The sequence below is a fragment of the Arthrobacter sp. 05L44 genome, assembly GCF_056397605.1.
Genome location: NZ_JBFTNS010000002.1, coordinates 283,953 through 397,872 on the forward strand (window position 1 = coordinate 283,953; position 113,920 = coordinate 397,872).

Below are 113,920 nucleotides of genomic sequence, written 5' to 3' on the forward strand. Positions count from 1 at the left end.
GCGCGCGATGGACGGACGGGGAATCCGCACGGTTATTGTCCGGGCCCCTAAACTGGTCAACATCGTCCCGGCCTAGCCGGGCAGGCCATTTTCGATCCGGCCGCCGGCAGACGCCGGCGGCCGGAACTCTTCCAGGAGGTGTGTGGTGCCCGACCGTGAGCCCCCTGGCTGGCCCTGGCTGCGCGAACGCCTCATCAGGCTCCGCCAGGCCACCCGTCCGGGCGCCGTTGTTGAACCCGTGCCTGCCGTGGCCGTGCGGACCGCAGTGGTCACGGATTCGGCCGCCGCGCTGCCCGCGGAGTGGGTGCGCGACTTCACCGCCGACGGGCGCCTCACCGTGGTGCCGATGCCGGTGATGGTGGGCACCGAGATCTACGGCGAGGGTGAGGACGACATCGCCGAGACCATCGCCGTGGCGCTTGCCGGCGCGGTGCCGGTCCACACGTCGCGGCCCTCGCCCGGCCAGTTCGAGCAGGCTTACCTGGCGGCTGCGGCCCGCGGCTTCGAATCAGTCGTCTCGATCCACATCTCCGGCGAGCTCTCCGGCACCGCCGATTCCGCCAGGCTCGCCGCGGCCAGGGTGGGGATTCCGGTGGAAATCCTCGATTCCCGTACGGTCGGGATGGCTCTCGGCATGGGCGTGCAGAGCGCCGTGGTCGCGGCCGCCGACGGCCGGAGCGCCGGACAGGTCAGGGCTTTCGCCGAGGAACGGCTGGCCCGCACCAAGGTCTATTTCTACGTGCCGAGCCTCGAGCAGCTGCGCCGCGGGGGACGGATCGGTGCGGCGGCCTCCCTGTGGGGCACCATGTTCTCCATCAAGCCGATCCTCGCGGTCGACGGCGGCAAGGTAGTGCCGCTGGAAAAGGTCCGCTCCGCTGCGCGCGCCATTGGCCGGCTCGAAGAGATCGTGGCAGCCGATGCGCGCTCCCGCCCCGACGGGGAGGCCCGGATCGCGGTGCACCACTTCGGTAACCGGGTGGAGGCTGAACAGATGGCCGCCCGGCTGGGTCAGCTGCTTCCGGATTGCCCGCCCGCCCAGCTCAGCGCACTGCCTGCGGTGTTGGCTGCCCACGCCGGACTCGGCGTCCTGGCCGTCATTGTGGGGGAGAGCAGCACTCCACTGCCCGGGAGCGGTCCGACGCCGGAGACTGCCGGGCCGCTTTCCACATAGCCGTTAATACCCCTGTCGGCCCGATGGCTGCCGTTTCTACGCTGGGTGCATGTCAGGCCGATATCCGGACGCCGGGTCCCGCGGCGGAGCCGTTCCGGCCCGGCACCGCTGGGCCGCCACCTTAGGCGCCGCCGCGGACGAGGGGCTGCTCGGGCCCATGCCGGGCAGCAGGAACCCGACGGCGGTCGTCCCTCCGGTGCGGGGCGAGGCGAACGATGACGCGGGTGCCCCCGCGGGCGAGGCCGGTGTGCAGGGCGGGGCCGGATTCCGGTGGCGGACAGGCCGGCGGGCCGCTGCGCTCCTGGCCGTTGTCTCGGTGCTGCTGGGCGGCTGGTTCTGGTGGCAGGCGGCGAGCGGCGCACCACGGGTCGAGCCAATAGCCCAGAGGGCCGGAGCCGACGCGGGGGCCGGCGGAGAGCCCGGGACCGGCGCGACCGCAGCCCCGGCGGACCCGGCGGCCACCGCGCCCGCGGGCGGTTCCGCCGGAGGGACGGCAGCAGTCATCATCGTCCACGTCGCCGGCGCCGTCGCCAAAGCCGGAGTGGTGGAACTGCCGCGCGGGAGCCGGCTCCACGAAGCCATCAAGGCTGCCGGCGGAAGTACCCGCACGGCCGACCTCGACCGGCTCAACCTCGCCGCTGTCCTCGAGGACGGCCAGAAGATCCTCGTTCCGGAGCGGGGCACCCCGGACCCTGTGGAACCCGCAGGCCCTTCCACAACTTCGGGTGCAGGCACGGCAAACGGATCCGGAGAGTCTTCGGGGAGGGTCAACCTGAACACCGCCGGCGTCGAAGAACTCACCACACTGCCCCGTGTCGGGCCGGTGCTGGCCCAGAGAATCGTGGACTGGCGGAAGCAGCACGGCCGGTTCGGCAGGGTCGAAGAACTCGATGCTGTAGATGGCGTCGGCCCCAAGATGCTTGCGGCGCTCCTACCCCTGGTGAGGGTCTGACATGGCAGCCTCACCCCGGCCCCGGTGGCAGATCATGCGGGACGCCGCCGCCGCAGGGATGGCCAGGGGCCCCGACACACCGGACCACACCCCGTCCGGGGACGGCGCCCAGGGGCGTGCCCTGCGCCATGTAATGTCTGGGGCCCTGGCGGATGCGCTGCACCGGGCGAGGGGCCGGGAGCGGCAACAGAGCCCGAGCCCCCAGCGCCGCCGGACCGACGTGCGGCTGGTCCCCGCCACACTCCTGGTCTGGGCTACAGCGTTGGCCGGCGGTTGGCTGGCGCCGGCCGCCCTCGCCGTACTGTGCGCTGCTCTATCAGCCGCGGCTGCCGCCCTGTTGCTTGGGGTCCAGTCCCGCCGCCGAAGCCCCGTAGCGCGCAGCCTCCGGGCCACGCTGGCCGTCGGTTTGCTGCTTTCGTCCGTCGCCGGTGCCCATTCGGCGGGGGCGTCCACGTTACGGAGCGAGGGAGCGGTGTCGGAGGCCGTCGCCGCCGGCGCCTCCGTGGTGGCCGAGGTCGACGTCGCCGGCACGCCCAAACGGCTACGGGCGCCAGGACGTTCCGGCCTCGCGGACCGTTGGCTGGTCCCGGTGACCCTTCGGGTTCTGGTCTTCGATGGCCGCAGGGTGGAGGCCCCCGCGAAGCTGCTGGTCGTCGGCGGACGCGGGTGGCAGATCGCCGAACCAGGCCAGCGGTTCCGGACAACTGGCACCCTCAAAACGGCCGGGCAAGGCGAAGCCGAGGCAGGAATGCTGGCCGCGTCCTCCGCGCCGCAGCAGCTATCGGCCGCCCCGGGCTGGGAAAGCCTGCCAGCCAAGCTGGGCCAAGGGTTCCGTACCGCCGCAGAACGCCTGGCGGGGGACGCCCGCGGCCTGTTGCCCGGCATGGTCACGGGGGACACCGCCGCCCTGGACGCGCAGCTGGCCGCAGCCATGAAAACCGTCGGCATGACGCACCTGACCGCTGTCAGCGGAGCCAACTGCAGCCTCATCCTGGGCGCCCTGCTGCTCGCGGCCCGCAGCCTGCGGTTCCCCCGTGCTGTAGCCGCGACGGTTGCGGCCACCGGACTGGGGCTCTTCGTCCTAATGGTCGGCCCCGACGCCAGTGTGCTCCGGGCGGCCCTCATGGGGGCCATCGGACTCTCGGCCCTGGCGTTCGGCCGGGCCGGGCGCGGCCTCAGCCTGCTCTGCCTGGCGTCAACTGGACTATTGCTCGGGAGCCCCGAACTCGCCGGCGACTTCGGGTTTGTGCTGTCCGTCCTGGCGACCCTGGGCATCGTCGTCGCCGGAGGCCCCCTCATGGGCTGGTTTCCACCGGCTGTGCCTCGCTGGGCGGCTGCGGGCCTCGCGGTCCCGTTGTCGGCGCAACTGTTCTGTGGTCCCGTGATTGTGCTGCTTCAGCCCCAGTTCAGCAGCTACGCCCTGGCGGCGAACCTGGCCGCCGCTGCGTTCGTGGCGCCCGTGACGCTTACGGGTACGGCCGCGGTACCGCTGGTGCCACTCGTTCCGGACGTCGCTGCACTGCCCATCGCAGTGGCCGGCATGTTCGCCGACGGAGTGGCCGGAATAGCACGCTACTTTGCAGCCCTGCCTGGCGCGGCGCTGCCGTGGCCGGAGGGAGCCTTCGGTGCAGCCACGATGGCGGGCTTCTCCGCCGTGTCCCTGGCCGGGACGTGGGCGGCCACCCACCCCGCCGCCGTCCGGCGTCTGGTCCTGATCCTGCATGGGCAGGCCACACTGTTGCTCACCCGGATCCTCGACCACCCTGCGGCATCCGCAGCTGCCCGGAAACCGCCCGTCCGGCACAGACCGCGCGGCTTGGAGCACCGCCCCGGCCGTGGCACGCTTAGAGTCTGCAAACCAACTTCCCGGAGGAACCACCAGTGGCTGCTGCCCAGACCCAACGCACCCGGACCACGGCCGCGAACACCGCCACCTGGCGGGACGTTACGCCGGCGCCGGTAGTGCTGGTGGGCGGACCGGAAGACTATCTGGGGTCCCGGGCCATGGACCGGATCCGCTCCCAGGTCCGCGCCGCCGCGCCCGACGTCGAGGTCACCCGGCTCAACGCCGGCAGCTACGACCCCGGGGCCCTGGCCATGAACGTCAGCCCGTCGCTGTTCGGTGAGCAGAAGCTGATCGAAGTGGAAGGCCTCGAGGCAATGAATGATGCCTTCCTCGCCGACGCGCTCAAGTACCTGGCCCAGCCGGAACCGGACGCAGTCCTGGTGCTGCGGCACGGCGGGGGAGTGCGCGGCAAGAAACTGCTCGACGCCATTAAGGCCGGCGGGTGGCCCGTGGTTGACTGCCAGCCGTTGAAAAAAGACGCTGACAAGGTGGCCTTCGTCACCACGGAGTTCAAGGCGGCCTCGCGGCGCATCGAGCCTGAGGCAGTGCAGGCCCTGGTCAATGCCGTCGGGGCAAATCTGTCCGAGCTCGCCGCGGCCTGCAGCCAGCTGATCGCCGATGCCACGTCCGCCGTCGATGCCGAACTGGTGGACCGCTACTACGGCGGCAGGGTCGAAGCTTCCGGTTTCAAGGTCGCCGACGCAGCGATGGCCGGAAACGCGCCCCTGGCCCTGTCGACCCTCCGGCACGCCCTGGACACCGGGGCGGACCCCGTGCCGATCGTTGCCGCCCTTGCCTCGAAACTGCGCTCCCTGGCCAAAGTTGCCGGCGCGCAGGGTTCGTCTGCCCAGATCGCGAAACAGCTGGGCATGCAGCCCTGGCTGGTGGAACAGGCGCAGCGTGAGGTGAGGCGGTGGACCCCGGAAGGCCTGGTCCGGTCCATTCAGGTCACCGCCGAGGCAGACGCCCAGGTCAAAGGGCTGTCCCGTGATCCGGTTTATGCCGTCGAGCACGCCGTCACGGTCATCGCGGGATCGGTCCGGCGCTGACCCTCGGGGGCGCGGGCCGGTTGCCGATAGCTCCGCAGTGTGTCCCCGCAGGCGAGGGGCTGATCCCGCTCAGGCTGGCGCCGGCCCGCACCGCCGCAGAAAATGTGGCCGGGTTTTTAACTGGCTGTGGCCGGCACCCTGGGGTGCCGGCCACAATCGTCAGTTCAGTTGAACTGGAAAACCTTAGAGTGCGTTGACCTTCTTGGAGATCGCCGACTTGCGGTTTGCAGCGTTGTTCTTGTGAAGAACACCCTTGCTGACAGCCTTGTCGAGCTTCCGGCTGGCAGAAACCAGTGCAGCAGCAGCGGCATCCTTGTCGGTGGACGCAACGGCAGTGTTGACGGCGCGGATGGCCGTCTTCAGCTCGGACTTGACTGCGTTGTTGCGCAGGCGAGCCTTTTCGTTGGTCAGGATGCGCTTCTTCTGGGACTTGATATTAGCCACGTGTGAACTCTCTTTTTCAATGCGGAAAATGGTCTAGAGGGCTTTCAGATTGGCCATTGACTGAGCGGCGTGGGGATACCTATGGCGACCAACCATCTGTGGCCGTCGACCTGCACGGACACACAGCTGTCAATAATAGCAGAGCAGTGCACCCGCTGGCGATTTCGGGCCGGTTGCGCGGGTCGCGTCCGGCCGGACGGGGAGCGGCCGGGCCCCGCCGGAGTAAGACCTCCCGGCGGGATCAGGACCAGCCGTGGCGGGTGCGCAGGGCCGCGGCGATATCGCGGAACCGTCCGGCATCCAGGATTGCCCCTTCGCGGCGCACATCCTGGGGATTGATCTGCAGGACGCGGTCCACCCTGGCCTCGCTGGGGCGCCACTGTCGGTCCCAGGGTCCGGTACCGATGTCCACGTAGTCATCCGCGCGTCGGGCGTCGCTGTCGTGGTCCTTGCTGGTGAGCATCAGCCCCAGCAGATAGCGCCCCCGGGTCCCGACGAGCAGTACCGGGCGGTCCTTGCCGCGGCTGTGGTCCTCCTCGAACGGAACCCACGTCCAGACAATCTCGCCCGGCTCAGGCAGGCCGTTGACGGCGGGCCTGTACTGGACGGTGGATGTGCCCTGGAAGTCACCGGGGTAGCGGCCGCTCAGGCCAATGCTGCCTGCGCCTGCCTTGCCGGGGGCAGACGCGCGGCCGCGGGCGGTGCCCGAGGGCCGCCGGGTGGGTGCCGGCCCACCGCCCAGCCGGTCCAGGAAACGCAGGGTGCGGCGGAGGGCGTTGCCAAAGGAGCGAAGGTTCAGGGCCATGGGCACACCATACCGCCCGCCGCGCCCCGGCCCCGGCAGCAGCCCGGAGCTAGGTTCCTTTGCGCCGGCAATGGCCGGTCCGTGGCGGGAATGCGGTGCCGGAGACGCGGACGTGGGAGACTATAGGAACGACAAATGCGGTGCGCCGCAGCACGGCGGACAGCCGGCAGCGCCACCCCATGGATAAGCCCTCAGTACCGCTCCCGCGTATTGCCAACAGTAAGGACCCTGCGTGTCTCCCATGGCCCGCACCGCCCCGGTGCCTGCCGCAACAGATCCGGCCCTCATCCGGAACTTCTGCATCATTGCGCATATTGACCACGGCAAGTCCACGCTGGCTGACCGGATGCTCCAGTACACCGGCGTCGTCCAGTCCCGCGACATGAAGGCCCAGTACCTGGACCGCATGGACATCGAGCGCGAACGCGGCATCACCATCAAGTCCCAGGCCGTCCGTATGCCCTGGGAGCTCGATGACACCAGTTACGCACTGAACATGATCGACACGCCCGGCCACGTTGACTTCACCTACGAGGTCTCTCGGTCCCTCGCAGCCTGCGAAGGCGCCGTCCTCCTCGTGGACGCAGCCCAGGGCATCGAGGCGCAGACCCTCGCCAACCTCTACCTGGCGATGGAGAACAACCTCACGATCATTCCGGTCCTGAACAAGATCGACCTGCCGGCCGCCCAGCCGGAAAAATACGCCGATGAACTGGCCAACCTGATCGGCGGCGACCCGGACGATGTACTGCGCGTCTCCGGCAAGACCGGCGCCGGCGTCGAAGCCCTCTTGGACAAGATCGTCCACGACCTCCCGGCTCCGGTCGGCGACCCGACGGCGCCCGCCCGCGCCATGATCTTCGACTCCGTCTACGACACCTACCGCGGCGTCGTCACCTACGTCCGTGTGGTGGACGGCATGCTGCACCCGCGCGAACGCATCCAGATGATGTCCACCCGCGCCACCCACGAACTCCTTGAAATCGGTGTGAGCTCCCCGGAACCCACCCCGTCCAAGGGCCTGGGCGTCGGCGAGGTCGGGTACCTGATCACCGGCGTGAAGGACGTCCGCCAGTCCAAGGTCGGCGACACCGTCACCAACCTGGCCAAACCCGCCAGCGAGTCCCTCGCCGGCTACGCCGACGCCAAGCCGATGGTTTTCTCCGGCCTCTACCCGCTGGACGGCACCGACTACCCGGTGCTCCGCGACGCGCTCGAGAAACTGATGCTCAACGACGCCGCGCTGGTCTACGAACCGGAAACCTCCGCTGCCCTGGGCTTCGGCTTCCGCGTGGGCTTCCTGGGCCTGCTGCACCTGGAGATCACCCGTGAGCGGCTCGAACGCGAATACAACCTGGACCTGATCTCCACCGCGCCAAACGTGGAGTACGAGGTGACGCTTGAGGACAAGAAGGTGGTCCACGTCACCAACCCCAGCGAATACCCCACCGGCAAGGTCGCAGAGGTCCGCGAGCCGATGGTTTCCGCCACCATCCTGGCACCGAACGACTTCGTCGGCGCCATCATGGAGCTGTGCCAGAGCCGCCGCGGCGTGATGGGCGGCATGGACTACCTGTCCGAGGACCGGGTGGAGATCCGTTACCGCCTGCCGCTGGCCGAGATCGTCTTCGACTTCTTCGACATCCTCAAGTCCAAGACCCGCGGCTACGGCTCGCTGGACTGGAAGGCCGACGGCGACCAGGTCGCCGACCTCGTCAAGGTGGACATCATGCTCCAGGGCGAACAAGTGGACGCCTTCAGCGCCATCACGCACCGCGACAAGGCCTACGCCTACGGAGTGATGATGACCGGCAAACTGCGCGAACTGATCCCGAGGCAGCAGTTCGAGGTGCCGATCCAAGCAGCCATCGGCTCCCGGATCATCGCCCGCGAGAGCATCCGTGCCATCCGCAAGGACGTCCTCGCAAAGTGCTACGGCGGTGACATCACCCGTAAGCGCAAGCTGCTCGAGAAGCAGAAGGAAGGCAAGAAGCGCATGAAGATGGTGGGCCGCGTCGAGGTACCGCAGGAAGCCTTCATCGCCGCCCTGACCACCGAAGAGTCCAAGGACAAGGCCAAGAAGTAGCCATGCCAAGCGCGCTTCCCCTCGGTGACCCCGCGCCGTCGGACGGGCTCCTGCCCGCCCAGGCGCTGGAGGGCGCCGCGGACCGGGCTTTCGGGCTCTACGTCCACATCCCGTTCTGCGCCGTCCGCTGCGGCTACTGTGACTTCAACACCTACACCGCCACGGAGCTGGGCGGCGGCGCCTCGCAGGACGCGTATGCCAGCACAGCCGTCGCCGAAGTCGATTTCGCCGGCCGGGTCCTGAAGGCCTCGGGCCTGCCGGAGCGGCGGCTGGGCACGGTGTTTTTCGGCGGCGGGACACCCACGCTGCTGCCGGCGGAGGACCTCGCGAAGATCCTCGCCGCCGCGATCGGTACCTGGGGCCTGGAACCCGGCGCCGAAGTCACCACGGAAGCCAACCCGGATTCGGTCACGCCCGAATCCCTCCAGCTGCTCGCGGACGCCGGGTTCACCCGGGTGTCTTTCGGTATGCAGTCCGCAGTGCCCCACGTCCTCAAGGTCCTGGACCGAACGCACACGCCCAGCCGTGTGCCGCAGGTCGTCCAGTGGGCCCGGGACGCCGGCCTGGCGGTGAGCCTGGACCTGATCTACGGGACTCCCGGCGAGTCGTTGGATGACTGGCGGTTTTCGCTGGAAACCGCGTTGTCCTATGGACCGGACCACATCAGCGCCTACGCGCTGATCGTGGAGGACGGCACCAAGCTGGCCGCCCAGATCCGCCGCGGCGAAGTGCCGGGGATCGACGACGACGACCACGCGGCCAAATACGAGCTCGCCGAAGAACTGATCTCCGCTGCTGGCCTGGGCTGGTATGAGGTCAGCAACTGGGCGCGCACCCCGGACCAGGCCTGCCGGCACAACCTGGCCTACTGGCGCGGGGACGACTGGTGGGGGATTGGCCCCGGGGCGCATTCGCACGTCGGCGGCGTCCGCTGGTGGAACGTCAAACATCCCACGGCTTATGCCGGGCGGCTGGCCTCGGGTGTGTCACCCGCGGCTGGCAGGGAAACCCTCGACGCGGAAACCCGGGACATGGAACGCGTGATGCTCGAAGCGAGGCTGGTGACCGGCCTGGCGATTACCAGCCTGGGCGGCCTGGGCGACACCGGCCGCCACGCCATCGCCGGTCTGATTGCGGACGGCCTGGTGGACCCGGCGGCTGCCTTCAAGGGGCGCCTAGTGCTGACCCTCCGGGGCCGGCTGCTGGCCGACGCCGTTGTCCGCCGGATCCTGCCGGACTGACCTGCATGACCCGGCGCAATTAGTCCGGCGCTACTTGATCCAGCGGAGGTTGTAGTCGTAGCGGTGCGGCTGGCCACGGTTGACGTGGATGCCGGCCGCGACGGAGAAGCAGGCGAGGGCGATCCAGATGAGGGTCGCCAGCACGGCGAACAAGTTGCCGACCACCGGAATAAAGACCAGGAGATTGGCCACCACCGCGGCGATGGTGGGCGGCAGGGTGAAGTTCAGCGCCTCTTTTGATTCCTGGGCGGTGAACGGGCCCCGGTCCTTGAAGATCAGGTAAATCAGCAGTGCGGGGATGCAACCCAGGATGCCGCCGAAGTGCGCGAGGGTGGCCCACTGCCGGTCCTCGGCCGCCGTCAGCGGCAGTGCATTGGCGGGGACGCCGTGGTACGGAGGCTGGTCATGACCGGCCTGGTGGTCCGGGTGTTCGCGTGCGTCTTCTGACACGTTTCATCCTTTGGATTGCGGTGGAGCTGCGGTACGGCAACGAGCAGCGGCTGCCGCAGTTCGCAGCAGGCGCCCTTCAAGAATACGTGCTCCGGCCGCCGGACGACGCACCCGGCCGGCGTCAGGGCACGGTGAGGAAGTCGATAACCTCTTCCACCCGGCCCAGGAGCGAGGGCTCCAGGTCCGTGTAGCTGCGCACGGCGCCGAGCAGCTTCTGCCAGCCCAGGCCGATGTCCTCCTTGGTGCTGTGCGGCCAGCCGAAGGCCGTCAGGATGCCGGTCTTCCAGTCCACGCCGCGCGGAATCACCGGCCAGCGTTCAATGCCGAGGACCGCCGGCCTGATCGCCTGCCAGACGTCCACATACGGGTGGCCGACAATCAGGACGTTGCCGGCGGCACCCGGAGACGCCATCACGGCGTCGGCGATGCGGGATTCCTTCGAATCGGGGACCAAGTGGTCCACGAGGACGCCCAGGCGGCGACCGGGGCCGGGCCGGAAGTCCCGGACGGCGGCGGCGAGGTCGTCAATGCCGTGCAGGGGTTCGACGACGATGCCCTCCACCCGCAGGTCATCGCCCCAGACTTTCTCAACGAGTTCGGCGTCGTGCTTGCCTTCCACCCAGATCCGGCTGGCCTTCGCCACCTGGGCGCGCTGCCCTTCGACGCGGACGGAACCGGACGCGGTCCGGACGCTCCGGGCGGGGCCGGCCGGGGCAGCCCGCGGGGCTGGCGGCATCAGCCGGATGGGCTGCCCCTTGAGCAGGAAACCGAAGCCCAGCCGGAAGGACCGCAACTTACCGCGCCGGTCCTCCAGGGCCACGACGTACATACCCCCGGATTTCTCCACCCGGGTCACGGCGCCGACCCAGCCGGACTGCACGTCCTCCAGCACCATGCCGCGTTCCACCGGGATCTCGGGCAGTTGGGCCTTGGCGGGCGCGGTGAGATCCTGCGCACCCCAGTTCTCGTACGACATCTGCTACACACTGCTTTGCACTCGGGAAATTCGGGGAAGGACCATGGGCGCGGCGCGTTGTCTGCCCGGAGACACGGTTCCCGGGGTTCACGCCCGCAGCGAATCCAATGCTAACAACGGCGCGACTCATATTAGACTGGTTGGCACTTAGGCATGTCGAGTGCTAACCGGGGGATTCAGTCCGGCCGGCACCGGCGAAGCGATACGTGTCGATTGGAGGTGGAGCGTGAGCGAGCCACGCAAACTCGAAGTGCTGCGCGCCATCGTCGAGGACTACGTCCACTCCCGCGAGCCCGTGGGGTCCAAAGCGTTGGTGGAGCGCCACCATTTGGGCGTTTCCAGCGCGACGATCCGCAATGACATGGCCGCACTGGAAGACGAGGGCCTGATCACGGCACCGCACACCAGTGCCGGCCGGATCCCGACGGACAAGGGTTACCGCCTGTTCGTGGATCAGATCTCTGCGGTCAAGCCCCTGTCGCAGGCGGAGCGCCGGGCTATCCAGGCGCTCCTTGAGGGATCCGATGACCTCGACGACGTCCTTGACCGGACCGTGCGGCTGCTGTCGCAGCTGACCAACCAGGTGGCCGTGGTCCAGTACCCGCTGCTGAGCCGCGCCCGCGTCCGGCACATCGAGTTCGTGCTCCTGGCCCCCCGCAAAGTACTGACGGTGCTGATCGCGGACACCGGCAAAGTGGAACAGCGCGTTATCGACGTTGGACAGGACTTCGGCGACGACGCCCTGGCAGAGCTTCGTGCCCTGTTCCTCAACCGGCTCGCCGGGACGCGGTTGAGCCTGCTGCCGCAGTCGTTGCAGGCCGTGGTGGACAGCTGCCCGCCGGTGCGGCGCGGCCCAGCCCAGGCCCTGGCACGGGGGCTGGAATCCCTGGCCGCCAGCAGCCGCGAGGAGCGGATGGTGATGGCCGGTACGGCCAATCTGGCGCGCTCCAACGTGGATTTCCCGCTCAGCATCGGTCCCGTCCTCGAAGCGCTGGAGGAGCAGGTAGTGATGCTGCGGCTGCTCAGCGACATGGCCCAGGACCCCCGCGGCGTCACCGTCAGCATCGGCCGGGAGAACCCCTACGACGGGTTGTCTGAAGCCTCCGTGGTTGCCACCGGCTACGGGCCGGACGCGACTGCCAAGGTAGGGGTCCTCGGCCCCACCCGAATGGACTATCCAACCACCATGGCCGCCGTGCGCGCGGTGGCCCGCTACCTGTCCCGGATCCTCGGCCCCTGACGGGCGGACCCGGTCACCACTTTGTTGCCTCTACCAGGCAGTGCCCCACTGGCAGTACAAAAAGGAAGAGATACACACTTTGAGCAGCCACTACGACGTTCTTGGAGTCTCCCGCGAAGCGACTGGCGAAGAGATCAAGAAGGCCTACCGCAAGCTTGCCCGGACCCTGCACCCGGACGTCAATCCCGGTGATGACGCCTCGGAGCGCTTCAAGGCGGTCACCCACGCCTACGAGGTCCTCTCCGACCCGCAGAAACGCCGCGTCTACGACACCACAGGCAACGAGAACGGGACGGACAACGGATTCGGCGGCGGCTACGCCGGCCAGGGCTTCGCGTTCCAGGACATCTTCGAGACGTTCTTCGGCGGGGCGGGCGGCCAGGGCGGTCCCGCGTCCCGGGTCCGCCGCGGCCAGGACGCCTTGATCAGCGTTCGGATCGACCTCCGGGACGCCGTGTTCGGCGTCAACAAGAAACTGGAAGTGGACACGGCCGTCACCTGCCCCACGTGTGAGGGTTCCTGCTGCCGCGAGGGCAGCCACCCCGAACGCTGCGACATCTGCGGCGGAAGCGGCCAGGTCCAGCGCGCCGTGCGCTCCATCCTTGGCCAGGTCATGACCACGGCCCCGTGCGGAAGCTGCGAGGGCTTCGGCACTGTCATCAAGGACCCGTGCAACGAGTGCGCCGGCCAGGGCCGCATCCGCAGCCGCCGCTCCCTGACCGTGAAGGTCCCCGCCGGTGTGGCCACCGGCACCCGCATCCAGCTCTCCGGCCAGGGCGAGGCCGGTCCCGCCGGCGGCCCCGCGGGAGACCTGTACGTCGAGATCAGGGTCAACAGCGACTCCACCTACGTGCGCGAAGGCGATGACCTGCACGCCAGCCTGAACATCCCCATGACGGCTGCGGCCCTGGGCACCGAAGTGAGCCTGGAAACCTTTGACGGCGAACAGGAGATCGACGTCAAGGCCGGGACCCAGTCCGGCGAGGTCATCACCCTCCGTGGCCTGGGCGTGACTCACCTGCGCGGCTACGGCCGTGGCGACCTGAAGGTCCACCTGCAGGTGGACACGCCAGGCAAACTCGACGCCGCCCAGGAGGACCTGCTCCGGCAGCTCGCCAAACTCCGCGGCGAGCAGTTCACCGAAGGCAAGCTCGCAGCCAGCGGCGGCGTGTTCGCAAAGCTGCGGGGACGGCTGGGTAACCTGTAGCAGTGAGCAACCCCGTCTTTTTCACGCCCGCAGGCACCCTGGACCAGCTGGTTCCCGGCGCGCACTTCGTCCTGGACGGCGCCGAGGCGCGCCATGCGGTGACGGTCAAGCGGCTGGCTGTGGGGGAGTCCGTTGACATCGCCGACGGCGCCGGGAAGCGCATCACCGGCACCGTCACGGCCGTGGCGCCGCAGGAGCTGTCGGTGGAGTGCGGTGCCCTGGCCGAGGAACCACGGCCGGAGGTCCGGCTCGTGCTGGTTCAGGCCCTGGCCAAGGGCGACCGCGACGAACTCGCCGCGGAGACCGCGACCGAGCTGGGGATCGACGCCGTGATCCCCTGGCAGGCGGAGCGCTCGATCGTGCGGTGGAAACCCGAACGCGCAGCCAAAGCCCACGCTAAATGGCAGTCGGTGGTGACGGCCGCCGCGAAGCAGGCCCGGCGTGCCTGGATCCCGGAGGTCCGCGCCGCCGTGGACGCCAACGGGCTGCAGGCCGCCGTCGCCGCCGCGGACCTTGCCGTGATCCTGCATGAGGACGCGGTCCGGCCGCTGCGGCGGGTGTTGGAGGCCTGGCATGCCGACGCCGGCGACGGCGGAGGGTCCCGCGAGGTGCTTCTGATCGTTGGGCCCGAAGGCGGGATCAGCCCTCGTGAGGTGACCCGGCTCTGTGATGCCGGTGCGGTCACGGCCCTGCTGGGCCATCACGTGCTGCGTTCGTCCACCGCGGGCCCGGCCGCCACTGTTGTGGCCAGCGACATCCTCGGCCGCTGGTAAACCGCCGGGCTAGCGGACGGTGAACCCGCGGGTATCGACGTTGAGGTCCTGAACCTTGCCGGTCGGGTCCACCTGCGAGACCCGTGCCTCGTAGTTCCCTTGGCCGAGGTTCACGGAGATGTTGAACATGCCGGACTGGGCGGCGTCGGTTGACGCCGTGACGCTGCCGTTGAGATAGGGCGTCTTGTTGGTGCCGTCGACCCGCAGGATCTCCCAGTGCAGCTTCCCGCCGGGGACGGTGCTCCGGCCGGAGATTTTGACCGAACCGTCGGCTTCCTGGGTGCCCTCCTGCGGATCAATGATCCACACCGGCGCCACCATTCCCGCGCTGCGTGACGTGGGGGAGCCGAGCCGCACCCGGTTGAAGGCGACGTAGTCGGTGTGGCCGTCGACGAGGATTACCACCTGGATCTGCTGCCCGGTATCGGTCAGCCCGGAACTGGCCCCGGCCGCGGTGGCTGTGTAGACCAGCTGCTGGATAGCGCGTTCGGCCATGTCGCCGTCGACATTGCTGTTGAACGCATCCGCGGAGACGTCCACGGTGATCACGTTCTTGCCGGAAATCGACGTGGCCAGCAGCCGGGGGTTCTGCCACGGGGTGAAGAAGTCAGGGTCCAGGGGTTTTTCCGACATCATGACCCGCAGGGCCCGCGTGATCGGATTGTCGTCCTGGGAGACATCCCGGAATTCGCGGTACAGGAAAACGTTGTTGTTGCTGCGCCCGATCCAATACACCGGGGCCTTGTTGGACGCCTGCGTGGACTCCAGGGGTGCACTGGTGGTGGCGATCCCTGCGGCTGGCCCCGGAACCGTCTGTGACGGCGTCGTCGAGTTTGTGATCCCCGGCTGGGGCGTGGCCACGCAGCCGGACAGTGCGAGGGCGACGGCGGCAGGCAGCACAAGGCGCAACAGGCCGCGGCGCGTACGCCGTCCTGCAGTTGTCCTGGTCATTCCACGCCTGCTGATGGTCTGGTTCCCTTGCTGTTGCCCCGTCGAATCCGGCTCGTGCCGGGAAGGGCCCAATCCAGCATGGCACAGCGGCCTTGGAGTGCAGCCGGGTTTGCGGGCTGCCGGACGAACTGCAACGGGAACGATATGAGGCCGATATGAAGTTGATACCTAAAGAGGCCGCCGCCCGGCCCGCGCGGCCACGGGACTGCACTGGCGTAAGATGGAAGGACCCGCTGGAACCCGGCGCGGACGGCCCCGACCGCCGTCGGCCGGCAACTGCAGCGGGCGACCATTTCCGAACTGGAGGGGACCAGAGGCCCGCGGGCCAACACTATGACTGAAGCAGCCAACGGCAAGGCGCGGATCAGCGCGAGCGAGCGCACCGCAGGGGAATTCCCCCACTCCCTCCCAGGCCTGCGGACGGAGGTGGTCGTCTTCGACAATTCCGATCAGATGGTGCAATCCCTGGGCAGTCACGACGAGGCCCTGCGCTTTATTGAAACCCAGTTCCCGAACGTAGATTTCCACGTTCGCGGCAATGAACTCTCCATCAACGGCCCGGCCGCCGACGTGCCCCGGATCATGCGCCTGCTCAACGAGGTGCGGGGACTCGTGGCACGCGGAACGGTGATCACCCCCGCCGTTCTCCAGCAACTCGTGTCCCTGCTGCGCACACAGTCGCTGCAGAATCCGGTGGAGGTCCTGACCCACAACATCCTCTCCAGCCGCGGCAAGACCATCCGGCCCAAGACGCTGAACCAGAAAAACTACGTTGACGCGATCGACGCGAACACGGTGATTTTTGGAATCGGGCCCGCCGGCACCGGCAAGACCTACCTGGCCATGGCCAAGGCCGTCCAGGCGCTGCAGCAAAAGGAAGTCAACCGGATCATCCTGACCCGCCCGGCCGTCGAGGCGGGGGAGCGGCTGGGCTTCCTGCCCGGCACGCTCAGCGACAAGATCGACCCCTACCTGCGGCCGCTCTACGACGCCCTGCACGACATGATGGACCCCGAATCGATCCCGCGGCTGATGGCCGCCGGCACCATCGAGGTCGCCCCGCTGGCGTACATGCGCGGACGCACGCTGAACGACGCGTTCATCATCCTCGACGAGGCGCAGAACACCACGCCGGAGCAGATGAAGATGTTCCTCACCCGTCTGGGCTTCGGGTCCAAGATGGTGGTCACCGGTGACGTCACCCAGGTGGACCTGCCCTTCGGCACCCGCTCGGGGCTGCGCATCGTGGAGGACATCCTGCACGGCATCGAAGACGTCAACTTCTCGGTCCTGGACGCCTCCGACGTCGTCCGGCACCGGCTGGTGGGCGACATCGTCAACGCTTACAGCATCTGGGACGAGACACAGAGGAACCGGGTCAAGCATTCTGTCACCCGGGAGAACCGGGGAGAACACGCATGAGCATCGAGGTCAACAACGAATCAGGCGTCGCCGTGGACGAAGCGGAGCTGGTGGCACTGGCACGGTTCGTCTTCGAGCGCCTCTTCATCCACCCGCAGGCGGAACTGTCCATCCTGCTGGTGGACGAGCCCGCGATGGAAAAGCTCCACATTGAGCTTATGGACGAGCCCGGCTCAACCGACGTGCTCTCCGTACCGATGGATGAGCTCACCCCCGGCACCCCGGACAAGCCGACGCCCCAGGGCATGCTCGGCGATATCGCGATCTGCCCGCAGGTGGCCGAGGTCCAGGCCAAGAACGCCGGGCATTCGACCCAGGACGAGATGCTGCTCCTGACCACCCACGGTATCTTGCACCTGCTCGGCTTCGACCACGCGGAACCGGAGGAAAAGGAGGAGATGTTCGGCCTGCAGCGCGAACTGCTCTCCGGATTCACCGGTAAGGACGCCCCGGCAGAGACGATTCAGTGACCCCACTGATTTTGGCCTGCATGGCGCTGGTCTTCCTGAGTTTTGCCGCCGTACTGACTGCGGCCGAGGCCGCCTTCAACTACCTGCCCCGGCACGACGCCGAACTGGCGATCCTGCAAAGCCGCGGGACGGCGCTCAAACGGATCATGGCCCAGCCCGTGGCCCACATGCGTGCCCTGCGGTTCTGGCGCATCTGGTTCGAGATGGCCTCCGCGGTGGCCGTCACCGTGCTCCTGCACAGCATGCTGGACAACGTCTGGCTCGCGGGCCTCGCCGCCACCGGGATCATGGCGCTGCTGGGCTTTGTGATCGTCGGTGTGTCCCCGCGCCAGCTCGGCCGGGTCCACTCGGCCGGCATGGTCCGCTTCGCCGCGCCGCTGATCCGCTGGCTCTGCTGGGTCCTCGGACCCATCCCTGCCTGGCTGGTCACCCTCGGCAGCGCCGTGGCCCCCGGGGCGCCGGCGGACAACGAGGCCTTCTTCAGCGAAGAGGAATTCCGCGAACTCGTCGAACGCGCCAGCGAATCCGACGTCATCGAGGACAACGAGGCCGAGCTCATCCAGTCCGTCTTCGATTTCGGCGACACCCTGGCCCGCTCGGTCATGGTGCCCCGCACCGACATCCTCTGCATCGACTCCGGCTCCAGCCTGCACCGGGCCATGTCCTTGTTCCTGCGCTCCGGCTACTCCCGGATCCCGGTCATCGGCGAGAACACCGACCAGATCCTCGGCATCGTCTACCTCAAGGACGTCGCCGCCGTGATCCACAACCTTCGCCCCGGCGAGGAGCCGCCGGTCGTCGACGAACTGGCCCGCGAAGTCCGTTATGTCCCCGATTCCAAGCCCGTGAGCGACCTGCTCCGCGAGCTGCAAAAGGAATCCACCCACGTGGCGATCGTCATCGACGAATACGGCGGAACGGCCGGACTGGTCACCCTCGAGGACCTCATCGAGGAAATCGTCGGCGAGATTGTGGACGAATACGACACCGAGGCTGCCGAAGCCGTGGAGCTGGGCGACGGCAGTTACCGGGTCAGCGCCCGGATGAGCATCGATGACCTCGGTGAACTTTTCGACCTCGAGCTCGACGACGACGAGGTGGACACCGTGGGCGGCCTCCTCGCGAAGGCGCTCGGCCGGGTGCCGATCGTTGGAAGCACGGTGGCCGTCGACGGCGTCACCCTCCGTGCCGACCGGCTCGAAGGCCGCCGGAACCGCGTCAGCCACATCATTGCGGCGGCCGTTCCAAAGGAAGAAACTGACCTTGACGATCTTCTCGACGAGGCCGAATCAACGCAACAGGGAGTTCCACGTGAGCAAGCAGAATAAGACCGACGGCGGCGCGCCCTTCGGCGGTTACCGGGCCGGGTTCGCGGTGCTGGTGGGACGGCCGAACGCGGGGAAATCCACCCTCACGAACGCCCTGGTGGGCCAGAAGGTCGCCATTACGTCGGCCAAGCCGCAGACCACGCGGCACACCATCCGCGGCATCGTCCACCGCGAGGACGCCCAGCTGATTATGGTCGACACCCCGGGCCTGCACCGCCCGCGCACCCTGCTGGGCAAACGCCTTAACGAACTCGTGGCCGACACGCTCGCTGAGGTGGACGCCATCGGTTTCTGCCTGCCCGCCAACGAGAAAATCGGGCCCGGCGATAAGTTCATCGCGGCGCAGCTTGCCGCGATCGGCAACAAGCCTGTCATTGCCATCGTCACCAAGGCCGACACCGTTGACCGCCAGGCCCTCACCGAGCAGCTGCTGGCCGTCGCCGCCCTGGGCCGCGAGGTGCTCGGGGAGGACGGCTGGCGGGACATTGTGCCCGTCTCCGCCACGGACGGCTTCCAGGTGGGCACCGTCGCCGACGTGCTGATCGGACACATGCCGCCGTCGCCCCCGCTGTACCCGGACGGCCACCTGACCGACGAGCCCGAGGCGGTTATGATCGCCGAACTCATCCGCGAGGCTGCCCTGGAGGGCGTCCGCGACGAGCTCCCGCACTCGCTGGCCGTCGTCGTCGACGAGATCGTCCCGCGCGAGGACCGGCCCGAGGACCGGCCGTTCCTGGACGTCCGCGTCAACCTCTACGTCGAACGCCCCTCCCAGAAGGCAATCATCATCGGCAAGGGCGGCGCCCGGCTGCGCGAGGTCGGGACCACCGCACGCAAGGCCATTGAGGCGCTGCTCGGGGCCCGCATCTACCTCGACCTGCACGTCAAGGTCGCCAAGGACTGGCAGCGGGATCCCAAGCAGCTCGTGAAACTAGGCTTCTAGGCCCACTGACCGGCCGCCGCTTGCCGCCGGACCGGGCCGCGCACACGCCGCGGCCCCGCCCGGGCATGCCCATCGGGTTTTTCCCAGACTCGGCCCGTAAAATAGGGAAACTCCCGTTCGCTAAGGAAGGCACCACCCGTGGTTCGACCCCCTGATAACCGTGCAGACGGAACCGGCCGTCCGGTTCGGTCCCACGCGGCTGCCCGGCATACGGGCGACTCCTCCGTCGGCCCGGCGCGCCATCTGGGGGGCGCCCGGCGGATCCCCACCTGGCTGAAAGCCACCACGATCGTGCTCTCCGTGCTGCTGGTCGGCGTCATCGCTTTTGGGGCCTACTGGGTCATCCGACTGCAAGGCAACATCAGCACCGAAGCCCTTGGCGCCGGAAACAACCGCACCGAGGCGGCCCCCGACGACGCCACCGGGCGCATGCAGATCCTGATCCTGGGCACGGACACCCGGGACGGCAAAAACTCGCAGTACGGCAGCAAGGATGACTCCTCCGGCTACGGCCACTCCGACGTCATGATGCTGATGGATATCTCGGCGGACAACAAACGCGTCAGCGTCATCAGCTTCCCCCGCGACCTCCTGGTGGACACCCCCGCCTGCAAGGATCCGAAGTCCAACAAGCAATACCCGGCCCAGAGCGGCGTGATGATCAACGCGGCCATGTCCGAGGCCGGCATCGGCTGCGCCGTGGACACCGTCAACAAGCTCACCGGCCTGGAGATCGACCACTTTATGATGGCCGACTTCAACGCCGTCAAGGAACTCTCCAACGCTGTCGGCGGCGTCGACGTCTGCGTCAGCGACTCCATCTACGATCCCGACTCCGGCCTCCGCCTGAAGAAGGGGACCTCACAGGTCAAGGGCGAGCAGGCCCTTGCGTTCGTCCGGACGCGGCACGCCTTCGGTGACGGCAGCGACCTCGGCCGGATCAAGGCGCAGCAGGGCTTCCTGTCCTCGCTGGTCCGGAAGATCAAGGACGACGGGACCCTGAGCAACCCGGGGCGGATGCTCGGGATCGCGGACGCGATCACCAAGAACCTCACCATCGACGAAGGACTGGCATCGGTCCCGACGCTACTCACCGTCGGCAACCGGCTGAAGAACATCGACGTCGGCAAGGTGGCCTTTGTGGCCGCCCCCACCGAGCCTGCGGTCTCCGACACAAACCGGCTTCAGCTGGCCGAACCCGCTGCCTCCGAGCTGTTCGCGGCTTTGCGCAAGGACGTCGACCTGACCGATCCCACCGCCAAGCCCTCGCCCACCCCGGCCGCTTCCAGCAGTGCTTCGGCCAGCGCCAAGCCGACGGCCACCAAGGCGCCGGCCGCGCCCGCTTATGACAAGACCCTCCAGCAGGTCGCCGTGGCGAACGGTTCCGGCACCCCGGCAAAAGCCCAGGAAGTGCTCGCTTCCCTCAAGGCCGGCGGCTTCACCCAGACCAGCCAGTTCGATGCCCAGGCGGTCGCCACCACGGCCGTCTACTACGGCGCCGACTACGCCGACGTCGCCGCCGACGTCGCCAAACTGCTGGGGATCCCGGCGCGGCAGGTCCTCCCGGCAGGGGTCAACGGGGTGCAGGTGTACCTTGGCAGCGACTTCAAATCCGGCACCAAGCAGACTGACGCACCGGTCTCGCTGCCGCCGGACATCGTCAACCAGACGGCCGGCGACACCGTCTGCCAGCAGGCGAATCCGGTCCTGATCGTGCCCTAGCCCGATCCCGGGACGCCTAACCCCATCCAGGGACAACCCCGTCCAGGGACACAAAACCCGGGGACACAAAAGAGGACACAAAAGAGGAGCCGGCCCACACGGGCCGGCTCCTCTTTTGCATAACACCGTTTCGGCGCCGTTGGACGCCCCCCGTTTTTACCAGATGCTGACGCGGTCCTCCGGTGCCAGCCACATTTCGTCCTGGTCCGTGGTCGCGAAGGCCGTGTGGAACGCATCAAGGTTCTGGGCGATGTTGTTGGTGCGGAACTCGTTGGGGGAGTGCGGATCCGTGGCGAGTCGGCGGATGGCTTCCTCGCTGCGGATCACCTGCCGCCAACTGGCCGCCCAGGACGCGAAGAACCGCTGGGCGCCGGTGAGGCCGTCCAGGACCGGCGGTTCCTGCCCGCCAAGGCTGATCAGGTACGCCTTGTACGCAATGGTGAGGCCACCGAGATCGCCGATGTTCTCGCCCAGCGTCAGTTTGCCGTTGACGTGCTGGCCGTCCGCCTCGGCGGGGGAGAGGGCGTCGAACTGGGCCACCAGCTTGGCGGTCAGCGCCTCGAAGGAAGTCCGGTCGGCCTCAGTCCACCAGTTCCGGAGCAGGCCGCTGCCGTCGTACTGGGACCCCTGGTCATCGAAGCCGTGGCCGATCTCGTGCCCGATCACGGCGCCGATGCCGCCGTAGTTCACGGCGTCGTCGGCGTCGGCGGTGAAAAACGGGGGCTGCAGGATGGCCGCCGGGAAGACGATCTCGTTGAGCAGCGGGTGGTAGTAGGCGTTGACGGTCTGCGGCGTCATCAGCCACTTCTCGCGGTCCACGGGCTGTCCTACCTCGTCCAGGTGCCGGTCGACGTCCGCGCTGTGGGCTCGTTCAACGTTGCCGAGCAGATCCCCGGCGTCCACCACCACGGCCGAGTAGTCGATCCACTTCTCCGGGTATCCGATCTTGGCCCGGAAGGAATCGAGCTTCTTCAGGGCCTCCGTCCGGGTTTCCTCGCCCATCCACGGCAGGCCAGTGATGGAGTCGCGGTACGCCTCAGTCAGGTTCCCCACGAGTGAGCGCATGTGCTCCTTATGGCTCTCCGGAAAGTGCCGGGCCACATAGATCTGCCCGACCGCTTCGCCCAGGGCGGCCTCGACGACGGCGACGCCGCGCTTCCAGCGGTCCCGGTTGCGGGGCGTGCCGCTGAGGGTGGTGCCGTAGAAGGCGAAGTTTGCGTCCACGAACGCCGCGGAAAGGTAGGGAGCCGCGGCGCTGACCACGCGGGTGGCCAGCCATTCCTGCCAGGTGGCCAGCGGCACCGAGTCAAGGAGCGCTGCCGCCCCTGCGAAGAAGTCCGGGGTGCTTACCACCAGCTCGGCGCGCTTTTCGGCGGCGATGCCCGCGGCGTCGAACCAGTCGGCGAGAAGCGGGAAGAGCTCTGCGGCTTCGTCGGCTGACTTGAGGTTGTAGGTCTTCTGCGGATTGCGGAGGGTGACTTTGTCCCAATGGTGGGATGCCAGGGAGGTTTCCAGTTCCACCACACGTGCCGCGGCGGCCCCGGGTTCGGCGATGCCGGCGAGCTCCAGCAGGGTCCGGACGTGCTCCCGGTAGGCCTGCACCATCGGCGCGAATTTTTCCTCGCGGTAGTACGACTCGTCCGGGAGGCCGAGGCCGCCCTGCCCGGTGTAGAGCAGGATCCGGTCCGGATTGCCCGCGTCAGGGGCCGGATAAATGTAGAACAGTCCCGACACGTCAGCCCGGAACAGCCGCCCGGCCAAACGGACCAGCTCGGCCACCGACGCGGTGCCGAAGACCTCGGCCAGCCGTTCCCGGATCGGTTCCGCGCCCTTGGCTTCGGCGGCGGCCTCATCCATAAAACTGCTGTAGAGGTCCCCGATCTTGCGTTCAATGCCGGTCGCGGCCTCCCCGCGGCCCGCGGCCTCGATGATGATTTCCTTGACCGCGAGTTCCGAGCCGTCCCGCAGCGCCGTGAAGGTGCCCTCCAGCGGCCGGTCATCCGGAATGGTGGTGGTCTTCAGCCAGCGCCCGTTGAAGTGCCGGTAGAGATCGTCCTGGGGTCGGACACTGGCGTCGATGGTGGCGGGGTCGATTCCGGAAAGCGGCACTGATGCTCCTTCGAGAGGACGGCTGTACCGGGCCTGGCACCGGTACAGCGTCTGCATGGTGGACGTTGCTGGGGTATGGCTCCTTCATCTTACGCACCCGTGTTACTGTGAAAATGTGCGTGCAGAACTGCTTCTTCTTAGCTGCCGCGGCGGGGCCTCAGACGCGATCTAGCGCAAGGCCAAACCTCGCTGCGGAGTTTGTGTTGCCCGGCCACCCTTTCACCAAGAACCACAGAAAAGGCCCCGATAAGTAATGCGAAACGCACAGCAGCCCTCAGGAATGCCGGTCCACCGCTATGTCCCCTTCCAGGACCTCATCAGTGTCGAACTGCCGGACCGCACCTGGCCCGGGAAGGTCATCACCAAGGCCCCGCGCTGGTGCGCCGTTGACCTCCGTGACGGCAACCAGGCCCTGATCGATCCCATGAGCCCGGCCCGCAAGATGAAAATGTTCGACCTGCTGGTCCGGATGGGCTACAAGGAGATCGAGGTCGGCTTCCCCTCGGCCTCGCAGACGGACTTCGACTTCGTCCGGCAGCTGATCGAGGGCAACCACATCCCGGATGACGTCACCATCCAGGTCCTGACCCAGGCCCGCGAGCACCTGATCGAGCGGACCTACGAGTCCCTGGTAGGCGCCAAGCAGGCCATCGTCCACCTTTACAACTCCACCTCCGTCCTGCAGCGCCGGGTGGTGTTCAACCAGGACGAGGACGGGATCCTGGACATCGCCCTGCAGGGCGCCCGCCTGTGCAAGAAGTACGAGGAAACACTCGAGGACACGCACATCACCTACGAGTACTCGCCGGAGTCCTTCACCGGCACCGAACTCGCCTACGCCGTGCGCGTCTGCAACGCCGTTGCCGATGTCTTCGAAGCCTCGGCGGACCGGCAGGTCATCATCAACCTGCCGGCCACTGTCGAGATGGCAACCCCGAACGTGTACGCCGATTCGATCGAGTGGATGAGCAGGCACCTGCATCCCCGCGAAGGCATCATCCTCTCCCTGCACCCGCACAACGACCGCGGCACCGGCGTCGCGGCAGCGGAACTGGGCTACCTCGCCGGAGCCGACCGGATCGAAGGCTGCCTGTTTGGCAACGGCGAGCGGACCGGCAACGTGGACCTGGTCACCCTGGGCCTGAACATGTTCGTCCAGGGCGTGGACCCCATGATCGACTTCTCTGACATTGACGACGTCCGGCGCACGGTGGAGTACTGCAACCAGCTGCCCGTGGCCGAACGCTCACCCTACGGCGGGGACCTGGTGTTTACCGCCTTCTCCGGCTCGCACCAGGATGCCATCAAGAAGGGCCTGGAAGCCCTCGAGAAGGATGCAGCCGCAGCGGGCAAGGACGTCGCCGACTACACCTGGCAGGTGCCCTACCTGCCGGTGGACCCGAAGGACCTCGGCCGCAGCTACGAGGCGGTCATCCGGGTGAACTCCCAGTCCGGCAAGGGCGGGGTGGCGTACCTGCTGAAGAACGAGCACAACCTGGACCTGCCGCGCCGGGCCCAGATCGAGTTCTCCGGCGTTATCCAGCGCCGCACCGACACCGTGGGCGGGGAGGTCAGCGGCGCCCAGCTGTGGCAGCTGTTCCAGGACGAGTACTTGCCCTCCGCCGCAGCCGAAGCCCAGTGGGGCCGCTACGCCCTGGGCGCGGTCAGCACCGAGTCGGACGAGGACGGCACCATGACCCTCACCGCCGCCCTGAAGATCGACGGCAAGCCCTTGCGCCGGACCGGGGTGGGCAACGGCCCCATCGCGGCCCTGCTCAGCATCCTGCGGGAGGACGGCGTGGACGTCCGCGTCCTCGACTACAGTGAGCACGCCCTGTCCGAAGGCGGCAGCGCCCAGGCCGCGGCCTACGTCGAATGCGCCGTGGGGGAGCGGGTGCTGTGGGGCGTCGGGATTGACGCCAACACGTCCATGGCGTCGCTGAAGGCCGTCATTTCCGCCGTCAACCGCGCCATCCGGGACGCCCGCGCCTAGAGCAGTCCCACTGCGCCGCCGGAGGTTCCGGCGGCGCAGTGCTGTTTCCAATGGCGGCGAATCCCAAAAGTCAGTGCGAAGATTAACTGTGGCCCAACCTTCCTCCTTCGCAGCCCGCGCCTACCGCGACGACGCCGTGGTCCTGCGCACGCACAAGCTGGGCGAGGCGGACCGCATCATCACGCTGCTGACAAAACACCACGGCCAGGTCCGCGCCGTGGCCAAGGGTGTCCGCCGCACCAGCAGCCGGTTCGGGGCCCGGCTTGAGCCCTTTATGGTCGCCGACCTCCAGCTCATCTCGGGGCGCACCCTGGACGTGGTGACCCAGGCGGTCGCGAAGGGCGCCTACGGTTCGAGCATCGCCTCCGACTACGGCCGCTACACGGTGGCTGCAGCGATGACCGAGACCGCGGAGAAACTCACCGACGTCGACGGCGAAGCCGGCACGGCCCAGTACCTGCTGCTGGTCGGGGCCCTGGCATCGCTCAGCCGGGGCGACCACGCCCCGGAACTTATCCTTGACTCCTACCTGCTCCGCGCACTGTCCACGGGCGGCTGGGCGCCGAGCTTTACCGACTGCGCCCGCTGCGGCGCCCCGGGACCGCACACCGCGTTCTCGGCTCCTCTCGGCGGCATGGTCTGCGGGGAGTGCCGGCCCCCGGGCTCGCCGGCCCCCGCCGCGGAGACCGTGATCCTGCTCGGGGCGCTGCTGACCGGCAACTGGGTTGCAGCAGACGCATCCGCCCCCGGCCACCGGCGGGAGGCCGCTGGGCTGGTGGCCAGTTATCTGCAGTGGCATCTGGAACGTGTCCTGAAATCCCTCAAACATGTGGAGCGAACGTAAACGTGGCCCTGGGCAAAAAGAAGAATCCCGTCCGGCAGCGCAGCACCCCCGTGGTGGCGCCGTACCCGCATCCCTCCGGTGCCGTTGCACCGGCCATCCCCGCGGAGTTCATTCCGCGGCACGTCGCGATCGTCATGGACGGCAACGGCCGCTGGGCCAACCAGCGCGGCCTGCCCCGCATCGAGGGCCATAAGGCCGGCGAGCCGGCGCTGCTGGATGTGATGGCCGGCGCCATCGAGCTCGGCATCGAACACGTCAGTGTCTACGCCTTCTCCACCGAGAACTGGCGACGCTCACCCGAGGAAGTCCGCTTCCTGATGGGATTTAACAAGGATGTGCTGCGACGCCAGCGCAACCAGCTGGACGACTGGGGTGTCAGGATCCGCTGGTCCGGGCGGCGGCCCAAACTCTGGGGCTCCGTCATCAGGGAGCTCGAGGAGGCCGAGGAGTTCACCCGCGGCAACAGCACCTGCACGTTGAACATGTGTGTTAACTACGGCGGCAGGGCCGAGATCGCCGACGCCGTGGCCGCCATCGCGGAGGAGGTGGCCGCGGGCCGGCTCAAGCCCGGTGCCATCACAGAACGCACCATCCAGAAATACCTTGACGAGCCTGACCTGCCAGACGTTGACCTGTTCCTGCGCAGCTCCGGTGAACAGCGGCTCTCCAACTTCATGCTCTGGCAGTCCGCGTACGCCGAGTTCGTTTTCCTCGACACGCTCTGGCCCGACGTCGACCGGCGCACGCTGTGGGACGCCGTCGAAATCTACGCCCAGCGGGACCGCCGGTACGGCGGCGCGGTCGACGCCGCAGTCCCGACGGGGGAGCTTCCCCGCGGCTAGCCCGCCCCGCCGTCGTCCGGGACGTACGCCCTAATCCACCGCGCCAGCCGTGCGTACGCGTCGGCGCGGACCCGCGGCGCCGAGAGGAAGACGTCGTGCAGGGCACCGTCGATCCGTTCCAGGGTCACGGTCCGGCCGAGGCTCAGGGCGCGCAAGGCGATGGTGTTGACGTCAAGGACAGCATCCGTGCGCCGCATGGATTCCTTCCAGAACATCCCGTTGGCGCTGGCGCCGGAGATCATCACCAGGATGGGGGCGTCGATGTTCAGCCCCCGGGCCACCTTCGACTGACCGCTGAGGACGGCGCTGAGCCAACCGGCGCGCACGGGGAAGGCCCGGCGCGGCCTGTAGTTGTCGTCGAGGAGCCACTCGCCCTCCGCGGCGCTGCTGATACTGCGCCAGTAAAAGGCACGCTCGGGAAGCCGGATGACATACTCGGGCCGCAGCCGTGCCAGCGGTTCCACCATGGTCCAGGCAGCCCTGCGGATCGCCGGGCTGCCATGCATCTCCAGCCACGGGCTGTCGAGGACCAGCTGCGCGGCAATCCCCGGGTGCCGGCTCGCCCACAGGGCCGCGATGAGGCCGCCGGTGGAGTGGCCCATCAGAGTCACGGGCACGGCGGGCGCGTTGTCAGGACGGAGGGACCTGATGATGCCGATCGCGGCGGTGATCTCCGCGTCGTAGTCGGCCAGGTCCGCCACGTAGCCGCCATGGGTGCCATGCTGCAGGCTCCGGCCGTGGTTGTGCATGTCCAGGGCGAAGAACTCGAAGCCCTGGGCGGTCCAGAATCCGGCGAGCTCCTCATTGAAGAAGTAGTCACTCCACCCGTGCAGGAACAGGACGGCACGCTGCGGGGCCGGCCCGGCTCCTGCCGCGGGGACGTGCCGGACCAGTGTGGCGGTGCGCTCCACGCCGTCGGGCCCGGCCGCCTGGAAGACGCAGGCCGCGAAGTCCTCGCCCAGGATGTCTGTCTGCCACTCCATCGGCTCCTCCCGGCCCGCAGCTAGACCGCTGCGGCGGCCGCGCGGCCCGCCGTCCGGCCAGAGAACAGGCATCCGCCCAGGAACGTTCCCTCAAGGGCGCGGTAGCCGTGGATCCCGCCGCCGCCGAAACCGGCCGCCTCCCCGGCGGAGTACAGCCCGGCGACGGGCAGGCCGGAACGGTCCAGCACCCTGGATTGCAGGTCGGTCTGGATCCCGCCGAGGCTCTTTCGGGTCAGGACGGAAAGGCGCACCGCGAGCAGGGGCCCGTGCCGGGGATCGAGCATCGGGTGCGGGGGAGCCACCCGCATCACCCGGTCCGTGGTGAAGCGGCGGGCGGCGCGGATCGCGGCGAGCTGCGGATCCTTGCCCAGGCCGCTGGCGAACTGGCGGTCGCGGGAGCGGACCAGCCGGTCCAGTTCCGCTGCGTCAATCAGTGGCGAGCCTGTCAGGCCGTTCATTTTCCCGGCGAGCTCGGCCGGGCTGGCCGCCTGCAGGAAGTCCACACCGCGGTCCAGGAAACGCTGCAGTGGGCTGTCGATGGAGGGTTTGAGGCGCGCGGCGAGCAGGCGGATGTCTTTGCCGGTGAGGTCCGGATTCTGCTCGGAGCCGGAGAGCGCGAATTCCTTGAGGGCAATTGACCGGTTCAGCACGAACCAGGAGTGCTGATGCCCGGTGGCCAGGATATGGCGCAGTGCGCCGAGGGAGTCGAAGCCCGGAAACAGCGGCGCCGGGAGCATCTTCCCCGTAGCGTCCAGCCACAGCGCCGACGGGCCCGGCAGGATCCGGATGCCGTGCTTCGGCCAGACAGGATCGTAATTGTGGATGCCTTCCGGGTAGTGCCACATCCGGTCGCCGTTGATAAGCCTGCCGCCGGCACTGTCTACGGCGGCCAGGAAATCGCCGTCCACCGCCGCCGGGACCCCGCTGAGCATCGCCTCCGGTGCGCCGCCGCCCGGCCATTGCTTACGGACGGCGGTGTGGTTGCCGCCAATTCCGCCACTGGTGACGACGACGGCGCCCGCGGCGGCCTCGAAACCGCCGACGGCTTCACGGGATGATTGCTCGCCCCGTGCCGCGCCGCTCGGGACGAGGACCTCGCCGCGCACCCCGGTGACAGTGCCGCCGCTGGTGGTGAGTCCCGTGGCGCGGTGGCGGAAATGGAAGGAGACCCTTCCGGCAGCCTGGCCCTCCCTGAGCTTGGCGAGGAAGGGCGCGACAATCGCGGGCCCGGTGCCCCAGGCGACGTGGAAGCGGGGGACCGTGTTGCCGTGGCCGTCCGGGCCGTACCCGCCGCGTTCCGCCCACTGCACCAGCGGGAAGAGTCCGACGCCGAGGGCGGCGAGCCAGGCGCGTTTCTCGCCGGCCGCGAAGTTCACGTAGGCCTCCGCCCAGGCGCGGGCATGGGTGTCTTCGCTCCGGTCGAAACCGGCCGACGACAGCCAGTCCGCCAGTGCCAGGTCCGCGCTGTCCCGTACGCCCAGCCGGCGCTGCTCCGGTGTGTCGACCAGGAACAGCCCGCCAAATGACCAGTGGGCCTGGCCCCCGACGGAAGCCTCGGGTTCCTGGTCCAGGACCGCCACCCGCCGTCCGGCCGCGTACGCCTCGGCGGCTGCCGCCAGCCCCGCCAGACCGGCGCCGACCACCACGACGTCGGCCTCGATCCGCGTGCCGGGACCGGCTCCCACTACGCCGCTGGTGACTGCATCCTCGCTGCTCATGGCTTCATGCTAGCGCCCGGGCGGGATGCGGATTGGCCGGCATTTTGGTTTGTGCGCCGGGAACCGGAAAACTAGGGGCATGCGCGTATATCCCACCTTCTTCCGGCTTGCCTTCTCCTGGATGGACGCCGAGCGCGCCCATACGATCGGTTTCCGGGCCATCCGGCTGGCCAACCGCTGCGGCGCCGGACGGGTGCTGCAGCGCTTCACCGCGCCGGCCCCGTCCCTGCGCACCGAGGCGTTCGGGCTGACGTTCCCGTCACCGTTCGGACTCGCCGCGGGGTTCGACAAAGAGGGCCACGGCATTGAGGCCCTGACCGAGCTCGGCTTCGGCCACGTCGAGGTTGGCACCATTACCGGCCAGGCCCAGCCGGGCAACCCGGCCCCCCGGCTGTTCCGGCTCATCGAAGACCGTGCCGTGATTAACCGGATGGGCTTCAACAACGACGGTGCGGCTGTGGTCGCACCCCGGCTGCGCTCCGCCCGCGCCGCCCTGCAGCGCCGCTATCCAGGCGTCCGTCCGGTGATCGGCGTCAATATCGGCAAGAGCAAGGTGGTGGAACTTGAGGACGCAGTGGCGGACTACCTGGTGAGCGCCCGCAGCCTGGCCCCGGCCGCCGACTACCTCGTGGTGAACGTCAGTTCCCCGAACACCCCCGGCCTGCGGCTGCTGCAGGACGTTGACACACTCCGGCCACTCCTGTCCGCGGTCGGCGAAGCCGCGGACACCGCCGCGGGCCGGCACGTCCCGCTGCTGGTTAAGATCGCCCCGGACCTCAGCGACGAGGACATCGACGACGTCGCCCGGCTGGCGCTGGACCTGAAGCTCGACGGCATCATTGCCACCAACACCACCATCGGCCGCACCGGGCTCGTCTCCAGCCCGGACACTGTCGAGGCGTGCGGCGCCGGCGGCCTGTCCGGTGCTCCGCTCCGTCAGCGGTCTCTTGAGGTCCTGGCCCGGCTGAAAGCCGCCACCGGCGGTGCCCTTACCCTGGTGTCGGTGGGCGGCGTGGAGTCCGCCCAGGACGTCCGCGACCGGATCGACGCCGGCGCAACGCTGGTGCAGGGCTACACGGCCTTCCTCTACGAGGGCCCCTTCTGGGCTGCGCGGATCAACCGGGACCTCGCGAAGCAGGCCGCCCGACGCTGACCGGACGCGGCTCCGGAAAGAGTCCGCGGGCGCCCGTCAGACACAAAAAGGCCCCCGGCAGTCCAACTGCCGGGGGCCTTTTGACGGCTGAATTAGGCGGGGAACTCGCCGCGCTTGACCTGCGGCTTGGGGAGCCGCAGGCGGCGGAACTGCAGGGAGCGCATGGAGCCGTACCAGACGGTGCCGCGCTCCACCTCGCCGAACTTCTCGGCCAGGCGCTTCTTCAGCTTGCGGGAGAGGATAAAGACATCCACGAACACGGCCAGGAACATGACCCAGAATCCGCCCAGGACGTAGATCATCTGGTCGCTGCTGGCCGGAACCAGCAGGGAGATGATCACAAAGAGCAACGCGCCGAACATCAGGTACTCGCCGAGGCTGAAACGGGCGTCCACGTAATCGCGGGCAAAGCGCTTCTGCGGTCCCTTGTCGCGAAGCGGCAGGAACTTCTCATCACCGGTGTCCATGGCCTGGCGCATCTTGAGCCGCTGGTCCGCAATGGCGGTGCGTTCTGCAGCCTTGGAGGCCTTGCGATCTTCCGGAACCAGGGGCCGCTTGCGGGCGGCGACCTGGGCGCTGCGCTTAGGCGTTGGGGCTCCCTTGCCGATGGCGGCGTCCCGGGCTGCTGCCTCGGCCACCTGCTGGTCAACTACGTCCTGCGCCGAGGGCGCTTCCTTTTTACGTCCAAACACCCCTACAGAATACCCTGCGGGCACCGGGGCGAGGCCCAGGCCACACCCGGCCGCCCGTTTGCTGTAACAGGAGGCACGGTAGTGTTTTGGCCATGACTTCATCACCCGCGGGGAACCCGCAGACCCCAGCCGGCGGCGCCATCGATGCCGACGCCCTCCGCCAGGCCGTTACCGAATCCTTTGACACCACTGTCGAACAGCTCAAGCAGCTTGTGGCCATCCCCGGCATCGCCTGGCCCAGCTTCGACCCGGCACCGCTGAACGCCAGCGCCGACGCCGTCGCCGAATTGGTGCGGGCCACCGGGTTCGACGACGTCCGGGTGCTGCGATGCGACAAGGAAGACGGCACCCCTGGCGGTCCCGCCGTCGTCGCCCGCCGTGCTGCCGCGGCCGGCAAGCCGACCATCCTGCTCTACGCCCACCATGACGTGCAGCCGACCGGCGACCTGGCCCTCTGGGAGACCGAACCCTTCACCGCAGTCGAGCGCGACGGCCGCCTCTATGGCCGCGGTGCGGCCGATGACAAGGCCGGCATCCTGGCCCACGTGGCCGCCTACTCCGCCGTCACACGCGTGCTGGGCGAGGAACTGGGCCTGGGCGTGACCTTCTTCTTTGAAGGCGAGGAAGAAGCCGGTTCGCCGACCTTCCGTTCGTTCCTTGAAACGCACAAGGAACTGCTGCGCTCGGACGTGATCGTCGTTGCCGACTCATCGAACTGGAAGGTCGGCATCCCGGCACTCACCACCAGCCTCCGGGGCCTGGTCGACGGCACCATCGAGGTTAAGGTCCTTGACCACGCCGTCCACTCCGGCATGTTCGGCGGCCCCGTGCTGGACGCCCCCACCCTGCTGGCCCGGCTGATCGCCACCCTGCACGACGACGAAGGCAGCGTCGCGATCGACGGCCTGGTCAGCCGCGACGACGTAACTGTCGACCTCACCGAAGAGGAGTACCGCAAGGACGCCTCCGTGCTCGACGGCGTTAAGCTCGCCGGCACCGGAACCATCGCGTCGCGGATGTGGACCAAGCCCGCGCTGTCCATCATCGGTTTCGACGCACCCGCCGTGGACGTTGCCTCCAACACGCTGCTGCCGCGCGCCCGCGCCAAGTTCAGCCTGCGGCTCGCCCCGGGGCAGAACCCGGCCGAAGCCATGAACGCCGTCCGCCGCCACGTCGAATCCCACGCACCGTTCGGAGCCGAGGTGGTCTTCACCCCGGGGGAGAGCGGCAACGCGTTCCTCACGGACACCACGTCCACCGCGGCCAGCATGGCCATGTGGGCCCTCGGCGAGGCATGGGGCGTTCCGGCCGTCGAGACCGGCATTGGCGGTTCCATTCCCTTCATCGCGGACCTCACCGAGCTGTACCCGGACGTGCAGATCCTCGTCACCGGCGTCGAGGACCCCGACTCGCGGGCGCACAGCGCCAACGAATCGCTGCACCTCGAGGACTTCCGGAACGCCATCGTCGCGGAAGCGCTGCTCCTGGCCCGGTTGAACGCTGACGGCCTCGCCTGAGGCCCGCGGCCCCACACCGCTTCCGGGGAACATCCAGCCGGCGGTGAGGGTTACGTCAGGAGTTAGAGCTACACGTCTGATCGACGTAGCATGTAGCTATAGCCCATACCGTTTAAGTAGGGGCGGGCACCGCGCAGGCGGAGCCGCCACGACCGTCGTAAGAAGGTAGGCCATGAGCACTACAACCAATGAAAACAGCGCCGACACCACCGTCCAGGCGGACCAGGACCTGGCCAGCCACGAGGTCCAGCTGACCGACGTGGCCGCCGGCAAGGTCCGCAGCCTGCTGGAACAGGAAGGCCGCACTGATCTTCGGCTCCGCGTTGCCGTGCAGCCGGGCGGTTGTTCCGGCCTGATCTACCAGCTCTACTTCGACGAGCGCCTCCTCGAGGGCGACGCCGTACGCGACTACGACGGCGTCGAAGTCGTTGTCGACAAGATGAGCGTGCCCTACCTGAGCGGTGCCAGCATCGACTTCGAGGACACCATCTCCAAGCAGGGCTTCACCATTGATAACCCCAATGCGGGCGGGTCCTGCGCCTGCGGAGACTCCTTCCACTAAGGGCTAAGGCCGGGCCATGGGCCCGGCCTTAGCGCCGTCCGGGGGAGGGTCACCGGAATCGCCGAAAACTCCACGGAGGCACGGCGCGGACATGTGGGCGAAAACTCGCGGGGAGCGGTAAGCTCTACACCGAGTAGTAAAACTTTTAGTGTGCCCGGAACGCTTACGGCGGCCGGGCGACAGCAACAAGTAGGAAGGGCCGTCTGTGAGTTCGCAGAACCGAACCGGCAGCCGACGCAAACAGATCACTACGATCACTGGCTTGGCACTAGCCGGCGCGTTGGCATTGACTGGATGTTCACCAGAGGTACAGAAAGGGTGGCTGCCCACTGAGCGTGGCACCACCAACCACACTGACCGCATCATGGACCTCTGGGTCAACTCATGGATTGCCGCGCTGGTCGTCGGCATCATCACCTGGGGCCTGATGATCTGGTGCATCGTGGCGTACCGGCGCCGGAAGGGCACCGTCGGCTTCCCCCGGCAGAACAGCTTCAACCTTCCCCTCGAGGTCTTCTACCTGACGATCCCGCTCTTTATGGTCCTGGTGTTCTTCTACTTCACCGACCGTGACCAGCAGGCGATCGACAACCGTGACCAGCCGGCCGACGTCGTCGTCGACGCCCGCGCCAAGCAGTGGGCCTGGGACTTCAACTACAAGAAGGGCGACGTCGTCACCGGCGACGTCCACGAGGCCGGCGTCCAGGCACACCTCACCGGCAATGATGTCGACAAGGAAAAGCTGCCGACGCTCTACCTCCCCGTCAACAAGTCCGTTGACCTGGAGCTGAACGCCCGCGACGTCATCCACTCCTTCTGGGTACCCGCCTTCCTGCAGAAGCGCGACATGATCCCCGGCAAGACCAACTACATCCGGTTCACCCCCACTAAAGAGGGAACCTACGACGGCAAGTGCGCCGAACTCTGTGGTGAGTACCACTCCGAAATGCTGTTCCGCGTGAAGGTCGTCTCCGAGACGGAGTTCAAGGCCCACCTTGACCAGCTCCGCCAGGCCGGCAACACCGGACTGCTCGGCGAAGAGTACGACCGCAACCCGGCCCCGACCGAGAACAAGTAAGGGGAGCGCGACGTGGCTACGACCTACTCTCAGCCCTCCGGGATCCTTGAGGCTCCCGTAGTACCCAAATCCAAGGGGCGCATCGTCGTCAACTGGATCACCTCCACCGACCACAAGACCATCGGGTACATGTACCTGATCGCGTCCTTCGTGTTCTTCTGCTTCGGCGGCGTTATGGCACTGCTGATCCGTGCCGAGCTGTTCGAACCCGGCATGCAGATCCTGCAGACCAAAGAGCAGTACAACCAGCTCTTCACCATGCACGGCACCGTAATGCTCCTGATGTTCGCGACGCCGCTGTTCGCAGGCTTCGCCAACGTGATCATGCCCCTGCAGATCGGCGCTCCCGACGTCGCCTTCCCGCGACTGAACGCGCTGGCCTTCTGGTTCTTCCTCTTTGGTTCCACCATCGCGGTCTCCGGCTTCATCACCCCGCAGGGTGCAGCCTCGTTCGGCTGGTTCGCGTATGCGCCGCTGTCCAACACCACCTTCAGCCCCGGCGTCGGCGGTGACCTCTGGGTCTTCGGCCTGGCGCTCTCCGGCTTCGGCACCATCCTCGGCGCGGTGAACTTCATCACCACGATCATCTGCATGCGCGCCCCGGGCATGACCATGTGGCGTATGCCGATCTTCACCTGGAACGTCCTGGTCACCGCCATCCTCGTTCTGATGGCGTTCCCGCCGCTTGCTGCCGCTCTCTTCGCCCTCGGTGCGGACCGCCGCTTCGGTGCCCACATCTTCGATCCCGAAAACGGCGGCGCCGTCCTCTGGCAGCACCTGTTCTGGTTCTTCGGCCACCCCGAGGTCTACATCATCGCCCTGCCGTTCTTCGGCATCGTGTCCGAGATCTTCCCGGTCTTCAGCCGCAAGCCGATCTTCGGCTACAAGGGCCTGGTTTACGCCACCATCTCCATCGCCGCCCTGTCCGTCACCGTGTGGGCCCACCACATGTACGTGACCGGCTCGGTCCTGCTGCCGTTCTTCTCCTTTATGACGATGCTGATCGCGGTACCCACCGGCGTGAAGTTCTTCAACTGGATCGGCACCATGTGGCGGGGTTCCATCACCTTTGAAACCCCCATGCTGTGGAGCATCGGCTTCCTGGCCACGTTCCTCTTCGGCGGCCTGACCGGTATCATCCTGGCCTCCCCGCCGCTGGACTTCCACGTTTCCGACTCCTACTTCGTGGTGGCGCACTTCCACTACGTGGTCTTCGGTACCGTCGTCTTCGCGATGTTCGCAGGCTTCTACTTCTGGTGGCCGAAGTGGACCGGCAAGATGCTCAACGAGCGCCTTGGCAAGATCCACTTCTGGATGCTCTTCTTGGGCTTCCACGGCACCTTCCTCATCCAGCACTGGCTCGGCGTCGAGGGCATGCCCCGCCGCTACGCGGACTACATGCCGCAGGATAACTTCACCTGGATGAACCAGTTCTCCACCTACTCGTCCTTCCTGCTGGGTGCCTCGCTGATCCCGTTCTTCTGGAACGTTTACATCACCTGGCGCAGCAACGAGAAGGTCATGGTTGATGACCCCTGGGGCTTCGGTGCCTCGCTCGAGTGGGCCACGTCCTGCCCGCCGCCGCGCCACAACTTCACGTCGCTGCCGCGGATCCGCTCGGAACGTCCTGCCCTGGACCTGCACCACCCCGAGCTCTCCCAGAACTACACCATCGACTCGCCTGCCCCGGCAGCGGCCGCGCTGGGTAACGCCGACCAGAAGGACACCGCGAAGTGAAGATCGAATCACGGATTTTTGGGCTCGGAGTCTTCTTCTTCGTCCCTGTAGCCATCGTCTACGGTTTTATGACGCACTGGTCCGAATGGGTGGGCATCCTCGGGGTCCTGCTGGTCGCAGGCCTCGCCGGCATGATCGGCGCCTACCTGGGCTTCACCGGACGCCGGGTCGGTATGCGCCCGGAGGATCGCAGCGACGCTGAGATCCACGAGGGCGCTGGCGAGCAGGGCCACTTCAGCCCCTGGAGCTGGTGGCCCCTGGTGCTGGGCCTCGCCTGCGCCGGTGGCTTCCTCGGCCTTGCCGTGGGCTTCTGGATCACGTTCATCGCCGGCGGCCTGGCCGTCGTGGCGCTCGTGGGCTGGGTCTACGAGTACAGCCGCGGTGACCACGCGCACTAACATTCAAAACTGAGACCAACGACGGCGGGCCCCACCTTTGAGGTGGGGCCCGCCGTCGTTTGCCTAAACCGGATGTTCCGGGGACCATGCTGGCCCAGCGTTACCAGGCCGAGCGCTAGCCGGACTGTGACTCCAGCAGGGCGCAGAGCTCCGTCAGGGCGTGCTCGGCGTCGGCCTCGCTCGCGCCGTCCGGAACCGAATCTGCCCGGACCGCGAGCTCCACTTCGCAGCCGTGCCCGAAGTCCTCGGTCATGACTTCCAGGAGGGACCGTGCATCGACGCCGGGCCGGCCTTCCTTGCTGATGGTCACGGCGAAGCCGGTCTGGGTGACCGCCCTGACGAACACGGCCGCGGGACGGGCGTGCAGTCCGATCGAGGCCTGGACGACCGCCTTGCGAGCTGGCAATGGAACTCCTTTGAAACAGGTGGGCCGGGAGTGCTCCGGCAAGTGTGCTTCCTAAGCGTAGCCGGGGGATTAGCACCGGGCGAACCGTAACGGCTGAGTGGTCTAGACCTGCTCCCATGGTGGCTTAAGATTGGAGCATGAAGCATTCCATCGGGCGGTTCCGTGGGTTCTAACGCAGCACGGATGGCCGGCGGGATCGACCGCAGCAGCGGAGTCCCCATCTACGTCCAGCTCCGGGAAATACTCCGCGCCCACATTGCCAGCTCCTGTCCGCCCGGATCGGCATTGCCCTCGGAGCGAGACCTCTCCGAGCGCTTCGGCCTCGCCCGCATGACCGTCCGGCAGGCCATCGACGCCCTCGTGGGCGAGGAAGTGATTGAACGCGTCGTGGGTTTAGGCACGTTCGTGCGCAAGCCCAAACTGGACCTCCAGGTGAAGCTGACCTCCTACAGTGAGGAGATGCAGCGCCGCGGCATGGTTCCGGCAGCCAAGGTCCTGAGCTTCGAACAGATCAGTGCCAGCGCGTTCCTCGCCCGTGAACTGCAGCTGGAGGAGGGCACCCAGTTGGTCCGGTTCCGGCGCCTCCTGCTCGCCGACAACGAACCGATGAGCGTCGACGAGAACTTTATCCCCGCGCACCGGGTGCCGGGGCTCCTGGACGGTCAGCCGCCGACGTCCCTCTACAACGTGCTGAGCGAACGCTACGGGCTGGTGATGGAGTGGGGGGAGGACATGATCGAGGCCACGGCCGCGTCGCCCTCCACGGCCCGCCTGCTGAATGTGGAGGTTGGTTCGCCGCTGTTGAAGATCCAGCGGCACGCGTTCGTCGCCAGAGCCATGGTGGACTACTCCGTGTCCTACTACCGGGCCGATCGCTACAAGCTGTGGGTGCCGCTGCAACGGCCGGGCGTCCGGCCCACGCGGAACTACGCATCGGGGTACCGCCCCTGATCAGCAGCCCGCGGCACACAAAAAAGGCCCGGTCCGTATGGACCGGGCCTCTCCTGTGGCTAGCGACGTGAACTAGTGGCTGAGGGTCTTCTGATCCGCAGCCGCGTCGATGGATTCGTGCGCGCCGTGGTGGCTGTGTGCCGCCGCGAGTTCCGCCGGGCTGGCGGGAGCAACGCGGTCCTCGAAGAACCACTTGGAGAGCAGCGCACGGCGCTTTTCCTTGCGGTCCACGATTCCGTGGCTGTTCGGCACGGCCGGGAGCGGCGACGGGGATTCGAAGCCGACCAGCTTGTAACGCTTGTACTCATCCAGCGGGGCGTGGACCTCGATGAACTCGCCGTGCGGCAAGCGGACGATACGGCCGGTCTCGCGGCCGTGAAGGGCAATTTCGCGGTCCTTGCGCTGCAGGGCCAGGGCGACGCGCTTCGTGACGATGAAGGCGAGGATCGGGCCGATGAAGAACAGGGCGCGGAGCCAGTAGGTGACGTCGTTCAGGGCCACGTGGAAGTGCGTGGCGATGAGGTCGGAACCTGCGGCGGCCCACATCACGCAGTACCAGACGAAACCGGCCATACCGATGGCGGTCCGGGTCGGGGCGTTGCGCGGGCGGTCCAGGACGTGGTGTTCACGGTCGTCCTTGGTGATCCAGCGCTCAATCCACGGGTAGGTGAACATCACGGTGAACAGGATGCCGGCCGGCACCAGGGCCGGCAGGAGGACGTTGAACGTGAAGACGTGGCCGAACCAGACCTGCTCAACGTGCCAGTTCCCGAAGGTGCCCGGCATAAGGCGCAGGGCACCGTCGACGAATCCGATGTACCAGTCAGGCTGGGTGCCGGCCGAGACGGGGGAGGGGTCATACGGGCCGTAGTTCCAGATCGGGTTGATCGTGAAGAAGCCTGCCATCAGCGCGATAACGCCGAACACGATGAAGAAGAAGCCGCCGGCCTTTGCCGCGTAGACCGGGCCGAGGGGGTAGCCGACGACGTTGCCGTCGTTGCGGCCCGGGCCGGGGTACTGGGTGTGCTTGTGCACGACCACCATAAAGAGGTGCGCAACGATCATCAGGAGGATGAGCGCCGGAACCAGCAGGATGTGGAGCATGTACAGGCGGCCGATGATCGCGGTGCCCGGGAACTCGCCGCCGAAGAGGAAGAACGAGATGTAGGTGCCGATCACCGGGATGGACTTGATCACGCCGTCGATGATGCGCAGGCCGTTGCCGGAGAGCAGGTCATCGGGGAGTGAGTAGCCGGTGAAGCCTGCAGCCATGGCCAGGATCAGCAGGACGCTGCCCACAACCCAGTTCATTTCGCGCGGCTTGCGGAAGGCGCCGGTGAAGAAGACGCGCAGCATGTGCACGGACACCGAGGCCACGAAGAGCAGTGCGGACCAGTGGTGGACCTGGCGCATGAACAGGCCGCCGCGGACATCGAAGGAGATGTTCAGGGACGAGTTGTACGCCACGGACATTTCAACGTTCTTCAGCGGCAGGTAGGAACCCTGGTAGTGGGTTTCCGCCATCGACGGATCGAAGAAGAACGTCAGGAAGGTGCCGGAGAGCAGCAGGATGACGAAGGAGTACAGCGCCACCTCGCCGAACATGAAGGACCAGTGGTCGGGGAAGACCTTCCGGCCGAATTCACGGAGGATGCCGGAGCCGCCGACGCGCTGGTCGACGAAGTCGGTGATGCGGCCGCCCTTGGTCTTGGCGACGAAGGTGGGGGTGTTAGCTGTTGACGTTGCGCTCATGCTCATCACGCTCCCAGTAGCTAGGTCCAACAGGTTCTTTGAAGTCGCTCGTAGCGTAGAGGTAACCTTCGTCGTCTACGGCGATGGGCAGCTGCGGGAGCGGCCGGCTGGCCGGGCCGAAGATAACCTTGCATTCCTGGGTCAGGTCGAAGGTTGACTGGTGGCACGGGCACAGCAGGTGGTGGGTCTGCTGCTCGTACAGGGCAACAGGGCAACCGACGTGGGTGCAGATCTTGGAGTAGGCAACGATGCCGTTGTAGCTCCAGTCCTCACGGCCCGGGGAGGGCTTGAGGGACTCGGGGTTCAGGCGCATGAGCAGGACGACCGACTTGGCCTTCTCGTTCAGCTTGCCTTCGTGCAGCTCGTTCAGGCCTTCCGGGATGACGTGGAAAGCCGAGCCGATGGTGACGTCCGCAGCCTTGATGGGGGTGCCATCGGGGTCGCGGGTCAGGCGCTTGGTCTTCCCGTCAACAGGGGCCCACATGGTGTGTGCCAGCTTGTTGTCCGGACGGGGGCCGAGGTCGCCGAAGACGGCCAGGGCCGGCAGCGGGGCGAGGGCGACGGCGCCAAGCAGGGTGTTGCGGATCAGCGGACGGCGCTTGATACCAGTTTCCTCGACGATGTCGTCGACGATCCGGACGGCGGCCAGGCGGTCCTCTTCGGTGCGGATAGCGTGGCGCTCTTCCGACACTTCGTGGTCCGGCATAAGGGCCTTGGCCCAGTGCACGATACCGGTGCCGATACCCAGCATGGCGAAGGCGGTGCCAATGCCCAGCAGGGTGTTCTGCAGCCGGATGGTGGCGATCGAGGAGTCATTTCCAAGATCGATGGCGAAGTACGCCACCAGGAATATCAGGGTGCCCACGACCGAGGCGCCGAACAGAAGGGCCACCTGCCGTTCCGCTCGCTTGGCGGCCCTCGGGTCCGTGTCAGCCAGGCGCAAACGATGCGGGGGAATTCCAGGATCCTGGAACTTCTCCACCTCATTCTGACCAGCCGTAGCTACGGTGCCCGAGTGGTTCGGACTGCCGTCACTATGGTTGCCCATAATTCGCCTCATCCTTCTCTCGTCTCGACCAGTGTCGAGTTAGTTTTCAATTCAAACTGCTGACGGATCAGCAGAAAATTCTTACAAGTGCCGCTGACGCCTAGGACGTCCGCGAAGTCAGCCAAATGGTGAAGGCGATGATGACGCCCAGGCCGGCGATCCAAACAAACAGGCCCTCGGAGACCGGACCCAGGGCGCCGAGGTCGTTGCCGCCCGGTGAGCCGTTGGCCTCAATCTGCTTGAGGAAGGTGATGATGTCGCGCTTGCCTTCAGGGGAGACGTTGGCGTCGCTGAAGACGGGCATGTTCTGCGGGCCGGTGACCATGGCCTCGTAGATGTGCTTGCCGGAAACGTCGGCGAGGGCCGGGGCGAACTTGCCCCGGGTCAGCGCACCGCCGGCGGCAGCGGCGTTGTGGCACATCGCGCAGTTGGTGCGGAAGAGCTCGCCGCCCTTGGCGGCGTCGCCCTTCTCATCAAGCACACCGGCCTCGGGGATCGAGGGGCCGGGTGCCAGCGAAGCGACGTACGCCGCGAGCTGGTGGGTCTGCTCCTCGTTGAACTGCGCCGGCTTCTTGTAAGCCTGCGGGCCGTTCATCTGCATGGGCATACGTCCGGTGCCAACCTGGAAGTCAACGGCGGCGGCGCCGACGCCCACAAGCGACGGTCCGGCCTGTGAACCACTGGCACCCATGCCGTGGCAGGTGGCGCAGTTGGCGGCGAACAACTTGCCGCCCTCTTCCGCGTCACTTGCACTGAAGGTGGTGGTGTCGGCCTTGGCCTGGTTGACGGTGGTGGCGACGGCGTACAGCCCACCAGTGATGAGGAGACCCATAAGCAGCAGCGCAACTGCTGCCAGTGGGTGACGTCGCTTCTGCGAGAGTGCCTTCACGTGGTGGTTCCTTTTTTCGATGCTGCGTTGGCTCCGGGAGCCGCTTCTTGAAATTCTGCCTCTTGTAGAAAAAGAGTCAAGCCGTGGCTACTTGAGGACGTAGATGACCAGGAAGAGGCCGATCCATACGACGTCGACGAAGTGCCAGTAGTACGAGGTGACGATCGCGGAGGTTGCTTCGAAGTGCCCGAACTTCTTCGCTGCGAAGGAGCGTCCGATGATGAGCAGGAAGGCAATGAGGCCGCCGATAACGTGCAGGCCGTGGAAGCCCGTGGTCATGTAGAACGCCGAACCGTAGGCGTTGGTGGAGAGCGAGACGTGCTCGGAGACGAGCATGGCGTACTCGGTCGTCTGGCCGGCCACGAAGAACGCACCCATGATGAATGTGAGTGTGAACCACTCATTCATTCCCCAGCGGGTGAAGCTCAGGGGACCGCCAAGCCGACGCGGCTGAAGCCGTTCGGCGGCGAAGACGCCCATCTGGCAAGTAAAGGAACTGGCCACGAGGACGATCGTGTTAACGAGCGCAAAGGGGAAGTTGAGCTTGGCTGTCTCTTCAGCCCACATCTGTCCGGACGTCGAACGGAGTGTGAAGTACATGGCAAAGAGACCGGCGAAGAACATCAACTCACTGGACAGCCAGACAACGGTTCCAACGGAAACCATGTTCGGGCGATTCAGCGTCGGGTGCGCCGGGGTACTGGGGGCATGGGTCGCAGATGTCACATAGACATTATGTCTGTAAAACTCTGTCCTGCCCAACGCAAACCGCGTTTTGAGGGGACTTTTTCTACAAAGACGCGAAATCACGCGGAAAAGTTCCCGGACCCCTTCGCATTGGGCATTGCAGCCCCCGGGTCGATAGCATCGGAACGTGACTTCCCAGGCATCTGAACAGGCGGCAGGCAAGACGTGGCCGCGCCTCATCGGCGCGCTGATCAACGGCACGGACCTCACCGCCGGCGACACGGAGTGGGCCATGAACTCCATCATGTCCGGCGAGGCCACCCCGGCCCAGGTGGCCGGCTTCCTGGTGTCTTTGCGCGCCAAAGGCGAGACGGTGGAGGAACTCACCGGTCTGGTCGAGGCAATGATTGACTCGGCGAACCCGCTCGAGATCGCCGGCCAGAAGCTCGACATTGTCGGTACCGGCGGCGACCAGTTGAACACCGTCAACATTTCCACCATGGCTGCCCTTGTCTCAGCCGGGGCGGGGGCCAAAGTGGTCAAGCACGGCGGCCGCGCGTCGTCGTCGACGTCGGGTTCCGCGGACGTCCTCGAAGCGCTGGGTGTCCGTCTTGACCTGCCGATCCCGCGGGTGGCCCGGAACGCCGAAGAAGCCGGCATTACGTTCTGCTTCGCCCAGGTGTTCCACCCCTCGATGCGGTACGCCGCCGTCGCACGCCGCGAACTCGGGGTGCCGACGGCCTTCAACTTCCTGGGACCGATGACCAACCCGGCCCACGTCCAGGCGTCCGCCGTCGGCGTCGCCAATGAACGCATGGCCCCGCTGGTAGCCGGTGTCCTCGCCAAACGCGGCAGCCGGGGCCTGGTCTTCCGCGGTAACGACGGGCTTGATGAACTGACCACCACCGGACCGTCCCGCATCTGGGAAATCCGCGACGGCGTGGTCACTGAAGGCGTTTTTGACCCGCGGGACCTGGGGATCCGGCAGGCGACGGTTGAGGAACTGCGGGGCGGGGACGCCGTGGCCAATGCCGCCGTCGTCCGGTCTGTCCTGGCGGGTGAGCCGGGTCCGGCAAGGGACGCTGCCCTGTTGAACGCTGCTGCCGGCCTGGTCTCCTTCGACCTCGAGGCCACCGGCCCGTTGACTGAGCGGATGGCCGCGGCGATGGCCCGGGCCGAGGAATCGGTCGGGTCCGGCGCTGCGGCTGCGGTCCTGGACCGGTGGGTCGCGCTGTCGCGCGACTAGGTCTTTACTGTTCGAAGCCCAGGGCGAAGGCCGCGTCGAGATCGTGCTGCGAGTACGCGCGGAACGCAATGTGGGTGGTGGTGTGAACCACCGCGGGAACCTTTGAGAGTTTGTCCGCGATGACGTCCGCGAGTTCCTCATGCTTGGCCACCCGGGCAATCGCGATCAGGTCCCACTCGCCGGTGACGGAATAGACCTCGCTGATGCCGGGAATCGCGGAGATTTTTTCGGCCGTTTCCGGAATTGCGGAAGCGTCAGTCTTGATCAGGACGAAAGCGGTGATCACAGGGGAACCTTTCGGATCTGTCGCGCCGTTGCCGGCGTATCGATTGGCCTCAAAGGGCCGTGCCATCTGCCTGCAAGCCTAGTGCATCAGCCCCGCTGGCGCCGTGCCTTTAGGCGACGCGCGGCCGCCACCAGCAGCCGATAGCCAAGCAGGAATACCGCGAGGCTGATCAGGGCCACGATCACGAACGGCAGCACCACAACCTGCCCGGTCAACGCCCGGAGGAGCATCCCCACCGCCACCGTTCCCAGCCAGACTGCGACGCCGGCCGGCCACACCGCGAGGGGTCCGCGCCAGAGCCGGAAGGCGAGCCAGGCCGCCGCGGCCCCGGCCAGGAACGGCCACGCTGTGGCCAGGACGCCGGTAATGATTTCGCCGCGCTGGTGTGCGTCACGGCCGATGGCCGCGAAGAGGAGGATCAGGACGACGTCGGCGACGGCGGCTATCACTGTGGCGCGTTTGGTGGCGGGGCGCTGCGTCGGCAGGGAACTGTTCGAAAGCATACTTCCAGCGTAGCCGCGACTGCCTGAGCTGCTGACCGTCGTCGGTTTTCCCGGGCGTTCCTCAGCGTTGCTCAGGTGACGGGAGCGCGCGGGGCAAACATAATTACCGCGACTCCCACGAGGCAGACCAGGGAACCGATGACGTCCCAGCGGTCGGGCCGGAATCGGTCGAAGACCATGCCCCAGGCGAGGGATCCCGCGACGAAGACGCCGCCATACGCGGCGAGGATGCGTCCGAAGTGCGCATCCGGCTGCAGAGTGGCCACGAATCCGTAGATTCCCAGGGCAATGATCCCCAGCCCGGCCCACCACCAGGCCCGGCCCTCCCGGATGGCCTGCCAGACTAACCACGCCCCGCCAATTTCCGCGACGGCGGCAAGCACAAAGAGCAGGACGGACTTCAGGATTGTCATGTCCACATCATCGCGCATCCGGGATCCGAGCGCGCGGCGGCCTGTGGTGCATAGCGGGGCGGCGGCCTACCATGATGCCGGTAGGCGGACGCGGAGGAGAGCGCTATGACAACACTGCCCGGCAGGCCCAACACGGCCCTGATGGTCATCGATGTACAGAACGGCGTGCTGGAGGGGGTGGTGCAGCGCGATGCCGTCATCACGAACATCGCCGAGCTGCTCGGCAAGGCCCGCGAAGCGGCGGTTCCAGTCGTCTGGGTGCAGCATTCGGATGCCCAGCTGGAGCGGGGGAGTGAAGCGTGGAAATACGTGCCCGCCCTAACGCCCCAGGACTCCGAGGCCCTGGTGCACAAGTCGTACGGGGACTCCTTCGAGGGGACCGACCTTGAGGACGTCCTGGCGCACGCCGGTGTCGGCCGGCTCTTGGTGACCGGGGCGCAGACGGACGAATGTATCCGGTCCACCATCCACGGTGCTTTTGTGCGCGGGTATGACGTGACCCTGGTGGCCGATGCCCACACAACGGAGGACTTGACCGACTGGGGTGCACCCCCGCCGGAGCAGGTCATAGCGCACACCAATCTCTACTGGGAGAACCACTCCGCCCCCGGGCGTACCGCCGAGGTGGTGCAGACCAGGGATGTGACCTTCGACGGCGGGACAGAGCCGGCCGCCTGAGCGCACATTTCCAGCGGTCCGGCATGATGTTGGGATGCGACTGAGGACTGAACGGCTGATCCTGCGTGAGTACACCATGGACGACTTCGCTGCGGTCCACACATTCGCCTCGGACGAGCGGGTCGCCGAGTTTGTTGAATGGGGCCCGAACACTGAGTCCGACACCAGGGGGTTCCTGGAATCCTGCGTCCAGGCACAAGGTGCCTCCCCGCGGGTCGACTTCACGCTCGCAGTGGCCGCTCCATTGGGCGGCCCGCTGGGAACTGTCGGTTTGACTCTCGCCCACGGCCACGGGGAGCTTGGCTACGTCATCGCCCCGGACCATTGGGGCAGCGGCTACGCCACGGAGGCCGCCTCAGCACTTCTGGCGTTCGGGTTGGACGAACAGGGTCTGCAATCCGTCAGCGCCACCTGCAGGCCGGAGAACGCCGCCTCAGCGCGGGTGCTCTCGAAGATCGGGATGTCCTGTAAGGGGCTTCGGAGGGCCGACAGGCTGATTCGGGGACAGTGGCGCGATTCCCTGGTTTTCGCCGTGTCGCGGCCTACCGCTCGCCCGCTTCATGGGACGTAGGATCGACGGATGACCAGCCTGACTGCACCCGACGTTCGTTTCCATAGCTCGTGGCTGGAAGGGTCGGCAGAGTTCGACGGCGCCCATCGCGACGGCGGCGGGGGAGAGGACTGGTCGCTCCAGAACCTGCAGGACCCCGGGGCTTTCGCCGCATTTGTCGAGGAATTGGTCAGTGCCGCGTTGCCTGAAACTCCCCGAAAGCCTGGGTATGTCCCGTGCACGTACCTGTGGATTGTGGACGGCGGCACGTTCCTTGGATCGCTGGCCATTCGGCACGAGCTGAACGACTTCCTCCTCAACGAGGGTGGCCATATTGGCTACAGCGTTAGGCCGTCCGCCCGCCGTCGCGGACACGCGTCACGGGCGTTGGCGGATGCGTTGCCGGTGGCCCGGGACCTTGGGATCGGCCCCGCACTCATCACCTGCGACGAAGGCAACGTTGGATCCCGGGCAACCATCGAGAAGAACGGCGGTGTGTACGAGGACTCGCGCAAGGGCAAGCGGCGCTACTGGGTGGCAACCGCCTGACCCCGGGTTCCACCTCGGTGCCGCCAGCTGCGGGCCCGCCTGGTCAATCAAGTTTCGTAGGTGCGCCCGTAATTTTCGTCCCTCGCCGGGAAACCTAATGTCTAGCGGGCGGTTCAGCCCGCGATAACGGATATTTGGGGGTTAGACAATGAAAAGCAACCGCACCAGCCTTTGGACGACTGTCACGTTGGCAGGCTTTGCCGCCAGCCTGGTGCTCACCGGATGTGGGTCACAGGCAGGAACCGCAGCTTCACCCGAACCCCGGCAGGTGACCGACGTGTCCGATCTGGCCGCCCCGCTTTCCGTCGTTCCTGCGGCGGCTGCCCGGCCGGCGGTGCAGGCCAATGCCGCCGAGCGTGCCTTGACGGCTCCGGCGTCGCCGTCCAAACACGCACCGCAGGCGCTGAAGTCGTTCACCTTTCCGGACGGGCACATTTCCTTCCAGTACCCCGCATCGTGGACTGTCCGGACCGTGCAGCCTCCGGCGGGACTGCCCGGCATCGAAGTCATCGTCACGGACGGCGCGGGCAACGATCTGTTGTCCTTTGCCAATGGTGTCACTGCCGGCTGCGCCGCTGGTCCGGTGACACGCCACGTGCTCGACCAGGCGGCGGTTCCCGGAATGACGGCGCCCGACGGAACGGAGCCGGTCTTCGGGTTCGCCGTCGAAGCCATCGGCGACGTCAACGCCTATTACATGGGCCTGGTCGATCCACGGTCTTTGGCGCAGGGGGAGGGCGTCGCTTCGTGGTGCAGCCTCGTCCAGACGGGTAACGGCGGGCTGTTCAGCCGCGTGCTGTTCGACGAGCCCGCGTTCAAGAACCAGGGCGCGGCACGGGCCTGGATGAATACCGACCAGTACGCCCAGCTCAAGGCCCTCTTGCTGAGCCTCGACTACGCGTGAGCACGTCCTGATCGGACGAAGGAGCCCGCCGGCGGGGGACCGGCGGGTTGCTTTCGCGCCTGAACGGTCCGGGCGCAAGAGATCGGTAGGCTGATGCCGGAGCTGGCACGAGCCAGCTCCAGAGCAACCATTGATGGGGCAATGACGCATGACAGGCATTGAGCGGTGGGGCCGGTCTTACTTCGGATTGCAAGCTGCTGCAGGGGCCTGTTGGTGGGTCGGAGTCTGGTTGTGGCCTGCACTGCGTCAGGTGACGCTCGGCAAACTCGACCCCGCAGCGATCGCCGTCGTTGATATTCCGTTGTTCGTGATGGCCTCCGCCGCCGCAGCTTTCGGTGTGCGGGCGGCAGCTTCCGTGAACGCCGGCTGGACTGCCGCCGTCGCCCTCGCCCTCGCGGTCTACGCAACGCTCACCGGCCAGGCCGGCTGGGGTGTGCTGGGCATGGGCGCCGCAACGGCGGGATCCCTGATCGCCCTGTGCGCGGTGTGGCTGGGCCGCGTTCCTACGGAATGGATCCTCCGCGGTCCGTTCGCCTTCAGGACCGCCACCAGACGGCCGACGACGGCTCCCCATGTGCTCGCTACCTTCGGGCAGATCGTGATCTTTTGGGGATTCTTCCTTGGTCTGTTGCCGTGGGTCATTCGCTTCTTCGAGATGCGCTGGCAGGTGGCGCTTCCGTTTCCGCCGGGGGCCGGACTTGCCGGTGCCGCGGCGCTGGTAATAGCAAGTGCACTCGGGATTTGGTCGGCAGTAGCCATGTCAACGCGCGGGCTAGGGACACCGCTTCCGTCGGCGATGCCGAACCGGCTGGTCATCGCCGGCCCGTACCGCTGGATTCGCAACCCGATGGCGCTGGCGGGCATCGTCCAGGGCGCTTCGGTCGGCCTCATCATGCATTCCTGGCTGGTCATCGCATACGCCGTCGCAGGCTCGCTGGTCTGGAACTACGTGGTAAGGCCGTTGGAGGAGTCCGATCTCCGGACGCGGTTCGGGGACGACTTCGAGCGCTACCGCGCCGCTGTGCGCTGCTGGATCCCACGGCTGCCAACGGCCCACCCTCGGGCGAGCGACGCGCCAACCTTGTGAGCCGGAGGATTCGGCCAAGAGACGCATGCGTGCCTCGAACGCCGGGGGAGAGGAGCCGTGAGCCGGGTCTTCGTCGCCCGGATCTGTTCCGACGGCCGTACGTGCGTGACCGGAGTCTTGTGACCGGAGTCCGACGTCGACCTTGCCGCGTTGGTGTATCGCCGGGTTCCCGTCGACGACGATGTTGCAAACCGATTGATCCGCTGTGGGCAGATGGTTGGGCGACGGAGGCCCGTGGCGTACCAGCGCGGATTTCCTTCGGGAGTGATCGCTGACGTCGAAGGCAACCGCATGGCGGGCGGCAGGCGGGGAGTTGTGGAGCGAGAACCTGTTCAGCGCTTTTCATGTTACTTGACATAATGTTGATTATCGGCGTTCTTGATAGTTTCGAGAGCGGGCCCGTATCCAGGCAGATTTAGTCTCCACCGAGTCGTTCAGCAAGCGTCTGTGGCTGACGTTGTGAGTCGCGTTCGTTCATTCGCCTGACTCAACGCCAGCCAGGTTTACAGAGAACGAACTACAGTGTCGATGACAAAAAAGTGCACTGGTGATTTCAGCAGGCTTTCCAGTGACATCAAATGATTTCATCGGTGAACCGGAAAATGCACTCAGCTAAATATGTCCGGGTTGAATTGATGAGCTCTCAGTCGCCTGCTGAGGCCGATTCGCGGGCGTATGCACAATCTCGCTGTTAGCGCTCCGGCGCCGTCCGGCATCAGCTGTTCCTTGGATTCTCCTGAAGCGCACGTCCCACGGGACCGCAGGGGCAACGCAGGTGGCCACGTGAAGCCACCCACGGGGACTGCGGTTGATCAAGACCCCGGTTGGCCAAGAGGGCAGCTACTCCCCCGGCAATTTATGCGATAAATCCGTTATTAGGAATTAATCTAATTAGCGCACACCGAAATTACAAGCCCTTTACGAAGAAATACCGAGATGAATTCAGTTAGTGCAAACAATATGCCGCACGCGCCGGATCTATTTCCCGACATACGCTGCCAGATGTTCGCCTGTGAGCGTGGACTCGGCCGCCACCAGCTCAGCCGGCGTCCCCTCAAAAACGATCTTGCCGCCGTCGTGCCCGGCGCCCGGCCCGAGGTCAATGATCCAATCCGCATGCGCCATGACTGCCTGGTGGTGCTCGATGACGATGACGGACTTGCCGCCGTCGACCAACCGGTCGAGAAGCCCCAGCAAGTTCTCCACATCGGCCAGGTGCAGGCCCGTCGTCGGTTCGTCGAGGACGTAGACGTCGCCCTTCTCGGCCATCTGGGTGGCAAGCTTGAGCCGTTGACGCTCGCCTCCGGACAGTGTGGTGAGCGGCTGCCCCAGGCTCAGGTAACCGAGGCCGACGTCGGCCAGGCGGTCCAGCACCTTGTGCGCTGCCGGCGTCTTGGCATCCCCCTCGGCAAAAAACGCCTCAGCCTCGGTGACTGACATGGCGAGCACCTCGGCGATGTTGCGGCCGCCCAGCGTGTACTCCAGCACCGACGCCTGGAACCGTTTCCCCTCGCATTCCTCGCAGGTCGATTCCACGGTGGCCATCACGCCCAGCTCTGTGTAGATCACGCCGGCCCCGTTGCACGTGGGGCAGGCTCCTTCGGAGTTCGAACTGAACAACGCCGGTTTGACGCCGTTGGCCTTCGCGAACGCCTTGCGGATGGGCTCGAGCAGCCCGCTGTAGGTTGCCGGGTTGCTGCGGCGGGAACCGCGGATGGCGCCCTGGTCGATGATGACCACGCCGTCCCGGCCCGCCACCGAACCGTTGATCAGGCTACTTTTGCCGGACCCGGCCACACCGGTCAGAACGCACAGCACACCGAGGGGAATGTCGACGTCGACGTCCCGGAGGTTGTGCGTCGCAGCGCCACGGACTTCCAGGGCACCCGCGGACTGGCGGAAGGAGCCCCGAAGCCCGGCACGGTCATCCAGGTGTTGTCCGGTGATGGTGCCGCTCCCCCGCAAATCCTCGACACTCCCCTCGAAGACCACCTGACCGCCGCCGGAACCGGCGGCCGGCCCCAGGTCGATGACATGGTCCGCGATCGCGATGGTCTCGGGCTTGTGTTCCACCACCAGGACAGTGTTGCCCTTATCCCGCAACTGCAGCAGCAGGCCGTTCATCCGTTCAATGTCGTGCGGGTGAAGGCCGATCGTGGGCTCATCAAAAACGTAGGTGATGTCGGTGAGCGAGGACCCCAGGTGCCGGATCATTTTGGTCCGCTGGGCCTCTCCCCCGGACAGCGTCCCGGCCGGGCGGTCCAGTGAGAGGTAGCCCAGCCCAATGTCGGCGAAGGAGTCCAGCAAGTGCTGCAGTCCGCGCAGCAACGGCGCGACTGACGGTTCCCGCAGCTCGCGGACCCAGCCGGCCAGGTCGCTGATCTGCATGGCACAGACGTCCGCGATGTTCTTTCCGTTGATCCTGGCGGACCGTGCCTCCTTGCTGAGCCGGGTGCCGTCGCACTCAGGGCAGAGGGCAAACGTGATGGCCCGGTCAACGAAGGCACGGATGTGCGGCTGCATGGATTCCGGATCCTTGGACAGCATGGATTTTTGGATCTTGGGGATCAGGCCTTCATAGGTGAGGTTGATGCCCTCGACCTTGATCTTGGTGGGCTCTTTGTAGAGGAGGTCGTGGAGCTGCTTCTTGGTGAACTTGCTGATCGGCTTGTCCATGTCGAAAAAGCCTGAGCCACTGAAGATCCGCCCGTACCACCCGTCCATGCTGTAGCCGGGGATCGACAGCGCGCCCCCGGCCAGCGACTTGGACTCGTCATAGAGGGCCGTCAGGTCGAAGTCGGAGACCGAGCCCATGCCTTCGCAGCGAGGGCACATCCCGCCCAGGTAGACCGCGTTCTGCACCACGCTTTTCTCGACCCGGCCGGCCTTTTCCGTGCTCATCACACCGCTGGCCTTGCGTGTGGGGACATTGAAGGAGAACGCCGTCGGCGGCCCGACGTACGGGGTGCCGAGCCGGCTGAAAAGGATACGCAGCATGGCGTTGGCGTCGGTGGCGGTCCCGACGGTGGAGCGCGGGTTCGATCCCATCCGCTCCTGGTCGACGATGATCGCCGTCGTCAGCCCCTCGAGCAGGTCCACGTCCGGCCTGGCCAGGGTGGGCATAAAGCCCTGGACGAAGGCGCTGTAGGTCTCATTGATCATCCGCTGGGACTCCGCAGCGATGGTGGCGAAGACCAGGGAGCTCTTCCCCGAGCCGGAGACTCCTGTGAAGACAGTGAGCCGGCGTTTTGGAATTTCCACGCTGACGTCTTTGAGGTTGTTCTCGCGGGCGCCCTGGACCCGGATGAGGTCGTGTGTGTCGGCAATATGCGGCGCCGGGCCCTGCGTGTCGGTGGTCGCTGCCATGCTCATCGAGTCTCCCTCTGTTCCCGCCCGGCCGTCCCCAGGCGGGCTCGACGGCGTCGCCCGCTGGATGTGAACAGCTTAGAACAGTCGGTGGGCTAATCATTGTGCTATCTGCGGCCCTCACTGAGAATGAACCATGACGGTCTACCTGAGGTCCCTCGAAACTGCTGTCCCGCCCACGCTCCTGATCCAAGCCGAAGCCCGCGACGTCTTCGCCGCCCAGCCGGGGCTCAGCCGGCTCGGCGCCCGGCTGGTCAGCACCTGCTTCGACTCCGCCGCCATCGACACGCGCTACACCGCCGTCCGGGAACTCACCACCGACTTCCGGTCGGAGGATCCGCAATTCTTCGACCCGGCCACAGGCCTGCTGCTCAGCCCCAGCACCAAGGTCCGCAACGACATCTTCGCCTCCGAGGCCAGCAAACTTTTCGTCGAGGCAGCAGCCAAGGCCCTCGCGGCCTGTCCCGGTATGCTGCCCGGGGACATCACCCACCTGGTCACGGTTTCCTGCACGGGTTTCTTCAATCCCGGGCCCGACTACAAAATCGTCCGCGCACTCGGCCTAAACCCCGCAGTCCAGCGCTACCACCTCGGGTTTATGGGCTGCTACGCAGCCTTCCCGGCCCTGCGGGCCGCCAAATCGTTCTGCGACGCCGACCCGGACGCTGTGGTCCTGGTGGTCTGTGCCGAACTCTGCTCGCTGCACGTCCGGACCTCTAACGATCCGGACACCATCATGGGTTCGGCGCTGTTCGCCGACGGCGCTGCGGCCGCCGTCATCAGCGCCCGTGAGCTCCCGGATCAGCCGGCCCTGCTGACTCTGGACCACTTTGAGACCGTCCTGACCCCGGTGGGAGAAGAAGCGATGGCGTGGAACATTGGGGACGAAGGCTTCGAAATGGTCCTCGGCACCTACGTGCCGCACATCATCGACGACCACATCGTCGGGGCCCTCGAACCATTGCTGGCCCACGACGCGGCGCTAGCCGGTCTCGACTACGCGGATATCCAGCACTGGGCCATCCATCCGGGCGGGCGGTCCATATTGGACAAGGTCCAGTCCCGGCTCGGGCTGAGCGATGACCAGCTGGTGCCCGCGCGCGAAACCCTGCGCAACTACGGCAACATGAGCAGCGCCACGGTGCTGTTCGTCATCCGGTACATCCTTGACCTCCCGGCGGGCACGAACGACGACGGCGGGGACGGAAGTGTGGACGCGGCCGACGGCGGGGAGCGGATCTGTTCCATGGCGTTTGGACCGGGATTGACTGTTGAAACAGCGCTGTTCACTAAACTCATTTCACCGCGGGCCGTGAACAGCGACGCCGATGAACGCCTTGGGGTGCCGCGGCCGGAAACCGCCGTGGTCTGAGGTCCGGCCCATGCAAGCGCTCCGCCGGCGTGACGTCGATGCCGTCGAGGAAATGGACCGCGAGGACTGCGATCCGCTGCGGTTGCGCCGAACCTACGCCCAGTTCGCCCTGGTCAACCGCGCCGTGTCCGGCTGGCGTGGCATCTACCGGCGCGAACTGCGGCCGCTGCTCTCCGCTACCCGCACCACAACCCTGCTGGACATCGGCTGCGGCGGCGGCGACGTCCCGGTGCTCCTGGCCCGCTGGGCAGCCCGGGACGGGTTTACCCTCGCGGTAACGGCCATCGATCCTGACCCGCGGGCCGCAGCTTTCGCGACCGGCCGCCGGGGCCATGCAGGCGTCGAATTCCGGCAGCAGACAGCCGCAGAGCTGCTGGCGGGCGGCGCTCGCTACGACGTCGTGGTCTCCAACCATGTCCTGCACCATCTGGCACCGGACGAGTTGCCGGTCTTCCTCGACGAATCGGCGGCCCTTGCCAGCGGCAAAGTCATCCACAACGATCTGCGCCGCAGCGCCGCAGCGTACGCCTTGTTCGCCGTCGGCGCGTTGCCCTTGCGCGGCTCCTATATCCGGCAGGACGGTCTGACCTCGATCCGGCGAAGCTACACGGCGGCCGAGCTCTCGGCCGCCGCTCCCCCGGGCTGGGCCGTGGCCCCCCGGGCGCCCTTCCGCAATCTGCTGGTCCTGGACAGGGCCACGGCCGTCCGGGGGCGAGTCAGTGAATGACGTCCTGATCGTTGGCGGCGGCCCGGTGGGGCTCTTTATGGCCGCCTTGCTGGCCCAGGAAGGCGTTCCGGTAACCGTGCTGGAACAGCGCTCCGGACCGGAGCCGAACTCGCGGGCCATCGGAATCCACCCGCCGGCCCTTGAGGCACTGCGGCGGATCGGGGTAGACCGGGAACTCATCCACCGCGGCGTTCCCATCCGGCGCGGGGTCGCCCTGGCCGGCGGGAGCATCAGAGCTGAAATGTCCTTCGCACGGGTATCGGAGCGGTATCCGTTTGTCCTGTCGCTGCCGCAGGACCGGACCGAAGCCGTCCTTGCGCAGCGCCTCCGCGCCCTCGACCCGCAGGCGCTTCAACGCGGCGTGCGGGTGTCCTCGCTGAACGACGACGGCCGGCAGGTCGCCGTGCAGGCATGGGCCGGCGACCAACAGCTGACATTCACGGCGCCTCTGGTGATTGCCGCCGACGGGGTGAGGTCCACGGCCCGGGCTGGCCTGGGCGTGCACCTGCGGCGCCGCGACTATCCGGACTGCTACGTCATGGGCGACTTCGCCGACGGCACGGGCCTGGGTCCTGACGCCGCGCTGTTCCTGGCCGGCGCCGGGATTGTGGAGTCCTTTCCGCTGCCCGGCCGGCTGCGCCGCTGGGTTGTGCGCCTATCCCAGGCATCCCCCGGCGCGGAAGGGGTTGCCGACGCCGCCTGGCTCGCCCGAGAGATCCGGCGGCGGACAGGGATCGACGTGGACGCCGGGAGCAACAGCATGCTGAGCAGGTTCGGCGCCCGTTCAGGCCTGGCCCGCAGGATGGTGGCCGGCCGCGGGATCCTGATCGGGGATGCGGCCCATGAAATCAGTCCGATCGGCGGGCAGGGTATGAGCCTGGGGTGGCTCGACGCGCTGGCCCTGGCGCCGCTGGTACCGGCGCTCCTGGCCGGGGACGCATCCGGGCTGCCGCTGTTCGAAACAGCCCGGATGCGCCATGCGGCGCGGGCGGCCCGCCAGGCCGAGCTCAACATGGCACTGGGCCGGCCGCTCCGGCAGGGCCCCCTGGTGGTGCGCAACCGCGCCATCGCCGCCGTTGCGGGGGTCCCGGCGATAAACCGGTTCGTCGCCCGCAGGTTCACCATGCACTAGGGCCCTGCGGGCTACTGGGGCTTGTAGTAGCAGTCGTAGCTGTGCTGGCTAACGATCCTGCCGTCGCGGACCTCGAAAATCGATGCCGTCCGGGCCCGGATCTGCTCGCCCCGGTCCCAATGCGGCAGGTCGATCTGCAGCGTCGCGGACCATTCGGCCTCCACCACCACCCGCCCGCCCTCACACGTGGTGCGCTCCACGTCGAAGCGCTGCCCGGAGACGATCTCACTGCTGTGCTCGGCACCCTCAAGGACCTGGGACCGGTTGCGCGTGGACCCGGCCGGGCCCAGCAGGTGCGGGGCTTCGGTGAGGACGTAGTCGTCGGCCAGGAACGGTTCCAGCGCCGCCGCGCCGCCGTCGGCTTCGATGGCGCGGAGCAGGCCGAGGACGCAATCGAGCGGAGTGGGGGAAGTCATGGACCGAGACTAGCCGACGCTTGGCCGGCGGGAGGTACAACGCGGTGCGTCCGGACGCGGCGCCGCCTAGACTGACCGCATGGGCCGCCTTTCCCTGATGCTCTGCCGATCTGCCACCGTGTTGGCGGTGGTGGCCGCCGCCTCCTGCAGCGGGGTTCCGGATCCGGGGACACGGGCCGGTTCGACGACGGCGGGTCCTGCCGCCGGACCGCTGACGGCCCAGATCAACCAGTTCCGCGACAACTACAGCAAACAGATCATCGAGATCCAGCTGACCAACACCACGGCCGCGCCCATGACCGTGATCGCAGCCGGCCTGCGGAGCCCGCAGTTCGAGTCCGGTATCAACTGGAGCTCGGCAGCGGCCGGGACGGAGCTGCCGCCGGGCCAGACCAAGAGCCTGCCGGCCCGGCTGCCGGCCGCGTCATGCACAGGTCAAACGCAACCTGTCCCTACGCAGACCGGCCAGCCCTCCCCTGAAGCTAGTTCGGCACAGTCCGCCGTCGTCGAGGTCCGGGTGGCGGCGGCCGGCGGGGAGCCGGCCAGGACGGTGACGGCGCCCGCAACGGACCCGTTCGGTGTCCTGGACCGGAACAACGCCGAACTCTGCACCGCCCAGGCGGCCGCCGCGGTGGCCGACTTCAGGCTGGGTCCCGGACTCGCGGTGTCTGCGGACGGCCGGAGCGCCGTCCTGACCCTGGTGGTGACCCCGCGGAACCAGGCCGGAACGGCCGGCCCTGCCGGGGCGGGGCTGACGCTTGACAGCATCGGCGGGACCACGCTGGTGGAGGAGGATCCCAGCGCCCGCTGGCCGGTCGGGCTACGGGTGTCCGCAACCGGCCCGGCGTACGGAATCCGGCTCGGTATCCGGCCGGCCCGCTGTGACCCGCACGCCGTAGCTGAGGACAAAGTGGGGACCCTGTTCCCCGTGCGGATCACCGTCGCCGGCCGGCAGGGCATCCTAAAAGTGGGTGCCAGCACTCAGTTGAAGGGACGCGTGCAGGATTTCGTCACGTCGGCATGCGGACGACAGTAGTCTGTTGCCATGTCTCCCAACGTACGGAACGAACACGACCATAACGCCCCGAAATCCCGGGTCAGGGACGACCACATCCGGGAATCCGTCGCGGAGATCGTCAACGCCGGGGTGCTGCCACCCATCGTCCAGGTAGGCCATCCGGCGCTCCGCCACGTGGCTGTTCCGTACACCGGCCAGCTCACCAACGACGAGCTCGGCCGCCTCATTGACCTGATGCGCAGGGTTATGCACAAGGCGCCGGGCGTTGGCCTTGCCGCGCCCCAGCTGGGCATCCCGCTCCAGCTGGCCGTCCTCGAGGACAGGTTCGACGTCGACCCGGACGTCGCTGCCGTCCGGGGACGGGAACCACTGCCGTTCTTCGCCATGCTGAACCCCAGCTACGAGCCGCTCGGCACGGCCCGGGCGGCGTTCTACGAGGGCTGCCTGTCCCTGAACGGTCTGCAGGCCGCCGTGATGCGTCCCGAGTCGGTGCGCCTGACTTTCATGGCCGTGGACGGCAGCACACAGCAGCGGGATTTCACCGGCTGGCAGGCCCGGATCGTCCAACACGAAACCGACCACGTGCACGGGATTGTCTATCTGGACCGGGCCGAGCTGCGCTCGCTGAGCAACAATGCCGAGTATGCGGCGCGCTGGGCCCAGCCGGACATCGGGCACGCCCGGCAGGAACTCGGATTCCTGCCGGACGAGCCCACCGGCTAGCCTGCCGCCGGCGCCGGATTGTCCGCCGTCGGCAAGTGCTTGGCCCACCAGGCCAGGATGTGATCGAAGCGCTGGCGGCGGTGGTGCGGGGTGCCGGACCGGGAGAGTTCATGGTTCTCACCAGGGAAAACCAGGAACGCCGCTTCGACGCCCTGCTGCTTGAGCGCCGTGAAATACCGCTGCCCCTGTTCCACGGGGCACCGGAGGTCCTCCTCGCTGTGAATGACCAAGGTGGGCGTCCGGACGTGCTCCAGCCGGGCCATGGGACTCTGTGCCGCCATTTGTTCTGCGGATCGGCCGGTGTATTCACCGCCGAAGAACCAGCCGATGTCCGAGGACCCGGTGAAGCTCACAGGATCCAGGAAGCCCCGCTCTACGATCGAGGCCCTGAAGCGGTGGTCGTGGCTGATGGTCCAGGCTGTCAGGTAGCCGCCGTAGGACCCGCCCATAATGCCCAGCGCGCCGCCGTCGAGCTCCTGGAACTTCTCCAGGGCGCCGTCCAGGAAGGCCAGGACGTCCTGCATGTCCACCGTGCCCATACGCTCCTTGATGGAGCGGCCGTGGGCCTGGCCGTACCCGGCAGAACCGCGCGGATTGCTCATCAGCACCGCGTATCCGGCCGCCGCGTACACCTGGGCTTCGTCGAACAGCGCGCCGGTGAACTGCGCGAACGGGCCGCCGTGGATGTTCAGCAACACCGGGTGCGGACCCTCGCCGGCCGGTGCGACCAGCCAGCCGTGCACCGGATAGCCGTCCGCGGAGGCGAACGTCAGTTCCTGCGGCGGGATGATCCCGGCCTGGTCCCGCAGCGGTGCGGAGAAATCGGTCAGGCTCCGTGGCCGGCCCGCCTCGAGGACCGCGACATCGCCTGAGGTGGTCGCGTCGGTGTAGCTCAGGACCACCGCTCCCCCGTTCTCAGCAGCGCCCGTGACCACGCGCTCATCGGCGACCAACGCCGCCCGTTGCCCCGACGGCCCGAACTCTAGAAGCTGCACGGCGCCGCGGGCGTTGTTGAGCACCAGGACCCCGTCCTGGCCCATCAACTCGAGGCTGCCGCCGACGTCCATCGTTTCCACGTCGCTCAGCGCCACCGGTTCTCCGCCGGCAGCGGGCATGACGTAGAGCACCGTGTTGCGGGCCACGAAATCCTGGCCGGCGTCCCCGAGGTCCTGTGCGGCGAAATACAGCCACTGCCCATCCCGGCTCTGCCGGACTGCGGTGACGGACAGCCGGGCCAGCGCGGCCGGGGCTACCGCCTCGGGATCAGCAGCCGCAGTGTCCACGTTCGCAGCACTGTCCAGCGGCAGCCGGTAGATCCCGGTAATGAGGTCGTTGTCGCGGCCTTCATGCAGGGCGGCCGTGAAGTACAGGAACCGTCCGTCGTTGCTGTAGCTGGCTCCCTCGTGGTCAGTGGCCGCAGTGGTGAGCTGGCGCGCCTTCGGCAGGTTGCCGGGTTCCTCTCCGCTCTTGTCCGCAGAGGCCCCGGCGGCCTTCAACGCCCGGCCCGCGGGGGCGACCCACGGCTCCTCGTCAAGGCCCGGGACGTCGATGGCGAACAGCTGGACGGGCTTGTCAGCGGTGTAGCCGACGCCGTTCATCCGGTACTGGTACGTGGTGATCAGCCGTGCATCTTCACCGCCGGCAGAGACTCCGTCGACGGTGCCGTAGCGGCCCTCGTCGGGAGTCCGCGCGCTGAAGACCAGGCCGCGCGAGTCCGGCGACCAGGTGAAGGCGCCGACCCCCAGCGGAGCATCGGTCAGCTGAACCGGCTCGCCGCCGGTGGCTTCCACGATGTACAGCTGGGGCTTGCCCCCGGCCGGCGCCCGCAGGAACCCGAGGACGCGCCCATCCGGGGAAAACGCTGGAGCGGAGTCCCGGAACCCGCGGGTCAGCCGCCGCGGAGGCAGCGCCGGATCCACCGGCACCGTCCACAGCTGGCCCACGTAGGCGTCGGCGTCGAAATCGGGGCGGACCACGGACACTACGGCTTTGGAGCCGTCAGGGTGCACCGCGGGAGCCGAAACGGACTTGAGCAAGGGAAGATGTTCGGATTTCACGAGTGCGAGCCTAACCGCTGCGGCGCGGGAGGTGAAGTAGCTCACACCGGCGCGGCGTTCCGCCCGAATGGCCGGGAAGGAGAGCGGCGGGGCCGGCGCCGCGGCCCTACGATGGACTCTATGCTCCCCGCTTCCCTCGCCGCCCTGGCGTGCCCCGTGTGCCGGAAGCCCCTCGCGGCCGACGCTGGGATGCGTTCGCTCATGTGTTCGGCCGGGCATAGTTTCGACGCCGCCAAACAGGGATATTTCAATGTCCTGACCGGCAAGGGCACCGTCTTCGAAGCGGACTCGGCCGCGATGGTGGCCGCCCGCTTCGACTTTCTCTCCGCCGGCCACTACCGGCAGTTGGCGGCAACCCTTGCCGAGCTGGCCGGTCCTTTCCTCGCCGGCCCCGAGGCAGCCGTGCTCGACGCCGGGACGGGTACCGGCCACTATCTCCGGGCCCTCCTGGACCGCTCCCCCGCGGCCGCCGTCGGCCTCGACATCTCCAAGTTCGCGCTGCGACGGGCAGCCCGGCTGAACCCCGAGGCGGTCAACCTTGTGGCCGATGTCTGGCAGCCGCTCCCGCTCGCGGACGACGCCGTCGACGTCGTGACGGTGGTCTTCGCGCCGCGCAACGCACCCGAGTTTGCCCGGGTGCTCCGGCCGGGCGGCCGCTTGATCGTGGTCACACCGCTTCCCGGGCATCTCGCCGAGGTGGCGACGGTCACGGGAATGCTGGGCATTGAGCCGGCGAAGGAAGAGCGCCTCGCGGCGACCCTCGGCACACATTTCAGTGCCCACGAAGTCCAGGAACTGAATCTGGCCCTGGAGCTGGCGCCGGAAGACGTCGCGAAGCTGGCCATGATGGGACCGGCCGGGCACCACCTCGACCCCGCGTCCCTGTCAGCCATTGCGGCGGGGCTGCCGCCGCGCACCCCGGTCACTGCCCGCTTCAGGGTCAGCGTCTTCGAGCCGCTGCCCTCCCCCGCCGCGCCGCAGTCAACATAACGACTTGGCCACGTTCGCCCCCTAGTCCGGACTGCCCGCCCCCTGCACCACCCTCCGGCCTAGGATGGGAAGACAAGGTGCAGCGTGGCTAAGGGGGAAAAATGTTCGACTGGCTGGCCGACAACTGGTGGGCTCTCTGGCTCACGGTCTTCCTGGTGTTCGCTGTGGTGGAAATGCTCACCCTCGATCTGTTCTTCATCATGCTCGGCGGCGGCGCGCTGGCCGGACTCGTTGCGGCCTTTGCCGGCGCGGATTTTTGGCTCCAGATCGTCATTTTCAGCGTCGTGTCCCTGCTCATGATCGGCTTCGTCCGTCCCGTCGCCCTCAAGCACCTGCGCAGCAGCCCGGCTGACCAGCGCAGCAACGTCGAGCGCCTCATCGGCGAATCGGCCCTGGTGATGGAACCCGTCAGCGCCACCGGCGGACTGGTCAAAATTGGCGGCGATGTCTGGAGTGCCCGCATGGAGGTGGGCGAGCTCGCCCCCGGGCAGCACGCCGTCGTCCGCTCGATCGACGGCGCCACCGCCGTGATTGTCCCGGAGCCGGATCCGGCAGCCGAGTAGGCAGCCCGCCCGGGAACAGAACCCGGGGCACAGTCTTCCTGCCGCCGCCACCGGCTTCAGGATCTGCGGCAGTACCGCTGCCGCGCACAGCAAAACCACATATCTGGGGAAAAGGTGATGTATGGATATCGCAGTCGCAATAGTGCTGCTGGTACTCGTTGCGTTCGTAATAATCGTCCTGGCGCGCTCGGTGCGGATTGTTCCGCAGGCACGGGCCGGCGTCGTCGAACGGCTTGGCAAGTACCAGCGGACGCTGAATCCGGGCCTGACCATCCTGATTCCGTTCGTTGACCGGCTGCTGCCGCTCCTTGACCTGCGCGAACAGGTGGTTTCCTTCCCGCCGCAGCCAGTCATCACCGAAGACAACCTGGTGGTCTCCATCGACACTGTGGTCTATTTCCAGGTGACGGACGCGCGGGCAGCAACGTACGAGATTGCCAACTACATCCAGGCCGTCGAACAGCTCACCACCACCACGCTCCGAAACGTCGTGGGCGGACTGAACCTCGAAGAGGCGCTGACTTCCCGTGACCAGATCAACGGCCAGCTGCGCGGCGTCCTGGACGAAGCGACCGGCCGGTGGGGTATCCGTGTATCCCGGGTTGAGCTGAAGGCGATCGATCCGCCCCACTCCATCCAGGATTCGATGGAAAAGCAGATGCGCGCCGAACGTGACCGCCGCGCGGCGATCCTGACGGCCGAGGGCACCAAGCAGTCGGCCATCCTTACGGCCGAAGGCCAGCGGCAGTCCTCGATCCTGAAGGCCGAAGGTGATGCCCAGGCAGCCATCCTGCGCGCCGACGGTGAGGCCCAGGCCATCCAGAAGGTTTTCGAGGCCATCCACAAGGGCAACCCGGACCAGAAGCTGCTGGCCTACCAGTACCTGCAGACGCTGCCGAAGCTTGCCGAGGGCACATCCAACAAACTGTGGATCATCCCCAGCGAAGTTGGCGAAGCGCTCAAGGGCATCGGCAACGTCCTGGGCGGCACCAACCCGGATCCGACGTCGGACGGCCCGTTCGCTGGGCCGGCCGCACAGTCTTCGCCGTCAGAACCAGCCGCGTCGTCCACCGGCGTCCCGGGCGCCTAGCCGCGAAGCGAGATGGACCGCTCCGTGCGGCCAGGCTAAACAGGGAGGCATCCGCTGCGGCGGGTGCCTCCCTTCCTGTTGACCCCGCCCGCTGCCGGAAGGCTCCCCCGCCGGGCTGCCCGGGTCCGCTCCGCCGGGAGGTCCCGGGTTTACCTGGGACGCTGGGGCCGCGTATACTTGTGTATTTGTCCGGTCGGTTCAGCCCGCCGGAACATTTACGCTTCGCGGCGCGTTATATCTACTGACGATTTCTGCAGTGGGAACGCAATGCAAAAAGTAGTCCGGCGGGGTCCTCGTGGCCCCCGGCTAGCGCAGGGCCCGGCCCTGCGAACCGATCATAAGGGAGAAAAGATGAGCGATCGCAGCCTGCGGGGTATGCGCCTTGGCGCACAGAGCATGGAGACCGAATCCGGTGTCGAACCGGCTCCGCGCCAGCGTGTTGAGTACCGTTGCGAGGACGGCGAGCAGGTCTTTGTGACGTTCTCCTCGGAAGCGGAGATCCCCCCGGTATGGGTTTCGAAGACCGGTAAGGAAGCCCTCCTGGTCGACGGCGAACGCCCCGTCAACAGCAATGAGAAGGCTGTCCGCACCCACTGGGACATGCTGCTCGAACGCCGCTCGCTGCCCGAGCTGGAGCAGATCCTCGAAGACCGCCTCACCATCCTGCGTGAGCGCCGCGGCGAACGCCGCTCGGCCTAGGGTTCCTCCGCTGCCCGGCAGCCGGCACCATAGCAAAAAGGCCGGTCCGGCACCTGAGAAGGTGCCGGACCGGCCTTTTTTGCGCCTGCTGTGGCTACTTGCGGCCGAGCTTGCCGGCCAGCGTGTTCCAGCGGGCGCTGAGGCCCCACTTGGTCACGTTGATCATGGCCTCGACCACAATGTTGCCGCTCATTTTCGAGGCGCCGAGTTCACGCTCCACGAAGGTGATGGGGCGTTCGACGATGTTCAGTCCCAGCTTGGCCACGCGCCACGCGAGGTCCACCTGGAAGCCGTAGCCCACCGAATCCACCGAATCCAGGTTGAGCTTCTCGAGGGTGCTCCGGCGGAACGCGCGGAAACCACCGGTGACGTCCTTGATCTTGACGCCGAGCATCAGGCGGGCGTAGGTGCTGCCGACGCGGGAGATCGCCTGCCGGTACAGCGGCCAGTTGACCACGCTGCCGCCCGGAACCCAGCGGGAGCCCATGGCCAGGTCGGCGCCCTGTTCCACGGCTTCGATCAGCTGGGGCAGCTGCTCGGGCTTGTGCGAGCCATCGGCGTCCATCTCGACCAGGATGTCGTAGCCGGCGTCCAGGCCCCACTTGAAGCCTGCAATGTAGGCCGCACCCAGCCCGGCCTTGCCCTGGCGGTGCAGGACGTGGACCTGGCTGTCCTCGGCGGCGATGCGGTCCGCGAGCTGGCCCGTGCCGTCGGGGCTGTTGTCGTCAACGACCAGGACGTCGGAGGCAGGCACGGCAGTGCGCAGACGCCCAAGGGTCTTGGGCAACGATTCCAGCTCGTTGTAGGTCGGGATAATCGTGAGGACACGCACTGCGGGGCCTTTCCTTGGAGGGAGCGGTCGGTGGGCCGGGCCGGCAATTAGCCGGCGACGGGCACAGCTCCCCATTATAGACAGTCAGGGGCCGGGAACCCTGCCTTCCGGGACGGTGGCGTGCACCACGCCACCGTCCCGGTCAGGCTCCGAGCGAGCCGTTGGAGAAGAGTTCGACGCCGTCGCGCACCGTCTGCAGGCAGATCGGATCGGCGCCGGTGTCCAGCGCCGGGAGCAGCGGTGTGCGGGCCCGCGGGTCTGTGCTCCAGGACTGCACCCGGCCGTCGGCCACCTGGACCATAAGCTCTTCGACTTCCCAGACCCCAAAGCTGGCCGGTGCGCCCGGGACCAGCTGGCCGGCCATCGGGTTGCGGTAGCGGGCGGCCCGCCAGCCGGCCCGGGTGTGGCCGAGGAAGGCTGCCCGGGCAGAGATTTGCTCGGCGGCGTTGTGGTGCTCCAGGCAGGCCCGCACACTGGACCAGGGCCGGAGCGGGGTGACGGGGCTGTCGCTGCCGAAGGTGATGGGGACGCCGGCCGAGTAGAATGACGCGAACGGGTTCATCGCCGTGTGACGGGCTCCGAGCCGCTGCGCGTACAGGCTGTCCCCGCCGCCCCAGAGCGCGTCGAAGACAGGCTGGGCGCTGACGGTCACCGAGTATTTGGCGAGACGCTGGATAGCCGCCGCGTCGGCGATCTCGACGTGTTCGAACCGGTGGCCCGCGGCGCGGACCCGCTGTTCCCCTACCTCGGCGGCGGCACGGTCCAGGGCGTCGAGGGCGGCGTCGAGCCCGGCGTCGCCGATCACGTGGAAACCGGCCTGGATGCCCAGCACCGAACAGGCGGCAAGGTGCGCGGCGGCCTCGTCCACCGAGAGGTACTGGCTGCCCCGCTCCCCCGGGGCGTCGGCGTAGTCGCCGCGCAGCGCCGCGGTCCGGGATCCGATGGACCCGTCGATGTTGAGGTCGCCGGCAAGGCCGAGGACGGCGACGCCGAGGCTGTCCAGGATGGACCGGGCCTCGTCAGCGGAAGCAGCGAGCTGGCCCCAGTAGGGCAGGACCTCCGGGACAGCCTGCCCGGGACGGCCGGCGGCATTCCAGCCGGCGGCCAGCTGCAGGTCTTCGATGCCGCCGATGTGCGGGGCCGCCATCTCAGCCAGCGCCACGTAGCCGTTGGCAGCCGCCTCAGACAGGGCCGCCTGCTGGTAGCCGCGAAGCGTGTCGGCGGGCAGATCGCGGGCGGCCAGCCGCGCCGCGGTGTGTGCTGCACGCTTGAGATGGCCGTCGGCGTCGTACCCGTCGAGGGTTTCCAAACTGGTGGCCGGCGCTATGGAACCGGCGACCAGCGCCGAGTGCACGTCAACCCGAGACAGGTAGACCTTGCGGCCCCCGGCCGCGCGCTCGAGTTCTTCCCGACTGGGCAGGGTCTGGTCGTCCCAGAGGGTCTCGTCCCAGCCGTGGCCCAGCACCGTGCCTTCCGCGGTCGAGCCGGCGACGGCGTCGAGCAGCTCGGCCGCGGAGCGGACCTCACCAAGCCGGAGTGAGTCCAGGGCGAGGCCGGTCTCCGTCAGATGCACGTGGGAGTCCACGAACCCCGGGGCGAGGAGGGCACCCTGCAGGTCGATGACATCCATGGAGGAGTCCGCAATGGACGAGGCCGCCTGCTCGGAACCAACCCAGGCCACGGTGTCGCCGTCCACCAGCATGGCCGAGGCGAAGGGATCCGCGGCGGTGTAGACGGAACCGTTGCGGTACAGCGTCACTTTGCGCGGGGCACCGGCGGCCGGGGTTGGTGAAGCAGTCATGATGGAGAACTCCTCGTAGGGGGTCCGGCGGCTGGCCGGCCCGGTGGGATGGGAAAAGTGGATGGCGGCCCGGGATAACCGGGTTTCGGGAAGGGGGTCAGGCCACAGCGGAGTAGGCGACGACGCCGCGTTTGATCAGGGTGATCGCCTCGCCGCAGAGGCGGGCGACCCGCGGGTCCAACTGGGGGATCTTGGCCAGCTGGTCCAGGAGGTCGATGACTTGTTTGACCCAGCGGACAAAGTCGCCGGCGGCCAGGTCGGTGCCGCTGAGGACCTCCTGCAGGTGCCGGCCCTTGGCCCATTTGAAGATGGGCCATACCAGGCCGAGTTCGGGTTCGCCGGTCAGCGGGAGCTTGTTGGCTTCCTCGACATCCTCAAGGGCTGACCATTCACGCACCACGGTGTCCACCGCTGACTCCAGGGAGATGCTGGGCATCTTGGGCCGCAGGCCCCGGTCCTCCCGTTTGGCCTGGTACACCAGCACACTGGCCAGCGCCGCGATTTCGGCGGCATCGAGGTCACCGAAGGCACCCATCCGCAGACTCTGCGAGATCAGCAGATCCTTCTCACCGTAAATCCGGCGCAGCCGCTGCCCGTCAGCGCTGATGGAGATCACGCCGGAATCGGAGGTTTCCAGGTAGCCGTAACTCGACAGGACCCCGCAGACCCGGTCGAAGGTCTTGGCGATGGTGTTGGTGCGCCCCTGGATCTGGCGGATCAGGCCGTCGGTCTCCTGGCGCAGCTTCCACCAGCGGTCAGACCAGCGGGCATGGTCTTCGCGGTCGCTGCAGCCGTGGCAAGGGTGCGCCCGGAGTTCGCGGCGCAATTCGGCGATCTTCTTCTCCATGTTCGGCTGGGCCGCGGCACGGCCGAAGTCCTCGTTGCGGTTCGGCGGTGCCGGCGGCCGGTTTTCCCGGACCGCGTTCCGGACGGAGGATGCCAGGTCCCGGCGGGATTTTGGCACCTTGGCGTTGAACGATTTGGGGATCCGGACCCGGGTGATTGGGGCCAGGGGGCCCTCGACGTCGTGCAGCCCGATCCGCCGCAGCTGGTTGTCCAGGGTCATCACCGCCGGGCGCGGCTCGCGGGAGTGGTGATCGGAGCTGAGCACGACCGCGAGGCCAGGCGCGCGGCCGGACGGCACGTCCACCACGTCGCCCGGCAGAAGCCGGCTCAGCGAATCCTCGGTGAGGGATTTCCGGGCACGCGAGGTGCTCTTGGACGCCGTCTTTTCGGCATCGTTGAGGGCCCGGCGGAGCCTGGAGTACTCAGTGAAATCCCCCAGGTGGCAGTTCATGGCGGCGCTGAAACCGGCCAGTGATTCCTCCCGGCTGCGCACCTGCTTGGCCAACCCGACGACGGAGCGGTCGGCCTGGAACTGGGCGAAGGACGATTCGAGAATCTCGCGGGCCCGGGGCCGGCCGAACTGGGCCACGAGGTTGATCGACATGTTGTAGGTGGGCCGGAAGCTGGAGTTCAGCGGGTAGGTCCGGCGGGAGGCGAGGCCGGCGACGGCGGCCGGATCCGTTCCCGGCTGCCACAGCACCACGGCGTGTCCCTCGACGTCGATCCCGCGCCGGCCCGCCCGACCGGTTAGCTGGGTGTACTCCCCCGCGGTGATGTTGACGTGCGCCTCGCCGTTGAACTTGTCCAGCTTCTCGAGGACGACACAGCGTGCGGGCATGTTGACGCCGAGGGCCAGGGTTTCCGTGGCGAAGACGGCCTTGACCAGGCCCTCCACGAAGAGCTTCTCCACGACTTCCTTGAAGGTGGGCAGCATGCCGGCGTGGTGCGCTGCCAGGCCCCGGAGCAGGCCGTCGCGCCAGCTCCAGAAGCCGAGGACGTCGAGATCGTCGGAGGGGATGTCCTGGGCCGCCTCATCGACCATCCGGGCGATGATGGCCTGTTCCTTCTCCGTGGTCAGCCACAGTCCGGCGGAAACACACTGGGCCACGGCGGCATCACAGCCGGCGCGGGAGAAAATAAAGGTGATGGCGGGCAACAGGTCCATCCGGTCAAGGCTGGCGATGACCTGGGGCCGGCTGGCTTTCCGGACCGGGCTGCGGGTGCCGCCCTGGGGTGCCTCATCCCGCTGGCGTTGTTGCCGGCGCTGGTTGCGGCCGCCGTGGCCGAAGCGGCCGCGAAAGTTCATCTGGCTCTCGGCGCGGGCCATGGAGAGCAGCTCGGGATTGACCTCGTAGCCGGCCCGCTCGGTGGTGACAGTGCCGGAAGCCACGCTGCCGGCGGAGCTGGCTGCAGCGGCGCCCCGGGCAGCGTGACCACCGGCGCCCCGGCCTCCGCCGTCGGCTGCCGCAGCAGCGCCGTCGTCCTCGACGTCGGCGTCGGCGCCCGCGGGCGCGATCTCATCGAAACTGGTGTCGCCGGCGAACAGGTCCACAATCTTGCGGCCCACCATCACGTGCTGCCACAGCGGTACCGGGCGGTGCTCGGAGACGATTACGTCGGTCTGGCCGCGAACGGTGTCCAGCCAGGCACCGAATTCCTCGGCGTTGGAGACCGTTGCGCTCAGCGAGGCGACCTGCACTTCGCTGGGCAAATGGATGATGACTTCTTCCCAGACGGCACCGCGGAAGCGGTCGGCGAGGTAGTGCACCTCATCCATCACAACGAACCCGAGGTCGTCGAGGGTTTCCGAGCCGGCGTAGAGCATGTTGCGAAGCACTTCGGTGGTCATCACCACCACCGGCGCCTCGCCGTTGATGCTGGTGTCGCCGGTTAGCAGGCCCACCTGCGAAGCGCCGTACTTCTCGGCCAGCTCGGAGTACTTCTGGTTGCTCAGCGCTTTGATGGGGGTGGTGTAGAAGGCCTTGAGGCCGCGCTGGAGGGCCAGGTAGATGGCGAATTCGCCCACGATGGTCTTACCAGCGCCGGTGGGCGCGGCAACGAGCACTCCCCGGCCGGCCTGCAGGGACAGGCATGCCTCGCGCTGGAAGGGATCGAGATCAAACGTGAGGGTGCGGGTAAATCCGCCCAGGTACGTTTTGGCTTCGGCGGCCCGCTCGGCGCTGGCGCGGTAGCGCTCGGACGGCGATTCCGGCCCGGGTTGTGACGACATGTTTCCAGCCTAATGGGCGGAAGGCTACAGATTCTCCAGCTCGGAGCTGGGAGTCGCCTGGTCTGCTGTGGCTTCGGTCTCGGCGGCCACCTTGGCGGCACGCTTCTCCCGCCGCCGGTCGTTCAGAAGGCAGAGCCCGATCGCGGTGAAAAACAGCACCAGCATGGGGACGGCGAGGTAGAACATGCTCATCGCGTCCGCTCCGGGGGCGGCCATGGCGGCGAAAAGGCACACCAGGAACACCGTGATCCGCCAGCTCTTGAGCAGCTGCTGGCCCTTGATCAGTCCGGCGAGGTTCAGGCCGAACAGCACCACCGGGAGCAGGAACGCTATGCCGAACGCGAGCAGGAGCCGCAGCACAAAGGACAGGTACACCTGGGCGCTGATGAAGTTGGAGCCGCCGGACGGTGTGAAGTCGGTCAGCACCCGCACCGCGTTCGGGAGGACCAGCCAAGCCAGCAGGACACCGCCCACAAACAACGGGACGGCGGCCGCGACAAAGGACAGGGCCAGCCGACGTTCCTTTTTGTGCAGACCAGGGACAATGAAGGCCCAGAGCTGGTAGAGCCAGACGGGGCTCGCCACGATCAGGCCCAGGAACACGGACACTTGGATCATCAGGTCGAAAGAGCTCGCCACGCCGTCGAAGTTCAGCGACGCCTGCCGACCCTCATGCAGGTTCAGGTCGCGGATCGGTTTGATCAGTGCGGCCAGCATGGGCTGGTAGACAACGAACCCGGCGACGGTTCCGAGGACGACGGCGATCGCTGACTTAAAGAGCCGGTTCCTGAGCTCTTTGAGGTGATCGAGGAGGGCCATCCGGCCCTCGGGGTTCGATCGGCGGTTCATGGTTACTGCCATGTGGTTCTAGGCGCGGTTCGGCGGCGGAACGTCAGTTCCCTCGCCCGGGCGGCTCTCGGTGCCGTTGGACCGGGGGTGGTTCACAACTTTGCCCTCGACCGCGTCCGGATCAGCCTTCGCCTCGGGCGTGCCGTCCTTTTTCATTTCGCGGACCTCGGATTTGAAAATCCGCATCGACTGGCCCAGGCTGCGGGCCATTCCGGGCAGCTTGGGCGCCGCGAAGAGCACCAAGGCCAGGACGATGATGATGATGAGATGCCAGCCTTCAAGCCTCATGCCGGGTGGTCCTTTCGTTTGTGTACATCCTATGTCTAACGGAGATCGATGTCGCGCAGCGCCTGTGGCTGGCCACGGTCCGTTTTGCGCCGGATCCGGCGTAACCTCCGGGCTTCCTGCCGGGCGGCTTTGGATGCATGGTAATCATGACGCATCGACGCAGGCTCGGCAAAAACGGCAGACCCGGGGACGGCGTGCGCGCCGGGCCGTTGACCGGCGTCGATGTCATCCGAGCCTACGGACTCGACATGAACAACGGCTGAACTGGCGGTTCGGGGGCCGGCAGCGAAGTCGGAGAACCGATCCCCTGCCTCACCAAGTTCCTTGACGGTGGCCATGAATTGCCGGAAGAGCCGCACGCCGAGCACACCGAAGAAGAGCAGCGTCAGGGCGACGAGCGCTATCCAAATTACGATCCAGGACCACCAAGGCATGCTGATCAGTCTAACCGGCGGGCGGCCGGCTCCCCGTACACCGCAAGGGCCGCGTCGAGCCATTCACGTACCGTGTCTGCCAGGGACGCAGGCTGCAGGATGCGGACGGCGCCGCCGTGCTGGGCCACGAACATCGGCAGCCAGTCTGCGCTGCCAAAGCGGATTTCCGCCAGGGTGTTGCCATTTGGAAGCGGCGCGGTCCGCTCGGCGTAGTACTCGTCAGCCAGCCCGGCACCTTGCCGGGTCAGTTCGACCACCACCACGGCGTCGTCGTCGTTCGGGGTAAACAGCTTTACGGGAAAACCGTCGGCCGGGCTGGCGGCGGAGGACACCGGACGACCGTTGGGCTCCAGGCTCCGGATCCGGTCCAGCCGGAAGTTGCGCAGGCCCTGCGCCGAGTGGCAGTACGCCTCCAGGTACCAGGTGCTGTCCATCGAGTAGAGCCGCAACGGGTCGATATCCCGGTCGCTGACCGTGTCCCGCTGCGGGGACAGATAGCTGAGCCGCAGCTGGGAACCGTTACGGATCGCCGTGCGGGCGGTCTCCAGGGTGCCCGAGTCTTCCGGTGCGACCTCGGGTCCGGAGACGGCGGCAGCCTTCAGGCCCTCCTCGCCGGCGGCGGCCATCAGTTTGAGGGTCACCGACTCCAGCGTGCCGCCCTCGGCGATGCCGGGAAGGCCGTTGAGGGCCTCCAGCCCGGTGAGCAGGGCGCAGGCTTCGTCCACCGTAAAACGGACCGGCCGGTTGAGGTCCAGGTCCTCCATGATGTAAACGTGGTCATCGTCCCAGCGGATGTCGAGGAGATCGTCGGGGTAGCCTTCGGGCAGCCCGGAACAGATCAGGATGCGCAGGTCCTCTTCAAGTTCCTTGCGGGTAATGCCGAAGCGCTCCGCCACGTCGCTGATGTGCAGGCCCTGGTTGTGGACGAGGAACGGCACCAGCTGCAGCATCCGCTTTAGCTGGTCCTCGGAGGTGCGCTTGCGCGACCGCTTGGCGGGTCCTGTGCGCGGGAAGTCGATGGCCGGGGCCGGCTCTGCCGCGAATGCCGCAGCGGAGGCCAGGCGCCGGCGGACAGCGGTGTGCAGGTCGGCGGGCGCAACAACGACGGCTTTGGGGCCGTAGGAGGCGAGTTCCTGGGCGAGGGTTTCGAGGTCCCGGTACGGTACCGAGAGGCGGTCGAAGCCGTCGCGGGCCGGGCCGGCCTGCCCGGCGTCGGCCGTCCTGTCGAACGGTGCTGAGTGGCCGCGCAGGCCGAGCAAAGCGCCGGCGGCGACGTCGACTACTGCGGACTGCACGGGTAGCTCGGGGAGCGTGGCCAGCTGGTCCCGGACGTTGAACGTCGACGGCGGGGTGAAGTTCTCTTGCTCGCGGACGGTGACGGCGGAGGTGAAGCGCGAGAGCCGGAAGAACCGCCGGTCGCCGCGGGCCCGGTCGTGGCCCACCAGGTACCACTGCCCGAAGCGGCTGCCGAGGCCGCACGGCTCGACAATCCGTGTCTCTTCCCGGCCGGTGCTGCCGGCCAGGTAGCCGAAGGTCACGGGGTGCTGGGCGTGGATGGCGGTCACGAGGTCTTCGAAGGCCTGTCCGGCGGGGCGGATGCGCGGCTGGACGCCGGGTGGAAGTTCGGCCTCCAGCGGGCCGCCGGCGGCCTGCAGTTTACGCACGGCGTTGCGGGCGGCTGATCCGAGGGCGGCCTGCTCCCAGAGCTGCGCCGCGAGGATCAGGACGGTGCACTCGGCCGGGGTGAGGCTGACATCGGGCAGGCGGTTGGATTCTTTGCCGATCCGGTACCGGGTGGTCGCGGGATCGTCGGAGCCCCACCCCTTGTCCGTCACCGTTTCGACGTCGAACCCGAACTGGCGCAGTTCGCCCTTGTCCCGCTCGAACATCCGCCCGAAGGCAACCTCGGAGCTGGTGGTGTCGTGGTAAACCTTCTCGCGCAGTTCGGCGCGGCGCAGCCCGTACTTGGTGTTGAGCAGGGCGATCAGCAGGTTCAGGAGGCGTTCTGTACGTGAGGCGGACACTCCGCAAGGGTACTAAAGCCGCGGCGCCAAAAACGCCGAAAGCGCGGCAACAGCCGGAAGAACTTTCCGATTGTTACCGCGCTTTCGAGAGGCCCGGCCCGAGCTTGCGGGGCCGGGAGCCGGTGCGTTAGCGGACCGCGACGAGGTCCACGACGAAGATCAGTGCCTCGTTGGGGCCAATCGCTCCGCCGGCGCCGCGGGCGCCGTAGGCCATCTCCGAGGGGATCTCCAGGCGGCGGCGGCCGCCAACTTTCATTCCCAGCAGGCCCTGGTCCCAGCCCTGGATAACCTGGCCGACGCCAACACGGAAGTCCAGGGGCGCGCCCCGGCCCCAGGAGGCGTCGAATTCTTCGCCGGTGGACCAGGCCACGCCGACGTAGTGGGTGGAGACGGTGTCGCCGGCTTTGGCCTCGGCGCCGTCGCCCTCGATCAGGTCGGTGATGACGAGTTCGGTGGGTACGTCGCCTTCGGGGAAGTCAATTTCCGGCTTCTGGCGGTCGAGGTTGCGCTGTCCAAATGACATGGTTGCTCCTTCTGTGGTGGTTTGCTGGTCAGACGTTACTTCTTGGCCTTGATTTCGACTACGAAAACGAGAGGACCAGCCGGTTTGCCTTGGGAGGCCGCGCTGGGGCCGTATGCGAGATCAGTAGGAATGGTGAGTAGAACTTTAGAACCGACTTTCTGATCTGCCAGCCCCAGTTTCCATCCTTGAATAACGCCCGTGAGGGGGAAAGTCGCTGGCTGGTTCTTGCCGAAGGTGGATTCAAACTCCTTGCCGTCTTCCCAACGCCACCCTGTGTAGTTGGCCTCAATAGTGTCGTTGGCAGTGACCTTTTCACCTGAGCCCTCAGAGAGGATCTTCACGGAGAGCCCAGTGGGTGCATCCGTTTTCGGGATGTCGGCAGACGGAACGCCCTTCGCATTGAACGCAATCTTCGGGAGCTTTCCAGCTTTGTCGAGCTTGTCTGTTTCGTCCTGGCTCAGGGGCTTGGGTGCGTCTTTCGCACCAAGTACCCTGACGATGAACAGCTGCGGGGGCTGCGCGGCAGAACCCTGCGCGGCGGCCTGTCCGGGCACAGCCAGAGCAATCTGCGATCCGATCTTTGCTCCAACGAACACGTTGTACATCACGGGATTGCCTGACTTGAGCTGGTCGTTCAGTTCCATCTGGTCGGGAGTCTTCCCGAAAGTGTCGCCCAGAGGCTTTCCGTCCGTGCCGTTGAATCCGACCACGGAAAGGCTCGCAATCTGGTTGGCTTTGAGCTGAGGACCGGAGCCCTCAGTGATCACCTTGGCCGTAAATTCCTTGACCTCAAGTGGCTTGGTGAACTCGACGCCGGGGGCCTTCTTGTCGCCGTTCTCGGTCAGTTTCAGAGAGTCCAGCTTCGCGGTCTCGCCGGCGGACTGGCTGGTGGGCTCCGGGGTGGCAGCTGGGCCGCCACCACAAGCGGTGAGCAGCAGCAGTCCGGGGAGGAGAATTGCTAATAGTCGGCGCACGTAAAAACTTTCGTCGGGGCAGGATGGACGCTTCGCCGGACATGAGCCAGCGGCAAAGCACACGGTGGCCGTCAAACGGCACCTTATCCAGAGTAACGCGGAAAGCTGGGTATCAGCCCATAGAGTCCAGCAGGGCATCCACACGGTCATCGACGCTGCGGAAGGGATCCTTGCAGAGGATGGTCTGGTGTGCGCGGTCGTTCAGCTTCAGATGGACCCAGTCCACGGTGTAGTCCCGGCCCAGTTCCTGCGCCCGGCGGACGAAGTCGCCGCGCAGTTTCGCCCGAGTGGTCTGCGGAGGGGCGTCGACGGCGTCCTTCACGGCCGTATCGTCAACCAGCCTCCGGGCTGCACCCCGGGACTGCAGCAGGTAGAACAGCCCGCGGGTGCGTGAGATGTCGTGGTAGGTGAGGTCCAGCTGCGCGATCCGCGGTGCATCGAGGTCCAGGCTGTGCCGTTCGCGGTAGCTGTCCATCAGCTTCTTCTTGATGGCCCAGTCGACCTCGGTGTCAATGGTGCTGGTGTTGCCGCCTTCGATCGCGTCGAGGGTGCGCTCCCACAGGTCCAGGATGACCGGGACGTGGGCGTTGTGCGCTCCCCGGTCGGCCACGAATTCGGTCACCTTGTTCAGGTACTCGCGCTGGATTTCCAGGGCAGTCAGCTGGCGGCCGTTGGCCAGGCGGACCAGGGCCCGGCCGCTGAGGTCGTGGGAGATCTCGCGGATGCTGCGGATCGGGTTCTCCATCCGCATGTCGCGCATGATGACGCCCGCCTCGATCATCCGCAGGATCAGGTCCACGGTGCCGACTTTGAGCAGCGTGGTGGTCTCGGACATGTTTGAGTCGCCCACAATCACGTGCAGCCGGCGGTAGAACTCGGCGTCCGCGTGCGGCTCGTCCCGGGTGTTGATGATGGGCCGGGACCTGGTGGTGGCGGAGGAGACACCTTCCCAGATGTGGTCGGCGCGCTGGGAGAAGGCGTAGGTGGCCCCGTGCGGGGTCTTCAGGATCTTGCCCGCACCGGCGATCAGCTGGCGGGTCACGAGGAACGGAATGAGGATTTCGGCGAGCCGGGAGAACTCCCCGCGCCGCGGAATCAGGTAGTTCTCGTGGCTGCCGTAGGAGTTCCCGGCCGAGTCGGTGTTGTTCTTGAACAGGTACACCGTGCCGTTGAAGCCCTCGGCGGCCAGGCGTTCCTGGGCCTCGTCGACGAGGTCGTCCAGGATCAGCTCGCCTGCCCGGTCATGGGCGATCAGCTGGGCGAGGTCATCGCATTCGGCGGTGGCGTACTCCGGGTGCGAACCGACGTCGAGGTAGAGCCGTGAGCCGTTGGTGAGGAACACGTTGGAGGATCTCCCCCAGCTGACCACTTTGCGGAAGAGGTACCGGGCCACTTCTTCCGGCGCCAGTGGTCGTGACTCCGGGCTCGAATAGGAAATGCCGAACTCGGTCTCGATGCCGAAAATACGCTTATCCATCTCAGTTCTCCTCAGCCAGCAGGGCCTCAATTGCGGCGTCGTCCAGGCGGCGGAACGCGCGGCGGCTGCCGCGGCTGCTTTCCGAGCGGCGGTCCAGGACGCCTACCTCCACGGCGGACGCGGGCAGCGCCGTCGCTTCCTTGTCCGCGACGAGCCCGGACAGCGCCAGCCGGATGGCACCGGCGAAGTCGAGTTCGCTGCGCCATCCCGCGGCCACGGCCTCGGAGACCTTGTCGGCCTGGCCGCCCATCACAATAAACCCGCGTTCGTCGGCGATGGAGCCATCGAACGTCAGGCGGTAGAGGTGGTCGGCGTCCTGGCTCTCCCCCACCTCGGTCACCGCCAGTTCCACCTCGAACGGCTTCTGTTCGGTGGTGAAGACGGCGCCGAGGCTTTGGGCGTAGACGCTGGCCAGCCCGCGGGCGGTGACGTCCTCACGGTCGTACGAGTAACCCCGTACGTCGGCATAGCGCACACCGGCCTGGCGTAGGCTCTCGAATTCGTTGTACTTGCCGACGGCGGCGAACGCGATTTTGTCGTAAATCTCGCTGATCTTGTGCAGTGAGGGCGACGGGTTCTCGGCCACCAGCGCGATGCCGTCCCGGCAACTGATCACCACTACCGACCGGCCACGGGCGATGCCCTTCCGGGCGAAGTCCGCCCGGTCCTTCATTAGCTGTTCAGGGGAGACATAGAACTGCTGGGTCATTTCAGGCCTCCCGCTGGGCCGCGGCCCGTGCCTCGATGATGGTGCCCGCTACGGCGGCGAGCTCGCGTTCGGGAACGCGCACGGCACCGGAACGGCTGACGGCGTAGACTACCGGCCAGAGCTGGCGCACCGGGTCGGGCCCTCCGGTGGCCGAGTCGTCGTCGGCGGCGTCGTACAGTGCCTCGACGGCTACCCGGACGGCCTCGGCTTCGGAGAGATTGGGGCGCCAAAGCTTTTTCAGTGCCCCGCGCGCAAACATGGACCCGGAGCCCACGGTGTGGTGTTCCTGCTCCTCGTAGCGGCCACCGGTGACGTCGTAGGAGAACAGGCGCCCGATGCCGGCCGGGCGGTCGAACCCGGCGAAGAGCGGGATCACGGCCAGTCCCTGCATCGCCATCGGCAGGTTGCCGCGGATCATGGCGCCCAGCCGGTTGGCTTTGCCGTCCAGGCTCAGCTGGGTTCCCTCGATCTTCTCGTAGTGTTCCAGCTCCACCTGGAACAGCCGGGTGATATCAAGCGCGATCCCTGCCGTACCGGCGATTCCCAGAACCGAGTACTGGTCCGCGGGGAAGACTTTTTCGATGTGCCGGCTGGCGATGACGTTGCCCATGGTCGCGCGGCGGTCCCCGGCCATGAGGACTCCCCCGGCGTAGGTCATGGCCACAATCGTGGTGGCGTGCGGCGCCTGGAGCGGCGCGGACGACGCTGCGGACAGCACGCCCGCCTGGAGGGCGCTGAACGGCAAGAGCTCGGGCCGGGAGCGCTGCAGGTGCTCGGTGAATGAGGACGTCGCGTTCGCCGCTACCTGGTTGGCTGATGTTTCCTGCACTGGTGCACTCCCTCAACGTAGTGGATCAACGACTTCCGGCTCTCAGCCCCATGAATCCTCAGCCCGGTCCTCCTCCAATAGTGCCCGCCAGCCAGCCGCCGGTCGGCGGCCCTACTGGCCGCCTTTCTGGACAAAAGCCCGGACAAATTCCTCGGCGTTGGACTCCAGGACGCCGTCGATCTCGTCGAGAAGGTCATCCACGCCCTGGGTCGCTTCCGACGCCTGCGCCTCGGGCGCGGCCGGTGGTGCCGGTGGGGTGTCCTCGATTTCGGTCTCGCGGGACTGCGGCTGCTGCTGCTCCTGGCCTGCCATTGTTCTCTCCTTAGATCCCACTGCATTTCCACCGGATGCCGCGCCGTGAGCGGGACACCCTGTAAAGCCATATTGCCACGTCAGGGCCCCTCACGGGGGCTTTGGGCTCACGAACCGGGCGGCAGTCCGAGGAGCTCGGCGAGGAACGGTGCGGCCTCGCGGTGCCGGGCAAACAGGCCTGCCGTGAGCGCCTCAGTGCCGCGCAGCGGTTCCCGGGTTGGCACCCTCTGCAGCTTGCCCCGGCCGGGCAGATCGAAGATCACCGAGTCCCAGCTGGCGCCGACCAGATCGGAGCCGAAGCGGCTGACGCAGCGGCCGCGGAAGAAGGCCCTGGTGTCCGACGGCGGTTCCGTCACCGCCCGGGTGATCGCGGCGTCGTCGACGATTCGCTGCATCCTCTCGCGCGCCAGCAGGCGGTGGTAGAGCCCCTTCTCCGGCCGGATGTCCGCCCACTGCAGGTCCACGAGCCCCAGCCGCGCATCGGACCATTCCAGGCCGTCACGCTGCCGGTAGCCCTCGAGCAGGGTGAGCTTGGCCAGCCACTCCACGGTTGATGCTGCGGCGGCCCGGTCGCTGTCGAGCGCGGTCAGGGTCGCCGACCAGCGCTCCAGCACGGCGTGGGTGTGGCCGTCCCCGTCCACCGCGTCGGCGACGCCGGTGTCCTGGGCAAGCTTGGCGGCGGCCTCGAAGTAGATCCATTGCAGGTCCAGGGCGGTGATGCGGCGGCCGTCGGCCAGCCGGAGCGTCGCCGTGAGTGACGTGTCGTGGCTGACGGTCTGCAGCGCGGCGACAGGCTCGTGGACCTCGATCCTGGGCGCCAGCCCGGCCTCGATGAGGCTCAGGACCATGGCGGTGGTGCCGAACTTGAGGAAATTGGCGCCCTGGCTGAGGTTGGCGTCGCCGATGATGACGTGCAGGCGCCGGTACCTGTCCGCCGTGGCGTGGGGTTCGTCGCGGGTGTTAATGATGGGACGCCGGATGGTGGTTTCGAGCCCCACCTCGGTCTCGAAGAAGTCCGCGCGTTGGCTGATCTGGTAGCCGGGCCGTGAGCTGTCCTGGCCCAGCCCGACGCGCCCCGCCCCGCACATGATCTGGCGGGTGATGAAGAACGGCGTCAGGCCCCTCACGATTTCGCCGAACGGGACAGAGCGCGGCATCAGGTAGTTCTCGTGGGAACCGTAGGACACGGATTTGTTGTCCGTGTTGTTCTTGTAAAGGTTGATCGGCGGCAACTCGGGGTCGGCGGCGAGCCGCCGGACCGCGGCCAGCGCCACCAGGTCCCCGGCGGCGTCCCACGTCACGGCGTCGCGCGGGTTCGTCACTTCCGGACTGGAATACTCCGGGTGGGCGTGGTCGACGTACAGGCGCGCCCCGTTGCCGAGCACCATGTTCATCAGCAGGGACCCGGACTCGTCATCGCCGTCGTGGTCCAGTTCGGCACGGCCGTAGGCCAGGGCCACGGCCTCCGCGTCCAGGACCGGCGGCCGGTCAGTGAGCTGCTCGGGGTCCGCCCTGCTCCGCTCGAGGGTCCAGCCCCTGGCGTCGTGGAGCGGCTCCTCGTCGGTGTAGTCCCAGCGGGTTTCGGCCCCGCCGGCGGCGCGCTGGCGCGTCACCTGCGCGTAAGCCTGGATGACCCGGGCGGACATCATGGAGGCGTTGGCGCCGGGCGCCGACGGCGCGTGGATGCCGTACTCGGTCTCCGATCCCATAACCCGCATGGCGCCGCCGACGGGCAGGCCCGAGGATGCCGACGCGGGACCCGCGGTCACAGGTACTGGCCCGTGGTGGGCATCGTCTCGATGGACTTCCCGGGCTCCTGGCCGGCCTTGCCTTGGACGATGGTACGGATGTAGGTAATGCGTTCGCCCTTTTTACCGGAGATCCGGGCCCAGTCATCGGGGTTGGTGGTGTTGGGCATGTCCTCGTGTTCGCGGAACTCGTCCACCACTGCGCGGAGAAGATGGTCGATGCGAAGACCCTTCTGGCCCGTGGTCAGCAGGTCCTTGATGGCGGACTTTTTGGCCCGGTCCACCACGTTCTGGACGACGGCGCCGGAGTTGAAGTCCTTGAAGTAGAGCATTTCGGTATCACCGTTGGCGTAGGTGACCTCCAGGTATTCGTTGGACTTCTCGGTGGAGTACATGGCCTCAACGGTGCGCTGGATCATGGCGTCCACTGTGGCCTGGGCATCGCCGTGGTGCTCGGCGAGGTCCTGCTGATGGAACGGCAGGTCCGGGGTGATGTATTTGTTGAAGATGTCAGCAGCCGCCTCGGCGTCGGGCCGTTGGATCTTGACCTTGACGTCCAGCCGGCCCGGCCGCAGGATGGCGGGGTCGATCATGTCCTCGCGGTTGGAAGCGCCGATCACAATGACGTTGTCCAGCCGTTCGACGCCGTCAATTTCGCTGAGCAGCTGCGGCACGATGGTGGTCTCCACGTCGGAGGAGATGCCGGTGCCCCGGGTGCGGAACAGCGAATCCATCTCGTCGAAGAACACCACCACGGGGCTGCCGTCTGACGCTTTCTCCCGGGCCCGGGAGAAGATCAGCCGGATGTGCCGTTCGGTTTCGCCGACGTACTTGTCCAGCAGCTCCGGTCCCTTGATGTTCAGGAAGTAGCTCTTCATGTCGGACTTGCCCGCGCGCTCCGCTGCCCGCGCCGCCAGCGAGTTGGCGACGGCTTTGGCGATGAGGGTCTTGCCGCAGCCGGGAGGGCCGTAGAGCAGGATCCCCTTGGGCGCCTTCAGGCCGTGCTCCCGGTACAGGTCCGGGTGCAGGAAAGGCAGTTCGACGGCGTCGCGGATCTGCTCGATCTGTGGTCCCAGGCCGCCGATGTCCTGGTAGGTGATATCAGGGACCTCTTCGAGGACGAGGTTCTCCACCTCGGAGCGCGGGATCTTCTCCAGGGCGTAGCCGGTGCGGCTGTCGATGGAAAGGGCATCCCCGACCCGGAGTTTCTGGGACAGGAGAGCACCGGAGAGCCTGATGACACGTTCCTCGTCGGCGCGTCCCACCACCAGGGCGCGGTCGCTGCCCAGAAGCTCCTTGAGCGTTACGAGGTCCCCGGCCCGTTCGTAGCCGAGCCCGGCCACTATCAGGAGGGCTTCGTTGAGCAAGACTTCCTGGCCGACGGAGAGCTGGTTGAGGTTCACGAGCGGGCTGATGCCTACGCGCATTTTGCGCCCGGCGTTGAAGATGTCCACGGACTCTTCAGTTGCTGCCTGCCCGCTGCTTCCCGGCTCGGGCCGCCGCTTGGGGTTCAGCTGCAGGATGGTCCCGAAGCTGTACGGCGGCTGCCCTTCCTGGTCCAGCGCGTTCTTCAGCCGCAGGATTTCGGCCTTGGCCGTTTCCAGCATGCCCACGAGCTTGGAGTTGTTTTGCGTGGCAGCCGCCAGCTGGCGGTCAATGTGGCGGAGTTTGTCCCGGAGGATGTTTACCTGGCGCTCGGCGACGGACAGCTCGTTCGCGGTAAAGTCCACCCCGCCGGCCGCCGCCGGCACCGGCTGGCCGGCGCCGCCTGCCCTCTGGGCCTCGTCCTCCGCCGGCGTTCCGCCGTGTTCGTTATTCGGAGTCTCCATCATCATCAGCCCCTTCCGTCCTTCTATTAAGACCATAGCCCCAAGACGGCGGGTGCTGTTGAAGACATCCGAAATGCGGACTAGTTCGTGACCTCGGGGGTGTCTTTGACGTTGGTGCCGGCGATCGCGTCGCGGGCAGCACGCCGGAGTTTCTTGTCGGAGACCGCACGTTCGCCAACGGCGCCGGGAGTCCAGGCGTTCACGTCCTCGGCGTCGAACTCGGTCTTAGAGGGCCGTCGCTTCACGGAGATGCCGGTAACGCCGTCGGCCAGCCGGCGGGTCACCAGCAGGAAGCCGGTGTGGGCGACCATCCGGTGGTCCGGGCGTACAGCCAGGCCCTCCAGGTGCCAGCCGCGGACCATGGATTCCCAGGCATCCGGTTCGGTGAACCGGCCGTCGGCGCGGATGGCCTCTGCGGTGCGGGAAAGCTGAGTGACAGTGGCGACATAATTGATCCACACGCCACCCGGTGCGAGGACGGTGGCAACGGCGTCGAGGCATTCCCACGGTGCCAGCATGTCCAGGACCACGCGGTCCACGGAGCCGGGGGCTTCAGTCCGGACCACTTCCTCCTGGAAGTCGCCGAGGCTGATCTGCCAGGCCGGGTGTGCGCCGCCAAAGATGGTTTCGACGTTGCCGCGGGCAATGTCGGCGAACTCCTCGCGGCGTTCAAAGGAGTGCAGGTAGCCGTTGTCCCCCACCGCCCGGAGCAGGGAGATGGAGAGCGCACCCGAGCCGACGCCGGCTTCGACCACGCGGGCACCCGGGAAGATGTCGGCCATCGTGACGATCTGGCCGGCGTCCTTGGGATACACCACAGCGGCACCGCGGGGCATCGACAGGACAAAGTCCGAGAGCAGCGGGCGAAGCGTCTGGTACTGCTGTCCGACGTTGTTCACAACCACCGAGCCGTCCGGCTTGCCGATGATTTCGTCGTGGTTGAGGAAACCGCGGTGCGTGTGGAAGGCGCCGCCCGCTTCCAGGCTGATGGTGTTCATCCGGCCGCGTTCATCGGTCAGCTGCACACGCTCACCCTCGCGGAACGGTCCGCGGCGGCGGTTGGCACCGACCGGTGCGGAAGCCCCGGCGTCGGGCGCTGCGGCACCGGCGGCGGCTGCCGTGTCGTCGGTAGGGGTGGGGTTGGCGGCGGTGTCGCTGCTCATGAAGGTGTTCCTCGCTCCTGTAAAGCTGGGTGGCCGCGGATGGGCGGCGGGCACCGGCCCGTGGTCGTGGGCCGGGAAATTCACGACCGGCAGGTAACTCTACCGGTTCTGGTCCTGGTTCCGGGCCTCGCCGCCGGCCCGTGGACGGACGGAGCCGCGCGTTTGCTTTCCCGTGAGGGCGTTGAGGACGGTCAGTTGCCGCAGGAGTCCGGTGACAGTTCCGGCGTTGTTAACCACCGCGTAATCCGAGCCCTGCAGCTGGGCTAGATAGGACAGCAGGTCAGCGCCCCGGTCACCTTCCTTGACGTAAGCGCCGGCAGCCAGAGGGTAGGCGACTGCGGTTGCCGGTGTCGCTGCCGCCAGCGCTTCGGGGACGTCCGCCGCGGCGGACTCGTCGACGACGGCGGCCGGCCGCAAGTCCGGGCCGTACAGCACGACGGCGGGCGCGCCCCGGGGCGAATGCCGCAGCACGTCCAGCACGCTCGCGGTGTCCGGAAGCCCGACGGCGGGTTCGGCCAGGGCCGCGGCGTCCACCAGGTGGAGCCTGCCCCGGTATCTGGCCTGCTGGATCGAGGCCGAGGCGCCCATCCACAGGAAGCCGCCCACCAGGACAGTGATCAGCATCAAGGACGTGTCCGGCCGGTTACCGCTCAGCAACGGCAGGACCACAAACCACGTTGCCAGGGCGATGACGATGATCCGCCCGGCCCAGCCGGCCGCGATAGTGCCCTGTTCGTGGCTGCCGGTGACTTTCCAGACCGCGGATTCCACCAGTCGCCCGCCGTCCAGCGGCAGGCCGGGGAGGACATTAAAGATGCCGATCAGCAGGTTGGCCCAGACGAAAATGTTGGCCAGGGTGTCCGCCACGCCGTGCAGCTGCCCGCCGGCGAGGACCAGCCAGCCGGCGCCGGCCAGCACCAGGTTGGCCACAGGTCCGGCCATGGCCACCAGCACAGACCGGCCAGGGGATGCGGTGAATTCTTCGAACTGGGTGTGGCCGCCCCACAGGTTGAGCACAATTTTCCGGGTCGGCCAGCGATAGAGGCGGGCGGTGAGCGCGTGGGCCAGTTCGTGCACCAGCACGGAGACCAGCAGCAGTACCGAGTACGCGAACGCCACGAGATAGGCCGAGGCGCCAAGCCGGGGATCGTTGTGTGCGAGCACCGGGCCATAGGCGATCACGGTGAAGGCGGCGATAGCGAACCACGAGTAGGCCAGCACCACGGGAATCCCGGCGATCCTGCCGAGCGGGATCCCGCCGCGGAGCGAGAACGGGACTTCCCCGGGCTCCCCTGTCGGGTTCCCTGCGGGCTTCTGCGGCGGCTGCTCAGTCAAGGCTCCGGCCCCCACGGGTTCCGGCCAGTTCGGGGATTGAGCCCGGGAGTCCGCCGTCGTTCGCGTGCCGGAGGGCGACGAGTTCTTCAAGGTCCGCAACACCGCGTCCGGCCAAGGTGTCCCACGTGGCGCGGCGCGGGTCATCCAGCAGCGGCACGAGGTGCGGGATGGCCACTGTGATGACACCGGACGCGACCGCCGCCGCCACGCCCGGCCCCGAGTCTTCCAGGGCCACGCAGTGCCGGTGGTCCAGGCTAGGGTCATCCTCCTGCAGGAGTTCCACCGCTTTGAGGTAAGCCTCCGGATGGGGCTTGCCCTGCGCCACGGTGTCCCCCGTGATGAGGAACTCGAAGTAGGGCTTGGGCAGGCTGGCCACGATCTCGCGGGCCAGCGGGGCCTCGGACATGGTCACAAGGGCGCAGCGGACGCCGGCGGTGTGCAGTTCCTCAAGCAGCTCGCGTGCCCCCGGACGCCAGGGGACGGACTGGCGGACCAGGCTGACGACATGCCCGGTCAGGGTGTCGATGATTTCGCGGACTTCGAGCTCGACGCCGGCGTCCTGCAGGATGCCGGCGGAGAAGACCAGTGACTGGCCAACAAGCTGCATCGCTTTTTCGTGCGACCACTGTCCGCCATGGGCCGCCACAAGGGCGTGCTCAGCTTCGATCCAGTAGCGTTCCGTGTCCACGATCGTGCCGTCCATGTCCCATAAGACGGCTTTGAGCGGGGGCTGGGAGACTGGGGATCGCATGCCCTTCAGTCTACGGTGCGGGTACTGCGGGGTGCCCGGGGCTACGCCGTCGGCGAATTTCAAGGTGGCTTGGGCGTTTTCCTTCCTGCACGCGCCCGCGACTTGGACGTAGGGTGAACACATGAATAGCTTCGAGCCAGACACCGCGGAGACTGGCGCCACGCCTGAGCCGGAACGGCTGCTGCAGCCCGTGCCCGAGGGCCAGCGCGTCACCGTGATGCTCGCGGCCTTTGAGGGCTGGAACGACGCCGGTGAGGCCGCCAGTGATGCGTTGCGCTACCTCAACAAGCTGTGGGGCGGCAAGAAGGTCGGCTCCATTGATGCGGACGAATACTACGACTTCCAGTTCACCCGCCCCACGATCCGCCGGACGGCCTCCGGCGAGCGGAAGATCAAGTGGCCTTCCACCCGCATTTTCAAGGCCAGGGTGCCCGACTCAAACGTGGACGTCATCTTCGTCCAGGGCACGGAACCCTCGTACAAGTGGCGGGCCTACACGGCTGAGCTGCTGGTCCACGCGGAGGCGCTGAACGTGGACTACGTGGTGTTGGTCGGCGCCCTGCTCGCGGACGTGCCGCACAGCCGGCCGATTCCCGTCAGCGCCTCAACGGACGACGCCGCGCTGCGGGAACGGATGGACCTTGAGGCCTCGCAGTACGAGGGCCCGGTGGGGATTGTCGGCGTGCTCGGTGAAGTGGCGTTGCTTGCCGGCCTGCCTACAGTCTCGCTATGGGCCGCGGTGCCGCACTACGTCGCGCAGGCACCGTCCCCGAAGGCCCAGCTGGCGTTGCTGCACCGGATCGAGGAGCTGCTGCAGGTTCCGGTGGACACCCAGGAACTGGTGGAGGACGCGGACGCGTGGGAGCGCGGCGTCGACGAACTCGCCACCGAGGATCCCGAGATCGCTGCCTACGTCCGGCAGCTTGAAGAGGCGAAGGACACCGCCGACCTCCCGGAGGCCAGCGGTGAATCCATCGCCCGCGAATTCGAGCGGTACCTCAAGCGCCGGGGCAAGGACAAGCCCTAGCTTCCAGGCAGGCCCTTCGGTCCCGGCGCTGGTCATACCGCGCCGGGAGCTACCGGCCTAAAGTTCGACGCCGAGCAATGCGTCGACGGCGTCGCCCACGAGTGCGGCATCGGCCGCGGACCCCTCACCGGCGTCGGCCGTCAGCGCCGCGCCTGCCCAGGCGTCCACAGCTGCCAGTGCGCGGGGGGCGTCGAGGTCGTCCGAGAGTGCTGCCCGGAGCTGGCCAAGGAGCGGAGCGGCTGAACCTGAGGGCGCGACCTCGGCCGCGGCGCGCCAGGTGCGGAGGCGTTCTTTGGCTTCGGCGAAGCCCTCCGCCGTCCACGACCAGTCGCTGCGGTAGTGGTGGGCCAGGATGGCCAGCCGGATCGCGGCCGGTTCCTCACCTTCCGCCCGGAGCTTGGAGACGAGCACCAGGTTGCCCTTGGACTTGCTCATTTTCTCGCCGTCCAGCCCCACCATGCCGGCGTGGGTAAAGTGTTTGGCCAGCGGCACCCCGGCCAGCGACCAGGCGTGGCCTGCGCCCATCTCGTGGTGCGGGAACACGAGGTCTGAGCCGCCGCCCTGCACGGTGAAGGGTGCGGGCAGGTACTGCTGGGCGATCACGGTACATTCGATGTGCCAGCCGGGACGGCCCGCACCCAGGGCGCCGCCGGGCCAGCTCGGTTCGCCGTCACGGGCAACGCGCCACAACAACGGGTCCAGGGCCTGCCGCTTTCCGGCGCGGCCGGGGTCGCCACCGCGCTCGGCAAACAGTTCCAGCATCTCGGCGTCGGAGAGCCCGGAGACGGAGCCGAGGGTCCAGGCGTCCTCTGCCTCGGCAGAGTGCTTGCCGGCGGCTTCGACGTCGTAATAGACGTCCCCGTCAGGCTCGCCCGCTCCCCCGGCCACGCGGTACGCCAAGCCCCGCTCCAGGAGAGACTCGATGGCCGGAACAATCCGCGGGATCGCCTCGACGGCACCCACGTAGTGGTCCGGCGCGAGGACGTTGAGGGCTTCCATGTCGGTCTGGAACAACTCGATCTGGCTGGCGGCAAGTTCACGCCAGTCAACGCCGGTCGCCGTGGCGCGCTCCAGGAGCGGATCGTCGACGTCGGTGACGTTCTGCACGTAGGACACCTGCTGGCGGCCGTCGCGCCAGGCCCGGTTCAGCAGGTCGAAGGCCACGTAGCTGGCCGCGTGCCCCATGTGGGTGGCGTCGTACGGGGTGATGCCGCATACGTACATGGACTGCTGCCCGGTTGCCTCAAGGGTGGCCGGGCCTCCCGTTACGGTGTCGAAAAGTCGCAGTGCAGGCATACTGCCCGGAAGCTGAGGAACGGGGCGGGAGATCCAGGATTTCACATCCCAAGCCTAGTGCTAGGCGCTGATGACATTGAAACCGAGGAGCAGGTACAGGGCCAGCCCCAGCAGGATGCGGTACCAGACGAAGATGCGGTAGCTGCGGGTCGAGACGTAGCGCAGGAACCAGCCGATGATGACGTAACCCACCACGAAAGCGATCACGGTGGCCAGGGCGGTCTCGGGCAGGCCGTAGGGACCGGTGATCCCGTCCTTGGAAACCACCTTGTACAGCTGGTACAGGCCGCTGCCGAATACTGCCGGGATGGCGAGCAGGAAGGAGTACCGGGCTGCGGCCTCTCTGGTGTAGCCCATCAGCAGGCCGGCCGTGATGGTGCCGCCGGAGCGCGAGACGCCGGGGATCAGGGCCATGGCCTGGGCGAGTCCGTAGAAGATGCCGTGCTTGTAGCTGAGGCTGGTGAGGTCGCGTTCCTGGCGCCCGACGGCGTCGGCTACGGCGAGGATCATGCCAAAGACGATCAACGTGGTGGCGACGATCCACAGGCTGCGCAGCACCGATTCAATCTGGTCCTGGAAGAGCAGGCCCAGGATGATGATCGGGAGGCTGCCCAGGATCACCAGCCAGCCCATCCGGGCGTCGGGATCCTGGCGGGAGACCCGGCCGGTGAGCGAGCCGAACCAGGCCTTGACGATCCTGACGATGTCACGCCAGAAGTAGACGATCACCGCGGTCTCGGTACCCAGCTGGGTGATGGCGGTAAAGGCGGCTCCGGGGTCCGCGGCGTTGGGAAGGAAGGCCCCCACAATCCGCAGGTGGGCGCTCGAGGAGATAGGGAGGAATTCTGTCAGTCCCTGTACAAGGCCCAGAAAGGCAGCTTCTAACCAGTTCACGTTTATAGACCCTACGTTATGGACGTTCCGAAGCACCGTAAGCTTGCAGGCATGCAGCAGCGTTATGTCGGCAACAGTGGGTTGCGTGTCTCGTCCCTTTCCCTTGGCACTATGTCGTGGGCCGGTGAGACGGATGAGCAGGACGCCTCGGCGCTGCTCCACGCCTTTGTCGACGGCGGCGGCACCCTGATCGACACCGCGGCGTCCTACGCCGGTGGCGGGGCCGAGGCGGTCCTCGGCGGAATGCTCGGCGACGTCGTCGCGCGGTCAGAGGTTGTTATCTCCACGAAAGCCGGGCTGACGACGTCGGGCAGCCGCCATAGCGTCGATACGTCCCGGAACGGGATGCTGTCCGGCCTCGACGCGAGCCTGGCCCGCCTCGGCACCGACTACGTGGACATCTGGTTCGCCCAGGCCTGGGATCCAAACGTGCCGTTGGAGGAAACCCTGTCGGCCCTGGAATTCGCGGTGCGGTCCGGCCGGGCGCGGTACGCCGGCATCTCCAACTTCACCGGCTGGCAGACGGCCAAGGCGGCCGCCGTGGCAGATTTCCCCCTTGTGGCCTGCCAGGCTGAGTACTCCCTGCTGCAGCGCAAGGCCGAAGCCGAACTGATTCCCGCCATCGAGGACGCCGGGCTCGGGCTCATGGCGTGGGGTCCGCTGGGCCGCGGGGTGCTCACCGGTAAATACCGAGGACACCTCCCGTCCGATTCCCGGGGTGCGCACCACAAACTCGCCGCTTACGTGGAGCCCTACCTTGAAGGCACCGCCTCCAGTGTTGTCGAGGCCGTCGCAATGGCGGCGAAGGGTTTGGGCCGGACTGCCCTGGACGTGTCCCTGAGCTGGCTCTTGTCGCAGCACGGCGTCGCCACGGGCGTGGTGGGGGCCCGGACGCCGGTCCAGTTGAAGGAAATTATGGACTCAGTGCTGACGCCATTGCCTCCTGAGATTGCGGCAGCTCTCGAGGACGTCTCCGCTCCCGCCTAACCCGCAGGATTCTTTCGGCCCATTCCGGGCAAACTCCCGGGTTCCGGACTTAATCTGAGTCCATGAACTTGCAGAACCTCGCGATAACGACCGGCGTTGTGCCCGTGGTTCTCTACATTCTGGCTGCCGCGTCCCTCGCTTGGCTGGTTTGGGGGCGCCGTCGGCATATCAGTCGCTGGGTGCCGGCCGCGGTTGTCGTGGCGGGCATTCTCAGCATTATAGTCTGGCTTTTTTCCGAACCTATCTGGAACCTGTGGGGTTCCCCGCTGCCCAAGCGCGTCTACGCGTTTGCAGGCATCGGCATCCTGGCGCTCCTCCTGGTGGTGCCGAAGATCCGGGACCTGCGGCGGCTGCCGGCCCGGATCGCCGTGCTGCCGGCGGCCCTTGTGGTGGTCCTGGCGTCCGGGTCCCTGATCAACCAGAACTTCGAGTACTACCCCACGCTTGGCTCCATCTTTGGGGACACCGGCGTGAAGATGGAAACCCTCGACCAGTTCAAGAACCAGGAACGCGGGAACCCGGTTCCGTTGTCGACGCCGAGTGAGGCTCCCACCACGCTGGCAAACTGGACGGCGCCGGAGGGTATGCCCAGCCAAGGGACCGTGATCCGGGCGTTCATCCCGGCACCCATCTCCCATGAGGTCTCCTCCACCGCCTTTGTCTACCTTCCCCCGGCGTACCTTTCCACTCCGCGGGCCGACCTGCCCGTGCTGGTCCTGATCCACGGAGTCCCGGGAGAACCGGTCGACTGGCTGCGCAACGGCCGGATCGCCCAGTTTATGGACGACTACGCGGCCTCGCACAAGGGGCTGGCGCCGATCATCGTGATGCCCGACGCCGGAGCCAAGTGGGCCAACTACCCCCCGCTGTGCATGAACAGCAAGCAAGGCCAGGCCGGCAGGTACCTCAGCGAGGACGTGCCCAACTGGATCAAGGCCACCTTCGGTGCCGGCAAGCACTCCACCAGCCAGTGGGCCATCGGCGGGTTCTCCTACGGCGGGACGTGCGCCATGCAGTTGGCCATGAACTACCCCGAGGTCTACCCGACGTTCATCGACAGCTCCGGCGAAAACCAGCCGACCATCCGGCAGGGCCACCAGGTGCTCCTGCAGCAGTACTTCGGCGGCAGCGCCGCGGAGTTCAAGAAGCAGAACGCCCTGGATGTCATCAAGACACGCAAGTACCCGCACACCGCCGGCATTGTCACCGTAGGCGCCGGGGATCCGTTCTTCCGGGCCCAGGGAGTCCAGGTCTACCAGGGCATGAAGAAGGCGGGTATCAACGTGCAGTTCCAGGAAGCGCCGGGCGGCCACGCCTGGACGGCCTGGAAGTACGGGGTCGAGAACAACATGGACTGGCTGATGACCCGCCTGGGGGTCAACGGCTGAGCTGCTGCTCGGGCTGGCCTGCCCGGACCGGCCGGCGCGCGGACTGCGGACCGGCGGTGACGTCGCGAAGCAGCCGCGCCGTATGGCGCAGTGACCAGGTTGGCAGATAGGCCTCGGCCAGGGCACGGCCGATCAGGGGCAGCGCCAGCGGATCCTGGTAAAGGATAAAGAGCGTCCGGTGCTGCGGCTGGAACCGCTGCTTGAACGCCGCCAGCGACCGGAAGCCATACACCGGCTCGAGGACGTCCCCCAGCCAGCGCAGCAGCCGGCCGGCGGGGGCTGCATCGACGTCGGCGGCCGCGACGTCCGGACCGCCGGGTTCCAGGACGGGAGCATCCTGCCCCCCGGATTGACCGCCCTGCCGGCGGCGCACCAGCGCCGTCGCCGGCACCAGGGGCGAGCCGGACAGCGAGATCTCGGTCATTGTGCCTTTGAAGCGGAGCACTGCGGAGGCGATCAGGAACTCCATCACGCCGTTAAAGCAGTCGTCGCGGCGGCGCATGAAGTCCAGCGTCCGGCTGACCAGTTCACCGTCGTGGAAGACCGGCAGCCAACTGGTGACGCCGAGGACCGCGCCAGCAGGGTCCACGGCCAGGCAGAGCAGCACGTGATCGTCCTTGAGTTGCTCCACGCCACCGAGGGTGAAGCCCATTTCCGGAAGCGACCGTGAGGCGGCCCACTGGCCGGAAATCTCGTGCACCTGGGTCTGCAAGGCTCCCGGCAGGTCACTGTAGGCGCCCCAGCGGGCGGTGATGCCGAGCTTCCTGGCCTTGTTCATGGCGGTCCGGACGCTTTGCCACTCCCGGCCCCGGAAGTCGACGTCGGCCAGGGGCAGGACGGTTTCCTGCGCCACCTCCAGGCTCTTGAAGCCCATGGACCGCAGCTCGGCACAGTGCGCGTCCGCCACGGAGTACCAGCACGGCGTCAGGGTCTGCTCCGCGCAGTATCTGGTGAATTCGCGCTCCGCGGCTGCGAAGTCCACGTCGTGGCCGAACGGGCCGCCCGCCGTCAGCGCGATGCCGTGCCGCAGCTGGTAGGCAATGCCCACCGTGCCGGTGGAGTTGAACCAGTACCGGTTGTTCGGCCACAGGGCCATCCACGAAAGTGATCCGCCGCCCTGGAAGACCAGCCGACGTGCGACGGCACGGTCGGTTTCCATACGGCGGTCCCAGAGCCGGCGCTTGGTGAAAATCACGAGGACGGCGATCAGGCAGATGAGCCAGAACGCAGCGCCGCCGTAGCTGAAGAGCAGCGAGGACCAGTAGCCCCGCGGGTGTACGGACACCGAGTACTTGAAGGAGAACGGGTAGGGCAGGAACATCCGCGGCAGGGTGGCCCCGAGAGCGAGCAGACCGGCACGGTGCCGGTCGTTGCCCTCGGCGAACCAGGCAATGACATACACAGCGACGAAGGCCCCGAAGACGGCCGGCACGATCACCAGTGCCCGGCGCCCGAGGACCGGATCCGTGTCCACGGCAAAGTGCCGGCGGTTGAACCACAGGGCAGCGGCAATGAGCAACGGCACCAGCACCACCGGAAGGATCTCCACGATGCCCGAGTCGACCGGAATCCTGCGCCGGCCGCTCCTGACGTACACCCCGAAGTGCGCGAAGAGCTGGAGGTACACCGCTGAGATCACTCCCACGGCCAGGTGCGCTCCGGTCGCGATCCACAGCGCCACCCGGTTCCCCCGCCGCAGCCCTTCCGCGCACGCGAGCAGGAGAAGCAGTGGCACCACCGACAGGGCCGCTCCCCCGGGCCCGTGCAGGCCGGGGCTGTGCATGATCTGGGGGCAACCGGCGTTGACGGCGGCGACGCAGTCGGTTTGGAGCTCGCTAAGGCTGGGCACGGGATTGACGATCAGGTTCCGGAGGGCCGCCAGCGGCCCGACGGGTGCCTGGGACAGTCCCGCCAGGACCGGACCTGCGGCGAAGACCGCCACGGTCATGGCCAGGACGGACCTGACGTCACGGCCGGTCCAGGGGTTCTCCCCCGCAGCGCGCCGGTCCGCCGTCCGTAGCCCCGCACGCGTCACCGGAGGGGCTGAGGAACGGGCTGAGGAACGGGCTGAGGCCATGGACGCCGCCCATCCGCTGGCCAGCCCGCACAGCGCGCCAAGGAACGTGAGCAGGTTCTGGGGGTGGCCGACGTAGAGCAGGAGCATGATCGTCACCGCCAGGCCGACGGAGCGAACCCGCCGCCGCCACAGCGGACCAAGGGCCGGGCCCGCGGCCATGACGGCAGCCAGGCTTCCCGCGAACGGGCCCGCCAATGCCGGGTGTTGCATGGAACTGAGCCAGCTGCTGCCGAGTTCATCACCGGCAGCCACGATCCCGACATAGAACAAGACGGCGGCCACATGGCCGGCTACCAGCGCCGCCGCGGCCCTTCCGCTCCCCAGTGCGAGTTCGGCGACCCCGACACATATGAGCAACACCAGGCTGGCAAGCACATACGAAGAGATGCCGCCGGGAAACAGCATGCTCGCCGGGATCGAAGCCCACTGTGAACTCGTCAGGGTGTCCGGGCCCACGTCCACGAACGCGATCAACGCTGACGCCGGGCCGGAAATCAGTGATCCGGTGGCGGCGCCGGCTACCCACATCAGGAGAACCGACAGCCACGTCACAGGGATCTGCCGCAGGCCATAGCCCATTTGCGGCCTGGTCCGCCGGGTTGCTGTTGGCCCCTGCACACGTTCGTCCACGCGGACCGGTGTGCTGCTCGTAGGCTTCATGTCCCCCGTCACTTCGAGTGCGGCAGCGCAACCCGTTACCGTGGCAGGGCTACGTCATGGCTGAAGCATATTCCGGTCCAGCCTGACGTTCGGGAGTAGTACGTACTCGCTTTTCAGCACCCCCGGCTGGGCTACCACTCGGGTGCCGGCAAGTACCGTGCCCGCCTCCGGGGCCGTTACCGGATGGCGCCCCGCAGCAGCCTGGCGGTGTGCCGGATGGACATCGTGGGCAGGTAGGCCTCAGTGACGGCACGGCCGATGACCGGCAGCGCCAGGGCGTCGTGATACATCATGTACAGCGTCCGGTGGCGTGGGTGGAATCGCTGTTTGAAAGCGGCGAGGGACCGGAATCCGTACACGGGTTCGAGCACGGCGCCCAGCCAGTCGAGGAAGCGGCCGATCGTGGCGCCGTCGTGCGTTTTTTGGTCGGCGTCGCCGTCGCGGACGGGCGCCAGCGGCGAACCAGACAGCGAAATTTCCGGCATGCTGCCGTCGAAATGGAGGACCGCGGAGGCGAGCAGGAATTCCATCACGCCGTTGAAACCGTCGGGGCTTCGGCGCATGAAGTCCAGGGTGCGTCCGGTGACGGCATCGTCCGTGAACACGGGGAGCCAACTGGTCACGCCATGGACCTTGCCTTCGGCGTCGACGGCAAGGCACAGCAACACGTTCTCGTCCTTCAGCTCCTCAATGCCGCCAAGGGTGAATCCCATCTCCGGAAGTGTTTTCTCCGAAACCCATTCCTCGGAAATCTCATGGACCTGGGTCCGGAGCGGGCCCGGGAGCTCGGCGTAGGTACACCACCGCGCCTCGACGGAGAGTTTGCGGGCCTTGTTGAGGGCGGTGCGGACGCCCTGCCACTCCTTGCCTTTGAATTCAATGCTGCCCAGCGGCAGCAGGGTCTCCTCGGCAACACGCACACGGCTAAACCCGAGGCGCTGCAGCAGTGGCCAGTGTTCGTCGGTGACGGAATACCAGCAGGGGGCGAGGGACTCCTGGGCGCAGAACGCCGTGAATTCCGTAATGGCGCCCTCCACGTCCTCGGCCCGGCCGAACGGCTCGCCGACGGTCAGCGCCACGTTGTAGTGCAGCTGGTAGGCAATGCCCACCGTCTCGGCGTCGTTGAACCAGTACCTGTTGTTGGGCCAGAGCGCCATCCAGGACAGCGAGCCGCCGCCTTGGCGGACCAGCCTCCGTGCCAGGGTGATTCCCCTGTCTGCCCGGAGGTCCCGGAGTTTACGGCTGGCGAACATGGCGAGGATGCTGATGAGGCAGATCAGCCAGAACACGGCCCCGCCGTAGCTGAAGATCAGCGGTGACCACACGCCGTGCGGATATACCGACACCGAGTAGCGGAAGGAGAAGGGGTAGGGAAGGAACATCCGCGGCAGGGTGGCAAGCAGGGCCACCAGCCCGGCCCTGTGGTTGTAGTTGTCCTCGGCGAACCACGCCACCACGTATGCGGCGACGAACACCGTAAAAACTCCGGCCAGCAGCAGCAGGGACCGCCGGCCGAGCACCGGATCCGCATCGACGTTGAAGTGCCTCCGGGAGGCAAACAAAGCCGCGGCGATGAGCAACGGCACCAGCACCACCGGCAGCACTTCAGTGACCCCGGCATCCACGGAGATCACCCGGGACCCGCTCCGGACGGACGCCCCGAACTGGGAGAACAGCTGCAAATAAATGGCGGAGAGCACGCCGATGACCAGCTGGACGGAGATCGCGACCCAGAGCGCGGCACGGTTGCCCCGGCGGAGTCCTTCGGCGCAGACCAGGAGGAGCACCAGCGGGACCAGGGACAGGGCTTCCAGGCCAGGGCCGCGGAGCCCCGGGCTGTGGATGATCTGGAGGCAGGATAGGTCGACGGCGGCCGAACAGCTCGCTTGGAGGTCGTTGATGGTGGGCAGCGGGTTTACCACCAGGTTCCGGAGCACGGCGAGCGGGCCCGAGGGTGCCTTGGCCAGGCTCGCCAGCGCCGGTCCGGCGGCAAAAACGGCGACCACCATAGATAGCAGCGCCCTGACTTCGCGGCTCGTGGAGTGCACAAAGTGGCCGGTCCCGCGCCGTCCGCCCAGGACGGCGCCGATGCCCAGGCCGCAAAAGACGCCCAGCATACTGTGCAGGCTCTGCGGGTGCCCGATGTACAGCAGCAGCATCACCGTCACGGCTATGGCTACGGAGCGTACCCGCCGGCGCCAGAGCGCGCTGATCCGTGGACTGGCTGCCATCAGGGCGGCCAGCGCCGCAGCAAACGGACCCATCAGCGCAGGGTGGCGGAGCGAGGCGAGCCAGTCGCTGCCGATCGCCGCCCCCAGCTCAACTGTTGCCACGTAGAGAAAGAGTGCCCCGAGGTGGCCTCCGACGAAGGCGATGGCCGTCCGGCGGACACCCATGGTGGCTTCGGCCAATCCGACGCACCCCAGGATCAGGGCAGTGGCGAGGATGTACGAAGCAAGAGGCCCGGGAAAGAAGACTGAGGAGAACACCGGCCACCAGCGCCCGGCCAGCAGGAGGTCAGGGCCTACCGAAACGGCGGCGAGCAGGCCCGGCGGGGGTCCGGAGACGACTGACCCGGTGCCGATTCCCAGGGTCCACATAAAGGCCGTCAGCGACAGGGCCAGCGGCATGCCCGCGGCGGTGCGGCCGAGCCGCCGCAACAATCGTCCCAGCAGCAGGGCAGGCCTGCTGCGGATCAATGGTGCAGGCAACAACATCCTCCGAAAATAACCCAACGTGGACCACGAACTCGGCTCATCGGTCGGAGCCAACAGGCCACCGAATGCATTCCGTGGGGAACATCCACAGAATATGCCTGCAAGCTGGGGAATTCCGGGGAGCAAGCTGGGGACGCCAGCGGAGTCGCCGGCGTCGTCCGTCCTGCTTAGTCCTTCAGGAGCTCGAGGTCTTCCTCGTCGTCCACGTCTTCGTCCTCGTCGTCGTCATCTTCTTCGTCAATGACTTCGAGGGGGGTAACCTCGCCGTACGCTTCGTAGAGGGAGTCGTCATAAACCTCGAAGGCATCGGCTACGGCGAAGAAGGCTGCCTCAACCGCGGGATCGCCGTCCCCCCGCCGTGCGGCGGAAGCGGCCAGATGTTCTTCGAGGGCGCCGGTTAGGGACTGAAGCGCGACACGCGGATCGATGCTCATGACTTCACGTTAGCCCGAAAAAGACGAAAATGGAGAGCGATGAAGGAACATTTTCTGAACAGCTCGGTCCGTCGGGAACGGGACTACGCACGTCAGTACGAGTACCTCGTATTGACGGTAAGCCCTGAGGATTCGCTGCCCGAGGCCCGCCGGATTCTTGCGGCGCATTCCGAGTATGGTAAGTGGGAGCTCGAACGCAGCGTCCTGTACGTGGGCGGCGGACGGCGCTTCTGGCTTCGCCGTAAGGTGATCCAGGTCCAGCGGACCGTCTAGGCTCAGCTGGCTAGGACTCCAGGGGACCCAGCCATGCCGACGCCACCGTGCCGTGCGCTGATTCGTCGTCCGACGGGTGGAACATACCCGCCAGGACATCGCGGTAAAGCCGTTCCAGCTCCGAACCCCGGAAGTAGCTCGATCCCCCGGAGACCCTGATGGCCAGGTCCACCACGGTGCGGGCGGTCTCGGTGGCACGCACCTTGACCCCGACGAGCTTGGGGAACCACTGTCCGCCGTGGTCCGTGAGGGCGTCGACGTCGGCGGCGACGGTGGCCAGCTGCGGGTAGAGGGCATCCATGGCCATCGCAGCCTCCGCCACCTTCCACCGGATATCCGGATCCTGGGCATAGCTGCGGCCACCGTTCTTGAACGAGGTGCGGCGTTTGACCGCCTCGACGCCCAACTGCAGTGCCCTCTCGCCAATCCCCGTGTATACCGCGGCCAGCAGGATCTCAAAGCAGGCAAAGATGGCGAAAATCAGCGGATCGGCGTTCGGACCGACCGGGAGCTTGCGGAAAATACGGGCCGGCGGCACCACAGCTCCCTTGAGGACGGTGGTGTTGGACTGGCTGGCCCGCATCCCCAGGGTGTCCCAGTCGGGCAGGATCTGGTACCCGGGAGTCTCGCGGTCAATAAAGCCGTGTACCAGCTCGCCGTCGCCGTCCCGGGCCGCTGCGTCCTTGCCGAAGATCCCCAGCCGGGTCCACGCCGGCGAGAGGCTCGTAAAGATTTTTCGTCCGGTGAACCCGTAGCTGCCGTCCGGCAGCGGCGTCGCCTCCGTACGGGAGTCGAAGAGCACGGAATCGTTGCCGGCCTCCGAATTGCCGAAGGCAAAGATTTCCCCCTGGGCCGCCTCTTGCAGGACGAAGTCCAGGGACGAATCACCGCGGGCGGCCAGCACATGCGCGACGCCGGTCCAGACCAGGTGCATGTTGATCGCCAGCGCCGTGGCCGGGGCCGCCGTTGCCAGCCGCCGTTGCAGTTGCGCGGCGCCGGCCAGGCCCAGGCCCAGCCCGCCGTCGGCCTCCGGGACGAAGATCTTCAGGTAGCCGGCGTCCGCTAGGTCCCGCAGGTCTTCGGTGAAAAACGTGTTCTCACTGTCATAGCCGGCCGCACGGCTGCGGATACGCTCCAGCAGGGCATCGGGAAGGATCTGCTCCAGGGAGGTCGTGGAGAGGGACATACGCTGTTCTTCCGCTCAGTAGTTGCTTAGCAGGGTGTTCAGCACCCTGGCGCCAAACTTCAGCGAGTCCGCGGGCACCCGCTCGTCCACGCCGTGGAACATACCCGTGAAGTCGAGCTCGTCCGGCAGCATCAGCGGCGCGAAGCCGTAACCGGTGATGCCGAGCCGGCTGAGGGCCTTGTTGTCCGTTCCGCCGGAGAGCGTGTAGGGCAGCACCTTCGCACCGGGGTCTTCGGAGTGGAGGGCGTCGATCATGGAGTCGACCAGGTTTCCGGCGAACGGCACCTCGAGGGAGACATCCTTGTGGACGTAGCTCACATCCACCCCGCTGCCGGCCAGGTCCCGGACAATTTCGAGGACCTGGTCCTGCTGGCCGGGCAGCGTCCGGCAGTCCACCAGGGCTTCCGCCGATTCGGGGATGACGTTGTGCTTGTAGCCGCCCTTGAGCAGGGTGGGGTTGGTGGTGTTCTGCAGCGTGGCGCCGACAAAGCGGGCCACGGTGCCGAGTTCCTTCAGGATCTTGTCGGGATCATCCGGGTCGAACTCCACCCCGGTGAGTTCCGTCACGCCGTCGAGGAATTGCCGGGTGGTGGGCGTCAGCTCCACCGGCCACTTGTATTCGCCGATCCGAGAGACGGCGCTGGCCAGCCGGGTCACGGCGTTGTCAGTATTGATCTGCGATCCGTGACCGGCGCGGCCGTGGGCCACCAGCCGCAGCCAGGAAAGGCCCTTCTCGGCCGTCTGCAGCAAGTAGGTGCGCTGGCCCCCGATCGTGGCGGAGAACCCGCCGACCTCGGAGATCGCCTCGGTGGCGCCCTCGAAGAGTTCGGGGCGGTGTTCGACGGCGTAGCCCGCGCCGTACTTGCCGCCGGCTTCCTCGTCGGCGAAGAATGCGAAGATCAGGTCCCGCTTGGGTTTGCGGCCGGTCCTGGCAAAGTCCCGCAGGACGGACAGGATCATCGCATCCATGTCCTTCATGTCCACGGCGCCGCGGCCCCAGATCAGGCCGTCCTTGAGCTCGGCGCCGAAGGGATCCACGGACCACTGCTCACGGAGGGCAGGGACGACGTCGAGGTGGCCGTGAACCACCAAGGCGCTGGCGGACGGGTCCTCCCCGGCCAGCCGGGTGACCACACTGGCGCGGCCCGGGGCGGATTCGAAGATCTCGGCTTCCAGCCCTACCTCCGAGATGAGCCCTGCGGTGTACTCGGCGGCTGCGCGCTCCCCCGGGCCGGACCCATCGCCGAAGTTGGATGTGTCTATCCTGATCAGTTCCTGGCAGATCCGGACGACCTCGTCTTCGGGCCGAATGTCAGTCATATCGCTCCTCGTCGCAGTGGCTCAGTACTGGCTTCAGCCTACCCATTGGCCCCGATTATTTGTTTCCGGAAACTTCGTGTAGAGTCTTTCTCGCTGCTTCCGAGAAAAGCAAAACGCTGAAAGGCGAAATTCTTCCCGGAAATACCACCTGCGCGGGTGGCGGAATGGCAGACGCGCTAGCTTGAGGTGCTAGTCCTCGAAAGGGGGTGGGGGTTCAAGTCCCCCTCCGCGCACAATGAGAAAGGCCCTTAGGATCCACGGATTCTAGGGGCCTTTTCTTTGCTATCCAAGCTAACTCCGGGTTCGCCCTCAGACTCCCACCGAAGCGGCCTCGTTCCGTCCCGGTCGCCGAGAGAACGGCAGCCGCGTCTCAGACGTTGGCCGTGAAATAGTTGGCGACCTCGTAATAGGTGGTCGTCGGGGGTGCCGGGAAGCCGGCCTCCATACTGAGCGGCCCGATCTTCTCCTGAGCGAACTGGTCGTACCGTTCGCGGGATTCCCACACGTCGGTGATGAGCAACTTGCCATCCGTTTCGGCGGCCCAGTGGGAAATGGACCCTTCCGGGCCGGGTCCGCCCGGGGTGAGGCCCATTTTCTGGTTGACCTCGTTGTACTGCGCCAAGGTGGCGCCCTTGAATTCCATGATGATTGCGACAGCCATTTCGTGCTCCTCTGCACTTGCAGGCACGCAAGTTGCGGCCCGCGATTGAACCGGCAATTCCCGGTTTACGCTTCCCGTCCGACGCCGTCAACGGTCTTTCGCGCCCGCCCGGGAGCATACTTGGACCATGACGGACCGTGAGGATTTCCTGGTCTGGGTGGAGTCAGCGCTCCACCAGGCGGAACTTGCACTGCACAGCGGGGATGCTGGACCGCGGCGGCGCATCTGGTCGCGCACGGAACCCGTCAGTGTCCTCGGGGCGTGGCGCAACGCGCAGGGTGTAAGCGAACTCGATGAGCTGTTTAGCGCGTTGGAGAAGAGCTTCTCGAACTGCACCTCGTACAGCTTCGAGGTTCTGTCATACGACGTCGTAGGCGACATGGCCTATACGGCGGGCCTGGAGCACATTTCCGCGGAGGTTGACGGCACCCCGCGCACCTATACCCTCAGGGCTACCCAGGTGTACCGCCGGGAGGCGGGCCAGTGGCGGGTGGCACACCGTCACGGCGACACCGTAGTCCCGGAGGCGTAGTCCCAGAGCCTTAGTCACAGAACCGTAGGCCGGCCGCTAGACGGCGAGCAGGTCCGCCGGCATGTGCCCTGTCAGGGACGCCAGGGCACGGGGCCGCACGTCGGCCCACTCTTCAGTCAGCATGGACAGGATGACGAAGTCCCGCCACATGCCGTCGACGTTTCGGGAGGACCGCCGTCGGGTCCCTTCGGCCGTAAAACCGAACCGTACCAGCGAGGCCAGGGACCGTTGGTTGCGGGCATCAACGTCGCACTCCACCCGGCCGGCGCCGCTGGAGAACAGCCAGTCGAGCAGGGAAATTTTCACTTCGTGATTCACCTTGGCGCCCCAGAAATCCGGATCGAGGACGGTCCGGCCGATTTTCACCCGCTCGGTCCAGGCGTCGTGCTCGGTGATCCCGGTTGTCCCGATGAATCTGGACTGGCCCAGCGGAAGCTGCTGATAGACCGAAAAGACCTGCAGCCCGGCGAAGCGGCGGTCCACGAAAGCGTTCAGGGCGCGCTCCCCCGCGGGCCGGGGTTCACTGTCGCTGAAGCCCTGCGACCAGATTTCGTCGCGGGCCAGCAGGCGCGCGAGCGGCTCGACGTCGAGGGGTGTGAACGGTGCCAGGACAAACCTGCCGGTGACCGTGTGAAGGGTCGGCAGGGTGTCAGGAAGCAGCAGCGCCATTGCGGCCTTTCTGGTGCGCGGTGATGCGCCGGTCAGGGGGAAACGGGGGCCAGGAATGTCCGCTGAAATGCGCTGGCAAGAGAAATTATCACCCCGGAACCGCACCCCGCAACGACACGCGGGAACCGGCCCGGCAGCAGCGCCTCCGCCGGTCCGTCCGGCGTTGTTGCAGGCCGGTTAATAGCCTTCCGGCACTGGCTGACCGGCGGCGGGATGGAGGGCCTGCTGGACTGTTTGGAGGAGGGACCGGAACCGCTCGTCACCGGGCAGATCCTCGATCAGGACGACGCCGTCGGGCCCCGCCAGCGGGATGCGCCAGTTCGGATATTCGGTACTCGTTCCCGGCTGGTTCTGGATCCGGCTCTCCCCTACGGCGTCCACCAGCGCCACCCCCAGCAAGGACGACGGCGTCAGGGCGGTGAACTCATACAGCGCCTCGACGGTGGCTTGCTCCCCTGCCTCCCCCGTTGCCGGCAGCAGCCCGCGCTCCCGAACCAAAGCCAGCACGGCCTCCTGTTCGGCGGCATCCGCGGTCCGTTCCTCCGCGACAGGTCGCCGCAGCAGTCCGAGAGACTCACGGAGGGCTACGTGCACACCCGCCAGGTAGCCCGCGGTCGGCGGCAGGTCATGGGTGTTGACGCTCGTGAGGCACGCCGGCCGGTACCGCTCGGGGACGAGCGGGCCGTCGTCGTCGTGCTCGAACCACAGAATCGAGGTGCCGAAGATGCCCCGCTCGGCCAGATAGTCCCGCACCCAGGGCTCAAACACGCCAAGGTCCTCCCCGATGACCACCGCCCCGGCACGCTGGGCCTCCAGGGCTAGGATCCCGATCAGCGCCTCGTGATCGTAGTAGACGTACGTTCCCTGGTCCGGCCCTGCGCCCTCGGGGATCCACCAGAGCCGGAACAGGCCGAGAATGTGGTCCACCCGAATGCCGCCCGCATGGCGCAGCACGGTCCGCAACATGTCGCGGTAGGCGGCGTAGCCGGATTCCGCGAGCCGGGCCGGGTGCCAGGGCGGCTGGGTCCAGTTCTGGCCCTGTTGATTGAACATATCCGGCGGGGCGCCCACCGTGACGCCCTGGGCCAGGACACCGGCGAGGGTCCAGGCGTCCGCCCCGCCGCGCTTCACCCCGACTGCGAGGTCGTGGATGATGCCGAGGCCCATGCCGGCCCGGCGTGCGGCGTCCTGGGCCGATTCCAGCTGCTGGTCGCAGATCCATTGCAGCCAGCGGTAGAAGTCGATCCGGTCCGCGAGCGCAACGCGTTGTCCTTCGCAGTAAGCGCTATCCGGGGAGACGGCGTCTCCGGCCCACTCGGCAGCCCCGGGGTCCAGGGTTTCGGCGAGCGCGCACCACAGCGCGAAGTCGTCCAAACCCCGGCCATGCTCCCGGCAGAAGTCACTGAAGTATCGGGAGCGGCCCGGGCCCCGCCAGACACGGAACATGAGCTCCAGCGCAGTCAGCTTCGCCGCGTAACTGGAATTGCGGTCCAACAGCTCCGCCTGTGTGTTGGCAGCCTTTTGGCTGGCGGCCAGCCGGGATGCCTCGGCGAGTGCGCCCGGCTCGAGGTAGGCGTACTCCGGAATGTCCTCAACCCGGATGTACAGGGGGTTGAAGAACCGCCGCGTGGCCGGCAGATACGGGGAGTCCTCGACCGGGGGCCGCGGTTCGGCGGCGTGCAGCGGGTTCACCAGGACGAACCCGGCTCCCTCCGCACCCGCCACCGCGGCCAGCTCCGCCAGATCCGCGAAGTCGCCGATGCCCCAGGACCGCCCGGACCGGACGGAGTAGAGCTGTGCCGTCAGCCCCCAGCTGCGGCGCCCTCCGAGGGCGGCGGTGGTGCGCAGCCTGTCCGGCGTCACCACCAGCGGGCACTGGGCGCTCCGTCCTGCGGTGTCCGCGTGGATGGTGTGCCAGCCGAGGCCCAGGCCATCAGGCACCGCGAAACTGGCCTGCCCGGTCAGGACGCCGTCCACGTCGACGGGAGGCTCCCAGTTCTCCAACTGCCGGGCCTCGTGCCGGTCTCCGTCCTCGGCCACGATCCACACACTGACGCTGCTCCCGTGCGGGACGTGGACGTGGAACGACGCCGCCGCCCCCTCCCGCGCTACCACGATGGGAGGCAGCAGCCGGCGCCACGGCGCCTTTCCGGCGTCCTCCAGGGCGAGCCGCATTTGCTTCGACCCCGTGCAGGGAACGCCGAGGGCGGTAAGGACGCCGCGCAGGGTCTCGGCGGCGACGGACCTCTCCGCCCCGTCCCAGCCCCAATAGGAGGTGTCCACCCCATGGGCAGCCGCCAGCCCGCGGAGCAGGGCATCGTCGTCCGCCGGTTCCTGGCGGGAATTCGCCGCGAGATCGTCCATGAGGGCCTCAGCCGCTGACCGGGGGTGCCGCCGGCCCGGGACCGGGCTGAGTCTCGTGGGTGTGCTCCCCGTGGATGTGCGCCTCCCCCACCAGTTCCTGAAGGCCCGCCACGGACTCGGCAAGGCTGAGCCCCGGTGTCGCGATAATGAGGGGCATCAGCAGCCGGTTTTCTTTGTCCAGGTGCAGGGCGAAGATGTGGCCGATGGCGCCGGCGGCAACGGCGGCGTCCACGCCGCGGGAACCGCGCAGCCGTTCGACGAGCGCGACGATCACCTGGTGTTCGGCAAGCATCGCAGCCACAAGCAGGCGGCCTTCCGGGACGGCGCCCGCGCCGCCGTACAGGGGTCCTTCCTCCGCGAGCGCGTGCGGGACGAGCTCAGTCTCACACCACTCGACCAGCACCTCATGGGCCTCGTGCTCGCCTGCTGTGTCCCGGGCGCCCACGGCACGGGTGAGGGCGGCAATCAGGGCCTCGAGCCGTCTGAGCATCCCGGCATGGTGGGTCTCCACGGCGGCGAGGGCCCGCTCGTCGTCCTGCCCGTCGCTGGAAACCGGCATATCCATGGCATCTCCCTGGTCGGGCCTGACTCTGCTGCTGATCAAACTGTACGGCCGGCCCGTCACCGCGAACAGGGCCTGTCCCCGGATCCCGGAACCGGGAGCCCGGCAGCCGGTTCGGCAGTGCCCAGGTAGCCGCGCTAGCCTTGCACCTTATGGTCGACGTCGAACGGTTCCGGAAGCTCCTTGTTGAGGAGCGCCAACGAAAACTTGCGTTGCTGCCCGCGCTACGCAGCGACATCGCTTCCGTGAACGCTGCCCGGCAGGACTCCAATGTCGACGACGAACACGACCCCGAGGGTTCAACGATCGCTTTCGAACTGTCACAGGCCTCCGCGCTCCTGGAACAGAGCCGGGCCGGCCTGGCCCAGATCGACGCCGCCCTCGCCCGGATCGAGCACGGCACCTACGGCATCTGCGCCGTGTGCGGCGGACCGATCGCCGAGGGCCGGCTGGAAGCCAGGCCCTGGACGCCCTACTGCATCCGGCACAGCGCCGGCAAGCCCTGACAGCTACGGCATCACACGAAAGGCCCCACCGCTCACATGAGCATTGAATCAACGGCTCTGACCGCCAGCGACCTCGCCGGAACCTGGTGGCAAAGGATCATCGCCGGATTCGGCCATGCCCCGGTACCCGTGGTCACCGGAACCGAACTCCTGCTGGTGGTGGCTGTCGCCATCGCGCTGTCCCTGCCGCGTGCCAGCTGGCGGTACTTCGGCCTCCTCGCCACCGTGACCCACGAACTGGGCCACGCCTTCGCCGCCCTGATGACCGGCCAGCGGCTCGGCGGCATCAAGCTGAGCCTGGACCACTCCGGCACCACCACCACCTTCAGCCGCCGTCCCTTGGCGGCCGTCTGGTCCACGTTCTGGGGCTACCCGGTCCCGGCCGTGGTGGGCGCTGCCATGGTGTGGTCCGGCGTCAACGGCTGGGGACCGGCGGCGATGTCTGTCGGCACGCTGCTGCTGCTGCTTTCCTTCCTGTTCCTGCGTAACGGCATCGGTGTGCTGATCACGGCGGCGGCTGTCCTGGCTGCGGTGCTCCTGGTCCTGTTCGTCCCAGCCCAGTTCATCGGCCACGTCATGATCGGGCTGGGCCTCGCCCTGCTGGTCGCCGCCGTCCGGGACCTGGCCAAACTCGCCGCGGTGCATACCCGGCACCGCACCCGCCTCTCGACGTCGGACGCCTACCTCCTCGCCAGGTCCACCCGGGTGCCGGCAGCAGCATGGATCGGACTCTTCACCCTGGTGGTGGCAGGTGCATGGTGGGCCGCCTGGCTGTCCATTGCCCCGGTCTTCACCGGACTCATCGGCCAGGCGCTTCACCAGGCCGGCTAAGCCCCCGGGGCCCCGCTCCAGCCCGCCGCGCCGGACTGCGCATAGGCTGGGACCATGACTGAGACAACCACTGGAACCGAGTTCAGTACCCGGGGCGCCTATGTCACCGGCGGCGCGGAATTCACCCGGGACACCAATTACATCGAGGACCGGATCACCCGCGACGGCGCCCCTGGCCCGCACGGCGAACCCGGCTGGCCCGTGGAACCGGGCCGGTACCGCCTGGTCGCGGCCCGGGCCTGCCCGTGGGCCAACCGGACGGTCATTGTCCGCCGCCTGCTCGGCCTCGAAGACGTGATCTCCCTCGGCCAGCCCGGCCCCACCCACGATGCCCGGTCCTGGACTTTCGACCTGGACCCCGGCGGCAAGGACCCGGTCCTCGGGATTGAACGGATCCAGGAGGCCTACTTCCGCCGCTTCCCGGACTATCCGCGCGGCATCACGGTCCCGGCGATCGTCGACGTCCCCAGCGGAGCCGTCGTCACCAACAACTTCCCGCAGATCACCCTGGACTTCTCCACGGAGTGGACCGAATTCCACCGCGACGGCGCCCCGGACCTGTACCCGGAGGCCCTCCGCGAGGAGATCGACGCCGTCAACAAGCGTGTTTTCACCGAAGTGAACAACGGGGTCTACCGCTGCGGTTTCGCCGGTTCCCAGGAAGCCTACGACGCCGCCTACGACAGGCTCTGGACCGCACTGGACTGGCTGGAGGAACGCCTCACCGGACAGCGGTACCTGGTGGGCGACACCATCACCGAGGCGGACGTCCGGCTCTTCACCACACTGGCCCGCTTCGACGCCGTCTACCACGGGCACTTCAAATGCAACCGCCAGAAGCTGAGCGAAATGCCCGCACTGTGGGCCTACGCCCGTGACCTGTTCCAGACACCCGGGTTCGGCGACACCACGGACTTCGTCCAGATCAAACAGCACTATTACATCGTTCATGAGGACATCAATCCCACCGGCATCGTGCCGAAGGGCCCGGACCTGGCGAACTGGCTCTCGCCGCACGGCCGGGAAACCCTCGGCGGGCGGCCCTTCGGCGACGGGACACCGCCCGGACCGGTCCGCGCCGGCGAGGAGGTCACCGCGGGACACGGCGCAGCCTGACCCGGACAGATCCGTGTCCGGGGCGGCGGGCTAGGGTGGTCCAATGAATTCTTCCCCGGGTCCTGTCTGTGAACCGCACACCCGCGCGCTGTCCCGCGGGACGGCCGCGCCGGAGTTCACGCCGGTCCGTGAACTCTTCGACTCCTTCCTGGCCGAGGATCCGGAGTACAGCGCACAGCTTGCGGTCTACCGCGCCGGCACCAGGGTGCTTGACCTTAGTGGCGGACCGGGGCTCGGCCCGGGTGAGATCACCGGGACCTACTCGTGCTCCAAGGGGGCCGCGGCCCTGGTCATCGCCCTGCTGGTCCAGGACGGACTGCTGGACCTGGACGCCGCGGTGGCCTCCTACTGGCCGGAGTTCGGTGCCCATGGGAAGGGCCGGATCACCGTCCGGCAGGCCCTCTCGCACCAGGCCGGACTGCCGGGCATTGCAGGCGGATTCGCGCTCGCAGAGTTTCCGACGGCGGCTGCCGCCAGCCGGCTGGCGGCGGCCGCCCCGCTCTGGCGTCCGGGAGGGACGTTCGGCTATCACGCCCTCACCATCGGCATCCTGATGGAGGAGCTGTGCCGCCGGGCCGCCGGCACCCCGCTCCAGGAGCTCTACGACCAGCGCATCCGACTGCCGTTCGGCGTCGACTTCTTCCTCGGACTGCCGGCGGAAGACGAGCCGCGCTACCGCCCCGTGCTCTACACGGAGGATGCCGACACCTGGCTCGACCCGCTCAGCCAGGCCGGGCTGAACAGCAATGCGCCCGTGAGCACCATCATGGAACTGCCCAACCACCGCATCATCCGGGCCGGCGGCATGAGCAGCGCCGGCGGCGTGGGCTCCGCGGACGGACTCGCCCGGCTCTACGCCGCGGCCACCACCGGGGTGGACGGCAAGTCCGGCTTCCTCTCGGCCCGCACCATCTCACTGATGGCCGAGGAGCAGGTCTGGGGACTGGACCGTTCCTCGGGACAGGACAACGCCTTCGCCGTGGTCTTTATGAAACCCCAGCCCGGACGGGACTTCGGCAGCCACCTGGCCTTCGGCCACGAAGGCGCCAATGCCGCCCTGGGCTTCGCCGACCCCGGGCACGGAATCGGGTTCGGCTACGTCCCCCGGCGCAGCGAGGAGGGCCGCACCAACGGACGGGCCCAGCGCCTGTCCGCCGCGGTCCGGAGGGCCTGCCTCGCAGCCCGCTGACCAGGGACGGAGTTCGTCCAGTTGTCGCAGCGACGCCGCGGCCCTAGGGTGAGCCGGGATGGCAAATGCAACCAACCCCGACACCGGCGGCCACCCTTCCCTGGCCCGACGGCTCGCGCGGACCGTCACCGGAAGCGTCACCGCCGCCGTACTGTGGCCGCGGCTCCAACTGGCGACCAAGGCGGGGCTGGCGGCAGGGATCGCCTTCTTCATCGCCCCGTACATGCCCGGCTCGGCGGCGGAATACCCGTACTACGCACCCCTCGGCGCCCTTGTGGCCATGTACGAGAACGTGTCCGGTTCAATGCGGCAGGGCGTCCAGACGCTGGTGGGCCTGGCGATCGGCGTCGGCCTCGCGTTCACCCTTTTTAGCCTCGGCAACCCCACGCCGCTGACGGTGGCGCTGGTGATGGGCCTGGGCGTCATCCTGGCCGGCCTGCCGCGCATCGGGTCCGGCAGCGACTGGATCCCCACCGCCGCCCTGCTGGTGCTGCTGGTGGGCGGGCACAACCCGGACAAGTTCTCCTTCGGCTACCTCTTCCAGATGGGCGTCGGCGTCACCGTCGGCATCGTGGTGAACCTCCTCGTCTTCCCGCCCCTGCACTTCCGCGCCGCGGCCCTCAGCCTGGCCGAACTGCGGCTGGCCCTGTCCCAGCAGCTGGTGGACATGGGCAAAGCGCTGCGGGAAAACTGGCCGCCGGAGCACGAGGACTGGTCCCGCCGCTCCGAAGCCCTGGCCGCGCACGCCCGCTCGGTGCGCGCGGCTGTGCAAAAGGCCGACGCCAGCCGCCAGGCCAATCCCCGGCGCCGGCTGCATCCGCGCGACGTCGACGCCGACTACAGCAACCTGCGTGACCTTGAGCGGCTGACGTTCCATATCCAGGACGTCACCCAGGTGCTCTCGGACGTCATCTGGGCTACGGACAACCCGTTTGTCATCCCGGACGGTCATGCCGAGCCGCTCGCGGAGGCGATGACCACCGTGGGCGAGGTCATTCGCGCCGCCGACGAGGACGATCCGCAGCGCCAGGCCGAACTGGCAGCCAAGGCTGATGCCACCGTCACCGCGTTCACGGCGCGGATCGCCGGGGACGACCGGCCCGTCGAGGCCCCGAGCGCCGTGGAATCGATCCTCCTGAGCCTGCACCGGATGCTGCGTGTCCTGAAGTCGGGCGAGGGGAATCCGGGGCCGGCGGATTCCCCAAAGGCCCCGGCCTAGCCCAGGCCTGTCCGGACCTCCAGTGAGCCTGGTCCCTTAGGCCAGGCCGCCGGCCAGCTGCTGGTACGCGGGGTGGAGTTCCTGCCAGCGGGCAGCGGCGTCGCAGGGTCCGCCGCCGGCGAGGTAGGCGCCGAGGTCTTCAAGATGGATCTGGTCGCCCGCACCGTAGGCGGCGATCTGTGCCACCGGCATCCCGCGGTCCTCGAGGACGACGGCGGTGTGGTCCCCGTCCGCGGTGAGCGTCACTTCCATGGCACCGTCCGGCTCGCCGGGCGACGTCGTAGAAATCAGCAGCCGCTGCCCGGGGTCGCACACGTCCACGCGGCAGGTCCCTTCCCAGCCGCTGGCGAAGTGGCGCGCCCGGAAAACACCGCCGAGACGCAACTCCCCGTCCACGACGCCGAGCCAGCGGGCCAGGCGCGCAGGGTCGGTCAGGGCCAGCCACACCTCCCGGCTTCCGGAGTTGATTCGGGCTTCCAGCCGGACAATCCCGCCGTCCTCCGTGGCGCTCAGGGTGCCCAGGACCCGGACGCTTTGGGACTCAGTGCCGGTCGATTCGGTGCTGGTCATTGCGTACTCCCTCAGCCGTGGGCGCCGCGGGCCATCCCGCCGCGCCGGTGTGACGTGCTGCTCGTCGGTGAACCGGAAACGCTTTGGAGACTACCCGACGGCGGCCGCCCTGTGATCCCCCGGGCGGCCGCCGTCGTCGTGCAGGTTGCGCCGAGGCGCGGAGCTTACGCCAGGGAGGCCACGGACCCGCTGAAGTGTTTCCGCCCCGAGCGGGGGCTCCACGCCACATAGTCAGAACGCAGCCACGCGCCGTCGTCGGCCTGCCCAGTGCTGATGTCCAGCGCCACCCGCGCGGGCAGGAACACCGGGGCCTCAAACGCGACATCCCAGCTGAACGCGTCGCCCTTGGCGGCGCCGACGTCCGCCAGCGCCCTCGAGGCCAGGTACATGCCGTGGGCGATCGAGCGCCGCATCCCCAGAGCCTTGGCGCTGAGGACGCTGAGGTGGATCGGGTTGAAGTCACCGGAGACGGACGCGTAGGCCCGGCCGGTGTCCACCCCAAGCTGCCAGAGCGCGGTCGGATCCGGCGGGGTGAAGCCGTTCGGCGTTGCCGCGGCAGTCGGCTTGTCGATCCCGGGCAGGAACACCCCTTTGGCGAGATAGGTGGATACCCCGCGCCACCGCAGGGTTTCCTCTCCGGCCCCGCGGACCTCTGCCACCAGGTCCAGCTGTGTCCCGGCCCGGTGGCCGCGCAGGTTCTCGGCCCAGGCCCGAATGTCCAGGGCCTCGGAGAAGAGGACCGGCCCGGACTGGACCACCTTGTTGGTGAGATGGATCATTCCCAGCAGCGGCAGCGGGAAATCATCCCGGTTCATCACCGACATGGACAGCGGAAACGCCAGGGCGTGGATGAATCCCGCCGGCAGGGTATCGCTCGCGGTCTCGCCGATCAGGTGCTGGTAGGCGGTCAGGTTGGCCACCCCGGCCCGGACACCCCGCACCTCATGGCTGCAGCCGGGCAGTTCCGTCCCGGTCTGCGCCCCCAGGAGCCGCCGGCGTGCGGCCGTCGCGGCGGCATTCACGTACAGCTTGGACAGGGAGGGCATCTCGCCAAGAATGACCGGCTGGGTGCCGCTCATGCGCCCACCAGGTTCTGGCCGCAGACACGCAGCACCTCGCCGGAGATTCCGCCGGCGGCATCACTGGCGAGGAAGGCGATGGCCTCGGCCACGTCCCCTGGCTGGCCGCCCTGCTGCAGGGAGTTGAGTCGGCGTGCCACTTCGCGGGTGGCGAAGGGAATCCGCGCCGTCATTTCGGTCTCGATGAAACCGGGGGCGACGGCGTTGATGGAGCCGCCGCGGTCCGCCAGCAGCGGCGCCGTGGCCCGGACCATGCCCATCACGCCGCCCTTGGAGGCAGCGTAGTTCGTCTGGCCGCGGTTGCCGGCGATGCCGCTGGTGGAGGCGACGGAGACGATGCGCGGGGAGTTCCGGAAGTGCTCGGAGGCCAGCAGGGCCTCGTTGATGCGCAGCTGCGCGGCGATGTTCACGCCGATCACGGAAGTCCACCGACTCTGGTCCATGTTGGCCAGGAGTTTGTCCCGTGTGATGCCGGCATTGTGGATGACAATGTCCAGCCCGCCGTGCCGTTCCACGGCGTGGTCGATGATGCGCCGGCCGGCGTCGTCGCGGCTGATGTCCAGTTGCAGGGCCGTGCCGTGGACTTCGTTGGCGACCTTGGCCAGGTGGTCCCCGGCGGCCGGGATATCGACGACGACGACGGTGGCGCCGTCGCGGTACAGCGTGCGGGCGATGGCGGCACCAATGCCCCGGGCGGCGCCGGTGACAACCGCGACCTTACCGGCCAGCGGCTTCTCGGCGTCAGCCGGCAACTGGCCCGCGCCGGAGGTGACGGTGAGGAACTGCCCGTCCACGAAGGCGGAGCGGCCGGAGAGGAAAAAGCGGAGGGCGCCGAGGGTGCTCGGGCTGGTGGTGGTGGCGCCGTCGGCGAGCAGGATGCCATTCCCGGTGGCGCCGCCCCGCAGTTCCTTGGCCAGTGACCGAAGCAACCCGTCGATGCCCTGCCGGGCGGCGGCCGCGGCCGGGTCGGCGGTTCCCGCGGCGGCCCGCGAGACAGTGATCACGCGGGCGTTGGCGGCGAGGTCCCGCAGCGACGCCGCAGCGGAGAGCACCGGCTTTTCCAGGTCCTCGGGCCGGGCGGCCTCGTCCAGGACCAGGATGATCGCGCCGAGCTTCTCACGCGGCACCGCGTGGCGGCGGACATCCAGGTCCCAGGACAGCAGGGTGGCGGCCAGTTCGTCGGCGCCGCTTCCGGTGCCCTGCACCAGAACGGGTCCAACCACCAGCGGCTGGCCGGGCCGGTGCCGGCGCAGCACGGCAGGCTGCGGGAGCCCGAGCTTCTTGGCGAGGTCCTTGCCGAGGCCCTTGCTCACGAATTGTGTGTATTTGTCAGTCATCCGGTCCCCCTAGTGTGCTTCAAGAATGGCGACGACGCCCTGGCCGCCGGCGGCGCAAACGGAAATGAGGCCGCGGGCCGGGCGGCCGCCGACCTGCCCCTTGGCGTGCAGCATCTTTGCCAGTGTGGCGACGATGCGCCCGCCGGTCGCCGCGAACGGGTGCCCGGCGGCGAGGGAGGAACCGTTGACGTTGAGCTTGGCGCGGTCCACGCTTCCAAGGGCCCCGTCCAGGCCCAGCCGGGTCCGGCAGAACTCCTCGTCCTCCCACGCGGCCAGGGTGCTCAGGACGGTTCCGGCGAAGGCTTCGTGGATTTCGAAGAAGTCGATGTCATCGAACGTGAGGCCGTGGCGGGCCAGCAGGCGCGGGACGGCGAAGGCGGGCGCCATGAGCAGGCCGTCCTTGCCGTGGACGAAGTCGACGGCGGCGGCCTCCCCGTCAAGGACGGTGGCGAGCTTGGGCAGGTCGTGGGCGTCGGCCCACTCCTCCGTGGCGAGCAGCACAGTGGACGCGCCGTCGGTCAGCGGGGTGGAGTTGCCCGCCGTCATGGTCGCCTCGGCCCCGAGGTTCTTGCCGAAAACCGGCTTGAGCCCGGCGAGCTTTTCCTTGGTGGTGTCCGGGCGCAGGTTGGAGTCCCTGCTCAGGCCCCGGTAGGGGGTGAGGAGCTCGTCGAAGAAGCCGGCATCGTACGCGGCGGCAAGGTTGCGGTGGCTGTTGTAGGCCAGTTCGTCTTGGGCTTCGCGGGTGATCTTCCATTGCGCGGTGGTGAGGGCCTGGTGTTCGCCCATGGACAGTCCGGTGCGCGGCTCGCCGGTGTTCGGCGCGTCCGGGGCGAGGTCCTTGGGGCGGATCCGGCTCAGGACCTGGAGACGCTGCGGCAGGGTCTTGGCGCGGTTGAGGTCCAGCAGGATTTCACGCAGGCCTTCGCTGACGGCGATGGGGGCGTCGGAGGCCGAGTCCACGCCGCCGGCAATGGCGGAGTCGATTTGGCCGAGCTTGATCTTGTTCGCCAGGCCCAGCACGGTTTCGAGACCGGTGGCACAGGCCTGCTGCAGGTCGTAGGCGGGGGTTTCGGCCGAGAGCGCCGAGCCAAGGACGGCCTCCCGGGTGAGGTTGAAATCCCGGGAGTGCTTCAGGACGGCGCCTGCGGCGACTTCGCCGATCCGTTCATCCTGCAGCCCAAACCGGGCAATGAGGCCGTCGAGTGCAGCGGTGAGCATGTCCTGGTTCGAGGACTTGGTGTACGCGCCGCCGGTGCGGGCGAAGGGGATGCGGTTGCCGCCGACGATCACGGCCTTGCGGAGCTGGGGGGCTGCGGTCGCGCGCGGGGTGCGGGAAGCCGTCTCCTGCGGTCCGGTTGCGGACGTTCCGTTTTCAGTCATGAGCTGTCTCCTTTGATCCAAGCGGTTACTGATACCCAGCGTACCTGATACGCTGGGTATCGTGAACATCCTGAAGGCTGAACCCCCCGTCCCGGCCGCGCCCACGCCGTCGGGCGGCAGCGCCGGAGTTTCCGCCGCGCCCGTTACCGCGGTGGACGGCCGGGCGTCCCGCTGGCAATCGCACCGCGAAGAGCGGCGCCGTGAGTTGATCAAATCGGCTCGCAAGGCGGTCCACTCACTCGGGAGCGAAGCATCGATGGAAGACATCGCGGCGGCGGCCGGAACATCCAAATCCGTGTTCTACCGCTACTTCGGCGATAAAGCCGGGCTCCAGCAGGCTGTAGGCGAGGTGGTCCTGAACCAGATGCAGAGGAAGATCCAGGAGGCGGCCCAGAGCGCCCAGACGCCGCGGGAGGGCCTCTATGCCATGGTCTCCGCGTACCTCCAGATGGCCGAGACCAGCCCGAACGTCTATACATTTGTCACCCGGTATGCCCCGGGCGACGCCGACAGCCACAGCGGGTCGATTGCCGCGGCCGGGGCCCTGGGGCACTTCTTCGCCGCCATCAGCGAGATGATCGCCGTGCCGATGCGCCACCAGCTGCGCGCCATCCCCGGCAAGGAAGCGGTCATCGGCTACTGGCCCAACGCCGCGATCGGCCTGGTGCGGAACGCCGGCGAACAATGGCTGGCCAGTCCCGACTCCCCCGTCAAGCCCGGCCAGGAGGCCATGGCCCGCCAGATCACCGACTGGTTGTGCGTCGGCGTCGCCCCAGAGCTCCGGGAACCCCCGCCGCTTTAGCCGTGCTGGGGCCGCAGCCCCAGCACCACCCCGCGAACACCACCCATTAACGACCGCCAGAACCACAGTGTCAGTACCAACGAAGGAATCGACATGACTGAACTCGCCAACCGCCCCGCCGCGTCGCCTGCCGCCCCGCCGGCCGCCGCCGCAGCCGGAGCACCCGCCGTCGACGTCGCCGCCCTCGGCGAACTGCTACTGGGCAAATGGGCCACGGTCCGCCTCACGGCCCGGGAACTGGCAGGCCGTCCGGAACTGCACAAGACCGAGGGCCTGACCCACACCGAGCACCGCAAGCGCGTGTTCGACCAGCTGAAGATCCTGGTGGACAACGGCGCCGTGCACCGGGCCTTCCCCGTGGAGGTCGGCGGCGAGGACGAACACGGCGGCAACGTGGCCGGCTTCCAGGAACTCGTGATCGCCGATCCCTCCCTGCAGATCAAAGCCGGGGTGCAGTGGGGACTCTTCGGGTCAGCGGTAAACCACCTCGGCACCGAAGAGCACCACCGCAAGTGGCTTCCGGGCATCATGAGCCTGGAGATCCCCGGCTGCTTTGCCATGACCGAGACCGGGCACGGCTCGGATGTCGCCAGCATCGCCACCACCGCCACCTATGATCCCGCCACCGAAGAGTTCGTGGTCCACACTCCGTTCCGCGCCGCCTGGAAGGACTACATCGGCAACGCGGCCGTGGACGGCCTGGCCGCCGTCGTCTTCGCGCAGCTCGTCACCAACGGCGTCAACCACGGCGTCCATGCCTTCTACATGGACCTCCGCGACCCCGAGACCAAGGAATTCCTGCCCGGGATCGGTGGTGAGGACGACGGCGTCAAGGGCGGCCTCAACGGCATCGACAACGGCCGGCTGCACTTCACCCGGGTCCGGATCCCCCGGACCAACCTGCTCAACCGCTACGGCAACGTCGACGCCGACGGCACCTACACTTCGCCGATTGCCAGCCCCGGCCGGCGCTTCTTCACCATGCTCGGCACCCTGGTCCAAGGCCGGGTATCCCTCGACGGCGCCGCCGTGACCGCGTCCAAGCTGGCCCTCAAGACCGCTATCCAGTACGCCTCGGAGCGGCGC

At 67.4% G+C, this 113,920-nt stretch carries 105 protein-coding genes and 1 tRNA gene (2 of these 106 only partly in view); 53 read left to right on the forward strand and 53 right to left on the reverse strand.

Annotation, left to right across the window (positions count from 1 at the left end; translation table 11 throughout):
* The 5 genes from leuS to holA form a co-directional block, all read left to right on the forward strand.
* Positions 1-76 carry the 3' end of a leucine--tRNA ligase gene (gene leuS / locus AC1DHY_RS06570; RefSeq protein WP_476878903.1) on the forward strand. It extends 2,459 nt beyond the left edge of the window, so the window shows 76 of its 2,535 coding nt (coding positions 2,460-2,535); its start codon lies beyond the left edge, outside the window; the stop codon is at positions 74-76.
* 69 nt (positions 77-145) lie between these two features.
* Positions 146-1,171, forward strand: a complete 1,026-nt coding sequence (locus tag AC1DHY_RS06575) for a DegV family protein (RefSeq protein ID WP_476878902.1) — start codon at positions 146-148, stop codon at positions 1,169-1,171.
* A 49-nt stretch (positions 1,172-1,220) separates the two neighbouring features.
* Positions 1,221-2,123, forward strand: a complete 903-nt coding sequence (locus tag AC1DHY_RS06580; protein WP_476903356.1) for a ComEA family DNA-binding protein — start codon at positions 1,221-1,223, stop codon at positions 2,121-2,123.
* A gap of 1 nt (position 2,124) precedes the next feature.
* Positions 2,125-4,086, forward strand: a complete 1,962-nt coding sequence (locus tag AC1DHY_RS06585) for a ComEC/Rec2 family competence protein (RefSeq protein ID WP_476878900.1) — start codon at positions 2,125-2,127, stop codon at positions 4,084-4,086.
* Complete coding sequence (holA, locus tag AC1DHY_RS06590) at positions 4,005-5,018, forward strand: DNA polymerase III subunit delta (RefSeq protein ID WP_476878899.1); 1,014 nt, start codon at positions 4,005-4,007, stop codon at positions 5,016-5,018. Before AC1DHY_RS06585 ends, holA begins: the two co-directional genes overlap by 82 nt.
* A gap of 183 nt (positions 5,019-5,201) precedes the next feature.
* Here holA and rpsT read toward each other — a convergent pair whose 3' ends face one another.
* Positions 5,202-5,462, reverse strand: a complete 261-nt coding sequence (gene rpsT / locus AC1DHY_RS06595; RefSeq protein ID WP_307036225.1) for a 30S ribosomal protein S20 — start codon at positions 5,460-5,462, stop codon at positions 5,202-5,204.
* A gap of 241 nt (positions 5,463-5,703) precedes the next feature.
* On the reverse strand, positions 5,704-6,267 hold the full coding sequence (locus tag AC1DHY_RS06600; RefSeq protein WP_476878898.1) for a type II toxin-antitoxin system PemK/MazF family toxin: 564 nt from the start codon (positions 6,265-6,267) through the stop codon (positions 5,704-5,706).
* 232 nt (positions 6,268-6,499) lie between these two features.
* Here AC1DHY_RS06600 and lepA point away from each other — a divergent pair, with 232 nt between their 5' ends.
* A complete protein-coding gene (lepA, locus tag AC1DHY_RS06605) occupies positions 6,500-8,353 on the forward strand; it encodes a translation elongation factor 4 (RefSeq protein WP_476903357.1) in 1,854 nt (617 codons plus the stop codon).
* Positions 8,354-8,355: 2 nt separating this feature from the next.
* Entirely contained in the window at positions 8,356-9,594 is a 1,239-nt protein-coding gene (gene hemW / locus AC1DHY_RS06610) for a radical SAM family heme chaperone HemW (RefSeq protein WP_476878896.1), read from the forward strand.
* A 30-nt stretch (positions 9,595-9,624) separates the two neighbouring features.
* Here the strand turns inward: hemW and AC1DHY_RS06615 are convergent, their stop codons facing one another.
* Both AC1DHY_RS06615 and AC1DHY_RS06620 read right to left on the reverse strand, forming a co-directional pair.
* Positions 9,625-10,044: a DUF4870 domain-containing protein gene (locus AC1DHY_RS06615; protein WP_476903358.1), complete on the reverse strand. Its 420-nt coding sequence runs from the start codon at positions 10,042-10,044 to the stop codon at positions 9,625-9,627.
* Positions 10,045-10,165: 121 nt separating this feature from the next.
* A complete protein-coding gene (locus AC1DHY_RS06620) occupies positions 10,166-11,020 on the reverse strand; it encodes a DUF3097 domain-containing protein (protein ID WP_476879364.1) in 855 nt (284 codons plus the stop codon).
* A gap of 226 nt (positions 11,021-11,246) precedes the next feature.
* On the opposite strand from AC1DHY_RS06620, the gene hrcA reads away from it, so the two are divergent.
* The 3 genes from hrcA to AC1DHY_RS06635 all read left to right on the forward strand — a co-directional run bounded on the left by hrcA (position 11,247) and on the right by AC1DHY_RS06635 (position 14,240).
* The gene (hrcA, locus tag AC1DHY_RS06625; protein ID WP_476879365.1) at positions 11,247-12,260 is read left to right on the forward strand and encodes a heat-inducible transcriptional repressor HrcA; all 1,014 of its coding nucleotides are present in this window, start codon (positions 11,247-11,249) and stop codon (positions 12,258-12,260) included.
* Positions 12,261-12,339: 79 nt separating this feature from the next.
* Entirely contained in the window at positions 12,340-13,467 is a 1,128-nt protein-coding gene (dnaJ, locus tag AC1DHY_RS06630) for a molecular chaperone DnaJ (RefSeq protein WP_476903359.1), read from the forward strand.
* Between the two features lie 2 nt (positions 13,468-13,469).
* Positions 13,470-14,240, forward strand: a complete 771-nt coding sequence (locus tag AC1DHY_RS06635; RefSeq protein ID WP_476879367.1) for a 16S rRNA (uracil(1498)-N(3))-methyltransferase — start codon at positions 13,470-13,472, stop codon at positions 14,238-14,240.
* A 9-nt stretch (positions 14,241-14,249) separates the two neighbouring features.
* Here AC1DHY_RS06635 and AC1DHY_RS06640 read toward each other — a convergent pair whose 3' ends face one another.
* Positions 14,250-15,191: a GerMN domain-containing protein gene (locus tag AC1DHY_RS06640; protein WP_476879368.1), complete on the reverse strand. Its 942-nt coding sequence runs from the start codon at positions 15,189-15,191 to the stop codon at positions 14,250-14,252.
* 333 nt (positions 15,192-15,524) lie between these two features.
* Here AC1DHY_RS06640 and AC1DHY_RS06645 point away from each other — a divergent pair, with 333 nt between their 5' ends.
* The 5 genes from AC1DHY_RS06645 (at position 15,525) to AC1DHY_RS06665 (ending at position 21,076) form a co-directional block, all read left to right on the forward strand.
* Entirely contained in the window at positions 15,525-16,613 is a 1,089-nt protein-coding gene (locus AC1DHY_RS06645; RefSeq protein WP_476903360.1) for a PhoH family protein, read from the forward strand.
* On the forward strand, positions 16,610-17,083 hold the full coding sequence (ybeY, locus tag AC1DHY_RS06650; RefSeq protein WP_476903361.1) for an rRNA maturation RNase YbeY: 474 nt from the start codon (positions 16,610-16,612) through the stop codon (positions 17,081-17,083). The genes AC1DHY_RS06645 and ybeY overlap by 4 nt, the downstream gene beginning before the upstream one ends.
* Positions 17,080-18,411, forward strand: a complete 1,332-nt coding sequence (locus AC1DHY_RS06655; protein WP_476903362.1) for a hemolysin family protein — start codon at positions 17,080-17,082, stop codon at positions 18,409-18,411. Before ybeY ends, AC1DHY_RS06655 begins: the two co-directional genes overlap by 4 nt.
* Positions 18,395-19,354, forward strand: a complete 960-nt coding sequence (era, locus tag AC1DHY_RS06660) for a GTPase Era (protein ID WP_476879372.1) — start codon at positions 18,395-18,397, stop codon at positions 19,352-19,354. Before AC1DHY_RS06655 ends, era begins: the two co-directional genes overlap by 17 nt.
* 138 nt (positions 19,355-19,492) lie before the next feature.
* Entirely contained in the window at positions 19,493-21,076 is a 1,584-nt protein-coding gene (locus AC1DHY_RS06665; protein ID WP_476879373.1) for an LCP family protein, read from the forward strand.
* A 156-nt stretch (positions 21,077-21,232) separates the two neighbouring features.
* Here AC1DHY_RS06665 and AC1DHY_RS06670 read toward each other — a convergent pair whose 3' ends face one another.
* Complete coding sequence (locus tag AC1DHY_RS06670; protein ID WP_476903363.1) at positions 21,233-23,185, reverse strand: M13 family metallopeptidase; 1,953 nt, start codon at positions 23,183-23,185, stop codon at positions 21,233-21,235.
* A 253-nt stretch (positions 23,186-23,438) separates the two neighbouring features.
* On the opposite strand from AC1DHY_RS06670, the gene leuA reads away from it, so the two are divergent.
* The 3 genes from leuA (at position 23,439) to AC1DHY_RS06685 (ending at position 26,864) form a co-directional block, all read left to right on the forward strand.
* A complete protein-coding gene (gene leuA / locus AC1DHY_RS06675; protein WP_476880165.1) occupies positions 23,439-25,178 on the forward strand; it encodes a 2-isopropylmalate synthase in 1,740 nt (579 codons plus the stop codon).
* Positions 25,179-25,266: 88 nt separating this feature from the next.
* The gene (gene recO, locus AC1DHY_RS06680; RefSeq protein WP_476880164.1) at positions 25,267-26,022 is read left to right on the forward strand and encodes a DNA repair protein RecO; all 756 of its coding nucleotides are present in this window, start codon (positions 25,267-25,269) and stop codon (positions 26,020-26,022) included.
* A gap of 2 nt (positions 26,023-26,024) precedes the next feature.
* Positions 26,025-26,864 (forward strand): isoprenyl transferase, encoded by an 840-nt coding sequence (locus AC1DHY_RS06685; protein ID WP_476880163.1) that lies wholly within the window; start codon positions 26,025-26,027, stop codon positions 26,862-26,864.
* On the opposite strand, the gene AC1DHY_RS06690 is transcribed toward AC1DHY_RS06685, so the two are convergent.
* Both AC1DHY_RS06690 and AC1DHY_RS06695 read right to left on the reverse strand, forming a co-directional pair.
* Positions 26,861-27,847 (reverse strand): alpha/beta hydrolase, encoded by a 987-nt coding sequence (locus tag AC1DHY_RS06690; RefSeq protein ID WP_476903364.1) that lies wholly within the window; start codon positions 27,845-27,847, stop codon positions 26,861-26,863. The two genes, AC1DHY_RS06685 and AC1DHY_RS06690, sit on opposite strands and share 4 nt — an antisense overlap.
* Before the next feature lie 20 nt (positions 27,848-27,867).
* Complete coding sequence (locus tag AC1DHY_RS06695; RefSeq protein ID WP_476880566.1) at positions 27,868-29,565, reverse strand: FAD-binding dehydrogenase; 1,698 nt, start codon at positions 29,563-29,565, stop codon at positions 27,868-27,870.
* A gap of 79 nt (positions 29,566-29,644) precedes the next feature.
* Here AC1DHY_RS06695 and AC1DHY_RS06700 point away from each other — a divergent pair, with 79 nt between their 5' ends.
* Entirely contained in the window at positions 29,645-30,718 is a 1,074-nt protein-coding gene (locus AC1DHY_RS06700) for a quinone-dependent dihydroorotate dehydrogenase (RefSeq protein WP_476903365.1), read from the forward strand.
* A gap of 92 nt (positions 30,719-30,810) precedes the next feature.
* Here the strand turns inward: AC1DHY_RS06700 and AC1DHY_RS06705 are convergent, their stop codons facing one another.
* Complete coding sequence (locus AC1DHY_RS06705) at positions 30,811-31,410, reverse strand: DUF3043 domain-containing protein (RefSeq protein WP_476880364.1); 600 nt, start codon at positions 31,408-31,410, stop codon at positions 30,811-30,813.
* A gap of 92 nt (positions 31,411-31,502) precedes the next feature.
* On the opposite strand from AC1DHY_RS06705, the gene AC1DHY_RS06710 reads away from it, so the two are divergent.
* The 5 genes from AC1DHY_RS06710 to AC1DHY_RS06730 all read left to right on the forward strand — a co-directional run bounded on the left by AC1DHY_RS06710 (position 31,503) and on the right by AC1DHY_RS06730 (position 36,702).
* Positions 31,503-32,927, forward strand: coding sequence for a M20/M25/M40 family metallo-hydrolase (locus tag AC1DHY_RS06710; protein ID WP_476880363.1), 1,425 nt, complete (start codon positions 31,503-31,505; stop codon positions 32,925-32,927).
* Positions 32,928-33,099: 172 nt separating this feature from the next.
* Complete coding sequence (locus AC1DHY_RS06715) at positions 33,100-33,489, forward strand: HesB/IscA family protein (protein WP_476880362.1); 390 nt, start codon at positions 33,100-33,102, stop codon at positions 33,487-33,489.
* Between the two features lie 205 nt (positions 33,490-33,694).
* A complete protein-coding gene (gene ctaC, locus AC1DHY_RS06720; RefSeq protein WP_476903366.1) occupies positions 33,695-34,567 on the forward strand; it encodes an aa3-type cytochrome oxidase subunit II in 873 nt (290 codons plus the stop codon).
* Between the two features lie 12 nt (positions 34,568-34,579).
* Positions 34,580-36,304, forward strand: coding sequence for an aa3-type cytochrome oxidase subunit I (ctaD, locus tag AC1DHY_RS06725; protein WP_476903367.1), 1,725 nt, complete (start codon positions 34,580-34,582; stop codon positions 36,302-36,304).
* The gene (locus AC1DHY_RS06730; protein WP_441417762.1) at positions 36,301-36,702 is read left to right on the forward strand and encodes a cytochrome c oxidase subunit 4; all 402 of its coding nucleotides are present in this window, start codon (positions 36,301-36,303) and stop codon (positions 36,700-36,702) included. Before ctaD ends, AC1DHY_RS06730 begins: the two co-directional genes overlap by 4 nt.
* Before the next feature lie 115 nt (positions 36,703-36,817).
* Here the strand turns inward: AC1DHY_RS06730 and AC1DHY_RS06735 are convergent, their stop codons facing one another.
* Positions 36,818-37,108: an HPr family phosphocarrier protein gene (locus AC1DHY_RS06735; RefSeq protein WP_476903368.1), complete on the reverse strand. Its 291-nt coding sequence runs from the start codon at positions 37,106-37,108 to the stop codon at positions 36,818-36,820.
* A gap of 183 nt (positions 37,109-37,291) precedes the next feature.
* Between AC1DHY_RS06735 and AC1DHY_RS06740 the strand changes: the two genes are divergently transcribed.
* Positions 37,292-38,059 carry a GntR family transcriptional regulator gene (locus AC1DHY_RS06740; RefSeq protein WP_476903478.1) on the forward strand — a complete coding sequence of 256 codons (768 nt, stop codon included), beginning with the start codon at positions 37,292-37,294 and terminating at the stop codon, positions 38,057-38,059.
* A 72-nt stretch (positions 38,060-38,131) separates the two neighbouring features.
* Here the strand turns inward: AC1DHY_RS06740 and qcrB are convergent, their stop codons facing one another.
* The 4 genes from qcrB to ctaE all read right to left on the reverse strand — a co-directional run bounded on the left by qcrB (position 38,132) and on the right by ctaE (position 42,510).
* On the reverse strand, positions 38,132-39,811 hold the full coding sequence (gene qcrB, locus AC1DHY_RS06745; RefSeq protein ID WP_476903369.1) for a cytochrome bc1 complex cytochrome b subunit: 1,680 nt from the start codon (positions 39,809-39,811) through the stop codon (positions 38,132-38,134).
* Complete coding sequence (gene qcrA, locus AC1DHY_RS06750; RefSeq protein ID WP_476879241.1) at positions 39,789-40,859, reverse strand: cytochrome bc1 complex Rieske iron-sulfur subunit; 1,071 nt, start codon at positions 40,857-40,859, stop codon at positions 39,789-39,791. Before qcrA ends, qcrB begins: the two co-directional genes overlap by 23 nt.
* A 100-nt stretch (positions 40,860-40,959) precedes the next feature.
* Positions 40,960-41,748: a cytochrome bc1 complex diheme cytochrome c subunit gene (qcrC, locus tag AC1DHY_RS06755; RefSeq protein ID WP_476879240.1), complete on the reverse strand. Its 789-nt coding sequence runs from the start codon at positions 41,746-41,748 to the stop codon at positions 40,960-40,962.
* Between the two features lie 87 nt (positions 41,749-41,835).
* Positions 41,836-42,510, reverse strand: coding sequence for an aa3-type cytochrome oxidase subunit III (gene ctaE / locus AC1DHY_RS06760; protein WP_476879239.1), 675 nt, complete (start codon positions 42,508-42,510; stop codon positions 41,836-41,838).
* Between the two features lie 112 nt (positions 42,511-42,622).
* On the opposite strand from ctaE, the gene trpD reads away from it, so the two are divergent.
* Positions 42,623-43,681: an anthranilate phosphoribosyltransferase gene (gene trpD, locus AC1DHY_RS06765; RefSeq protein WP_476879238.1), complete on the forward strand. Its 1,059-nt coding sequence runs from the start codon at positions 42,623-42,625 to the stop codon at positions 43,679-43,681.
* 4 nt (positions 43,682-43,685) lie between these two features.
* Here the strand turns inward: trpD and AC1DHY_RS06770 are convergent, their stop codons facing one another.
* The 3 genes from AC1DHY_RS06770 to AC1DHY_RS06780 form a co-directional block, all read right to left on the reverse strand.
* Positions 43,686-43,967: an Lrp/AsnC family transcriptional regulator gene (locus AC1DHY_RS06770; protein WP_146337532.1), complete on the reverse strand. Its 282-nt coding sequence runs from the start codon at positions 43,965-43,967 to the stop codon at positions 43,686-43,688.
* 86 nt (positions 43,968-44,053) lie between these two features.
* Positions 44,054-44,470 carry a DUF3054 domain-containing protein gene (locus AC1DHY_RS06775; RefSeq protein WP_476879237.1) on the reverse strand — a complete coding sequence of 139 codons (417 nt, stop codon included), beginning with the start codon at positions 44,468-44,470 and terminating at the stop codon, positions 44,054-44,056.
* Between the two features lie 71 nt (positions 44,471-44,541).
* Positions 44,542-44,883 carry a YnfA family protein gene (locus AC1DHY_RS06780; RefSeq protein WP_476879236.1) on the reverse strand — a complete coding sequence of 114 codons (342 nt, stop codon included), beginning with the start codon at positions 44,881-44,883 and terminating at the stop codon, positions 44,542-44,544.
* Between the two features lie 105 nt (positions 44,884-44,988).
* Between AC1DHY_RS06780 and AC1DHY_RS06785 the strand changes: the two genes are divergently transcribed.
* The 5 genes from AC1DHY_RS06785 to AC1DHY_RS06805 all read left to right on the forward strand — a co-directional run bounded on the left by AC1DHY_RS06785 (position 44,989) and on the right by AC1DHY_RS06805 (position 48,651).
* Positions 44,989-45,561: a cysteine hydrolase family protein gene (locus AC1DHY_RS06785; RefSeq protein WP_476903370.1), complete on the forward strand. Its 573-nt coding sequence runs from the start codon at positions 44,989-44,991 to the stop codon at positions 45,559-45,561.
* Between the two features lie 34 nt (positions 45,562-45,595).
* On the forward strand, positions 45,596-46,132 hold the full coding sequence (locus AC1DHY_RS06790; protein ID WP_476879234.1) for a GNAT family N-acetyltransferase: 537 nt from the start codon (positions 45,596-45,598) through the stop codon (positions 46,130-46,132).
* Positions 46,133-46,141: 9 nt separating this feature from the next.
* A complete protein-coding gene (locus AC1DHY_RS06795) occupies positions 46,142-46,660 on the forward strand; it encodes a GNAT family N-acetyltransferase (protein ID WP_476879233.1) in 519 nt (172 codons plus the stop codon).
* Between the two features lie 277 nt (positions 46,661-46,937).
* Entirely contained in the window at positions 46,938-47,564 is a 627-nt protein-coding gene (locus tag AC1DHY_RS06800; RefSeq protein ID WP_476903371.1) for a hypothetical protein, read from the forward strand.
* Positions 47,565-47,712: 148 nt separating this feature from the next.
* Positions 47,713-48,651, forward strand: a complete 939-nt coding sequence (locus AC1DHY_RS06805; protein ID WP_476879231.1) for a methyltransferase family protein — start codon at positions 47,713-47,715, stop codon at positions 48,649-48,651.
* A 978-nt stretch (positions 48,652-49,629) separates the two neighbouring features.
* Here the strand turns inward: AC1DHY_RS06805 and AC1DHY_RS06810 are convergent.
* Positions 49,630-52,023: an ATP-binding cassette domain-containing protein gene (locus AC1DHY_RS06810; RefSeq protein WP_476903372.1), complete on the reverse strand. Its 2,394-nt coding sequence runs from the start codon at positions 52,021-52,023 to the stop codon at positions 49,630-49,632.
* Positions 52,024-52,153: 130 nt separating this feature from the next.
* Here AC1DHY_RS06810 and AC1DHY_RS06815 point away from each other — a divergent pair, with 130 nt between their 5' ends.
* From AC1DHY_RS06815 to AC1DHY_RS06825, 3 genes are read left to right on the forward strand one after another with little or no spacing between them, the layout of a single operon-like run.
* The gene (locus tag AC1DHY_RS06815; protein ID WP_476903373.1) at positions 52,154-53,389 is read left to right on the forward strand and encodes a type III polyketide synthase; all 1,236 of its coding nucleotides are present in this window, start codon (positions 52,154-52,156) and stop codon (positions 53,387-53,389) included.
* Positions 53,390-53,399: 10 nt separating this feature from the next.
* Complete coding sequence (locus tag AC1DHY_RS06820; protein WP_476879229.1) at positions 53,400-54,116, forward strand: class I SAM-dependent methyltransferase; 717 nt, start codon at positions 53,400-53,402, stop codon at positions 54,114-54,116.
* Positions 54,109-55,248, forward strand: coding sequence for an FAD-dependent oxidoreductase (locus AC1DHY_RS06825; RefSeq protein ID WP_476903374.1), 1,140 nt, complete (start codon positions 54,109-54,111; stop codon positions 55,246-55,248). The genes AC1DHY_RS06820 and AC1DHY_RS06825 overlap by 8 nt, the downstream gene beginning before the upstream one ends.
* Before the next feature lie 11 nt (positions 55,249-55,259).
* On the opposite strand, the gene AC1DHY_RS06830 is transcribed toward AC1DHY_RS06825, so the two are convergent.
* Positions 55,260-55,664, reverse strand: coding sequence for a nuclear transport factor 2 family protein (locus AC1DHY_RS06830; RefSeq protein ID WP_476879227.1), 405 nt, complete (start codon positions 55,662-55,664; stop codon positions 55,260-55,262).
* Positions 55,665-55,743: 79 nt separating this feature from the next.
* On the opposite strand from AC1DHY_RS06830, the gene AC1DHY_RS06835 reads away from it, so the two are divergent.
* Positions 55,744-56,700 carry a hypothetical protein gene (locus tag AC1DHY_RS06835; protein WP_476903375.1) on the forward strand — a complete coding sequence of 319 codons (957 nt, stop codon included), beginning with the start codon at positions 55,744-55,746 and terminating at the stop codon, positions 56,698-56,700.
* A 9-nt stretch (positions 56,701-56,709) separates the two neighbouring features.
* Entirely contained in the window at positions 56,710-57,405 is a 696-nt protein-coding gene (locus AC1DHY_RS06840; protein ID WP_476903376.1) for a peptide deformylase, read from the forward strand.
* On the opposite strand, the gene AC1DHY_RS06845 is transcribed toward AC1DHY_RS06840, so the two are convergent.
* Complete coding sequence (locus AC1DHY_RS06845) at positions 57,402-59,462, reverse strand: S9 family peptidase (RefSeq protein ID WP_476880089.1); 2,061 nt, start codon at positions 59,460-59,462, stop codon at positions 57,402-57,404. The genes AC1DHY_RS06840 and AC1DHY_RS06845 overlap by 4 nt on opposite strands.
* A 120-nt stretch (positions 59,463-59,582) precedes the next feature.
* Here AC1DHY_RS06845 and AC1DHY_RS06850 point away from each other — a divergent pair, with 120 nt between their 5' ends.
* From AC1DHY_RS06850 to AC1DHY_RS06865, 4 genes are all read left to right on the forward strand, one after another.
* On the forward strand, positions 59,583-60,452 hold the full coding sequence (locus AC1DHY_RS06850; RefSeq protein WP_476880090.1) for a methyltransferase domain-containing protein: 870 nt from the start codon (positions 59,583-59,585) through the stop codon (positions 60,450-60,452).
* A gap of 101 nt (positions 60,453-60,553) precedes the next feature.
* Positions 60,554-61,015, forward strand: coding sequence for an NfeD family protein (locus AC1DHY_RS06855; RefSeq protein WP_476880091.1), 462 nt, complete (start codon positions 60,554-60,556; stop codon positions 61,013-61,015).
* A gap of 121 nt (positions 61,016-61,136) precedes the next feature.
* Positions 61,137-62,105: an SPFH domain-containing protein gene (locus AC1DHY_RS06860; RefSeq protein ID WP_476880092.1), complete on the forward strand. Its 969-nt coding sequence runs from the start codon at positions 61,137-61,139 to the stop codon at positions 62,103-62,105.
* 351 nt (positions 62,106-62,456) lie between these two features.
* A complete protein-coding gene (locus tag AC1DHY_RS06865) occupies positions 62,457-62,804 on the forward strand; it encodes an RNA polymerase-binding protein RbpA (RefSeq protein ID WP_026266329.1) in 348 nt (115 codons plus the stop codon).
* A gap of 94 nt (positions 62,805-62,898) precedes the next feature.
* Here AC1DHY_RS06865 and AC1DHY_RS06870 read toward each other — a convergent pair whose 3' ends face one another.
* The 18 genes from AC1DHY_RS06870 to AC1DHY_RS06955 form a co-directional block, all read right to left on the reverse strand.
* On the reverse strand, positions 62,899-63,636 hold the full coding sequence (locus tag AC1DHY_RS06870) for a polyprenol monophosphomannose synthase (RefSeq protein ID WP_476880093.1): 738 nt from the start codon (positions 63,634-63,636) through the stop codon (positions 62,899-62,901).
* Positions 63,637-63,778: 142 nt separating this feature from the next.
* Entirely contained in the window at positions 63,779-65,437 is a 1,659-nt protein-coding gene (locus AC1DHY_RS06875; RefSeq protein ID WP_476880419.1) for an amidohydrolase, read from the reverse strand.
* 97 nt (positions 65,438-65,534) lie between these two features.
* Positions 65,535-68,513, reverse strand: a complete 2,979-nt coding sequence (locus AC1DHY_RS06880; RefSeq protein ID WP_476903377.1) for a DEAD/DEAH box helicase — start codon at positions 68,511-68,513, stop codon at positions 65,535-65,537.
* A 24-nt stretch (positions 68,514-68,537) separates the two neighbouring features.
* On the reverse strand, positions 68,538-69,332 hold the full coding sequence (tatC, locus tag AC1DHY_RS06885; protein ID WP_476903479.1) for a twin-arginine translocase subunit TatC: 795 nt from the start codon (positions 69,330-69,332) through the stop codon (positions 68,538-68,540).
* A gap of 48 nt (positions 69,333-69,380) precedes the next feature.
* A complete protein-coding gene (tatA, locus tag AC1DHY_RS06890; RefSeq protein ID WP_476880435.1) occupies positions 69,381-69,650 on the reverse strand; it encodes a Sec-independent protein translocase subunit TatA in 270 nt (89 codons plus the stop codon).
* A 35-nt stretch (positions 69,651-69,685) separates the two neighbouring features.
* Positions 69,686-70,084, reverse strand: a complete 399-nt coding sequence (locus AC1DHY_RS06895; protein ID WP_476880436.1) for a hypothetical protein — start codon at positions 70,082-70,084, stop codon at positions 69,686-69,688.
* A gap of 5 nt (positions 70,085-70,089) precedes the next feature.
* A complete protein-coding gene (locus AC1DHY_RS06900) occupies positions 70,090-72,108 on the reverse strand; it encodes a helix-turn-helix transcriptional regulator (RefSeq protein ID WP_476903378.1) in 2,019 nt (672 codons plus the stop codon).
* A gap of 127 nt (positions 72,109-72,235) precedes the next feature.
* Positions 72,236-72,631, reverse strand: coding sequence for an FKBP-type peptidyl-prolyl cis-trans isomerase (locus AC1DHY_RS06905; RefSeq protein ID WP_175323652.1), 396 nt, complete (start codon positions 72,629-72,631; stop codon positions 72,236-72,238).
* 35 nt (positions 72,632-72,666) lie between these two features.
* Positions 72,667-73,680 carry an FKBP-type peptidyl-prolyl cis-trans isomerase gene (locus AC1DHY_RS06910; protein WP_476880585.1) on the reverse strand — a complete coding sequence of 338 codons (1,014 nt, stop codon included), beginning with the start codon at positions 73,678-73,680 and terminating at the stop codon, positions 72,667-72,669.
* 37 nt (positions 73,681-73,717) lie between these two features.
* Positions 73,718-75,082 (reverse strand): Pup--protein ligase, encoded by a 1,365-nt coding sequence (pafA, locus tag AC1DHY_RS06915; RefSeq protein ID WP_476903379.1) that lies wholly within the window; start codon positions 75,080-75,082, stop codon positions 73,718-73,720.
* Position 75,083: 1 nt separating this feature from the next.
* Positions 75,084-75,791: a proteasome subunit alpha gene (gene prcA, locus AC1DHY_RS06920; RefSeq protein ID WP_476880532.1), complete on the reverse strand. Its 708-nt coding sequence runs from the start codon at positions 75,789-75,791 to the stop codon at positions 75,084-75,086.
* 1 nt (position 75,792) lies between these two features.
* Positions 75,793-76,620 carry a proteasome subunit beta gene (gene prcB / locus AC1DHY_RS06925; RefSeq protein WP_476880533.1) on the reverse strand — a complete coding sequence of 276 codons (828 nt, stop codon included), beginning with the start codon at positions 76,618-76,620 and terminating at the stop codon, positions 75,793-75,795.
* Positions 76,621-76,731: 111 nt separating this feature from the next.
* Positions 76,732-76,932, reverse strand: coding sequence for a ubiquitin-like protein Pup (locus AC1DHY_RS06930; protein WP_476880534.1), 201 nt, complete (start codon positions 76,930-76,932; stop codon positions 76,732-76,734).
* Positions 76,933-77,039: 107 nt separating this feature from the next.
* The gene (gene dop, locus AC1DHY_RS06935; protein WP_476879337.1) at positions 77,040-78,650 is read right to left on the reverse strand and encodes a depupylase/deamidase Dop; all 1,611 of its coding nucleotides are present in this window, start codon (positions 78,648-78,650) and stop codon (positions 77,040-77,042) included.
* 47 nt (positions 78,651-78,697) lie between these two features.
* Entirely contained in the window at positions 78,698-80,509 is a 1,812-nt protein-coding gene (gene arc, locus AC1DHY_RS06940; RefSeq protein ID WP_476879336.1) for a proteasome ATPase, read from the reverse strand.
* Positions 80,510-80,589: 80 nt separating this feature from the next.
* Positions 80,590-81,672: a tRNA (adenine-N1)-methyltransferase gene (locus tag AC1DHY_RS06945; RefSeq protein ID WP_476903380.1), complete on the reverse strand. Its 1,083-nt coding sequence runs from the start codon at positions 81,670-81,672 to the stop codon at positions 80,590-80,592.
* A 99-nt stretch (positions 81,673-81,771) separates the two neighbouring features.
* On the reverse strand, positions 81,772-82,926 hold the full coding sequence (locus tag AC1DHY_RS06950; protein WP_476879335.1) for a site-2 protease family protein: 1,155 nt from the start codon (positions 82,924-82,926) through the stop codon (positions 81,772-81,774).
* A 73-nt stretch (positions 82,927-82,999) separates the two neighbouring features.
* A complete protein-coding gene (locus AC1DHY_RS06955) occupies positions 83,000-83,758 on the reverse strand; it encodes an HAD family hydrolase (RefSeq protein WP_476879333.1) in 759 nt (252 codons plus the stop codon).
* 121 nt (positions 83,759-83,879) lie between these two features.
* Here AC1DHY_RS06955 and AC1DHY_RS06960 point away from each other — a divergent pair, with 121 nt between their 5' ends.
* On the forward strand, positions 83,880-84,785 hold the full coding sequence (locus tag AC1DHY_RS06960; RefSeq protein WP_476879332.1) for a PAC2 family protein: 906 nt from the start codon (positions 83,880-83,882) through the stop codon (positions 84,783-84,785).
* 57 nt (positions 84,786-84,842) lie between these two features.
* Here AC1DHY_RS06960 and mshC read toward each other — a convergent pair whose 3' ends face one another.
* The gene (mshC, locus tag AC1DHY_RS06965; RefSeq protein WP_476903381.1) at positions 84,843-86,126 is read right to left on the reverse strand and encodes a cysteine--1-D-myo-inosityl 2-amino-2-deoxy-alpha-D-glucopyranoside ligase; all 1,284 of its coding nucleotides are present in this window, start codon (positions 86,124-86,126) and stop codon (positions 84,843-84,845) included.
* Between the two features lie 15 nt (positions 86,127-86,141).
* Positions 86,142-86,975, reverse strand: a complete 834-nt coding sequence (locus AC1DHY_RS06970) for an undecaprenyl-diphosphate phosphatase (RefSeq protein WP_476879331.1) — start codon at positions 86,973-86,975, stop codon at positions 86,142-86,144.
* 51 nt (positions 86,976-87,026) lie between these two features.
* On the opposite strand from AC1DHY_RS06970, the gene AC1DHY_RS06975 reads away from it, so the two are divergent.
* Both AC1DHY_RS06975 and AC1DHY_RS06980 read left to right on the forward strand, forming a co-directional pair.
* Positions 87,027-87,962 carry an aldo/keto reductase gene (locus AC1DHY_RS06975; RefSeq protein ID WP_476903382.1) on the forward strand — a complete coding sequence of 312 codons (936 nt, stop codon included), beginning with the start codon at positions 87,027-87,029 and terminating at the stop codon, positions 87,960-87,962.
* A gap of 62 nt (positions 87,963-88,024) precedes the next feature.
* The gene (locus AC1DHY_RS06980) at positions 88,025-89,350 is read left to right on the forward strand and encodes an alpha/beta hydrolase (protein ID WP_476903383.1); all 1,326 of its coding nucleotides are present in this window, start codon (positions 88,025-88,027) and stop codon (positions 89,348-89,350) included.
* Here the strand turns inward: AC1DHY_RS06980 and AC1DHY_RS06985 are convergent.
* The 3 genes from AC1DHY_RS06985 to AC1DHY_RS06995 form a co-directional block, all read right to left on the reverse strand.
* The gene (locus AC1DHY_RS06985; RefSeq protein ID WP_476903384.1) at positions 89,340-92,087 is read right to left on the reverse strand and encodes a bifunctional lysylphosphatidylglycerol flippase/synthetase MprF; all 2,748 of its coding nucleotides are present in this window, start codon (positions 92,085-92,087) and stop codon (positions 89,340-89,342) included. The genes AC1DHY_RS06980 and AC1DHY_RS06985 overlap by 11 nt on opposite strands.
* A 176-nt stretch (positions 92,088-92,263) precedes the next feature.
* Entirely contained in the window at positions 92,264-94,798 is a 2,535-nt protein-coding gene (locus tag AC1DHY_RS06990; protein ID WP_476903385.1) for a bifunctional lysylphosphatidylglycerol flippase/synthetase MprF, read from the reverse strand.
* Positions 94,799-94,971: 173 nt separating this feature from the next.
* On the reverse strand, positions 94,972-95,238 hold the full coding sequence (locus tag AC1DHY_RS06995) for a hypothetical protein (protein ID WP_476880701.1): 267 nt from the start codon (positions 95,236-95,238) through the stop codon (positions 94,972-94,974).
* Positions 95,239-95,277: 39 nt separating this feature from the next.
* Here AC1DHY_RS06995 and AC1DHY_RS07000 point away from each other — a divergent pair, with 39 nt between their 5' ends.
* Positions 95,278-95,511: a DUF5703 family protein gene (locus tag AC1DHY_RS07000; protein WP_476880702.1), complete on the forward strand. Its 234-nt coding sequence runs from the start codon at positions 95,278-95,280 to the stop codon at positions 95,509-95,511.
* Between the two features lie 10 nt (positions 95,512-95,521).
* On the opposite strand, the gene AC1DHY_RS07005 is transcribed toward AC1DHY_RS07000, so the two are convergent.
* Both AC1DHY_RS07005 and AC1DHY_RS07010 read right to left on the reverse strand, forming a co-directional pair.
* Positions 95,522-96,697, reverse strand: coding sequence for an acyl-CoA dehydrogenase family protein (locus AC1DHY_RS07005; protein ID WP_476879156.1), 1,176 nt, complete (start codon positions 96,695-96,697; stop codon positions 95,522-95,524).
* A 15-nt stretch (positions 96,698-96,712) separates the two neighbouring features.
* Complete coding sequence (locus AC1DHY_RS07010; protein ID WP_476879157.1) at positions 96,713-98,017, reverse strand: M20/M25/M40 family metallo-hydrolase; 1,305 nt, start codon at positions 98,015-98,017, stop codon at positions 96,713-96,715.
* A 150-nt stretch (positions 98,018-98,167) separates the two neighbouring features.
* On the opposite strand from AC1DHY_RS07010, the gene AC1DHY_RS07015 reads away from it, so the two are divergent.
* Positions 98,168-98,250, forward strand: a tRNA-Leu gene (locus tag AC1DHY_RS07015).
* A gap of 137 nt (positions 98,251-98,387) precedes the next feature.
* On the opposite strand, the gene AC1DHY_RS07020 is transcribed toward AC1DHY_RS07015, so the two are convergent.
* Positions 98,388-98,678, reverse strand: a complete 291-nt coding sequence (locus tag AC1DHY_RS07020) for a hypothetical protein (protein WP_476879158.1) — start codon at positions 98,676-98,678, stop codon at positions 98,388-98,390.
* Positions 98,679-98,805: 127 nt separating this feature from the next.
* Here AC1DHY_RS07020 and AC1DHY_RS07025 point away from each other — a divergent pair, with 127 nt between their 5' ends.
* Positions 98,806-99,210: a nuclear transport factor 2 family protein gene (locus AC1DHY_RS07025; protein WP_476879159.1), complete on the forward strand. Its 405-nt coding sequence runs from the start codon at positions 98,806-98,808 to the stop codon at positions 99,208-99,210.
* 36 nt (positions 99,211-99,246) lie between these two features.
* Here AC1DHY_RS07025 and AC1DHY_RS07030 read toward each other — a convergent pair whose 3' ends face one another.
* The 3 genes from AC1DHY_RS07030 to AC1DHY_RS07040 form a co-directional block, all read right to left on the reverse strand.
* Entirely contained in the window at positions 99,247-99,879 is a 633-nt protein-coding gene (locus tag AC1DHY_RS07030; RefSeq protein WP_476879160.1) for a GNAT family N-acetyltransferase, read from the reverse strand.
* Positions 99,880-100,056: 177 nt separating this feature from the next.
* A complete protein-coding gene (malQ, locus tag AC1DHY_RS07035; protein ID WP_476903386.1) occupies positions 100,057-102,243 on the reverse strand; it encodes a 4-alpha-glucanotransferase in 2,187 nt (728 codons plus the stop codon).
* A 7-nt stretch (positions 102,244-102,250) separates the two neighbouring features.
* On the reverse strand, positions 102,251-102,808 hold the full coding sequence (locus AC1DHY_RS07040) for a hemerythrin domain-containing protein (RefSeq protein ID WP_476879162.1): 558 nt from the start codon (positions 102,806-102,808) through the stop codon (positions 102,251-102,253).
* Positions 102,809-102,957: 149 nt separating this feature from the next.
* Between AC1DHY_RS07040 and AC1DHY_RS07045 the strand changes: the two genes are divergently transcribed.
* Genes AC1DHY_RS07045 through AC1DHY_RS07065 form a run of 5 tightly spaced genes read left to right on the forward strand, consistent with a single transcriptional unit; the run spans position 102,958 to position 107,666 of the window.
* Positions 102,958-103,311, forward strand: coding sequence for a TraR/DksA family transcriptional regulator (locus AC1DHY_RS07045; RefSeq protein WP_476879163.1), 354 nt, complete (start codon positions 102,958-102,960; stop codon positions 103,309-103,311).
* Positions 103,312-103,347: 36 nt separating this feature from the next.
* Positions 103,348-104,142 (forward strand): M50 family metallopeptidase, encoded by a 795-nt coding sequence (locus AC1DHY_RS07050; protein ID WP_476879164.1) that lies wholly within the window; start codon positions 103,348-103,350, stop codon positions 104,140-104,142.
* A gap of 54 nt (positions 104,143-104,196) precedes the next feature.
* Complete coding sequence (locus AC1DHY_RS07055) at positions 104,197-105,258, forward strand: glutathione S-transferase family protein (RefSeq protein ID WP_476879165.1); 1,062 nt, start codon at positions 104,197-104,199, stop codon at positions 105,256-105,258.
* A gap of 43 nt (positions 105,259-105,301) precedes the next feature.
* The gene (locus AC1DHY_RS07060; protein ID WP_476879166.1) at positions 105,302-106,447 is read left to right on the forward strand and encodes a serine hydrolase domain-containing protein; all 1,146 of its coding nucleotides are present in this window, start codon (positions 105,302-105,304) and stop codon (positions 106,445-106,447) included.
* A gap of 58 nt (positions 106,448-106,505) precedes the next feature.
* The gene (locus AC1DHY_RS07065; protein ID WP_476879167.1) at positions 106,506-107,666 is read left to right on the forward strand and encodes an FUSC family protein; all 1,161 of its coding nucleotides are present in this window, start codon (positions 106,506-106,508) and stop codon (positions 107,664-107,666) included.
* 36 nt (positions 107,667-107,702) lie between these two features.
* Here AC1DHY_RS07065 and AC1DHY_RS07070 read toward each other — a convergent pair whose 3' ends face one another.
* From AC1DHY_RS07070 to AC1DHY_RS07085, 4 genes are all read right to left on the reverse strand, one after another.
* On the reverse strand, positions 107,703-108,236 hold the full coding sequence (locus tag AC1DHY_RS07070) for an SRPBCC domain-containing protein (RefSeq protein WP_476903387.1): 534 nt from the start codon (positions 108,234-108,236) through the stop codon (positions 107,703-107,705).
* A gap of 164 nt (positions 108,237-108,400) precedes the next feature.
* Positions 108,401-109,315, reverse strand: a complete 915-nt coding sequence (locus tag AC1DHY_RS07075; RefSeq protein ID WP_476903388.1) for a MaoC family dehydratase — start codon at positions 109,313-109,315, stop codon at positions 108,401-108,403.
* The gene (locus tag AC1DHY_RS07080) at positions 109,312-110,652 is read right to left on the reverse strand and encodes a 3-oxoacyl-ACP reductase (RefSeq protein WP_476880465.1); all 1,341 of its coding nucleotides are present in this window, start codon (positions 110,650-110,652) and stop codon (positions 109,312-109,314) included. The genes AC1DHY_RS07075 and AC1DHY_RS07080 overlap by 4 nt, the downstream gene beginning before the upstream one ends.
* 9 nt (positions 110,653-110,661) lie before the next feature.
* A complete protein-coding gene (locus AC1DHY_RS07085) occupies positions 110,662-112,032 on the reverse strand; it encodes an acetyl-CoA C-acetyltransferase (protein ID WP_476880466.1) in 1,371 nt (456 codons plus the stop codon).
* Between the two features lie 61 nt (positions 112,033-112,093).
* Here AC1DHY_RS07085 and AC1DHY_RS07090 point away from each other — a divergent pair, with 61 nt between their 5' ends.
* Both AC1DHY_RS07090 and AC1DHY_RS07095 read left to right on the forward strand, forming a co-directional pair.
* On the forward strand, positions 112,094-112,834 hold the full coding sequence (locus AC1DHY_RS07090) for a TetR family transcriptional regulator (protein WP_476903389.1): 741 nt from the start codon (positions 112,094-112,096) through the stop codon (positions 112,832-112,834).
* Positions 112,835-112,927: 93 nt separating this feature from the next.
* Positions 112,928-113,920, forward strand: partial view of an acyl-CoA dehydrogenase family protein gene (locus AC1DHY_RS07095; RefSeq protein WP_476903390.1) — the 5' portion only. Its footprint extends 1,146 nt past the window's final position; only the first 993 of its 2,139 coding nucleotides appear in the window; its start codon is at positions 112,928-112,930; its stop codon lies beyond the right edge, outside the window.

Coding starts and splice junctions, on each gene's coding strand:
- AC1DHY_RS06580 (WP_476903356.1), top strand. CDS start 1,221: ATGTCAGGCCGATATCCGGACGCCGGGTCCCGCGGCGGAGCCGTTCCG.
- AC1DHY_RS06585 (WP_476878900.1), top strand. CDS start 2,125: ATGGCAGCCTCACCCCGGCCCCGGTGGCAGATCATGCGGGACGCCGCC.
- AC1DHY_RS06600 (WP_476878898.1), bottom strand. CDS start 6,267: ATGGCCCTGAACCTTCGCTCCTTTGGCAACGCCCTCCGCCGCACCCTG.
- hemW (WP_476878896.1), top strand. CDS start 8,356: ATGCCAAGCGCGCTTCCCCTCGGTGACCCCGCGCCGTCGGACGGGCTC.
- AC1DHY_RS06620 (WP_476879364.1), bottom strand. CDS start 11,020: ATGTCGTACGAGAACTGGGGTGCGCAGGATCTCACCGCGCCCGCCAAG.
- AC1DHY_RS06640 (WP_476879368.1), bottom strand. CDS start 15,191: ATGACCAGGACAACTGCAGGACGGCGTACGCGCCGCGGCCTGTTGCGC.
- AC1DHY_RS06645 (WP_476903360.1), top strand. CDS start 15,525: ATGACTGAAGCAGCCAACGGCAAGGCGCGGATCAGCGCGAGCGAGCGC.
- ybeY (WP_476903361.1), top strand. CDS start 16,610: ATGAGCATCGAGGTCAACAACGAATCAGGCGTCGCCGTGGACGAAGCG.
- leuA (WP_476880165.1), top strand. CDS start 23,439: ATGCGAAACGCACAGCAGCCCTCAGGAATGCCGGTCCACCGCTATGTC.
- AC1DHY_RS06690 (WP_476903364.1), bottom strand. CDS start 27,847: ATGGAGTGGCAGACAGACATCCTGGGCGAGGACTTCGCGGCCTGCGTC.
- AC1DHY_RS06695 (WP_476880566.1), bottom strand. CDS start 29,565: ATGAGCAGCGAGGATGCAGTCACCAGCGGCGTAGTGGGAGCCGGTCCC.
- AC1DHY_RS06700 (WP_476903365.1), top strand. CDS start 29,645: ATGCGCGTATATCCCACCTTCTTCCGGCTTGCCTTCTCCTGGATGGAC.
- AC1DHY_RS06710 (WP_476880363.1), top strand. CDS start 31,503: ATGACTTCATCACCCGCGGGGAACCCGCAGACCCCAGCCGGCGGCGCC.
- AC1DHY_RS06715 (WP_476880362.1), top strand. CDS start 33,100: ATGAGCACTACAACCAATGAAAACAGCGCCGACACCACCGTCCAGGCG.
- AC1DHY_RS06740 (WP_476903478.1), top strand. CDS start 37,292: ATGGCCGGCGGGATCGACCGCAGCAGCGGAGTCCCCATCTACGTCCAG.
- qcrB (WP_476903369.1), bottom strand. CDS start 39,811: ATGAGCGCAACGTCAACAGCTAACACCCCCACCTTCGTCGCCAAGACC.
- qcrA (WP_476879241.1), bottom strand. CDS start 40,859: ATGGGCAACCATAGTGACGGCAGTCCGAACCACTCGGGCACCGTAGCT.
- AC1DHY_RS06775 (WP_476879237.1), bottom strand. CDS start 44,470: ATGCTTTCGAACAGTTCCCTGCCGACGCAGCGCCCCGCCACCAAACGC.
- AC1DHY_RS06780 (WP_476879236.1), bottom strand. CDS start 44,883: ATGACAATCCTGAAGTCCGTCCTGCTCTTTGTGCTTGCCGCCGTCGCG.
- AC1DHY_RS06785 (WP_476903370.1), top strand. CDS start 44,989: ATGACAACACTGCCCGGCAGGCCCAACACGGCCCTGATGGTCATCGAT.
- AC1DHY_RS06790 (WP_476879234.1), top strand. CDS start 45,596: ATGCGACTGAGGACTGAACGGCTGATCCTGCGTGAGTACACCATGGAC.
- AC1DHY_RS06795 (WP_476879233.1), top strand. CDS start 46,142: ATGACCAGCCTGACTGCACCCGACGTTCGTTTCCATAGCTCGTGGCTG.
- AC1DHY_RS06805 (WP_476879231.1), top strand. CDS start 47,713: ATGACAGGCATTGAGCGGTGGGGCCGGTCTTACTTCGGATTGCAAGCT.
- AC1DHY_RS06810 (WP_476903372.1), bottom strand. CDS start 52,023: ATGAGCATGGCAGCGACCACCGACACGCAGGGCCCGGCGCCGCATATT.
- AC1DHY_RS06815 (WP_476903373.1), top strand. CDS start 52,154: ATGACGGTCTACCTGAGGTCCCTCGAAACTGCTGTCCCGCCCACGCTC.
- AC1DHY_RS06820 (WP_476879229.1), top strand. CDS start 53,400: ATGCAAGCGCTCCGCCGGCGTGACGTCGATGCCGTCGAGGAAATGGAC.
- AC1DHY_RS06830 (WP_476879227.1), bottom strand. CDS start 55,664: ATGACTTCCCCCACTCCGCTCGATTGCGTCCTCGGCCTGCTCCGCGCC.
- AC1DHY_RS06835 (WP_476903375.1), top strand. CDS start 55,744: ATGGGCCGCCTTTCCCTGATGCTCTGCCGATCTGCCACCGTGTTGGCG.
- AC1DHY_RS06840 (WP_476903376.1), top strand. CDS start 56,710: ATGTCTCCCAACGTACGGAACGAACACGACCATAACGCCCCGAAATCC.
- AC1DHY_RS06850 (WP_476880090.1), top strand. CDS start 59,583: ATGCTCCCCGCTTCCCTCGCCGCCCTGGCGTGCCCCGTGTGCCGGAAG.
- AC1DHY_RS06855 (WP_476880091.1), top strand. CDS start 60,554: ATGTTCGACTGGCTGGCCGACAACTGGTGGGCTCTCTGGCTCACGGTC.
- AC1DHY_RS06860 (WP_476880092.1), top strand. CDS start 61,137: ATGGATATCGCAGTCGCAATAGTGCTGCTGGTACTCGTTGCGTTCGTA.
- AC1DHY_RS06865 (WP_026266329.1), top strand. CDS start 62,457: ATGAGCGATCGCAGCCTGCGGGGTATGCGCCTTGGCGCACAGAGCATG.
- AC1DHY_RS06875 (WP_476880419.1), bottom strand. CDS start 65,437: ATGACTGCTTCACCAACCCCGGCCGCCGGTGCCCCGCGCAAAGTGACG.
- AC1DHY_RS06880 (WP_476903377.1), bottom strand. CDS start 68,513: ATGTCGTCACAACCCGGGCCGGAATCGCCGTCCGAGCGCTACCGCGCC.
- tatC (WP_476903479.1), bottom strand. CDS start 69,332: ATGGCCCTCCTCGATCACCTCAAAGAGCTCAGGAACCGGCTCTTTAAG.
- tatA (WP_476880435.1), bottom strand. CDS start 69,650: ATGAGGCTTGAAGGCTGGCATCTCATCATCATCATCGTCCTGGCCTTG.
- AC1DHY_RS06895 (WP_476880436.1), bottom strand. CDS start 70,084: ATGCCTTGGTGGTCCTGGATCGTAATTTGGATAGCGCTCGTCGCCCTG.
- AC1DHY_RS06905 (WP_175323652.1), bottom strand. CDS start 72,631: ATGTCATTTGGACAGCGCAACCTCGACCGCCAGAAGCCGGAAATTGAC.
- pafA (WP_476903379.1), bottom strand. CDS start 75,082: ATGGATAAGCGTATTTTCGGCATCGAGACCGAGTTCGGCATTTCCTAT.
- prcA (WP_476880532.1), bottom strand. CDS start 75,791: ATGACCCAGCAGTTCTATGTCTCCCCTGAACAGCTAATGAAGGACCGG.
- AC1DHY_RS06930 (WP_476880534.1), bottom strand. CDS start 76,932: ATGGCAGGCCAGGAGCAGCAGCAGCCGCAGTCCCGCGAGACCGAAATC.
- dop (WP_476879337.1), bottom strand. CDS start 78,650: ATGCGGGTTATGGGATCGGAGACCGAGTACGGCATCCACGCGCCGTCG.
- arc (WP_476879336.1), bottom strand. CDS start 80,509: ATGGAGACTCCGAATAACGAACACGGCGGAACGCCGGCGGAGGACGAG.
- AC1DHY_RS06945 (WP_476903380.1), bottom strand. CDS start 81,672: ATGAGCAGCGACACCGCCGCCAACCCCACCCCTACCGACGACACGGCA.
- AC1DHY_RS06955 (WP_476879333.1), bottom strand. CDS start 83,758: ATGCGATCCCCAGTCTCCCAGCCCCCGCTCAAAGCCGTCTTATGGGAC.
- AC1DHY_RS06960 (WP_476879332.1), top strand. CDS start 83,880: ATGAATAGCTTCGAGCCAGACACCGCGGAGACTGGCGCCACGCCTGAG.
- AC1DHY_RS06975 (WP_476903382.1), top strand. CDS start 87,027: ATGCAGCAGCGTTATGTCGGCAACAGTGGGTTGCGTGTCTCGTCCCTT.
- AC1DHY_RS06980 (WP_476903383.1), top strand. CDS start 88,025: ATGAACTTGCAGAACCTCGCGATAACGACCGGCGTTGTGCCCGTGGTT.
- AC1DHY_RS06985 (WP_476903384.1), bottom strand. CDS start 92,087: ATGAAGCCTACGAGCAGCACACCGGTCCGCGTGGACGAACGTGTGCAG.
- AC1DHY_RS06995 (WP_476880701.1), bottom strand. CDS start 95,238: ATGAGCATCGATCCGCGTGTCGCGCTTCAGTCCCTAACCGGCGCCCTC.
- AC1DHY_RS07000 (WP_476880702.1), top strand. CDS start 95,278: ATGAAGGAACATTTTCTGAACAGCTCGGTCCGTCGGGAACGGGACTAC.
- AC1DHY_RS07005 (WP_476879156.1), bottom strand. CDS start 96,697: ATGTCCCTCTCCACGACCTCCCTGGAGCAGATCCTTCCCGATGCCCTG.
- AC1DHY_RS07010 (WP_476879157.1), bottom strand. CDS start 98,017: ATGACTGACATTCGGCCCGAAGACGAGGTCGTCCGGATCTGCCAGGAA.
- AC1DHY_RS07020 (WP_476879158.1), bottom strand. CDS start 98,678: ATGGCTGTCGCAATCATCATGGAATTCAAGGGCGCCACCTTGGCGCAG.
- AC1DHY_RS07025 (WP_476879159.1), top strand. CDS start 98,806: ATGACGGACCGTGAGGATTTCCTGGTCTGGGTGGAGTCAGCGCTCCAC.
- AC1DHY_RS07030 (WP_476879160.1), bottom strand. CDS start 99,879: ATGGCGCTGCTGCTTCCTGACACCCTGCCGACCCTTCACACGGTCACC.
- malQ (WP_476903386.1), bottom strand. CDS start 102,243: ATGGACGATCTCGCGGCGAATTCCCGCCAGGAACCGGCGGACGACGAT.
- AC1DHY_RS07040 (WP_476879162.1), bottom strand. CDS start 102,808: ATGGATATGCCGGTTTCCAGCGACGGGCAGGACGACGAGCGGGCCCTC.
- AC1DHY_RS07045 (WP_476879163.1), top strand. CDS start 102,958: ATGGTCGACGTCGAACGGTTCCGGAAGCTCCTTGTTGAGGAGCGCCAA.
- AC1DHY_RS07050 (WP_476879164.1), top strand. CDS start 103,348: ATGAGCATTGAATCAACGGCTCTGACCGCCAGCGACCTCGCCGGAACC.
- AC1DHY_RS07055 (WP_476879165.1), top strand. CDS start 104,197: ATGACTGAGACAACCACTGGAACCGAGTTCAGTACCCGGGGCGCCTAT.
- AC1DHY_RS07060 (WP_476879166.1), top strand. CDS start 105,302: ATGAATTCTTCCCCGGGTCCTGTCTGTGAACCGCACACCCGCGCGCTG.
- AC1DHY_RS07065 (WP_476879167.1), top strand. CDS start 106,506: ATGGCAAATGCAACCAACCCCGACACCGGCGGCCACCCTTCCCTGGCC.
- AC1DHY_RS07070 (WP_476903387.1), bottom strand. CDS start 108,236: ATGACCAGCACCGAATCGACCGGCACTGAGTCCCAAAGCGTCCGGGTC.
- AC1DHY_RS07075 (WP_476903388.1), bottom strand. CDS start 109,315: ATGAGCGGCACCCAGCCGGTCATTCTTGGCGAGATGCCCTCCCTGTCC.
- AC1DHY_RS07080 (WP_476880465.1), bottom strand. CDS start 110,652: ATGACTGACAAATACACACAATTCGTGAGCAAGGGCCTCGGCAAGGAC.
- AC1DHY_RS07085 (WP_476880466.1), bottom strand. CDS start 112,032: ATGACTGAAAACGGAACGTCCGCAACCGGACCGCAGGAGACGGCTTCC.